The 112,559-nt window shown below is 71.6% G+C and carries 103 protein-coding genes and 5 pseudogenes (1 of these 108 running past the window's edge); 45 read left to right on the top strand and 63 right to left on the bottom strand.

What is annotated here, in order from left to right:
* Positions 1–186 carry the 5' portion of a S8 family serine peptidase gene (locus ACRWNP_RS14050; RefSeq protein WP_431961516.1) on the bottom strand. 3,639 nt of this gene lie to the left of the window's left edge, so only the first 186 of its 3,825 coding nucleotides appear in the window; the start codon lies at positions 184–186; its stop codon lies off the left edge, out of view.
* 340 nt (positions 187–526) lie between these two features.
* Between ACRWNP_RS14050 and ACRWNP_RS14045 the strand changes: the two genes are divergently transcribed.
* The 4 genes from ACRWNP_RS14045 to ACRWNP_RS14030 all read left to right on the top strand — a co-directional run bounded on the left by ACRWNP_RS14045 (position 527) and on the right by ACRWNP_RS14030 (position 4,042).
* Complete coding sequence (locus ACRWNP_RS14045; protein WP_431961515.1) at positions 527–1,816, top strand: MFS transporter; 1,290 nt, start codon at positions 527–529, stop codon at positions 1,814–1,816.
* Between the two features lie 100 nt (positions 1,817–1,916).
* Entirely contained in the window at positions 1,917–2,357 is a 441-nt protein-coding gene (locus ACRWNP_RS14040) for a DUF6174 domain-containing protein (RefSeq protein ID WP_431961514.1), read from the top strand.
* A 239-nt stretch (positions 2,358–2,596) separates the two neighbouring features.
* A complete protein-coding gene (locus ACRWNP_RS14035) occupies positions 2,597–3,301 on the top strand; it encodes a VanZ family protein (RefSeq protein WP_431961513.1) in 705 nt (234 codons plus the stop codon).
* A gap of 69 nt (positions 3,302–3,370) precedes the next feature.
* On the top strand, positions 3,371–4,042 hold the full coding sequence (locus ACRWNP_RS14030; RefSeq protein WP_431961512.1) for a response regulator transcription factor: 672 nt from the start codon (positions 3,371–3,373) through the stop codon (positions 4,040–4,042).
* A gap of 267 nt (positions 4,043–4,309) precedes the next feature.
* On the opposite strand, the gene ACRWNP_RS14025 is transcribed toward ACRWNP_RS14030, so the two are convergent.
* Both ACRWNP_RS14025 and ACRWNP_RS14020 read right to left on the bottom strand, forming a co-directional pair.
* Positions 4,310–6,673 carry a glycoside hydrolase family 95 protein gene (locus ACRWNP_RS14025; protein ID WP_431961511.1) on the bottom strand — a complete coding sequence of 788 codons (2,364 nt, stop codon included), beginning with the start codon at positions 6,671–6,673 and terminating at the stop codon, positions 4,310–4,312.
* A gap of 422 nt (positions 6,674–7,095) precedes the next feature.
* The gene (locus tag ACRWNP_RS14020) at positions 7,096–7,857 is read right to left on the bottom strand and encodes an SDR family oxidoreductase (RefSeq protein WP_431961510.1); all 762 of its coding nucleotides are present in this window, start codon (positions 7,855–7,857) and stop codon (positions 7,096–7,098) included.
* A 188-nt stretch (positions 7,858–8,045) separates the two neighbouring features.
* Here ACRWNP_RS14020 and ACRWNP_RS14015 point away from each other — a divergent pair, with 188 nt between their 5' ends.
* Entirely contained in the window at positions 8,046–8,903 is an 858-nt protein-coding gene (locus tag ACRWNP_RS14015) for a helix-turn-helix domain-containing protein (RefSeq protein ID WP_431961509.1), read from the top strand.
* Positions 8,904–8,972: 69 nt separating this feature from the next.
* On the opposite strand, the gene ACRWNP_RS14010 is transcribed toward ACRWNP_RS14015, so the two are convergent.
* The gene (locus ACRWNP_RS14010) at positions 8,973–10,178 is read right to left on the bottom strand and encodes a hypothetical protein (RefSeq protein WP_431961508.1); all 1,206 of its coding nucleotides are present in this window, start codon (positions 10,176–10,178) and stop codon (positions 8,973–8,975) included.
* A 164-nt stretch (positions 10,179–10,342) separates the two neighbouring features.
* On the opposite strand from ACRWNP_RS14010, the gene ACRWNP_RS14005 reads away from it, so the two are divergent.
* The 4 genes from ACRWNP_RS14005 (at position 10,343) to ACRWNP_RS13990 (ending at position 12,574) form a co-directional block, all read left to right on the top strand.
* A complete protein-coding gene (locus ACRWNP_RS14005) occupies positions 10,343–11,053 on the top strand; it encodes a class I SAM-dependent DNA methyltransferase (RefSeq protein ID WP_431961507.1) in 711 nt (236 codons plus the stop codon).
* Positions 11,054–11,237: 184 nt separating this feature from the next.
* Complete coding sequence (locus ACRWNP_RS14000; RefSeq protein WP_431961505.1) at positions 11,238–11,657, top strand: CoA-binding protein; 420 nt, start codon at positions 11,238–11,240, stop codon at positions 11,655–11,657.
* 260 nt (positions 11,658–11,917) lie between these two features.
* A complete protein-coding gene (locus ACRWNP_RS13995; protein WP_431961504.1) occupies positions 11,918–12,133 on the top strand; it encodes a hypothetical protein in 216 nt (71 codons plus the stop codon).
* 90 nt (positions 12,134–12,223) lie between these two features.
* Positions 12,224–12,574 (top strand): hypothetical protein, encoded by a 351-nt coding sequence (locus ACRWNP_RS13990; RefSeq protein ID WP_431961503.1) that lies wholly within the window; start codon positions 12,224–12,226, stop codon positions 12,572–12,574.
* Between the two features lie 157 nt (positions 12,575–12,731).
* Here the strand turns inward: ACRWNP_RS13990 and ACRWNP_RS13985 are convergent, their stop codons facing one another.
* Together ACRWNP_RS13985 and ACRWNP_RS13980 are read right to left on the bottom strand one after the other, a co-directional pair.
* Complete coding sequence (locus ACRWNP_RS13985; protein WP_431961502.1) at positions 12,732–14,195, bottom strand: dihydrolipoyl dehydrogenase family protein; 1,464 nt, start codon at positions 14,193–14,195, stop codon at positions 12,732–12,734.
* A gap of 70 nt (positions 14,196–14,265) precedes the next feature.
* On the bottom strand, positions 14,266–14,739 hold the full coding sequence (locus ACRWNP_RS13980; protein ID WP_431961500.1) for a VOC family protein: 474 nt from the start codon (positions 14,737–14,739) through the stop codon (positions 14,266–14,268).
* A gap of 332 nt (positions 14,740–15,071) precedes the next feature.
* Between ACRWNP_RS13980 and ACRWNP_RS13975 the strand changes: the two genes are divergently transcribed.
* Positions 15,072–15,941: a helix-turn-helix transcriptional regulator gene (locus ACRWNP_RS13975; protein WP_431961498.1), complete on the top strand. Its 870-nt coding sequence runs from the start codon at positions 15,072–15,074 to the stop codon at positions 15,939–15,941.
* Positions 15,942–16,222: 281 nt separating this feature from the next.
* On the opposite strand, the gene ACRWNP_RS13970 is transcribed toward ACRWNP_RS13975, so the two are convergent.
* Positions 16,223–16,876, bottom strand: coding sequence for a class I SAM-dependent methyltransferase (locus tag ACRWNP_RS13970; protein WP_431961497.1), 654 nt, complete (start codon positions 16,874–16,876; stop codon positions 16,223–16,225).
* 107 nt (positions 16,877–16,983) lie between these two features.
* Positions 16,984–17,430: an ATP-binding protein gene (locus ACRWNP_RS13965; RefSeq protein WP_431961496.1), complete on the bottom strand. Its 447-nt coding sequence runs from the start codon at positions 17,428–17,430 to the stop codon at positions 16,984–16,986.
* 270 nt (positions 17,431–17,700) lie between these two features.
* Here ACRWNP_RS13965 and ACRWNP_RS13960 point away from each other — a divergent pair, with 270 nt between their 5' ends.
* The 5 genes and pseudogenes from ACRWNP_RS13960 (at position 17,701) to ACRWNP_RS13940 (ending at position 21,732) form a co-directional block, all read left to right on the top strand.
* The gene (locus ACRWNP_RS13960) at positions 17,701–18,573 is read left to right on the top strand and encodes a helix-turn-helix domain-containing protein (protein WP_431961494.1); all 873 of its coding nucleotides are present in this window, start codon (positions 17,701–17,703) and stop codon (positions 18,571–18,573) included.
* Positions 18,570–18,821 carry a DUF397 domain-containing protein gene (locus tag ACRWNP_RS13955; RefSeq protein ID WP_431961493.1) on the top strand — a complete coding sequence of 84 codons (252 nt, stop codon included), beginning with the start codon at positions 18,570–18,572 and terminating at the stop codon, positions 18,819–18,821. The genes ACRWNP_RS13960 and ACRWNP_RS13955 overlap by 4 nt, the downstream gene beginning before the upstream one ends.
* A gap of 86 nt (positions 18,822–18,907) precedes the next feature.
* Positions 18,908–19,723: an SAM-dependent methyltransferase gene (locus ACRWNP_RS13950; RefSeq protein WP_431961492.1), complete on the top strand. Its 816-nt coding sequence runs from the start codon at positions 18,908–18,910 to the stop codon at positions 19,721–19,723.
* Between the two features lie 601 nt (positions 19,724–20,324).
* Positions 20,325–20,513 (top strand): annotated as a pseudogene (locus ACRWNP_RS13945) (response regulator transcription factor); the annotation flags it as partial.
* A 91-nt stretch (positions 20,514–20,604) separates the two neighbouring features.
* The gene (locus ACRWNP_RS13940) at positions 20,605–21,732 is read left to right on the top strand and encodes an ATP-binding protein (RefSeq protein ID WP_431961491.1); all 1,128 of its coding nucleotides are present in this window, start codon (positions 20,605–20,607) and stop codon (positions 21,730–21,732) included.
* A gap of 85 nt (positions 21,733–21,817) precedes the next feature.
* Here the strand turns inward: ACRWNP_RS13940 and ACRWNP_RS13935 are convergent, their stop codons facing one another.
* The 3 genes from ACRWNP_RS13935 to ACRWNP_RS13925 all read right to left on the bottom strand — a co-directional run bounded on the left by ACRWNP_RS13935 (position 21,818) and on the right by ACRWNP_RS13925 (position 25,926).
* Positions 21,818–24,046 carry a SpoIIE family protein phosphatase gene (locus tag ACRWNP_RS13935; RefSeq protein ID WP_431961489.1) on the bottom strand — a complete coding sequence of 743 codons (2,229 nt, stop codon included), beginning with the start codon at positions 24,044–24,046 and terminating at the stop codon, positions 21,818–21,820.
* A 138-nt stretch (positions 24,047–24,184) separates the two neighbouring features.
* Entirely contained in the window at positions 24,185–25,084 is a 900-nt protein-coding gene (locus ACRWNP_RS13930) for a universal stress protein (protein ID WP_431961488.1), read from the bottom strand.
* A gap of 203 nt (positions 25,085–25,287) precedes the next feature.
* Positions 25,288–25,926, bottom strand: a complete 639-nt coding sequence (locus tag ACRWNP_RS13925; protein WP_431961487.1) for a hypothetical protein — start codon at positions 25,924–25,926, stop codon at positions 25,288–25,290.
* A 466-nt stretch (positions 25,927–26,392) separates the two neighbouring features.
* On the opposite strand from ACRWNP_RS13925, the gene ACRWNP_RS13920 reads away from it, so the two are divergent.
* A complete protein-coding gene (locus tag ACRWNP_RS13920; RefSeq protein ID WP_431961486.1) occupies positions 26,393–28,102 on the top strand; it encodes a GAF domain-containing protein in 1,710 nt (569 codons plus the stop codon).
* A 46-nt stretch (positions 28,103–28,148) separates the two neighbouring features.
* Here ACRWNP_RS13920 and ACRWNP_RS13915 read toward each other — a convergent pair whose 3' ends face one another.
* Together ACRWNP_RS13915 and ACRWNP_RS13910 are read right to left on the bottom strand one after the other, a co-directional pair.
* A complete protein-coding gene (locus ACRWNP_RS13915; protein ID WP_431961485.1) occupies positions 28,149–28,850 on the bottom strand; it encodes a response regulator in 702 nt (233 codons plus the stop codon).
* A 113-nt stretch (positions 28,851–28,963) separates the two neighbouring features.
* A complete protein-coding gene (locus ACRWNP_RS13910; RefSeq protein ID WP_431961484.1) occupies positions 28,964–29,632 on the bottom strand; it encodes a helix-turn-helix domain-containing protein in 669 nt (222 codons plus the stop codon).
* A 219-nt stretch (positions 29,633–29,851) separates the two neighbouring features.
* Between ACRWNP_RS13910 and ACRWNP_RS13905 the strand changes: the two genes are divergently transcribed.
* Positions 29,852–30,424: an Rv1733c family protein gene (locus ACRWNP_RS13905; RefSeq protein WP_431961483.1), complete on the top strand. Its 573-nt coding sequence runs from the start codon at positions 29,852–29,854 to the stop codon at positions 30,422–30,424.
* Positions 30,425–30,480: 56 nt separating this feature from the next.
* Here the strand turns inward: ACRWNP_RS13905 and ACRWNP_RS13900 are convergent, their stop codons facing one another.
* The 6 genes and pseudogenes from ACRWNP_RS13900 to ACRWNP_RS13875 form a co-directional block, all read right to left on the bottom strand.
* Complete coding sequence (locus ACRWNP_RS13900; protein WP_431961482.1) at positions 30,481–31,113, bottom strand: CBS domain-containing protein; 633 nt, start codon at positions 31,111–31,113, stop codon at positions 30,481–30,483.
* Between the two features lie 27 nt (positions 31,114–31,140).
* Positions 31,141–31,605, bottom strand: coding sequence for a Crp/Fnr family transcriptional regulator (locus ACRWNP_RS13895; protein WP_431961549.1), 465 nt, complete (start codon positions 31,603–31,605; stop codon positions 31,141–31,143).
* A gap of 184 nt (positions 31,606–31,789) precedes the next feature.
* Positions 31,790–31,987, bottom strand: coding sequence for a universal stress protein (locus ACRWNP_RS13890; RefSeq protein ID WP_431961481.1), 198 nt, complete (start codon positions 31,985–31,987; stop codon positions 31,790–31,792).
* Between the two features lie 18 nt (positions 31,988–32,005).
* On the bottom strand, positions 32,006–32,668 hold the full coding sequence (locus ACRWNP_RS13885; protein WP_431961480.1) for a helix-turn-helix domain-containing protein: 663 nt from the start codon (positions 32,666–32,668) through the stop codon (positions 32,006–32,008).
* Between the two features lie 26 nt (positions 32,669–32,694).
* The gene (locus tag ACRWNP_RS13880) at positions 32,695–33,765 is read right to left on the bottom strand and encodes an alcohol dehydrogenase catalytic domain-containing protein (protein ID WP_431961479.1); all 1,071 of its coding nucleotides are present in this window, start codon (positions 33,763–33,765) and stop codon (positions 32,695–32,697) included.
* Positions 33,766–33,976: 211 nt separating this feature from the next.
* Positions 33,977–34,317, bottom strand: a pseudogene (locus ACRWNP_RS13875) (CBS domain-containing protein); the annotation flags it as partial.
* Positions 34,318–34,503: 186 nt separating this feature from the next.
* On the opposite strand from ACRWNP_RS13875, the gene ACRWNP_RS13870 reads away from it, so the two are divergent.
* The 3 genes from ACRWNP_RS13870 (at position 34,504) to ACRWNP_RS13860 (ending at position 38,296) form a co-directional block, all read left to right on the top strand.
* Complete coding sequence (locus tag ACRWNP_RS13870; protein WP_431961478.1) at positions 34,504–35,184, top strand: OsmC family protein; 681 nt, start codon at positions 34,504–34,506, stop codon at positions 35,182–35,184.
* 14 nt (positions 35,185–35,198) lie between these two features.
* Positions 35,199–35,639, top strand: a complete 441-nt coding sequence (locus ACRWNP_RS13865; RefSeq protein ID WP_431961477.1) for a CBS domain-containing protein — start codon at positions 35,199–35,201, stop codon at positions 35,637–35,639.
* 80 nt (positions 35,640–35,719) lie between these two features.
* Positions 35,720–38,296 (top strand): cation-translocating P-type ATPase, encoded by a 2,577-nt coding sequence (locus tag ACRWNP_RS13860; RefSeq protein ID WP_431961476.1) that lies wholly within the window; start codon positions 35,720–35,722, stop codon positions 38,294–38,296.
* A gap of 100 nt (positions 38,297–38,396) precedes the next feature.
* On the opposite strand, the gene ACRWNP_RS13855 is transcribed toward ACRWNP_RS13860, so the two are convergent.
* From ACRWNP_RS13855 to ACRWNP_RS13840, 4 genes are all read right to left on the bottom strand, one after another.
* Positions 38,397–38,627 carry a DUF397 domain-containing protein gene (locus ACRWNP_RS13855; RefSeq protein WP_431961475.1) on the bottom strand — a complete coding sequence of 77 codons (231 nt, stop codon included), beginning with the start codon at positions 38,625–38,627 and terminating at the stop codon, positions 38,397–38,399.
* 129 nt (positions 38,628–38,756) lie between these two features.
* Positions 38,757–39,482 carry an FAD:protein FMN transferase gene (locus tag ACRWNP_RS13850; RefSeq protein WP_431961548.1) on the bottom strand — a complete coding sequence of 242 codons (726 nt, stop codon included), beginning with the start codon at positions 39,480–39,482 and terminating at the stop codon, positions 38,757–38,759.
* A gap of 34 nt (positions 39,483–39,516) precedes the next feature.
* Positions 39,517–39,960 (bottom strand): FMN-binding protein, encoded by a 444-nt coding sequence (locus ACRWNP_RS13845; RefSeq protein WP_431961474.1) that lies wholly within the window; start codon positions 39,958–39,960, stop codon positions 39,517–39,519.
* A 10-nt stretch (positions 39,961–39,970) separates the two neighbouring features.
* Positions 39,971–41,332, bottom strand: a complete 1,362-nt coding sequence (locus ACRWNP_RS13840; RefSeq protein WP_431961473.1) for a ferredoxin reductase family protein — start codon at positions 41,330–41,332, stop codon at positions 39,971–39,973.
* A 155-nt stretch (positions 41,333–41,487) separates the two neighbouring features.
* On the opposite strand from ACRWNP_RS13840, the gene ACRWNP_RS13835 reads away from it, so the two are divergent.
* The 3 genes from ACRWNP_RS13835 to ACRWNP_RS13825 all read left to right on the top strand — a co-directional run bounded on the left by ACRWNP_RS13835 (position 41,488) and on the right by ACRWNP_RS13825 (position 44,976).
* On the top strand, positions 41,488–42,225 hold the full coding sequence (locus ACRWNP_RS13835; protein ID WP_431961472.1) for a response regulator transcription factor: 738 nt from the start codon (positions 41,488–41,490) through the stop codon (positions 42,223–42,225).
* Complete coding sequence (locus tag ACRWNP_RS13830; RefSeq protein ID WP_431961471.1) at positions 42,222–43,673, top strand: sensor histidine kinase; 1,452 nt, start codon at positions 42,222–42,224, stop codon at positions 43,671–43,673. The genes ACRWNP_RS13835 and ACRWNP_RS13830 overlap by 4 nt, the downstream gene beginning before the upstream one ends.
* 454 nt (positions 43,674–44,127) lie before the next feature.
* Entirely contained in the window at positions 44,128–44,976 is an 849-nt protein-coding gene (locus ACRWNP_RS13825; protein WP_431961470.1) for a DMT family transporter, read from the top strand.
* 198 nt (positions 44,977–45,174) lie between these two features.
* On the opposite strand, the gene ACRWNP_RS13820 is transcribed toward ACRWNP_RS13825, so the two are convergent.
* From ACRWNP_RS13820 to ACRWNP_RS13810, 3 genes and pseudogenes are all read right to left on the bottom strand, one after another.
* Positions 45,175–45,513 carry a cupin domain-containing protein gene (locus tag ACRWNP_RS13820; RefSeq protein ID WP_431961469.1) on the bottom strand — a complete coding sequence of 113 codons (339 nt, stop codon included), beginning with the start codon at positions 45,511–45,513 and terminating at the stop codon, positions 45,175–45,177.
* Positions 45,510–46,382 (bottom strand): class I SAM-dependent methyltransferase, encoded by an 873-nt coding sequence (locus tag ACRWNP_RS13815; RefSeq protein ID WP_431961547.1) that lies wholly within the window; start codon positions 46,380–46,382, stop codon positions 45,510–45,512. Before ACRWNP_RS13815 ends, ACRWNP_RS13820 begins: the two co-directional genes overlap by 4 nt.
* 132 nt (positions 46,383–46,514) lie before the next feature.
* Positions 46,515–46,750 (bottom strand): annotated as a pseudogene (locus tag ACRWNP_RS13810) (pyridoxamine 5'-phosphate oxidase family protein); the annotation flags it as partial.
* Positions 46,751–47,031: 281 nt separating this feature from the next.
* Here ACRWNP_RS13810 and ACRWNP_RS13805 point away from each other — a divergent pair.
* The 6 genes from ACRWNP_RS13805 (at position 47,032) to narI (ending at position 55,833) form a co-directional block, all read left to right on the top strand.
* Entirely contained in the window at positions 47,032–48,300 is a 1,269-nt protein-coding gene (locus ACRWNP_RS13805; RefSeq protein WP_431961468.1) for an MFS transporter, read from the top strand.
* Complete coding sequence (locus ACRWNP_RS13800; protein ID WP_431961466.1) at positions 48,293–48,766, top strand: hemerythrin domain-containing protein; 474 nt, start codon at positions 48,293–48,295, stop codon at positions 48,764–48,766. Before ACRWNP_RS13805 ends, ACRWNP_RS13800 begins: the two co-directional genes overlap by 8 nt.
* Positions 48,767–48,963: 197 nt before the next feature.
* Entirely contained in the window at positions 48,964–52,695 is a 3,732-nt protein-coding gene (locus tag ACRWNP_RS13795) for a nitrate reductase subunit alpha (protein WP_431961465.1), read from the top strand.
* Positions 52,695–54,404: a nitrate reductase subunit beta gene (narH, locus tag ACRWNP_RS13790; RefSeq protein WP_431961464.1), complete on the top strand. Its 1,710-nt coding sequence runs from the start codon at positions 52,695–52,697 to the stop codon at positions 54,402–54,404. The genes ACRWNP_RS13795 and narH overlap by 1 nt, the downstream gene beginning before the upstream one ends.
* Complete coding sequence (gene narJ, locus ACRWNP_RS13785; protein WP_431961463.1) at positions 54,401–55,066, top strand: nitrate reductase molybdenum cofactor assembly chaperone; 666 nt, start codon at positions 54,401–54,403, stop codon at positions 55,064–55,066. Before narH ends, narJ begins: the two co-directional genes overlap by 4 nt.
* The gene (gene narI / locus ACRWNP_RS13780) at positions 55,066–55,833 is read left to right on the top strand and encodes a respiratory nitrate reductase subunit gamma (RefSeq protein WP_431961545.1); all 768 of its coding nucleotides are present in this window, start codon (positions 55,066–55,068) and stop codon (positions 55,831–55,833) included. The genes narJ and narI overlap by 1 nt, the downstream gene beginning before the upstream one ends.
* Before the next feature lie 157 nt (positions 55,834–55,990).
* Here narI and ACRWNP_RS13775 read toward each other — a convergent pair whose 3' ends face one another.
* The 7 genes from ACRWNP_RS13775 to ACRWNP_RS13745 form a co-directional block, all read right to left on the bottom strand.
* Complete coding sequence (locus tag ACRWNP_RS13775) at positions 55,991–56,647, bottom strand: potassium channel family protein (protein WP_431961462.1); 657 nt, start codon at positions 56,645–56,647, stop codon at positions 55,991–55,993.
* Positions 56,644–57,303, bottom strand: a complete 660-nt coding sequence (locus ACRWNP_RS13770; RefSeq protein WP_431961461.1) for a potassium channel family protein — start codon at positions 57,301–57,303, stop codon at positions 56,644–56,646. Before ACRWNP_RS13770 ends, ACRWNP_RS13775 begins: the two co-directional genes overlap by 4 nt.
* The gene (locus ACRWNP_RS13765; protein ID WP_431961544.1) at positions 57,300–60,032 is read right to left on the bottom strand and encodes a cation-translocating P-type ATPase; all 2,733 of its coding nucleotides are present in this window, start codon (positions 60,030–60,032) and stop codon (positions 57,300–57,302) included. The genes ACRWNP_RS13770 and ACRWNP_RS13765 overlap by 4 nt, the downstream gene beginning before the upstream one ends.
* A 211-nt stretch (positions 60,033–60,243) precedes the next feature.
* Positions 60,244–60,513 carry an SHOCT domain-containing protein gene (locus tag ACRWNP_RS13760; protein WP_431961460.1) on the bottom strand — a complete coding sequence of 90 codons (270 nt, stop codon included), beginning with the start codon at positions 60,511–60,513 and terminating at the stop codon, positions 60,244–60,246.
* A gap of 10 nt (positions 60,514–60,523) precedes the next feature.
* Positions 60,524–61,243 (bottom strand): CBS domain-containing protein, encoded by a 720-nt coding sequence (locus tag ACRWNP_RS13755; RefSeq protein ID WP_431961459.1) that lies wholly within the window; start codon positions 61,241–61,243, stop codon positions 60,524–60,526.
* Between the two features lie 27 nt (positions 61,244–61,270).
* Positions 61,271–63,970, bottom strand: a complete 2,700-nt coding sequence (locus ACRWNP_RS13750; protein WP_431961458.1) for a GNAT family N-acetyltransferase — start codon at positions 63,968–63,970, stop codon at positions 61,271–61,273.
* Positions 63,971–64,219: 249 nt separating this feature from the next.
* Entirely contained in the window at positions 64,220–64,897 is a 678-nt protein-coding gene (locus ACRWNP_RS13745) for a CBS domain-containing protein (protein WP_431961457.1), read from the bottom strand.
* Positions 64,898–65,124: 227 nt separating this feature from the next.
* Between ACRWNP_RS13745 and ACRWNP_RS13740 the strand changes: the two genes are divergently transcribed.
* Positions 65,125–66,006, top strand: a complete 882-nt coding sequence (locus ACRWNP_RS13740; RefSeq protein ID WP_431961456.1) for a universal stress protein — start codon at positions 65,125–65,127, stop codon at positions 66,004–66,006.
* Between the two features lie 145 nt (positions 66,007–66,151).
* The gene (locus ACRWNP_RS13735; RefSeq protein WP_431961455.1) at positions 66,152–68,551 is read left to right on the top strand and encodes a glycoside hydrolase family 65 protein; all 2,400 of its coding nucleotides are present in this window, start codon (positions 66,152–66,154) and stop codon (positions 68,549–68,551) included.
* Between the two features lie 572 nt (positions 68,552–69,123).
* Here the strand turns inward: ACRWNP_RS13735 and ACRWNP_RS13730 are convergent.
* The 9 genes from ACRWNP_RS13730 to ACRWNP_RS13690 form a co-directional block, all read right to left on the bottom strand.
* A complete protein-coding gene (locus ACRWNP_RS13730; protein WP_431961454.1) occupies positions 69,124–70,488 on the bottom strand; it encodes a Ni/Fe hydrogenase subunit alpha in 1,365 nt (454 codons plus the stop codon).
* Positions 70,485–71,276: an oxidoreductase gene (locus tag ACRWNP_RS13725; RefSeq protein WP_431961453.1), complete on the bottom strand. Its 792-nt coding sequence runs from the start codon at positions 71,274–71,276 to the stop codon at positions 70,485–70,487. The genes ACRWNP_RS13730 and ACRWNP_RS13725 overlap by 4 nt, the downstream gene beginning before the upstream one ends.
* A gap of 1 nt (position 71,277) precedes the next feature.
* The gene (locus tag ACRWNP_RS13720; protein ID WP_431961452.1) at positions 71,278–72,087 is read right to left on the bottom strand and encodes an FAD/NAD(P)-binding protein; all 810 of its coding nucleotides are present in this window, start codon (positions 72,085–72,087) and stop codon (positions 71,278–71,280) included.
* Positions 72,084–72,560, bottom strand: a complete 477-nt coding sequence (locus ACRWNP_RS13715; protein ID WP_431961451.1) for a cyclic nucleotide-binding domain-containing protein — start codon at positions 72,558–72,560, stop codon at positions 72,084–72,086. Before ACRWNP_RS13715 ends, ACRWNP_RS13720 begins: the two co-directional genes overlap by 4 nt.
* A complete protein-coding gene (locus ACRWNP_RS13710; protein WP_431961450.1) occupies positions 72,557–73,726 on the bottom strand; it encodes a 4Fe-4S dicluster domain-containing protein in 1,170 nt (389 codons plus the stop codon). Before ACRWNP_RS13710 ends, ACRWNP_RS13715 begins: the two co-directional genes overlap by 4 nt.
* Positions 73,727–73,850: 124 nt before the next feature.
* Entirely contained in the window at positions 73,851–74,357 is a 507-nt protein-coding gene (locus ACRWNP_RS13705; RefSeq protein WP_431961449.1) for a hydrogenase maturation protease, read from the bottom strand.
* Positions 74,358–74,445: 88 nt separating this feature from the next.
* On the bottom strand, positions 74,446–74,805 hold the full coding sequence (locus tag ACRWNP_RS13700; protein ID WP_431961448.1) for a universal stress protein: 360 nt from the start codon (positions 74,803–74,805) through the stop codon (positions 74,446–74,448).
* Positions 74,806–74,935: 130 nt separating this feature from the next.
* Positions 74,936–75,217: a dsRBD fold-containing protein gene (locus ACRWNP_RS13695; protein WP_431961447.1), complete on the bottom strand. Its 282-nt coding sequence runs from the start codon at positions 75,215–75,217 to the stop codon at positions 74,936–74,938.
* A gap of 49 nt (positions 75,218–75,266) precedes the next feature.
* Entirely contained in the window at positions 75,267–76,775 is a 1,509-nt protein-coding gene (locus tag ACRWNP_RS13690; protein ID WP_431961445.1) for an AAA family ATPase, read from the bottom strand.
* Between the two features lie 298 nt (positions 76,776–77,073).
* Between ACRWNP_RS13690 and ACRWNP_RS13685 the strand changes: the two genes are divergently transcribed.
* From ACRWNP_RS13685 to ACRWNP_RS13645, 9 genes are read left to right on the top strand one after another with little or no spacing between them, the layout of a single operon-like run.
* Complete coding sequence (locus ACRWNP_RS13685; protein WP_431961444.1) at positions 77,074–77,520, top strand: hypothetical protein; 447 nt, start codon at positions 77,074–77,076, stop codon at positions 77,518–77,520.
* Complete coding sequence (locus ACRWNP_RS13680; RefSeq protein ID WP_431961443.1) at positions 77,517–78,443, top strand: hypothetical protein; 927 nt, start codon at positions 77,517–77,519, stop codon at positions 78,441–78,443. Before ACRWNP_RS13685 ends, ACRWNP_RS13680 begins: the two co-directional genes overlap by 4 nt.
* Positions 78,430–79,836, top strand: coding sequence for a V-type ATPase 116kDa subunit family protein (locus ACRWNP_RS13675; protein ID WP_431961442.1), 1,407 nt, complete (start codon positions 78,430–78,432; stop codon positions 79,834–79,836). The genes ACRWNP_RS13680 and ACRWNP_RS13675 overlap by 14 nt, the downstream gene beginning before the upstream one ends.
* Positions 79,833–80,255 (top strand): ATP synthase subunit C, encoded by a 423-nt coding sequence (locus ACRWNP_RS13670; RefSeq protein WP_431961441.1) that lies wholly within the window; start codon positions 79,833–79,835, stop codon positions 80,253–80,255. Before ACRWNP_RS13675 ends, ACRWNP_RS13670 begins: the two co-directional genes overlap by 4 nt.
* Positions 80,256–80,257: 2 nt before the next feature.
* Positions 80,258–80,479: a hypothetical protein gene (locus tag ACRWNP_RS13665; RefSeq protein WP_431961440.1), complete on the top strand. Its 222-nt coding sequence runs from the start codon at positions 80,258–80,260 to the stop codon at positions 80,477–80,479.
* A complete protein-coding gene (locus tag ACRWNP_RS13660) occupies positions 80,476–80,979 on the top strand; it encodes a V-type ATP synthase subunit E family protein (protein ID WP_431961439.1) in 504 nt (167 codons plus the stop codon). Before ACRWNP_RS13665 ends, ACRWNP_RS13660 begins: the two co-directional genes overlap by 4 nt.
* Positions 80,967–82,712 carry a V-type ATP synthase subunit A gene (locus tag ACRWNP_RS13655; protein ID WP_431961438.1) on the top strand — a complete coding sequence of 582 codons (1,746 nt, stop codon included), beginning with the start codon at positions 80,967–80,969 and terminating at the stop codon, positions 82,710–82,712. Before ACRWNP_RS13660 ends, ACRWNP_RS13655 begins: the two co-directional genes overlap by 13 nt.
* On the top strand, positions 82,709–84,100 hold the full coding sequence (locus ACRWNP_RS13650) for a V-type ATP synthase subunit B (protein WP_431961437.1): 1,392 nt from the start codon (positions 82,709–82,711) through the stop codon (positions 84,098–84,100). The genes ACRWNP_RS13655 and ACRWNP_RS13650 overlap by 4 nt, the downstream gene beginning before the upstream one ends.
* Positions 84,097–84,744 carry a V-type ATP synthase subunit D gene (locus tag ACRWNP_RS13645; RefSeq protein ID WP_431961436.1) on the top strand — a complete coding sequence of 216 codons (648 nt, stop codon included), beginning with the start codon at positions 84,097–84,099 and terminating at the stop codon, positions 84,742–84,744. Before ACRWNP_RS13650 ends, ACRWNP_RS13645 begins: the two co-directional genes overlap by 4 nt.
* A gap of 29 nt (positions 84,745–84,773) precedes the next feature.
* On the opposite strand, the gene ACRWNP_RS13640 is transcribed toward ACRWNP_RS13645, so the two are convergent.
* The 13 genes and pseudogenes from ACRWNP_RS13640 to ACRWNP_RS13580 all read right to left on the bottom strand — a co-directional run bounded on the left by ACRWNP_RS13640 (position 84,774) and on the right by ACRWNP_RS13580 (position 97,031).
* Positions 84,774–85,652: a universal stress protein gene (locus ACRWNP_RS13640; RefSeq protein WP_431961435.1), complete on the bottom strand. Its 879-nt coding sequence runs from the start codon at positions 85,650–85,652 to the stop codon at positions 84,774–84,776.
* Positions 85,653–85,706: 54 nt separating this feature from the next.
* Complete coding sequence (locus ACRWNP_RS13635; protein WP_431961434.1) at positions 85,707–86,606, bottom strand: universal stress protein; 900 nt, start codon at positions 86,604–86,606, stop codon at positions 85,707–85,709.
* A gap of 18 nt (positions 86,607–86,624) precedes the next feature.
* Positions 86,625–87,095, bottom strand: a complete 471-nt coding sequence (locus ACRWNP_RS13630) for an Hsp20/alpha crystallin family protein (RefSeq protein ID WP_431961433.1) — start codon at positions 87,093–87,095, stop codon at positions 86,625–86,627.
* A gap of 130 nt (positions 87,096–87,225) precedes the next feature.
* Entirely contained in the window at positions 87,226–88,713 is a 1,488-nt protein-coding gene (locus tag ACRWNP_RS13625; RefSeq protein ID WP_431961543.1) for an AAA family ATPase, read from the bottom strand.
* Between the two features lie 109 nt (positions 88,714–88,822).
* Positions 88,823–89,701: a universal stress protein gene (locus ACRWNP_RS13620; protein ID WP_431961432.1), complete on the bottom strand. Its 879-nt coding sequence runs from the start codon at positions 89,699–89,701 to the stop codon at positions 88,823–88,825.
* Between the two features lie 187 nt (positions 89,702–89,888).
* Positions 89,889–90,875 carry an Acg family FMN-binding oxidoreductase gene (locus ACRWNP_RS13615; RefSeq protein ID WP_431961431.1) on the bottom strand — a complete coding sequence of 329 codons (987 nt, stop codon included), beginning with the start codon at positions 90,873–90,875 and terminating at the stop codon, positions 89,889–89,891.
* A 62-nt stretch (positions 90,876–90,937) separates the two neighbouring features.
* The gene (locus ACRWNP_RS13610; protein WP_431961430.1) at positions 90,938–91,183 is read right to left on the bottom strand and encodes an acyl carrier protein; all 246 of its coding nucleotides are present in this window, start codon (positions 91,181–91,183) and stop codon (positions 90,938–90,940) included.
* Complete coding sequence (locus ACRWNP_RS13605; RefSeq protein WP_431961429.1) at positions 91,180–92,523, bottom strand: dihydrolipoamide acetyltransferase family protein; 1,344 nt, start codon at positions 92,521–92,523, stop codon at positions 91,180–91,182. The genes ACRWNP_RS13610 and ACRWNP_RS13605 overlap by 4 nt, the downstream gene beginning before the upstream one ends.
* Before the next feature lies 1 nt (position 92,524).
* Positions 92,525–93,517 (bottom strand): alpha-ketoacid dehydrogenase subunit beta, encoded by a 993-nt coding sequence (locus ACRWNP_RS13600; RefSeq protein ID WP_431961428.1) that lies wholly within the window; start codon positions 93,515–93,517, stop codon positions 92,525–92,527.
* Positions 93,514–94,548: a pyruvate dehydrogenase (acetyl-transferring) E1 component subunit alpha gene (pdhA, locus tag ACRWNP_RS13595; protein ID WP_431961427.1), complete on the bottom strand. Its 1,035-nt coding sequence runs from the start codon at positions 94,546–94,548 to the stop codon at positions 93,514–93,516. Before pdhA ends, ACRWNP_RS13600 begins: the two co-directional genes overlap by 4 nt.
* Complete coding sequence (gene acsA / locus ACRWNP_RS13590) at positions 94,545–96,341, bottom strand: acetate--CoA ligase (RefSeq protein ID WP_431961426.1); 1,797 nt, start codon at positions 96,339–96,341, stop codon at positions 94,545–94,547. Before acsA ends, pdhA begins: the two co-directional genes overlap by 4 nt.
* 91 nt (positions 96,342–96,432) lie before the next feature.
* Positions 96,433–96,630, bottom strand: a pseudogene (locus ACRWNP_RS13585) (DUF1918 domain-containing protein); the annotation flags it as partial.
* A 44-nt stretch (positions 96,631–96,674) separates the two neighbouring features.
* Positions 96,675–97,031, bottom strand: a complete 357-nt coding sequence (locus tag ACRWNP_RS13580) for a DUF5335 family protein (protein WP_431961425.1) — start codon at positions 97,029–97,031, stop codon at positions 96,675–96,677.
* A 348-nt stretch (positions 97,032–97,379) separates the two neighbouring features.
* On the opposite strand from ACRWNP_RS13580, the gene ACRWNP_RS13575 reads away from it, so the two are divergent.
* Positions 97,380–98,714, top strand: a complete 1,335-nt coding sequence (locus ACRWNP_RS13575) for a nicotinate phosphoribosyltransferase (protein ID WP_431961424.1) — start codon at positions 97,380–97,382, stop codon at positions 98,712–98,714.
* A gap of 46 nt (positions 98,715–98,760) precedes the next feature.
* Here ACRWNP_RS13575 and ACRWNP_RS13570 read toward each other — a convergent pair whose 3' ends face one another.
* Positions 98,761–100,080 (bottom strand): PP2C family protein-serine/threonine phosphatase, encoded by a 1,320-nt coding sequence (locus tag ACRWNP_RS13570; protein WP_431961423.1) that lies wholly within the window; start codon positions 100,078–100,080, stop codon positions 98,761–98,763.
* A gap of 533 nt (positions 100,081–100,613) precedes the next feature.
* Here ACRWNP_RS13570 and ACRWNP_RS13565 point away from each other — a divergent pair.
* Positions 100,614–102,110, top strand: coding sequence for a DUF1254 domain-containing protein (locus tag ACRWNP_RS13565; protein ID WP_431961422.1), 1,497 nt, complete (start codon positions 100,614–100,616; stop codon positions 102,108–102,110).
* Positions 102,111–102,140: 30 nt separating this feature from the next.
* Here the strand turns inward: ACRWNP_RS13565 and ftsH are convergent, their stop codons facing one another.
* A complete protein-coding gene (ftsH, locus tag ACRWNP_RS13560) occupies positions 102,141–104,078 on the bottom strand; it encodes an ATP-dependent zinc metalloprotease FtsH (RefSeq protein WP_431961421.1) in 1,938 nt (645 codons plus the stop codon).
* A 389-nt stretch (positions 104,079–104,467) separates the two neighbouring features.
* Here ftsH and ACRWNP_RS13555 point away from each other — a divergent pair, with 389 nt between their 5' ends.
* Complete coding sequence (locus ACRWNP_RS13555; protein ID WP_431961420.1) at positions 104,468–104,713, top strand: hypothetical protein; 246 nt, start codon at positions 104,468–104,470, stop codon at positions 104,711–104,713.
* Between the two features lie 221 nt (positions 104,714–104,934).
* Here ACRWNP_RS13555 and ACRWNP_RS13550 read toward each other — a convergent pair whose 3' ends face one another.
* The 4 genes from ACRWNP_RS13550 to ACRWNP_RS13535 form a co-directional block, all read right to left on the bottom strand.
* Positions 104,935–105,930 (bottom strand): lysylphosphatidylglycerol synthase transmembrane domain-containing protein, encoded by a 996-nt coding sequence (locus ACRWNP_RS13550; RefSeq protein WP_431961541.1) that lies wholly within the window; start codon positions 105,928–105,930, stop codon positions 104,935–104,937.
* Between the two features lie 260 nt (positions 105,931–106,190).
* Positions 106,191–107,828 carry a hypothetical protein gene (locus ACRWNP_RS13545; protein ID WP_431961419.1) on the bottom strand — a complete coding sequence of 546 codons (1,638 nt, stop codon included), beginning with the start codon at positions 107,826–107,828 and terminating at the stop codon, positions 106,191–106,193.
* Between the two features lie 313 nt (positions 107,829–108,141).
* Positions 108,142–109,551: an amino acid permease gene (locus ACRWNP_RS13540; protein WP_431961418.1), complete on the bottom strand. Its 1,410-nt coding sequence runs from the start codon at positions 109,549–109,551 to the stop codon at positions 108,142–108,144.
* Between the two features lie 181 nt (positions 109,552–109,732).
* Positions 109,733–110,149 carry a CBS domain-containing protein gene (locus ACRWNP_RS13535; protein WP_431961417.1) on the bottom strand — a complete coding sequence of 139 codons (417 nt, stop codon included), beginning with the start codon at positions 110,147–110,149 and terminating at the stop codon, positions 109,733–109,735.
* A gap of 1,077 nt (positions 110,150–111,226) precedes the next feature.
* On the opposite strand from ACRWNP_RS13535, the pseudogene ACRWNP_RS13530 reads away from it, so the two are divergent.
* Positions 111,227–111,394, top strand: a pseudogene (locus ACRWNP_RS13530) (IS21 family transposase); the annotation flags it as partial.
* A gap of 18 nt (positions 111,395–111,412) precedes the next feature.
* Here ACRWNP_RS13530 and ACRWNP_RS13525 read toward each other — a convergent pair.
* Positions 111,413–112,006, bottom strand: a complete 594-nt coding sequence (locus ACRWNP_RS13525) for a hypothetical protein (protein ID WP_431961416.1) — start codon at positions 112,004–112,006, stop codon at positions 111,413–111,415.
* A gap of 50 nt (positions 112,007–112,056) precedes the next feature.
* Here ACRWNP_RS13525 and ACRWNP_RS13520 point away from each other — a divergent pair, with 50 nt between their 5' ends.
* Positions 112,057–112,251, top strand: coding sequence for a hypothetical protein (locus ACRWNP_RS13520; RefSeq protein ID WP_431961415.1), 195 nt, complete (start codon positions 112,057–112,059; stop codon positions 112,249–112,251).
* A 120-nt stretch (positions 112,252–112,371) separates the two neighbouring features.
* Here the strand turns inward: ACRWNP_RS13520 and ACRWNP_RS13515 are convergent.
* Positions 112,372–112,559 (bottom strand): hypothetical protein (locus ACRWNP_RS13515; RefSeq protein WP_431961414.1); only part of this gene is annotated, 188 nt, incomplete at its 5' end.

Genomic DNA, 112,559 nt, shown 5'->3' with positions numbered 1-112,559 from the left:
GCCGTTCGGCGCGTCGCTGACGGTGACCCGGTCGCCGGTGATCAGGCGCACGGTGGTCGTACGGTCTTGCGGCGCCGGCGTTCGTGCCGCGGCCCCCGAGGGGGGCTGCGCGGAGGCGGGCACGATCGCACCCGTCGCCACGGTCGCCGACATCGCTATCACCGCCCAGAGGCGGATCCGTCTCATCGGTGTCTGCATCCCTTCTGTCATCCCGGCGTCCGGGCACCGAACCGCCGTGAGCGAAGGCCCATGTACAACTGCGGTTCACAAGCCGTTCGGAATCATCGGAATCATCCGTTGGGCGAACAGACCTTGTCAGCGATCCCGCCTGGCACAACTGGGCCATGTCACAACGACGCCATGCCCGCCCGCACCACCTTCACCGGCATTTGGCCACGTTGGGGCGTTCTGAGCTGCCGGCCGGGACGGTGAGGGCGGCGATCCGTTAATTCAGGTGACTGACAAGACGGCCTTCCATAGCATCGGTCGCTGCCGTTCTGTCCTCTCGTCCCTGGTCGGTCACCGCGTGAAATCCCTGATCCCCGGCGTACTGCGCGATGAACCGCAGTTCGCCCGCCTGTTCATCGGGCAGTCCCTGTCCGTCCTGGGCGACCGTGTGTCGTTCGTGGCAGTGCCCTTCGCCGTGCTCTCGGTGGGCGGGTCCGCGGCCGACATCGGACTGGTGGCCGCCGCGGGACTCGTGCCCATGCTGCTGTTCACCCTGGTGGGCGGCGTGTGGGCGGACCGCTTCCGGCGGCACCGCATCATGCTTCTCTCCGACGTGGTGCGGTTCGTCACGCAGGGTCTCATCGCCGTGCTGCTGCTGACCGGCGCTGCCGAGGTCCGGCATCTCGTCCTGCTGCTGGTCGTGTTCGGCACGGCGGACGCGTTCTTCCTGCCCGCCTCCACCGGGTTGCTGCCACTGGTCGTCACGTCCGGCCGGCTGCGAGAGGCCAATGCCCTGCGGGGTTTCGTTCAGTCGTCCGGACTGGTGCTCGGCCCCGCCGTGGCCGGTGGCCTGATCGCCTTGGCCGGCCCCGGCGGCGCACTGGCTCTGGACGCCCTCACCTTCGCGGTCAGTGCCGCGTTCCTGGCCCGGCTCCGACCCCGCGCCACGGAGACCGGGACCACGCAGGACGCCACCGCGAAGACGTTCCTCGGGGAACTGCGCGCTGGTTGGGACCAGGTGCGCACCAGGACGTGGGTGTGGTCCGGCATGGCGGCCATCGCGGTCTACCACGTCGTCGTGCTGCCGTCGGTGTTCGTGCTGGGACCCGTCCTGGCCGAGGACGAGTGGGGTGGTGCGGCAAGCTGGTCGGTGGTGGTCGCGGCCTTCGGTATCGGCGCCGTCGTCGGAGACGTGTGCGCCTACCGGCTCAGGATCGCGCGCCCCATGGCTGTGGCTGCCGCGGCGCTCGCCGTGGCCTCCTGCCAAGCCGTCATCATCGGCAGCGGCGCGTCCCTCGCCCTGATCGCGATCCTCGAAGCGGTCACCGGCGTTGCCGTCTCCCTCTTCTTCGTCCTGTGGGAGACCACGCTGCAGACACACGTGCCGGAGAGTGCCCTGTCCCGCGTGAGCTCGTACGACTACCTGCTGTCGGAGGGCCTCATGCCGCTCGGTCTGGCACTCGTCGGCCCGGTGTCCGAGACCCTGGGCGTGCGGCCGACCCTGTACGCGATGACGATCATTGCCGTCCCGGCCACCGCCGCGCTGCTGTGCGTGCCGGCGGTACGGCGTCTCCCGGGGACCGCGGGCGTCGCCAGTGGCACCGGTGGCATCCACTCGGCCCCGGAGGCCAACGCCAACGTGCTGTGAACCCGGGCGCCAAGACGCCCCTGAGCCGGTCGATTCCGGTGCGGAACCGGAACACCCGCAGGTGCGTCGGAGTGGTACCCGATCACGGAAGGGCACGCCCATGGCAAGGCTCCGTATCCTCCCCTTCTTCGCGGTATCAGCCCTCGCGCTTCCGGCGGCCGCCTGCGATTCGACTGCCGAGTCCTCGCCCCGCTGGGTCGAGCCGGAGCGCTACTCCTTCACGCTGCTGTCCGAAGGCGGTGAGCGTGGGGGGATCGGCAAGTACCGGATCACCGTGGCGCACGGGAAGGTCGTCGAGGCCGTCGGTCTCGACGCGTCCGCCCGGCGGACCGTCGCGGGCGAGCCGCACAACGTGCCGACCCTTGGAGGTCTCCTCGCCGAGCTTCGACAGGCCCGCGCGGACAACGCCGATGTCGCACAAGCACTGTTCGGTTCCGACGGACACCCCACCGAGATCCACCTGGACTGGGAGACGAACGCCGTCGATGACGAGGCCGACTACCTGATCACCGAGTACCACGTCCTGCGGGCGACTTCGTAGCGCGTCGGGCGCGGCCCGTCACGGTTCCCCCGGTGTCCTCGGTCTCTTCTCGCGAGACGTTCGTGGCTGCCGCAGCCCGGCATCCGCCGGGGTCCATCGCGGGCCCCGGGACTGAGGGCCGCCCGCACGGCACGCGGCGGGCTTCGAGCACGTCCTCTCGGTGCCGGGGATCGCGTGTATCGCGGGCGTATCGAAAATCGCATACGCCACCGCAACGGCCCTCCGTCTGCAATGGGGGCATGAACCACAACGCATCCCTGCCAGCGCCGCCCCGCCGCATCCGCAGGGTGGTGCTCATCGGCCTGGCGGTCCTCGCTCTGGCGAGCGCCGTGTTCGTCGTGCGGCGGCCGCTCATGATGTCCGCTCCGAGGTGCATGGCCGGGCGGTGGCACGGCTGCTTCGACACGTTCAACGGGGTGGTGCTCATGACGTTGGTCGCGCTGCCCTTTGCTTTGCTGGTGGTGGGGGCGCTGGCGCGCCGTCGGCGTGCCGCAGGCGTCACAGCGGCGTGGCGGATGTCGCTGGCCGAGGTGGGCATGGTCCATGGGACCTTGCCGTTCCTGTGGATGACCATGATGCCGGGTGGCGGGGCCGGTGTCGCTCCCCGTCGGGTGAGCCTGGTACCGCTGCGGGACCTGGTCACGATGGGGCCGGGCGGGATCGTCGGCAACCTGCTGGTGTTCGCCGCGCTGGGGTTCTTCGCCCCGATGCGGTTCGCCGCGCCGGCGTCCGTGCCGCGGATCCTGGCGCTCGGGGCGGGCTGTTCGGTCCTGGTCGAGGTCGCGCAGTACGTCCTGTGGCTCGACCGGGTGTCCTCCGTGGACGACGTACTGGTCAACGCCGCCGGCGCCGTGCTGGCCGGGCTGGCGTCGCGCCGCTGGTGGCGCTCCACCGCGGAGGCGCCGTCGGACCGGCCTCGCCCCGCACCGGTACCGGCGGGCTGAGTCGCGTGTCCGGTGTGCGCACCTCTTTTGTATACGTCGGCGATATGCGGTGCTGTCTAGGCTGAGGGCATGCGTGTATTGATCGTGGAGGACGAGCCCTATCTGGCCGAGGCCGTCCGTGACGGTTTGCGGCTCGAGGCGATCGCGGCCGACATCGCCGGCGACGGAGTCACGGCCCTGGAGCTGCTGAGCGTGAACTCCTACGACCTGGCGGTCCTCGACCGTGACATCCCCGGCCCGTCCGGGGACGAGGTCGCCCGGCGCATCGTGGCCTCGGGCAGTGGCATCCCGATCCTCATGCTCACCGCTGCCGACCGGATCGACGACAAGGTCTCCGGGTTCGGGCTCGGCGCCGACGACTACCTCACCAAGCCGTTCGAGTTGCGGGAGCTCGTCCTGCGGCTGAGGGCGCTCGACCGCAGACGCGCGTACGCCCGGCCGCCGGTCCGTGAGATCGCCGGACTGCGGCTGGACCCCTTCCGCCGGGAGGTCTTCCGTGACGGACGCTTCGTCGCGCTCACCCGCAAGCAGTTCGCCGTGCTGGAAGTCCTGGTCGCCGCCGAGGGCGGGGTCGTCAGTGCCGAAGAACTGCTGAAGCGGGCTTGGGACGAGAACGCCAACCCCTTCACCAACGCCGTCCGCATCACCGTCTCCGCACTGCGCAAACGACTCGGCGAACCATGGCTCATCGCAACGGTGCCCGGCGTCGGCTACCGGATCGACACCGGCACTCACGCATAGACCCCCAGGGCTCAGCGCCCGGCTGAGACTCACCCTCAGCTACGGCGGATTCCTCTTCGCCGCCGACGCCCTCGTGCCACCCTGATCACTTCCCGTGGCCGCGCGGCCGCTCCGTCCATGGGCGCCCGCTTCGGCCTCGCCGCGGTCCGGCCGACGTCGCGGGCGGCTCGCATCGCCAGGGCCGGCACGCGTGAGGGGGCCGCGCTCCAGCGTCCTGGAGCGCGGCCCCCTCACGGGTGCCTGACGCGCGAGGCCGCGCGAACGGCGCTAGGAGATGTGTACCGTCACGGACTTGCCGGGCTTGAGGGTCAGCTTCTTGCGGAAGTCGCCCGCGCGCAGCTCGGTTGTCGTCCCGCCGGTGCTGCGGACGGTCGCCTCGGTGACCTTGCCGTTGCGCCAGGCCAGATCCACATCGAAGCCCCCGCGGGCGCCGGCCCCGGTCACCGAGCCCTTGGCCGCCCAGGCACCGGGAAGCGCGGGCAGGAGCTCGATGACGCCCGGCCGGGAGTAGAGGATCATCTCCAGCGCGGCCGCGGCACCGCCCAGGTTCGCGTCGATCTGGAAGATCGTGTAGCTGCCCTGGCTGTACATGTCGAACCAGTTGGCCGCCGTGCCGTTGCTGTTGGTGATCGACGGCCGCAGGATCGTCAGGTAGAGCTGGTAGGCCTTGTCCGCGTCCTTCAACCGGGACCAGCACAGCGACCGCCACGCGCACGCCCAGCCGTAGCTGTCCATGCCGCGGGCGGTGAGCAGTGCGCGGACGCCTTCGAGCAGGGCGGGCGGGCTGGTGTCGGCGGCGATCCGGTCGCCCGGGTAGAAGCCGATCAACGGGGACAGGTGCCGGTGGGTGACCTCGCCGAGGTTGTCCGGGGTCATCCACTCCTCGAGCCAGCCGGTCTTCGGGCTCACCCGGGGCAGGTAGAGCCTGGCCTGCAGCGCGTCCAGCTCGGCGGCCAGGTCGGTGTCCCGGTGGAGCACGCGGGAGGCGATCTTGAACTCTTCGAAGAGCTCCCACGCCAGTTCCTGCCCGTACGTGTTGCCCTTCCCGTCCGGGCCGTGCTCCGGCGACCAGGACGTGTCGTCGATCAGGACCTCGCGCGAGGCCCCGTCCTGGTCGGTGACGGTGGCCGTGATCAGGCGCGCCTGCCAGAACTCTGCCGCGCCCTTCAGGACGGGATAGATCAGTTCCAGGTACTCGCGGTCCTGGCTGTACTCGTAGTGCCGCCACAGGGAGTTGCACAACCAGGCGTTGCCGGAGGGGTGCCAGGCCCAGCCGCTGCCGCCGTGGATGTTGGTGGAGAACGCCACCGCCCAGCCGGCGATCTTCCCGGAGCTGTTGCGGAACCGGTTGCGGTCGTCGTTGTACAGCCGCTTGGTCACGTCGGTCCAGACCGGCAGCTGCGACACGCAGTACCGGGCGAGTGCGTACGAGTTCTCGCCCAGCCCGGCCGGGTCGGCCAGCCAGTAGTTCATCTGGACGTTGATGTCGGTGTGGTAGTCGGCGTACCAGTCCGGGTTGTTGTTGTGCACCCAGATGCCCTGAAGGTTCATCGGCAGCCAGTCGCGGGAGCCGGTGATGGTCAGGTAGCGGCCGTACTGGACGTAGGCGGCCTCCAGCTCCGGGTCCGGCGTCGACGCGTCGGTGTACCTCACGGCTATGCGCGACCAGGAGTCCAGGGACCGCTGCAGGGCCGACGACTCACCCAGATCGATGGTGAACCGGTTGTAGAGCCGGTGGTAGTCGGACACATGGGTCTTCAGCAGCTCGTTGCCGGACACCTTCGCCGCGGCGGTGATCTTGGTGCGGGCCACGGCGAGGGGATCGGTGCCCGGCTCGCGGAAGTCCTTGGCGGCGTCGGGGGAGTAGTCGGTGCCGCCGCAGATCACGATCAGCAGCTCACGGCAGTTGGCGAAGGACAGCTTGTCGCCGTCTACGCTGACCCGGCCCGTGGTGCTGACCGCGGTGACCGCGGCGGCGTAGCGCAGCCCGTTCTTGAGCTTCCCGGCGAACGAGAGCTGTCCGCCTCCGCCCGCGGTGGTCTCCCCGTGGGTGCCGGCCAGCGAGACCGTTCCGGTGTGCGGGCCGCCGGTGAGCCGGACGACGACCACGTCGTCCGGGTGGCTGGCGTAGACCTCGCGGCGGTGGAGGTTGCCCTCGTGCAGGTACGACGCGGAGACCACGCCATTGCTCAGGTCGAGCCGGCGGCGGTACTTGCTCACCGCCTCGCCGGAGTGGCCGGGCAGCGCGATGCGGAGCTTGGCCAGCAGGCCGAAGCTGCCGAAGTCATCAGGGCCGTAGGGGAGTTGACCGTCGTCAGTCAGGGTGTCGTTGCTGCCGCCGGTCCAGAACGCGCCGTCGGTCAGGTAGAGGAAGTCGTCCGCCGGATCGGAGCCGACCAGCGCGCCGAGCCGGCCGTTGCCGACGGGCAGGGCCTCCTGGATGATGCGTGCCTCGTTGGCGGGCGTGCGGTACCAGATCGACGTGGCCTTGCCCTCCGGGACGATGTCCACGCTGGACGGGCGGGCGGGAGCGGCGTGTGCGGCGAACGGATAGAGACCGCCCGACAGGGCGAGACCTCCGCTGGTGGCACCGGCGAGGCGGAGGAAGTCACGGCGGGAAGAAGCGGACACGGCAAGGGTTCCCTTCCGGGGTTGCAGGAGCCCACAAAAAGTATTCATAAATAATCAGCCTGTTTCGCTCGCGTCAACGGCTGATGGCGAATCAACCCGACCTTTGCTCGCGGCGGCGGGCAACTTGCGCCCCTTAGTCCGTGATTTGCCCATCGGTGACCAGGGGTTCGGGATTCTGCGAGGCGAGTAGATCGGATGTCTGTCAGGGTGTGGGCCGGATCCGCTCGACCGGTCATGGCCGCCATGGGCAGGCGCGTTGACGGCAGACTCCGTACCTGACGCCGCGCCCGGAAAGGACCGGGCCACGGCGCAGGTACCTCCCCTCGCCTGAAGAGGCCAATCCGGCGTTGAGTCCCGCTTCCTGCCCCGATCGCTTCCACCGGGCCGACGGGGACCGAAGGGGGCAGGCCGCGGAAGGGGCGTCAGCCTTGGCGGCCGGGGAGCATGGCCAGGGCCTGTGAGCGCTGTGCGACGAGGCCGTCGTAGGTGCCGTCGCGCTCGGCCCAGCGGTGCATGAGGACGCCCTTCACGAGGATCTCGCGGGGGGTGGGGTCCTCCGAGAGCAGGTGCATGACCTCGGTGGCGAAGTCGTCGAGCGGCAGCGCGTGCGGGTTCACCTTCTCCTGGCCCGCTGTGGCGACCGCCGGGGGCACGAGCTCGACGACGCCGACACCGGTGCCGTCGAGCTGCGCGCGCAGCGCCTCGGAGTAGGCGTGCACCGCGGCCTTCGAGGCGGCGTAGCTGGGCATGGGCGGGAACGGCAGGAAGGCGATGCCGGAGGTGACGGTGATCAACGTGCCGGCGCCCCGCCGGATCAGGTGCGGGGTGAAGGCGTCGACGACCCGGACGGTGCCGAGCAGATTGGTGTCGATCGTCGTCTCCGTCGCCGCGAAGTGCGCGGGGTCGCGCAGATCCTCCAGGAGCATGACGCCCGACATCGTGACCACCGTGTCCAGCTCGGGGTACCGGGCCAGCGCATCGTCACGGAAAGACACGACGGAGCAGTTGTCGGTGACGTCGACACCGAACGTGCCGAAGCCCTCTCCGGCGAGTTCCGAGAGCGCCTGCGGGTTGCGGCCGGCAACGGCCACGGTGCTGCCCGCCGCGGCGAACCGGCGGGCCAGCTCCCGCCCGATGCCCGAGGTTCCGCCGACGACGAGGACGGTGCGGTTGGACAGATCCATGGGATCTTCCCTTCAGTACGGGGCGCCGACGGCGTTCAGGCCTGCGGCGCGACAGTGAGGTCGTCCGTCTCTTTCGAAACAGTGCTACCGGAGTCTTGACGACATCCGCCGGGCGTGGCAGGGCCCCCGTCTTCCCTGGTCCTGCCAGGGCCTCCTCTGCAATCCGCGCACGGCATTACGGTGGCGGTATGAAGGATGAGGTATCCGGCAACCGTCTCGGCAGCTATCTGCGTGCCCGGCGTGAGCTGGTCTCCCCGGCGCAGGCGGGACTCCCGTCCGGCGGCAACCGACGCGTGCCCGGCCTGCGCCGGGAGGAAGTCGCCCTGCTCGCCGGCATCAGTCCCGACTACTACCTGCGCCTGGAACGCGGCCGCGACACGAACCCCTCGCAGCAGGTCCTCGAGGCACTCGCGCGCGTCCTGCAGCTCGACGACATCGAGCGGACGTATCTGCTCGGCCTCACGGCGGCACGCCCCAGGGCGCCGCGCCGCAAGCAGCCCGAGCACGTACCGGCGCGGGTGCACGAGCTGCTCGCCCACCTCCAGATCCCCGCCTTCGTCGAAGGGCGCGCGTTCGACGTCCTGGCCTCCAACCCCATGGCCCTGGCGCTCTCCCCCCGCCTGCGGCCCGGCCAGAACCGGCTTCGTTCCCTCCTCCTCGATCCCGAGGAGCAAGCCTTCCACCAGGACTGGACGAAAGCCGCCGCCGATTTCGTCGCCGCCCTTCGCACCACCATCGGGGACGACACGGGCAACCCCCGGTTCGTCGAGCTCGTCGGCGAGCTCGCACTGTCCAGCCAGCGGTTCCGCACCCTCTGGGCCCGCCATGACGTCCGCGGCCTGGACGGAGGCACGACCACGGTGAACCACCCCGTCGTCGGCGAACTCCGCCTCCACCGCGACAAACTCGCCATCGACGACGTCATCCTCGTCGTCTACTACCCCGACAAGAACAGCGACAGCGACGAGAAGCTGCGCCTCCTCTCCGCACTCTCACACACCGAATCCGACGCCCCGGTGGACACCCCGCACCCGAAGGCCACCTGATATGCAGGGGGTTCGACCGGTGCCGTCCTCATCGCCCGCCCGCGATAGCGATGGCACGCGGCAAATTGCCTAGTCCTGCCAGTAGAACAGCAGCGTGTCGACGGTGAGGGCCGCGCGATTGCCGAAGTAGTAGACGCAGAGGTCGGTGACTCGGATCCCGCCGGTCGTCTCGTCGATCCAGCGGAAGCCGGCCGATTCGAGGGCATGACGCGCGGCAAGGTTGCCGACGTCCCCGGTGACGAACCGTCCGAGCGTGCTGACGAAAAGCTCGCTGTCGCCGATCTCGATCACGTGGTAGGTTCCACCGCCCTGCCGGTTGTGCTCGCCGCAGGAGACGGGAGGCTTTGGCGTGAGGCCCGCCGCAGTCAGCGCGGCCGTTGCCCGGGAGAGTTGCTCGTCCTGATCGGGGCGGGTGGGTGGCTCGGTGCACAGGGCCTCGATGCGCCACCGGGGATCACTGTGCCGTTCGCAGCCGCTCGCGTACTCATGCAGGATCGCGCTGCGCAGTTCGTCGTCGAGACCCGTCACCTCGACCCGGGGGCGTCCCAGGGTCTCGTAGACCGCCAGGGTCTCCGCGGTGTCGCTCGTGAGGCGATGCAGCGCGTATGCGGCCCAGAGCTTCGCGTCGGTCGTCGGCGCCTCGGCGAGGTAGCGGCGGAGCCGGTCCGGGTCCGACAACAGCGATTGGGCCAGGTACGCGACGCCGCGATCGGGGTCCGCCAGCGCATCGGTCACGTCATGGCCGGCGCGATGCCGCGCCCGGACGTGGAAGCCACGGTCCTCGGGCCGTGTGTCGCCGAGGTCGGCCAGGACCGTCTCGACCCCGTACCGGGTCACGAGGGCGTCCAGTCCGGCCTCGCCGACCGCCCGCCGATGCCGCCAGGCAGAGGCCGCGAGCGTCGCCAGTTCACGAGCGGCGGATCGGTCGCCGAGCATGCCACGCGCCTTGAGGAGCGCCTCGGGCACACCGTAGGAGCGTTCGTGCTGCCGGTCCTCGTGCCTCAACCAGGGCAGGAGTTCCGCCCGGTCTGTGAGAACGTCCAGCAGCGCGATGCGAACCTGACCCACGTCGCCAGGGTCGCGGACGCGTGCGATCAAATCGGCGACACGGCGCTGCGGCACCCGCCCGGCCAGGGCGAGCACGCAGGCCTTGCGCCGCCACCAGGGGTGTGCCGGGTCGGCCGCGTACCGGGCGAGGTCGTCGGCGTTCACCTCGCGCAGGGCGGCGGCGTCCACCTGACCTGCGTGTGGCACCGACATCTCGATGTTTCGCACGTACGGATGCTACCGGTGCCGAAGGCACGCCCATCCCACAGCAGCAGGCCCTTGCCGGCTTCCGCGGCCCGTGGCCGGGGAGTTGGCGCAGCCGGGCGGCCGTGCCGTCGTGCGATCCGGCACAGCCCTCCGCTGCCCTGACCCAACGGCCCTACTCTGGAGCGGTGTTCTCACCCCATGGGCCCTCGCTGCGCGAGCTGGCCGTCCAGGCCCTGTCCTCTGTCGAGCGGGGCTACGACCTGCTCGCCCCGCGGTTCGACCACACGCCGTTCCGTACCTCCGACCGCGTCCTCGACGCGACCGCAGCCGCCCTGCGCGCGTTCGGCCCCTTCGGCGACGGGCTGGACGTGTGCTGCGGTACGGGAGCGGGCCTGCGCGTGCTGCGACCGTTGTGCGGGGGCCGGGTCGCGGGAGTGGACTTCAGCGCCGGGATGCTCGCCGAGGCGCGCCGTGCCCACCCGGACGCGGAGTGGATACGCGCGGACGCGCGGACACCGCCCTTCGCCGCGGAGTTCGACCTGGCCGTCAGCTTCGGCGCCTTCGGGCACTTCCTGGCCGCCGACCGGCCGGCCCTGTTCGGCGGGGTGCACCGCGCCCTGCGGCCCGGCGGGCTCTTCGCTTTCCCGGTGTTCGCGCCGCCCCGCATCGGCTCCCGGCGGTACTGGGTGCCCGCCGGGTTCGACGCGGCGATGCGGATACGGAACGCGGTCTGGCGGCCGCCGTTCGTCATGTACTACCGCACGTTCCCGCTCCGTGCCGTACGCGCCGGGCTGACCGCGGCGGGCTTCGCCGTGGGGACCGTCGTCTTGCCCGGCTTCGGCCGCCGTCCGGACGGTGCCCCCTGCTCCCGTCTGGTCCTGGCGCGCAAGGTGTGACGACGGGGCCCCTGCCGACGCCGAACGCGTCGGTGCGGTGAGCCTGCGGATGTATTGCATACAGTATTCGAGGCCGGTAGGGTCGTTCCATGCGGCAGACGAAGCCCAAGGCCCCGGCCCTCCCGGTGATCACGCTGTTGGCGGCAAGAGGCGCGGAACTGACCCGCCCGCGGCGGTGCCGGGCATGACGACTTACGGCGATGACGCGACGATACGGCGGATACTCACCACCGCCGGAGACACGTGGGCCGTGGTGGGCCTGTCCGACAACCCCGAACGGGCCGCGTACCGCGTGGCCGAGAAGCTGCGGCGCATCGGCAAGAAAGTGGTGCCCGTGCACCCGAAGGCCGAGACGGTCCACGGTGAGCAGGGCTACGCGTCCCTGGCGGAGATCCCTTTCGCGGTGGATGTGGTGGACGTGTTCGTGAACTCCGCCCTCGCCGGAGCCATCGCCGACCGGGCCGTGGCGATCGGTGCCAAGGCGGTCTGGTTCCAGCTGGGCGTCGTTGACGAGGCCGCCTACGCCAGGACGCGGGACGCCGGCCTGTTGATGGTGATGGACCGCTCCCCAGGACGGGAGATACCCCGTCTGGGGCTGGCCTGACGTTTCCCGGCAGCCACCGCGCCAGGGCCGGGACGGGCAGCAGCAGTGACAGGTACCGCCACCCGTCGCCCCGCCGGTGGCACGAGCCGTCGGCGTCGGTCTCGGTTGGCGGGGGCCCGGCTCCACGGTCGGGTTGTCGGAGACGTGCAGTTGATTCGGCAGTTCGGGTCGCGATGCGTGGCGGCTCGATAGATTGGGGGTCTGCTGTTGGGGCGGGCTGCCGGATGTGGGATCCGGCGGGGTTGAGGAGTCTTTTGGCCATGGAGGAGTCCGGGTTCACGGAGCGCTGGCTGGAGACCGGCTCGGGGCCCGGTGCCGTCGTCCGGGCCCGCGTGACCCAGGTGAACCAGGCGGTCCAGGCGGCCTACCGCGCATGGCTCGACCACGCCACCTCGTGCCCCACGTGCCGGGAGGGATCCGCCCGCGACTGCAGCGTCGCGCGGCCGCTCTGGGACGCGTACCAGGCGGCTCAGTAGGCGGCCCGGCGACCCTTCGCCCGGCAGCACCGGCTCCGATTCCTGCAGCGCCCGGTGTCCTCCGGGCACGTGCTCGGGAAGATGATGTCCATGTTCCACGAGGCACTGACCGCGGAACCGGCCTGGGACGCCGGTGTCGTCGCCGACGTGCTGTCCCGCGCACAACGCCGAATGGCCGCCCTGACCTCCGCCGACCTGGTCGACTGGGCCTGCACCCGCCTGGAGTCACCCACCCGCACCCTCGACGCCGACCGCCTGAGCCATGCCGCCCTCGCCCTGGCCCACCGCACCGCGGGCACGCCGGATGAGGACCTCGTCCCCGACCCGTCGACCCCCGACGTCCGCCGGCGACATCGCCTGCCGGCGACCGGCGAAGGGTACCGGCGGCCCGTGTTCCCCGGCGCGGCGGTGCGGGGAGCGTTCGTCTTCTACGGCGCGTGACCCGGCGTACCGCACGGCTCGCTTCCGGGGCGAGTCAGGTCCACGGTGCGGGCCGGGCGACGAGTACGGAAACACCAGTGGGGGCCGCGGGCTTCGCAACCACGCGGCCCCCACGGCGCCACCAGCAGGCCGAACCGGCCCTGCGGTCGGGGCGTCCTCAGCCGCGGTGGGTCTCCAGCAGCCGCAGCCAGACTTCACCGAGAGTGGGGAAGGCGGGGACGGCGTGCCAGAGCCGGCCGATGGGGATCTCGCCGGCGACCGCGAGGGTGGCCGAGTGCACCAGTTCCCCGACGCCGGGGCCGGCGAAGGTGACGCCCACCACGGTGTCGCGGTCGGTGTCGACGAGCATGCGGGCCCGGCCGCGGTAGCCCTCGCCGTACTGGTGCGCGCCGGCGACGCGGGCGAGGTCGTAGTCGACGACCTCGACGCGGCGCCCGCTCCGCTCGGCCTCGCGGCTGGTCAGGCCGACGGAGGCGACCTCTGGGGTGGTGAAGACGACCTGGGGGACGGCCGCGTGGTCGGCGGTGGCGACATGCGCCCCCCAGGGGGCGTCGTCGATGTCTTCTCCCTTGGCGCGGGCGCCGATGACGGCGCCGGCGATGCGGGCCTGGTACTTGCCCTGATGCGTCATCAGGGCGCGGCGGTTGACGTCGCCGACGGCGTAGAGCCAGCCGCCGTCGACGCCGGTGACACGGAAGGTGTCGTCGACGGTCAGCCAGTCGCCGGGGGTGAGACCGACGGTCTCCAGGCCGACGTCGCGGGTCTGCGGGGCGCGGCCGGTCGCCAGCAGGATCTCGTCCGCCGCCAGTTGCCCGCCGTCGGAGAGAGCGATCCGCACCTCGCCGTCCTCGCGGGCCAGGGAAGTGACGGTGGTGTTGAAGCGGATGTCCACTCCGGTTTCGCGTAGTCCGTCGGTGACCAGTTCGCCGGCGAACGGTTCCATCCGTTCGAGGAGTCCGTTCTCGAGGACGAGCATCGTGACCTGGGAGCCGAGGGCCTGCCAGGCGGTGGCCATCTCGACGGCGACCACACCGCCGCCGACGACGGCGAGGCGGCCGGGCACCTTGCCGGCGCTGGTGGCCTCTCGGCTGGTCCAGGGGCGGACGGCGTCGAGTCCGGGGATGGGCGGCAGGGCGGCGCGGGTGCCGGTCGAGACGGCGACGGCGTGCCGGGCGGTCAGGGCGATGGTGTCGCCCTCGGCGCTGCGCACGGCCACCTGCTTGGGGCCGGTGAGGCGGCCGTGGCCGCGTATGAGGTCGACGGACACCGAGTTCAGCCAGTCGACCTGGTCCTCGTCCTTCCAGTACGAGGACATCTTGTCTCGGTGCGCGAGGACCGCCTCGACGTCCAGCGGGCCGGCCACCGCCGGGTTCAGCCCGGGTATGCGGCTCGCGTCGGCCCGTGCCACCACCGGCCGCAGCAGCGCCTTGCTCGGGTCGCAGGCCCAGAACGAGCACTCGCCGCCGAGGAGTTCGCGCTCCACGATCACGGTGCTGAGCCCTGCGGCGCGGGCGCGGTCGGCCACGTTCTCGCCGACCGGCCCCCCGCCGATGACGATCACGTCATAGGTGGTGGTTGTCTCGTTCGTCACTGCTGCCTTCCTCACTGTTTCGTTCCTCATCGCTTCCCTGACTCGGCCGGACACTCCGGCGGTGTCGCCCCTTCGCGGCCTGCGGACGGCGGCTTGCGGGTCAGCGGCCGGGGAGGCGCTGCGAGACCTCCTGGAGCACCCAGCCGTTGCCGTCCGGGTCGCTGAAGGTGAGGAAGGAGCCGTAGGAAGCCCGCTCGGGGTGCAGGCCGGCCAGCCGCTCCTGTCCGGGGCCATGGTGGGTGACGTCCCCGCCCTCGTGGCCGTGGTAGAGGCGGCCGTTCGCGTCGTGGAAGATCTCGCTGACCTCGATGCCGCGACCGGTGAGCTCCGCGTGGGCCTGCTCGATGTCGGAGACGATCAGGTACAGGCCCTGGACCGAGCCGGGTGCGATGGGTGTCATCCCCTGGCCGAAGATGATCGAACACTCGGAGCCGGGCGGCGTGAAGTGGACGACCCGGAAGTCCTCGTTGGCCGTGTAGTCGACGTCCAGGCGGAATCCGGCCTTCTCGTAGAAGGCCTTGGCCCGGTCGATGTCGGAGACGGGCAGCACGATCATTTCGAGTTTCAGATCCATGGGGATTTCCTTGCTTCTTGACGTCGGTGTGCCATTCCAGAGAAACAGCCGGGAGGGCGCCCGGGAGCGGTCCAGCAGGCCTGGCTCGGCCAGGGCCCACTGGTCCAGGTACTGGCAGGTCCCCCCAGCCCCATCGCTGAGCGCCGGTGGCCGGTGTGGGCGGCTGGTGGCAGCGATAGGCTCATGGAGGCGCTGCGGAATTCGGCGTTTCTTGGCCGCCGGGATTATCGAAAAGCGTCCACCCGTCCACTTCGGCCGCTTGTTCATGGGGGGCTTTTCATTGCATCGGGCGTCGTTTGCCGGGATGCCGCGCCGCGGACTAACCTCGAAATATGGTCAAGGCATCGTCCGCTTCGGGTGACAACAAGGAACTGAGCGATTTTCTGCGCTCGCGGCGCGCCCGGGTGGCTCCCGAGCAGGCCGGGGTCACGCCGGGAGCAAGTCGCCGCGTTCCGGGACTGCGCCGCGAGGAGGTGGCCCTCTCGGCCGGACTGAGCGCGGACTACTACATCCGATTGGAACGAGGACGGGTGGCCAATGCCTCCGAAGCGGTGCTGGAGGCCGTCGCGCGCGCTCTGCGACTGGACGATGTCGAGCGAGCGCATCTGTTCGCCCTGGCCAGGCCGAAGTCCGCGGCCAGAGCGAGCAGGCCTGTCCATCCGCGGCGAGTGCGTTCGGGGGCGTACGCACTGCTGGAGGTTCTTCGGGACACCCCTGCCATGATCCTGGACGGCCGCATGGACGTCCTTGCCCTCAACGCGATGGCGCGCGAGCTATTCGTGGCCGATTTCGAGGCCATGCCGGCGCGCGAGCGTAATTTGGCGCGATTTGTGTTTCTCGACCCTGTGGCGCGTGAACTGTTCATCGACTGGGACATGGCCGCCCGCATGGTCGTCACGGGTTTGCACCTGTATGCGGGTCGACATCCGAACGACCGGCAACTGACCGAGCTGGTCGATCAGCTGTCTGCGGCCGACGCGGACTTCAGCCGGTGGTGGGACGCGCACGACGTGGAGGAGTTTTCCCACGGCACCCGACGTTATCGGCATCCCTTGCTCGGCGAAATCACCCTGAACTACGAGACTCTTGTATTTCCAGGCGACCCGGACCAGTGGTTGTTCGTGAGCACAGCCGAACCCGGTTCGCGGTCCTCCGCGGCCCTGCGCGCCCTCGCCGGCCGGATCGGCAACCCCGACACCTAGAGCGCGCGGCGGGATGGCGCAACCGGTCAGGTCCAACGGCTGACCAGGAGGGGGAGAAGCCGCGGCGGATCGTGCGTCAGGGCAGTGCGGACCCTCGCGCTGCATCATCACGTGACTGGCGCGGCCGGAACGCACGCCATCCAGGCGTCCTGGCCGCGCAGCGCCGGGAACGCGCCCGTGTCCGAGCGATAAGGGCATGCGCTGGGGCGGCCGCCCGCTCAGACCCGCGGCCTGAGCCGCCGTCGGAGGCGCGGGCGGCCTCACCCCGGGAACGAGCCCCGTCAGGGCGTTTCGGGCTTGCGGGCCAGGAGGCAGGCGTGCGGTCTGTTCACGCGTCCGCCGGGCTCCTGTTCCAGTCTCGCCGTGACGACGAATCCGGCCTGCCCCAGCAGGCCGACCATACGGTCCAGTGGCAGGAGGTAGGACTCGTAGGACACCGGACGGCCATAGCCGTGGGTCGGCTGCAGCCGTTCATTGCCGACATAGTCTCCCCACAGCAGGTAGCCGCCGGGCGCGAGCGTGCGGTGGAACTCGGCGAACACATCCGGCAGCCACCGCGGGGGCGTGTGATGTGTGGAGTACCAGGCCAGGATGCCGCCGAGCTCGTCGTCCCTCGTCTCCAGCGCGGTCATCGAGCCCTCGGTGAACCGCAGGTCCGGATAGGCACGCCGGGCCAGTCCGATCATCTTCGGCGACAGGTCGACGCCGAAGGCGGACACTCCCAGCCCGGCCAGGTGCGCCGTCACGCGGCCGGGGCCGCATCCCAGGTCCGCGACCGGCCCCAGAGCGGCCGTTCGCACCAGTTCGGCAAACCCCGCCAGCATCGCGCGTGACAACGGGTCCATCGCGGCGGGAGGAGGGACGCGTTCGACGTAATCGGCGGCGACCGTGTCGTACGACTCGCGCACCGCGGTCAGAAACAAGGGCTCAGCCATGCGGGCGACCCTAGACCAGGCAACTGACCGGTCGCGTCGCGCCCGGTGTTGCGCGAGAGGTGGCCGACCGGGCCATCGGCGGTCGGCGGCGTGGTGCGTCCGCGAGCTCAGCGAAAGGCGAGCAAGGTGGCCCACACCGCGTTGCCCCCGGTGCGCGTGGAGCGGGCGACTCCCCACTTGTCCGCGAGCTGCCGTACGAGCAGGAGGCCTCGGCCGTTCTCGTCCTCGGGGCCCGGGGGGCGCGGGGGCAGATTGATCTGCCTACGGTCGTGGTCGTGTACCTCGATATGCAGGCGCTGGTCCATGCCGAGCATGACGCCGCACAGGATCCGCGTGCTGAGCGCGTGAACGACGGCGTTGGTGGCCAGCTCGGAGAGGATCAGTATGGCGTCGGCGCGCGGCTCGCCGGATACCCCCCACCGGGTAAGGCGTTCGGTCATCGCGTGACGGGCGGCCTGGACACTGGTCCGCTCCGCCGGAAGATCCAGCCAGTGGCCCCTGTGTGGGGGCGAGGTGTCCAGGGACCGGGCGGAGGGGGTCGTGTGGGGGGCCACGAGGGTCGCCTTCCATGGGAGACGTGCACGGTGAAGGTGGTGTGGCGGACTCGCGACCCCCGATCGCCAGGGCACGCCAACTCAACGAACCCGGCTCCCGTTGGGCCACACCCGCTGCTCGGCCTGGATCGCTCGGGAAGTAACTATGCTCGTAGGCGTGTTCATGTCGCAACCGGCCGCCTGATAATTTCAGGATGACTCGCTCCGTCTGGCGTACGCAGCAAGTCACTGTCATCATCGCTCTGATGACTGCTCGTCAGGAGGTAGGCCGTGAGCGAGGCACGCCCGGGCGCCGGCACCAGCGCACCCACCGTTCTCCGCATGATCCTGGGCAAGCGGCTCCAGGAACTGCGGCGCGGCGCGGGGGTTTCGCTGGAGGACGCCGCCAAGGCCCTGCGTGTGAAGCCCTTGACCATCCGCCGGCTGGAAAAGGCAGAGGTCGGCCTGAGGATCCTCTACGTCGAGAAGCTGCTGGAGACCTACGGGGCCCGGCGGGGTGAGATCGACGAGTTCATCGCCATGGCCGAGCGGGCCAACGAACCCGGGTGGTGGCATGCGTACCGCGACGTACTGCCGTCCTGGTTCACCGCCTATGTGAGCCTGGAGACCGGCGCCAAGACCCTGCGCACCTACGAACCGCACTACGTCACGGGGCTGCTGCAGACGCACGGATACGCGCGTGCGCTCCTGCGCGCCGGCTTCCCTCACGACAGTGAGGACGACCTGGAACGACGCGTCCATCTGCGACTGCGCCGGCAGAGCCTGCTGGAACGGCCCGACGCACCCACGCTGTGGGTGGTGATGGAGGAGGCCGTCCTGCACCGCGCCGTCGGCGGCCCGGCAGTGATGCGCGAGCAGATCGACCGGCTCCTTGAGGCGTCGGACCTGCCCCACGTCAGCCTCGACATCGTTCCGTTCGCCACCGGCGCCCACGTCGGGGCGTGCGCCCCCTTCACCTACTTCCGCTTCGAGGAACCGGAGCTTCCCGACATCGTCTACAGCGAGATCCTGTCCGCCTCCATGTACCTCGATCAACGCTCCGATGTCGCAGCTCACCTCGAGGCGCACAACCGGATGTCCCTGCTGACCTCCTCCGCGGACAGCAAGGCCCTCCTGAACCGCATGCGCAAGGAGTACTCATGACCACCAGCGACGCCCCCGTCTACAACGGGATGCCCGCGACGGACCTCGGCGACCAGGGCTGGGAATGCCCCTGGAGCGGTCCCAACGGCGGGCAGTGCGTGGAGACCAAGCAACTTCCCGACGGCCGCGTGGCGCTGCGCCAGTCGACGGATCCGGCCGGTCCCGCGCTGATCTACACGCCGGAAGAGATCACCGCGTTCATCGCGGGTGTCAAGAGGGGCCTCGCCGATCACCTGACGGCGGGCTGAACCACGTCACGAGCGGGAAGGATCCGAGCCGGCCCCCGGCGGCGACCTGCCCGGCACCACAACGCACACCACGACAAGGGGACAGGATGAGCAACTCCCACGCCGCGCGGGACATCGACACCAGCAGGCCGCATTCCGCCCGCATGTACGACTACTACCTGGGCGGAAAGGACCACTTCGACGTCGACAAGCAGGCGGCGGAGACCGTGGCGTCCGTCTACCCCGGCATCTTCACGTGTGCACGGGAGAACCGGGCCTTCATGCACCGGGCGACCCGGGTCCTCGCGCAGGAACACGGCATCCGCCAGTGGCTCGACATCGGCACCGGCATCCCCACCGAACCGAACCTGCACCAGGTGGCCCAGGCCGTCGTTCCCGAGGCCAGGGTGGTGTACGCGGACAACGACCCGCTTGTCCTGAAGTACGCCGAACGCCTGATGCGCAGCATGCCGCAAGGGCGCACCACTTACATTGAGGCGGACATCAACGAGCCGGCCGCGCTCCTGGAGGCCCCCGAACTGTCCGAGGTCCTGGACCTGAGCCGGCCCGTGGCCCTGTCCATGAACGCGCTCATGCACTTCGTCACCGACGCCCAGGACCCCTACGGAATCGTGGCGCGCCTGCTGGACGCCCTGCCTTCGGGAAGCGCCCTGGCGCTCAGCCACTGCACACCCGACTTCGACCCGCCCACCTGGGAGAAGGTCACCGCCATCTACACCAATGCGGGAACCCCGGTGCAGTTCCGTTCCCAGAAGGACGTCGCCCGCTTCTTCACCGGACTCGACCTCCTCGACCCCGGCATCACCGTGGGCCACCGCTGGCGGCCCGATGCTGACAACGCCGGCACCGCGGCCACGGACGCCGAGGTCAGCCTCTGGACCGGAGTCGGCATCAAGCCGTAGGCCGGGCCCCTCTTGGTGGGCGCGTGAGCCACCCTGGACGGGCCCATCGCGCCCACCACCCACCGGACGCATCCGCCACGATCACATCGCACTTCGTAATGGCAGCCGACCGGCCGCGAAGGGGCATGAGGTGACCTTGCCAGTCCACGGGACGGTTGAGCGGATCCGCGCCCATTCCCGCCGCCGTCGCGAGCCTGGAGGAGCACGAGCCCGCGGCAAGCCGGGACCGGGCGACCGAGAAGAACTTCCGCCCGGGCCGCCTCAGCGAGCGCCGACCGGTCGCACCCGGCGAGCGTGCCGTCCACCGGTACGTGCTCCGGGCGCGGCCGCCGCTGCCCCGTGCCGAGTCGGGGCGCAAGCGCCTGGACCGCACCGACTGTCGCGCCGATGACGGCAAGGGCGGCGATCGTTCGAGTACGGCAGGACATGCGGACCGAGCGGGCCGATGTACGAGCGGTGACGGGTCCACGGCGGTTCACGCCCCGAAGTCAAAGAAAGCGGTGTTGCGGGTACGCGGGGCCTGAGGCCCGCGCCCTGGAGCGCGGGTGCGTAGGCGGTTTTCGATATGCCCACGATATGTGGCGGCTCGTAGCCTCGAACCATGCGAGTGCTGATCGTCGAGGACGAGCCGTATAGGGCGAAGGCCATCCGTGACGGGCTGCGCCTCGAAGTAATCGCGGCGGATATCGAGGGCGACGGCGACACCGCTCTGGAGCTGCTGAGCGTCAGCGCGTACGACAGCGCCGTCCTGGACCGGGACATCTCCGGACCCAGCGGGGGCGCGGTCTCGGCGCTGCGCAGGCGGCTGGACGGGCCCTGGTTGATCACCGCCGTGCCCGGTGCCGGGTACCGCATCGACATCCAGCCCGGAGGAGGCGACTGTGGATAGGCAGCCCGGGTTCAGTGTCCGGATCAAGCTCACCCTCAGCTATGCGGGCTTCCTCATGGTGGCGGGCACTCTGCTGCTCGCGGCGGTCTGGATGTTCCTCCTGGCGTACGTCCCCGAGCGCGCGATGCTCACGAACCAGGACCCCGGCGCCCTCAGCGGTGTCTTCCCTATCCGATCCCGCCTCCTGCACGAGTTCGCCCCCAAGGCGGCGTCGGTCATGGTGTTCCTGCTGTTCTTCGGCCTCGTCGGAGGCTGGTTGCTCGCCGGCCGGATGCTCGCCCCCCTGACCCGCATCACGGATGCCACCCGCCTGGCCACGAAGGGCTCGCTGTCCCACCGGATCAGGCTGCCGGGACGCAAGGACGAGTTCCGTGAACTCGCCGACGCCTTCGACACGATGCTCGGTCGGCTCGGGGCGCACCTCGAGGAGCAGCGGAGATTCGCGGCCAACGCCTCCCACGAGCTGCGTACGCCGCTGGCCATCTCCCAGGCGCTCCTCGACGTGGCGCGCAACGATCCGACGCAGGATCTCAGCGAGCTTCTCGACCGACTGCACACCGTCAACACCCGGGCCATCGACCTCACAGAGGCGCTCCTCGTGCTCAGCCGGGCCGAACAGCGGTCCTTCACCCGGGAGCCGGTCGATCTGTCGCTTCTCGTGGACGAGGCCGCCGAGACGCTGCTCCCGCTCGCCGAGAAGCGCGGTGTCGCCCTGGAGACCTCCGGTGACATCGCCACGGGCTTCGGTTCGCCGGCGCTGCTGCTGCAGCTGACGACGAACCTCGTGCACAACGCGATCGTCCACAACCTGCCCGACAAGGGCTCCGTGCGGGTCGAGACCGGCGTGGGCGTCGAGAGCGTGCTGCTCACGGTCGAGAACACCGGCGAGAAGCTCCCTCCGCAGGTGGTCGCGACGCTCACCGAACCGTTCCAACGCGCCACCGAGCGCACGCACAGCGACCACTCGGGGGTCGGCCTCGGGCTCGCCATCGTCAAGCGGATCACCGAGGTGCACGACGGCACCCTCACCATCATCCCGCGCCCGGACGGCGGGCTCCGTATCGCCGTGGAACTGCCCGCAGCACTGGCCCATCTCATCGACAGGACGTCTGATCAGTGAGCCAGGCAGTGCGAGAAGTCACTGACGCACCCCAGTGAGCGGCGCCGGCCGTGAGGACAACGGCCTGCGCCCGCGTGTCCAGGATTCAACGGGGAAGGGCGATTTCGCACCAGACCACTTTGCCGCGGCCGCTGGGCGAACTTCCCCACTCGCCGAGAGCGTCCACGATGATCAGGCCGCGGCCGTGTTCTGCCTGAGCGTTCTCCTCCTCGCGAGCTGAGAGGGAGGAGGGAAGCGGTGGTGTCACGTCGCTATCACGGACCTCGAGGCGGATCCGATCCGGCTGCAGACGCAGCCGCAGCTCGACGTAACTGTCGGCATGAGTCAGGGCGTTCGTCACGACTTCCGACGCCATGAGTTCCAGGTCGTCCGTCATCGCTTCCAGATGCCAGCTCCTCAGGCAGTCTCTGACGAACTCGCGGGCGGCTTTGACGCCGTGCAGATCGTGCCGCTGGATCTCCATCCGGTTGGCCCGGTGCTGTGGTCCTGTGCCGGCGCAGAGGGCGAGGAGGAGGGCGACATCGTCTCTGCGTTCAGGGGGAGAGGGCACCATGGACGTGAGACGGTCCGCAAGGTCCTCCAGGCAGTGTTCGGCGCCCTTGCGGCCGGCGGAGGCGAGCATCCTGCCCGCACTGGTGACCGCGTCAGGCCCGTGTGCCTTGCTGAGGCCGTCGGTGTACAGAAAAAGCACCGTCCCCGCTGAGAGGGTCGCCTCAAAGGCCTGATAGGGCACGGGTGACGGCACGCCCAGGGGAACGCCGATGAGTGTGTCAAGCGTTTCGATAGTGCCGTCTGGACCACGGATCAGCGGCGCCGGGTGACCGGCCAGGGCCACCTCGGCCGTCTCGTCGGCCGGATCCAGATAGACGACACAACACGTGGCCAGCAGCTCGCTCTCCAACTGAGTGAGCATGGTGCCGGCGCGTGTCAGCACCGCTTCCGGGCGGTGGCCCTCGCTGACGTACGCGAGTACTGCGCTGCGCATCTGCCCCATGACCACGGAGCTTTCGATGGAGTGGCCCTCGACGTCACCGATGACCAGCCCGATGCCTCCGGACGGCAGGGCGACCACGTCGTACCAGTCCCCGCCGCTGTTTCCGGAGGGAGCGGGCAGGTAACGAGCGGTGGTGACCACCTCCGGCAGGTCGGACAGGGCGCGGGGCAGCAGCCGCCTTTGCAGGCTCTCGGCGAGAGCGTGCTCGCCTTCGCTCAGGAGAGCCCGTTCCAATGCCTGGCCGAGCGAATCGGCCATCATCATCATCACTGCCTGTGCTTCCGCACCGAAACGCCGGTGCTCTGCCCACCCGAGGGAGCAGACACCGACCGGGTGCCCGCTCGCCCGCATGGGCAGGTGTGCCCACGCCTGATTGCCGTCGTTCTGCGCGTCGGGGTAGGCCGTGAGCAGGTCAGCACGCTGTGGGAAGAAGTACGGGTCGGAGCCGCGCAGGACGTCGGCCACAGGAGTAGCCCTGTTCCTGACAGCGCTGGATCCGTGGAGCTGCCTGACCGCTTCCGAGACCGGGCCGGAGTGTCCGACGACCCACAGCCTGCCGTCGGCGACGACCGTCACGATGAGACTCTGCGCACCGAGAGTGCCCATCATTCGTGACCGGGCGGCTTCCACGACTCCGTGCGGGGTCACCACCGAGTTCAGTTCGTCGGCCAGCCTGAGGACTTGGTAGATCCAGCTCAGGCCGGCCGAGCCGGGTACATCGGGCAGTCCCCACCGGGTCGCAGGTTCGGTAAGGGGGCTGCGTGGCTTGAACACAGGGAAGATCAGCGGTTGCCTCCCCGGCCGTATCGCCGTTCCGCCTGCAGCCAGGACTGCCAGCTCGCGCGTCAAGTTCTCGCCCACTTCCCGCAGCCTCTTACGCTGGTCTTCGCTGAGAACGCCGTCCCTCCAGGGGATCCGGCTGACCGCCAGCGCCCCGTACCGGTGGTCCGGGTCGGCCAGGGGTACGGCCACCACTGCGTACGGTGCCCGGACGGGGCCCACGTCGTCCGGACGAACGCCCGGTTCTCCGATGGCGGTCGTCCTTCCGGTCCGGCACGCCAGCGCTGAGGCCCGCGGCCCATGCAGCGGCATGCGCTCTGGCATATTGAAGACGGCCGGCGGCGTACCGCCGATCACCGCGGCGCTCAGCCACTCGCCGTCGTCCTCGAGTAGGTAGGCGATCCCGGCCACCGCGTCGAACTCGACCACCGCCTGGCGGATGGCAGCCACCAGCAACTTGTCCAGGGCCTCGGCGTTCGCCGAGGGATGTGCCGAGCGAGCGCTGCTGCCCTCAGTGTTCTGTCCCGCGATGCCGCTCATCCGTGCCCCCGTTCCAAGCGACGACTGTCACCCGGTCGGCCAAAATGATGATCACCACAGCGGCACGACCTGGGTTGCGTGGCGTACTGCGTCATTTTCAGTTCCACTCCTGGCAGCCTGGGCGGTGAACGGGTCGGGTCAGGGGTGAGCGACGACGGCCACCGGCGCGGCGCTGTGATGCAGGACCGCGTGCGTGACCGGACCGATGTGGCTGCCGATGGCCGAGCGGCGGATGCGGCGGCCGACCACGACCAGGCAGGCGTCGGCGGAGGCGTTCACCAAGTGGTCCGCCGCCCGGCCGATGACCTGGTGGGCGTGGACGTCCACCTCGGGGTACTTCAGCAGCCACGGGCGCAGGGCCTCGGTGAGCGCCGCGTCGCGTTCCGACGTCGCCGCCTTGATCAGATCCGGCAGGACCACGCCGGAGCCGTGCACGTTCGGCGGCAGGGTCCAGCCGTGGACGACCTGCAGGCGGGCAGCCCGATCCGTGGCGGCGTCGAAGGCGAAGGCGAGCAAGTCTTCGTGGGGCCGGTCCAGGTCGAGGCCGAGGACGACATCCCGGTACGCCGTGGCGACCGATGCCCGCCCGTCGGCGTCCGGCAGGTGCTCGTGCGCGGCTGTTTTCCCGGCCCTGACCAGGACGACCGGGCGGTGCACGGCGGCGATGACCGCCAGCGCCACGGAGCCGACGAGGAAGCCGGTGATGCCGTGCAGGCCCCGGGAGCCGAGCGCCATCACCTCGGCCTGGCCGGCGGCGGCCGCGAGGACCGCCACCGGCTGCCCGGCGATCTCCTCGGAGGTGATCTCCAACTGCGGGTACCGCTCGCGCAGGGCGGTGGCCGCATCCCTGGGGACAGCAGCGGCCCAGGCGCGCATGGCGACCGGCCCGGCAAGCGGTGCGTTGGCGTACGCCTGCCACTCCCAGGCGTGCAGCAGCCGCAGGGGCAGACCACGCAGAGCAGCCTCCCTGGCCGCCCAGTCGGCGGCCGCCAGGCTCTCGGGGGAACCGTCCACACCGGCGAGGACACAACGCACCATGGCGATGACCTCCTTGCGGGAGTCGGGGCGAGGCAGGTGGTTGGCCTCTGCTCTCAGTGTTCCTCGATGGCCCGGCCGGCGGGATGGGCCGCAGGTCCCCGCAGGGGCCCGGTCGGCCCATCCCGCCGACCGGGCGGCGACGACTCGGTGAGGTCCGGCAGAGGCGGGGTGCTGACGACGCGGTGGTGCCGGTGCGATGGGTGTCAGCGGAGCCAGGCGTGGTCACGGACCAGGGGCAGCCGGGCCCAGACGCGGCCCAGGCCCCAGGTGGTGCCGGCGGAGGCGGCGGCGAGGGCGACCAGCACGACCGCGTAGATCAGGTGGTAGTCGGCGAACGGGTTGGTCGACATGCTGGGCGATCCGTCGGCCAGGTGCCGGGCCGGGGGCCACTCGGCGACCCACATCAGGGCCATCATCACGGTCCCGGCCAGGGCGGAGACCCGCAGGGCCACACCGCTCAGGACGGCGACGCCGATGCCGAGCAGCCCGAGCATGAACAGCCAGTCCGCCCACCCGGCGCCCGCCCAGTCGTGGAAGGCGGACCGCATCGGGCCGGCCGCGACGCCGCTGAGGAAGCCCTTGGTCGGCGAGCCGCCGTCGATCCAGCCCTTGCCGGAACCGGTGGCGTAGCCCAGGCCGAAGGCCTTGTCGAGGAAGGCCCACAGGAAGACGAAACCGGTCAGGACGCGCAGGACCGCGAAGACGTACGCGCGGGCGGAGGTGGCGGACGTGGCGGCCGTGGCGGCAGCCTCGCCGGACGGGGCGGTGCCTGTGACGGCGGCCTTGCGCCGTGCGGGGAGGCGGAAGCCGGTGTGCCGCTGGGGGTGTCCTTGGATGGCCATGGTGCCGATTCCTTCCGATCCGTGGAGGCGTGAACGTGGTGGATTCGTTTCGTGCTCACTGTCCCGCGAGATGAGGTGCCCCGCCGTGGGCCGAAGGCCCACCCGTAGGGGGCCGAACGTCCCTGCTACGGCGGTCGGTTGGCGCATCAGGGGGCGTACCGGCCATGGCGCGGGGCTGCTCGCGTGAACGAGCGGTCGACGCCGGATCCGGTACCTGCGTGGCGAGCAGGAGGAACGGACGCCCAGCGCGATGTACGTGGCCCGCGCCCAACTTGTGGAAGCGGGACATCGAGTCGACGGTGACCGGGCCCCGGCCCGCCCCCGGGTCCGGCGCAGGCGAAGCGACGGGAGCGTCCGGCTACCGTCATCTGGCCGAATGGCGGCGGAGAGCGTTCGAGGCGGTCCGGATCCCGCTATGTTGAAGCTGGTCAGAGCTGCTGCTGCGCCGGATGGAGGATCCGTGGGGATGGAAGGCAGCGAGGGCGCCGAGCGCCTGCCCCGGCTGAGGCTCGACGAACTCCTGGACGAGTTGCAGGTGCGCATCGACGCGGTGCGCGGCACCCGGGACCGGGTGCACAGCCTGCTGGAGGCGGTCCTGTCCGTCGGCAGGGAACTGGACCTACCGCACGTGCTGCGCCGGATCGTGGAGGCGGCGGTCGCACTCGTGGACGCCGAGTACGGAGCCCTCGGGGTGATCGGCGACGACGCGAAACTCGCCCAGTTCCTGACGGTCGGCGTGTCGGACGAGCAGGCCGAGGCGATCGGCCCCCTGCCATCCGGGCACGGCATCCTCGGTGAACTCATCCGGCACCCGGAACCGCTGCGCCTGGAGGAACTCTCCCAGCACCCGGCCTCGTACGGCTTCCCCGCCAACCATCCCCCGATGCACTCGTTCCTCGGAGTGCCGATCCGGGTCCGCGATGAGATCTTCGGCAACCTGTACCTGACCGAGAAACGCGGCAGCAAGGAGTTCGACGACGAGGACGAGACCGTGCTGTCCACCCTCGCCGTCGCCGCCGGCGTGGCCATCGACAACGCACGCCTCTACCAGGAGGCCCGGTCCCGGCAGCGATGGCTGGAGGCGAACGCGGAGATCACTGCGAGTTTGCTGTCGGGGGTCGAGGAGTCGCGCGTCCTGGAGCTGATCGTCGAGCACGCCCGCGGCATCACGAGCGCGGACCTCGGCGTGGTGGCCCGCCCGGTCGACGGGACGACGGACATCAAGGTGGCGATCGCCACCGGCACCGACGCGGACATGCACCGTGGCCTCACTCTGCCCCGCGAGGGATCGTTCGCGGGTGCCGCCATGGAGGCCAGGGAACCGATCACCAGCCCGGACGTCGCACACGATCCGCGCATTACCGCGGGCCCGCCCCGGTTCGCCGGGCTCGGTCCCGCGGTGGCCGTCCCGATGAGCACCCCCCAGGGGGTGCGCGGCGCACTGCTGCTGGCCCGCGCCCAGGGCGGGCCGCAGTTCGCCGACACCGAGACAGCGCTCCTGCTGGCGTTCGCCGGATCGGCCGCACTCGCCATGGAACTGGCCGAGCGGCGCCGCGGAGCGGAGCAGCTGGCCCAGCTCGAGGACCGCGACCGCATCGCCCGGGACCTGCACGATCTGGCCATCCAGCGGCTGTTCGCCACCGGCATGACCCTGCAGAGCGCGGCACGATTCGTGGACCACCCACAGGCGAGCGAACGACTGTTGCGCGCGGTGGACGACCTGGACGAGACCATCAAGATCATCCGCTCGACGATCTTCGGGCTGCGCGCCCATGACATGGGCCCGGCCCGGCAGGGTCTGCGGGTGCGCACCGCCAAGGTGGTCGAGGAGGCCGTGCCCGCCCTCGGGTTCACCCCCGCGCTGCGCATGGAGGGCCTCATCGACACCGACGTACCCGCCTCCGTGGCCGACGAGGCCGTCGCGGTACTCGGCGAGGCACTGTCCAACGTCGCCCGGCACGCCCACGCAGGCTCAGCCGAGGTGGCTCTGGTGGTCGGCTCCGGAACCCTGACCCTGACCGTGACCGACGACGGCGTGGGACTGCCCGAAGGCGGCCGGCGCAGCGGCCTGGCCAACCTCGCCCAACGGGCGGAGAAGCTCGGCGGGACATTCACCGCTCAGGCGCGGGCCTCCGGTGGTACCCGACTGGAATGGCGCGTACCCGTGAGCCGGTAGACGGAGGGGCCGGTCGTCCCGGCGGCGGGGGCCGTGTGGCGCGGTCTCAGCTGTGGGAGCCGGCGTCCCCGCCGGAGGGCTGGTGCTGTGTGGCGAGCACGGCGGCCTGGATGCGGCGCTCGACGCCGAGTTTGGACAGCATTCGGGAGATGTGGTTCTTGACGGTCTTCTCGGACAGGAACAGCCGTTTGCCGATCTCCCGGTTGGTCAGTCCCTCGCCGATGAGTTCCAGGATCTCCCGCTCGCGGGGGGTGAGTGCGGCCAGTGCCTGGTCGTGCGGTTCGGGCGGTTCGTCCTGCTGTCGCAGACTGCTCATGAGCCGGGCGGTGGTGGCGGGGTCGAGCATGGACTGGCCCGAGGCCACCGTCCGGACCGCGGAGACCAGGTCGGAGCCCTTGATCTGTTTCAGCACGTAGCCGGCGGCGCCGGCCATGATGGCGTCCAGCAGGGCGTCGTCGTCGTCGAAGGACGTGAGCATCAGGCAGGCCAGTTGCGGCATGCGCGAGCGTAGTTCACGGCAGATGCTGATGCCGTCGCCGTCCGGGAGGCGCACGTCCAGGATCGCCACGTGGGGCCGCAGGGCGGGCCCGCGGGCCAGTGCGTGGTCCACGGTGCCGGCGTCCCCGACGACCTCGATGTCCGGCTCGGCGTCGAGCAGGTCGTGCACGCCCCGCCGCACCACCTCGTGGTCGTCGACCAGGAACACCCGGATCGGCGTCTGCGGTGAGAACTGCCCTGCACCGGTCATGCCGGCCCCCTGCCCTGTCTCGCTGTGCTGTGGTCCCATGACCCTGCGATCGTCGCCCACAAGCCCCCCGCACGCCAGGGCCGAACGGACCCATCGGTGACGGAGCGGGCAGGTCAGGGGACGTCGATGCGGCGTCCGCTGATTGCTTCGACATCGATCCGCACCCACATGCTGCGGTCGTCGTCCCCCGGCCACGGCCCGCTGTACACGCGTTTCGCGAGGTGGTGCAGGGTCTCCGGGTCCTCGACCCGGTGGGCGCGGCCGCGGACCAGGACGCTCCAGCCCTGGCTGAGGGCCTCGTCCACGTGGTCCACCTCGAAGACGACTTCGGTCCCGACGACCTCGGCGGGGCCCGAGTCCGGTGCGGTCCTGAAGACGACGGACCGGTCGATCACGCTGTAGTTCATCGGCAGGATGGCCTCGCGGCCGGGAGTGGTCACCGCGACCCGGCCCACGCCATGACGGTTCAGGTGCGCCCAGCACTCCTCGGGACTCAGCTCCAGCAGTCGTGCGTGCGACGAGGCGCGACCGAGGCGGCCGGGTGGAAGGTCGGCCTCGCCTCCGCTGAGCGCCACGACCGTCGTGTCCAGCGCGGCGGCGAGGGTCCCCAGCGTGCCCAGGCCGGGAGCCGCGGTGGACTGCTCCTCGATGAACCGCAGATAACTGGTGGCCATCCCGGACCGGGCCGCGACCTCCTCACGGGTCAGCCCGAGTTCGTCGCGCCGCTTGGCCACGCGCCGCCCCAGGTCACCCGGGGCGGCCGGAAACGGATTCGATGCCATGCCGCTCACCTCCTTGTCGCGAGGCCCTGGACAGAGATCAGAGATCCAGGAAGCTCCCCCTTTGTTGAGCGTGCCCCCATTGCGGTGTCCGCACCAGGGCCGATCGGTCCCACGGGCGGGCGAGAACGGCCTGCCCGGCCCACCCGGACGGTCTTTTCGGCCCCTGCTTCGCGGCCTGGCCCCGTGCGACCGTCACCACAGGGAAAGGGGGAAACGGCCATGGGTGACTCGGTGAGGTTCTGGCGCTGGAGGCGCAATCCGCTGCGACGCGGAACGGATGTCGCGGAGGCATGGACGGGAGTGGCAACCGCGGTGCTGATCGCCGTCGGCGGCCCGGCGGCCGGTGCCGTGACGGCTGTCGCCGTGGAAGACGACGCGCTCCGCCAGAGTCAGGGATTGCGCCAGGTGACGGCTGTCGTGACCGAGAAGGCCGCCGACGCGGTGGAAAACGACTACACCGCCTCCACCGGCAAGGTGCATGCCAGCGTGAGGTGGACCGCGCCCGGTGGAGCCGAGCACACCGGCAGCGCCCGGGTGGACCCGAACACCCAGGCCGGCTCCACCACAGGTGTCTGGGTGGACAGCGACGACGAGCTTCGGGAACCGCCGCTCACCCCGGTGCAGGCCCAGATGCAGGGCCAGGTGTTCGGCGTCTTCGCCGCCATCGGTGCCTGCGGGCTGGTCCTCGCGGGCCGCTGGGCCGTCCGGGTCCGCGTCCACCGCCATCGCGCGCAGGCGTGGGACCGGGAGTGGGCCGAGGTCGAGCCTGTATGGGCCCACCGGAGGGCCTGACAGCACGCGCGCCGTAGAAGGGCCCGGCGCTCGGCGATTCAGTCCCAGACTGCGTCTCAGTCCCAGACGGCGTCGACGACGCCCTCCACCGCGCGGGCGAACCGGGACGCCACCGGCATCAGCGACGGGTCCCCCGGCCTGCCGGAGAAGTGGACGACGCCTTCTTCGACGCGGGCCCGCACCGCCGAAGGCTCACCGGGGAACAGGTAGGCGACGATCTCGCGGTCCACCTCCTCGGCGATCTCCTCGTCCGGGCGCAGGAAGACCTTCAGCAGGTCGCCCCGGCTGACGATCCCGCACAGCATCCCCTCCCCGTCGATGACCGGCAGCCGTTTCACGTGCCGAAAGGCCATGGCCCGTGCCGCCTGAGCCAACGTGGCGTCGGCGTGCACGCACACGGCAGGCGCGCTCATCAGCTCGTCGGCGGTGGTGGCGCCCGCCTTGCCCAGATCCGCCAGCCGCCGCATCTGCTCGCCGCGGGAAGGGGCACTGTCGCGGTACTCCTCCTTGGGCAGCAGGTCCGCCTCGGACACCACACCGACCACCCGGCCCTCACCCTCCAGAACGGGCAGGGCGCTGACCTTCCAGTGCTCCATCGTCGTGACGATCTCCTTGAACGAGGCGTTCCGGCCGACGGCGACGACGGCCTCGGTCATCACATCGGACACGATGTGCGGGCTGCCATGCATGGGTCCTCCTCGGGGCACGTGCCCGTCTCAGCGGTCGGTTGTGCTGCCGGCAGGCCCGTAGAGGTCGAGCAGACGGGTACGGGTGTGCTGGAGGCGGTGAGCGACGATCTCCGCCACCCGGCGGGACACGGCCCGGCCGAAGACCGGATCCGCCTCGCACAGCGCCCGCACGATCGTCGCGTCGTACTCCACCGCCCGCACCGGGCTCTGCGCCTGGGCACCCAGATGCCAGCTGTACGGGGGCAACAGCCACGACCAGCCGAGCAGGTCGCCGTGGCCGAGGGTCTCCACCACGGCGGCTTGCCGGCCGGGAACGTGCAGGTCCAGGGCGACCGAACCGGTGTGGATGACCCAGAATCGGTCGGCGCGTTGTCCCTCTTCGAAAATGCGTGCCCCGGCCGCGAAGGACACCTCGCGGCCCAGTTGCCTCAGGCGCTCGCGGGCCTGCGGCGGCAGCGCATCCAGTAGGCCGGTGGTGGTTGCGGTGGTCATCATGACCCTCCCTGCTGCAACCCGCCGTGTCGCGGCGGCGGGGGATCTGGCGGGCGGCCGTCCGGCGCCCTTCACCTTCAGCCTGTGCTCTGGCGACGGCCGGGCGCTGGGGCCGACCGGCCTGTTGTGGGGCCCGGCCGGTACCGGCTTGCCTTGCCGCCGCGGCCCTGCCCGGAGCGTGCGGTCAGCCGATGGATCCGACCTCGCCCGGATCGGGCCACGGCAGCGCGAACACGATCCGCAGGACGGTGTCGCGCCGGTGTGCCTCGTCGGCCGCCCGGTCCAGGGCGCGCACGGCGGGATCCGATCCGTCCACTCCCACGACGACCTCCCCGTGTGGCATGTGGAGCCCTTCGTGTGGGCTGATCCCGGTGTCGGTCATGGGCGTGTCGTCGTCGTGTCAGCCGACCACGATGCGGCGGCCCGTCACGCTCTGCGGGGTGATGCGGATCCACAGGTCGCGGTCCCCGCCGGCCCACGGCCCGGTGTAGGCGTGCTCGTTCAGCCGCCGGACGGCCGCGGGGTCGGTGACGGTGTGGGCCATGCCGCGGACCAGGACGCTCCAGCCCTGGCTCAGGGTGTCGTCCACCTCGTCGACCTCGAAGGCGCACTTGGTGTCGGTGGCTTCGGCGGGGGTGGCGGCCGCAGAGGTGCGGAAGGCGATCGTGCCGTCCGCGACGCAGTAGTTGACCGGCAGCACGGTCGGTCCCTCGGGCATCGGCAGGGCGAGCCTTCCCACGCCGTGCGAGGACAGCAGGTCCCAGCACTCCTCGCTGCGCAGTTCCACCAGTTCCGCGCGGGCCGCCGCCTGCCCGCGGCCGGGCGGCAGAGCGGCCTCGCCGCCGCTGAGGGCGGACACGCTGGTGTCCAGCGCCATGGCCAGCCCGCGCAGCGTCGCCATACCGGGAGCGGCGGTGGAATCCTGCTCGACGTACCGCAGATAGCCCGGAGCGATGCCCGTGCGGGCCGCCACGTCCTCCCAGGACAGCCCCAGCTCCTCACGGCGCATCGCGATGCGCCGCCCGAGGTCCCCCGGCGCGGTGGCCGTGGAGTGATTCGTCATGACCGGTCAGCTCCTTTCCCCGAGACTCAGCCGGTGAGGGCCACCGCGGTGTGCTGCGGGCCGCCGAGCACGACCTTGAGCGCCGCGGTGTCGGCCGCTCGTCCGAATACGTCGTAGGCCTCCGCCATGTCGTGGAGTTCGAAGGCGTGGGTGACGAGGGAGGACGCGGCAGGAAGGCGTCCGGCTGCCATCATGCGTAGCAGGACCGGGGTCGAGTAGGTGTCCACCAGCCCGGTGGTGATGGTCACGTTCCTGCTCCACAGGTCCTCCAGGTGGAGGGTGGCCGGCGCGCCGTGCACGCCGACGTTGGCCAGGTGGCCGCCCGGCCGGACGATGCGCGTGCACAGCTCGAAGCTGTCCGCAACGCCCACCGCCTCGATCACCACGTCGGCACCGAGTCCATCGGTCAGGTCGTGGACCAGCCGCTCCGGCTGTTCGGCGGCGTTGGCGACGGCCTCGGCCCCAAGGCGCTTGGCCGCGTCCAGACGGGCCTCCGCCAGGTCGATCGCGATGATCCGGTCGGGGGAGTACAGCCGGGCCGTGATGATCGCGGCCAGCCCGATGGGACCGCCGCCGACGACGGCCACGACGTCGCCGGGCCGCACGTGGCCGTTGAGGACGCCCACCTCGTAGGCCGTGGGGAAGATGTCGGTGAGCAGCACCGCGTCCTGGCTGCTCACCGAGGCGGGCAGCGGGTGGAGGGAGACGTCGGCGAACGGCACGCGCACGTACTCGGCCTGCGTTCCGTCGATCAGGTGCCCCAGCACCCAGCCTCCACCGCCCACGCACTGCCCGTAGGCGCCTTCGCGGCAGAAGCGGCACCGGCCGCACCCGCAGATGCAGGAGATCAGGACGCGGTCTCCGGGACGCACCGTCGTGACAGCGGTACCGGTTTCGACGACCTCGCCGACCGCCTCGTGCCCCAGCACGGTGCCGGGGCGCACGTCCGGCACGTCTCCCTTGAGGATGTGCAGATCGGTGCCGCAGATGGTGACGGCGTCGACGCGGACGACCGCGTCGCCGGCGTCCTTGATCCGCGGATCCGGCACCTCCTGCCAGCGGGCCTGCCCCGGCTCCTGGAAAACCCACGCCTTCATGGCCTTCCCCTCCTTCGGGTGCACTCGTGTCCTGCTGCCAGGTTCGTGCGCGGCGCCAGACCGCCGCTTGGGCCGGTCGGACCCGTCACGGGGTCCGACCGGCTCGCCGACCGCTCCTGACCGATGCCGGAATGCCGGAATGCCGGATCCGCGTACCGACACCGGAGGAATCAGCGGCTCGACCGCCAACGAAGCAACGCCTGAGGAGACGTCACACCCGGCTCGTGGTGGGGTCGAAGCGCACATCGACGACACCCTCCACGGAGCGCACCATCCGTGCCACGACCGCTACCAGGGACCGGTCGGCGAGCAGTCCACTCACCGCCACGATCCCGTCGGCCACCCCCCGATGGCCACGGACTGCCACGTCTCGGGGAGGAGCCCGACCACGACGATCCCCGATCCCCGAACCTCACGGGCGATGTCCTCATCGGTGCGGAGGAACACCTTGAGCGGGTCGCCCCGGCTCACCACGCCCTGCGGCGCGCCGTCGGCGTCGACCACGGGCAGCCGCTTCACGCGGTGCAGGGCCATCATCCGCGCCGCCTGCGCCGGCGCTGACACTCATGGCCGCCTCCTTCGGCGAAGGACGGACAAGCCCTCCCGCACCGGTCTCGGAAGCACCGGCACCTGCTGCCATGGGGCCACCCGGCCCCGTGGAGGGGCCCAACGCCCTCTGTGCTGCCCGGGGCTGCGGCGGTCTGCTGGAAAAGGAAGGCACGACTGAGGGAGGCTGCGATGCTGCACGACCGGCTCTCCACCGGCCCGGCCCCGATCCGCACCCGAGGCGGCTGCGAGATCACCGTGTCCCGGTTCGACCCCGCTGAGCTGCCCGTCGGCTCGGGGCGGATCATCCTGGACCTTCCGCAAGAGTGCTTCGGTGAACAGCGAAGCTGGGCGAGCCTGACGCCCGCCGAGGCACATAGCCTGGCCGGTCTGCTGACAACGCAGGCCCGCGCCGTCGAGGAGGAGGAAGCGCGACGAGACGAACCGGCCGGGCACGGTGACGGTCCGCTGGAGGTGCGCCGCATCAGGGGAGACCACTACGCGACCGTCGTACGTGGGCACCGGATCGACACCGACCAGCCGCTCACCGCGGAAGGGACCGACGAAGGCCCCACCCCAGTGGAACTGTTCGTGGCGTCCCTCGCCTCCTGCGTCGCCCATTACGCCGGCCGCTACCTGGACCGGCACCACCTGCCCGGCGACGAGCTGCACGTCAGCGCCCGCTTCACCCAGGCGCCCGGCCCCACCGCCCGCATCGGCACCGTAGGCCTGCGAGTGACGATTCCCGGCCTGCCGCCCGAGCGCGCCGCCGGACTGCTTGCCGTGGCCCGGCACTGCACCGTCCACAACACCCTGGGGGCACCGCCCGAGGTCACCTTCGACCTCACCACCGGCACCGGGAGCACACCGTGAAGGTCTCCCAGTTCATGAACACACCGGTCATCACCATGCCTGCCCGGACCCCCGCGCGGCAGGCAGCGCTGCGCATGGAGGACGCGGCAGTCGGATCCGTCCTCGTTGCCGAGGCCGGCCGGCTGCTCGGGATCGTCACCGACCGCGATCTGGTGGTGCGCTGCCTGGCACAGGGCGCCGACCCGGACACGCCGGTCTCGGAGCTGATGTCGGCGCCGGTGACCACGGTGGACGTCACCGACGACATCGCCGACGCCTACCGGACGTTCCGTCGCTGCGGCGTGCGACGTCTGCCGGTCCTGGACGGTCACCGACTGGTGGGGGTGCTCACCGTCGACGACCTCTTCCTCGACGTCTTCCAGCATCTGGCCGATCTCCTGGGACCTGTGGCCTGGACGGTCCTGAAGGAGCCGCCCGACGACGGCGCCACCGAACTCGCGGCGATCACCAGGTGATGGTTCCACCGGGCCGCCATGATGGGGTTGTCGACCCGGTACATACCGTGACGTGCAGCTGGCCCGGACGAGGTGATCCCGTGGGACTGGGCACGAACCACGACACGACGCCGGCCCTGAAAGGGCTCCCGCAGGGGGAGGCGGAGCAGCGGCTCGTCCGGTACGGCGCCAACGAGGTGGCGCCGCCACCACCGGCTCCTCTGCGGCGTCGCGTGGCACAGCAGTTGCGGGATCCGCTGATCCTGGTCCTGCTCGTGGCCGCTGTCCTCACCCTGGCCACAGGCGACCTTACGGACGCTTGCGTCATCCTGCTCGTCATCACCGTCAACACGGCTGTCGGCGTTGCCCAGGAAGTCCGTGCGGAACGTGCCGTCGCGGCGCTGACGGCGCTCAGCGCACCCGCGGCCCGCGTCGTCCGCGACGGTGAGGAGCGCCGCATCCGGGCGGTGGACGTGGTGCCCGGGGATGTGGTGCTGCTGGGGGAGGGGGACATCGTGCCCGCGGATGGCGAGGTGGTCGAGGCGGCGGCACTTCTGGTGGACGAGTCGTCACTCACCGGCGAGTCCGTCCCGGTGGACAAGGACGCCGGCGGCACGGCGGCGTCGGGCACCGTCGTCGTACGTGGCCGGGGCGCGATCGTCGTCACCGCCACGGGAGCCGCGAGTGCAACCGGCCGCATCGCCTCCCTGATGGGTACGGCACCCGGGCCGACCCCACTGCAACGCAGGCTCGCCGGCTTCAGCCGGGTCCTCGCCGCCGTCACCGTCGTGCTGTGCGCCGTGGTCCTCACGATCGGGCTGCTGCGCGGACAGCCCGTGGAGCTCATGGTCGTCGCCGCGATCAGCCTGGCCGTCGCGGCCGTCCCCGAGTCCCTGCCCGCCGTCGTCACCCTGGGCCTCGCCCTGGGCGCCCGGCGGATGGCCGCCCGCAACGCCATCGTCCGCCACCTGCCGGCCGTGGAGACGCTGGGTTCCGTCACCGTCATCGCCACGGACAAGACCGGCACCCTCACGGAGGGCCGGATGGTCGCGGAACGGTTGTGGACACCGGTCGGCGAGGCCGAGGCACGCGGCAGCGGCTACGACCCGGCCGGCCAGGTGGTGCGGGACGGCGCCGCTGTCACCGCGGACGACGCACCCGACCTGGCCCGCCTGCTGCGTGCCGCCCTGCTGTGCAACGACGCCGGGCTGCAGCCGCCGTCCGGCACTGACGGCGACACGGCCTGGCACGCCCTGGGTGACCCCACCGAGGCCGCCCTCCTCGTCGCCGGCGCACGGCTGGGCCTGGACCGGTCGGCACTCGCACGGGAACTGCCACGCATCGACGAGGTGCCGTTCGACAGCGGCCGCAAAAGGATGACCACCGTTCACCGCGGACCGCACGGCGGCTGCCTCGTCGTGTCCAAGGGCGCACCGGAGGTGATGCTGCGAGCCGGCATCCTGGACGATGGCCCTCATGTGCTCACCGCGGCCGCCAACCGGGCCGACGAGCTGGCACGCCAGGGCTACCGGGTGCTCGCCGTCGCGGCCGGGGACCGCAGCCCGCGCCCTTCGCCCGGCACCCCCGCCGACTGGGAGACCGGACGGTTGCCGCTGCTCGGTCTCGTCGCCATCCTCGACCCGCCCCGCCGCACGGCTGCAGACACCGTCGCCGCCTGCCGCACCGCCGGGATCGTCCCCGTCATGATCACCGGAGACCATCCGCTGACCGCGGGCGCTGTCGCGACCCGCCTCGGCATGCTCGGCGGCGCAGACGGGGCCGCCGTGACCACCGGGGGCGACATCAGGCACGAGACCGTGAGGAACCTCACTGACGCCCGGGTCTACGCCCGTACCACCCCCGAGCAGAAACTCGACATCGTCCAGGCATGGCGGCGCACCGGACATGTGGTCGCCATGACCGGAGACGGAGTCAACGACGGCCCGGCCCTGCACCAGGCCGACATCGGTGTCGCCATGGGACGCCGCGGTACCGAGGTGGCCCGGCAGGCAGCCGACCTCGTACTGGCCGACGACGACCTCGGCACGGTGGTCTCCGCCGTCGAGGAAGGCCGCCGGGTCTACGCCAACGTACGCCGCTTCCTGCTCTACGCCCTGTGCGGAGGCACGGCCGAGATCCTGGTCATGCTCCTCGGCCCCTTCCTGGGCATGCCGCTGCCGCTGCTGCCCGCCCAGATCCTGTGGATCAACCTGCTCACCCACGGCCTGCCCGGGGTCGCGCTCGGCGCCGAGCCCGCCGACCCCGCGGTCATGCGCCGCCCACCCCGGCCACCAGGCGAGAGTGTGCTCGGCGCCGGGCTGTGGTGGCGGATCTTGCCGATGGGCCTTTTCGTCACCGCCGTCACACTGCTCACCGGCATCTGGGCCCACGGCACCGGACGCCCTTGGCAGACGATCGTCTTCCTCGTCCTCGGCGCCACCCAGCTCGGCATCGCCCTCGCATCCCGGGCCCGCCACGGCAGCTGGGCCAACCCCTTCCTGCTGGTCGCCGTCGCGGCCGCCCTCGCCCTGCAGATCGCAGGGGTCTACCTGCCGCCGTTGCGCGTGCTGTTGGGAACCGATCCGCTGTCGCCGGCGGACCTCGGCATCGCCTGCGGCCTGTCCGCACTCGGCTACCTGGCGATGCGCCTTCAGGCCCGGCTTGTCCCGACGAGGTGAACGAGCGCCCGGCCCGGGCGTCGGCCCACTTGACAGGGGGCGGGCACGGTTCGGGCCGGCAGGGGAAACCGCCGGCCCGGATCTTTCATGGTGCGTCGTTCTACCCGAATTCGCCTTGTCGTACGCCGTCCCGGAAGGCTGCCCATTCCTCTGCGTCGAACCGCAGGGGCGGCAGTTCGGGGCGGGCGGAGTCACGGATGGCCACGGATCCGTCACCGAGGTCGGCTACCTCGACGCAGCGGGGCCTGTAGCCATAGGGACATGCGGTGCTCTTGACCCAGTGCGCCTGGGTCAGGTCACGCGCGTACAGGTCGCTCTTTCTCGCTTGCATGGCAAGCTCCAAGCGGTAGTCGGTCGTACCTTTCTTTCTTCTTCCACACTTGCGCTTTCCCCACGGTTGTGCAACGGCAGTTGCCCGCCCCATGAACCCCGAGCGAGCGCCGCCACGGGTGCGCGGTGCTCAGGGGGCGTGGGCGGCGAATCCCGAGGTGCGCCAGGTGCGGCCGTCGGGGAGGACGGCGAGCGCCTCGTATCCGTCCAGTGCCTCCAGCCAGGCGTGGGATCCGTTGCCGCGGGCGAAGGCCGCGGTGGCGTAGGCGTCGGTCATCGTCAGGCCCGGGCCGATGACCGTGAGGGAGACCAGCTCGGTGGCGGGCCCCGCGTCGTGCGGGTCGAGGATGTGGGCGCCTCGCTCGGCGGTGCCGGAGGTGGCGATGGCGAGGTCGCCGCTCGCGGTCACGACGGTGGCCGGCGCTCCCGGGCGAAGCGGGTCGGCGATGCCGATGCGCCATGGTGTGCCGGGGGCCGCCTGGCCCCGCAGGCGGATGTCGCCGCCTCCGTTGACGCAGGTGTGGTGTGCGCCGGCCTCGTGGAGTATCCGGGAGGCGTTCTCGGTGGCCCAGCCCTTGACGAGGCCCGAGGGGTCGAGGGTGCCGCCGGCCGTGATGCTGAACCAGCCGTCGCTGTCGTGGGTCGCCCGGGCGCACAGATCCAGCACCTCGCGCACCTCGGCTGGGCAGTCGGCGAGGCCGATCTCGCCGCGGCCGAGCCGGCTGACGGCGCTTTCCGGCCGGTACGTGGAGAAGACGGCGTCCACGGTGTGCACATGGCGGACGGCACGGTCGAGGCCGGCGCGGATCGCGGACGTGGCCCGGTCCCGGACGTCGAAGGAGAAGACGGTGCCCATGACGTGTTCGACGTGGTGCAGTCCGCGGGCGGGATCACGCACGGGCCCGGTCCAGAGCGCTCTGCAGGGACTGGACGTACCCCTGGCTGGTGTAGCTCGCCCCGGAAACGGCGTCGATGCGGGCGCTCTGGGCACCGAGGGCCTCCTGCGTGAGGCGGGGCAGGGCGTAGGAGGCGATCTGCCGGTCCCTGCCGTTCTCGTCGGGCGCCTGGAGCACCCGGACGGCGGTGATCTTCCCGTCGGCGAGCGTGGCGGCCACCTGCACCGTTCCGTAGGGGGTGCCGACTGGCATACCGGTGAAGGTGCCGGTGGCGGCGCCGTGGCCGCCGGTGGGCGCCGGCTCCGACCGCTGCGGCGTGCGCGACGCCGACGAGGGGGCGGGACCACCCGCCGCCACGGAGGGCTGGTGGGGTTTGAGGAAGAGCATCCCGAGGATCAGGGCACTGGCCCCGGTGGTGGTGAGCACGGCGCGGCGCATGCGGTTCTCCTCAGAACGCGAACGACTCGTGGTGGATGCGGCGGGCGGGAACGCCCGCCTCGCGCAGGGCCCGTACGGCGGCTTCCGTCATGGGCGGCGGGCCGCAGAGGTAGACGTCGTGACCGGCCAGCCCGGGGACGAGAGCGGACAGCGCCTGCGCGGTCAGGGGGGAGTGGTACCGGGCGGGGTCGTCGACCACGTAGTGCACCGTGGCGCCGCGCCGGTGCGCTATCGCGTCGAGTTCGCCGCGCAGCGCGAGGTCCTCCGGTCGGCGTGCTCGGTAGACGAGGGTCACCGGGCCGGGCAGGGTCTCGAAGAGGGCCCGCAGCGGAGTGATGCCGACCCCGCCCGCCAGGAGGAGGACCCGCGAGGCGGTGCGCCGGTCCGCGGTGAACGCGCCGTAGGGGCCTTCCGCCCACACACGGGTGCCCGGGGCCAGCCGGGCCAGGGCGGCGCTGTGGCCGCCCGCGGCCTTCACCGTGATGCGCAGGTGCCGGGGGTGGGCCGGGGCGGACAGCGAGTAGGGGTTGGCGGTCCACCACAGCCCGCGGGCGAGGAAGCGCCAGCGCAGGAACTGTCCCGGCGCGCCGCCCAGCTCGTCCAGGTGCTCACCGGCGAGATGGACCGACACGATCCCGGGTGCTTCGGGGTGGACGGCGACGACCTTCAGCTTGTGCCGCAGCCCGCGCCGGAGCGGGACGGCGAAGCGGTACCAGGCGACCAGGGCGGCGGCGCCGGCGTAGAGGGCGTACCAGGCGGCCTGGGCGGCCCGGTCGCCGACGAAGTCCGCTCCGTTGGACAGCTGGTGCCCGAAGGCGAGGAAGATCGCCAGGTAGGTGGCGAAGTGCAGGTAGTGCCAGGTCTCGTAGCTCATCCTGCGGCGGGCGGCCCGCGCGGAGAGCGCGCCCGTCGCGACGAACAACACGAACCCGGCGGTGCCCTTCAGGAGATCCGGATAGTCCAGGACGAGTGTCGTGGTCTGCCTCGTGAAGGAGGTGTGGGTGGCGGCGGAGTAGCCCCAGACGATCAGCAGCGTGTGGGCGAGGGCCAGCGAGACGGTGCAGCGTCCGCCCCAGGCGTGCCAGCGGGCGAGCCGGTCCGTTCCGACACCGTGGTCGATGAGGGGGACGCGGGCCATCAGGACGAGCAGGACCGCGCAGGCGTATCCGGCCACGAGGCCGGTGATGCGGCCCGCACCGGTGAGCCAGCCCGCCGGACCGACCACCGAGGTCGTATCGGCCCACCACAGCGCCAGGACCCCCGCGGCGCCCGCCCAGATCGCGAGTGGCGCGAGCAGCGGGACGGGACTGCGGCGCGGCCGCCGGTGGTGCAGTCCGCGACCGGTGCGCGTGGTGGTGGAGGTGGTGGCCATGGGGCTCCCAGGAGCGTCATCGTCGTCGGGCGCCCCAGCATCGCCACCCAACCTCTGTGTTTCCTCTGATCCGGGCGGCCCAGCGGGAACTCAGAGGAAACGCAGAGGTGCCCCGGGCCCGCGGGGGCGCGTGCGCGAGGGATGCTGTACTCACCATGGAAGACAGCCGAACAGCACCCCCCGGCATGCACCGCCCCGACGGGAGCCCCGTGCGCGTCCTGGTCGTCGACGACGAGCCCGATGTCACCGACGTGCTCTCCGCCGCCCTGGCCGCAGAGGGCTGCCAGGTACGGACGGCCGCCGACGGGGCGTCCGCGCTCACCACCGCCCGGGGCTTCCGGCCCGACGCGGTCGTCCTTGACTGGATGCTGCCCGACGTCGACGGCCTGCACGTCCTGCGAGAGCTGCGGCGCGACGCCGACCGCGTGTGCGTGCTGTTCCTGACGGCGCGTGACGCGGTCGAGGACCGCGTCGCGGGCATCACGGCGGGCGGCGACGACTACGTGACCAAGCCCTACAGCCTGGAGGAGGTCATCGCCCGGCTGCGGGGTCTGCTCCGCCGGGCCGGGATGACCGCCGGGACCGACGTGAACCGGCTGGTCGTCGGGGACCTCACGATGGACGAGGAGGCCCGGGAGGTCCGCCGGGCCGGCACCCTGGTCGAACTGTCCCGGACCGAGTTCGAGCTGCTGCGGTTCCTCATGCGCAACCCGCGCAGGGTGCTGTCCAAGAACCAGATCCTCGACCGGGTCTGGGCGTACGACTTCGGTGGCCAGGCCCATGTCGTCGAGCTCTACATCAGCTATCTGCGCAAGAAGATCGACGCGGGACGCCCCCCGATGATCCACACGGTCCGAGGCGTCGGATACGTCCTCAAGTCCGAGGCGCCATGAGACGACTTCCTCCCCGCACCCTGCGGGGGCAGCTCACCGCCGGGCTCCTCGTCCTGCTGGCCGTGGCGTGCGCCGCCGTCGGTGTGACCACCGTCCTCGCGCTCAAGGGCTTCCTGCTGGGACGACTGGACGAGCAGCTCACGGCCGCCGGCGGGCGCTTCGCGGCCAGCCTGGAACACGAGAGGACGCCCGACGCGGACAACCGCCCCGACACCCGGGGGCAGGCCGACGCGACCTTCGGCGCCCGCCTGCTGGGCGGCGACGTCACCCATGCCGCCGTGGTCGACGACGCGGCCGACCGGCCCCTGGCGCTCTCCGCCGGCGACCGCCACGCCCTGGCCCGCGTCCCGGCCGACGGAAGGGGACACAGCATCCGCATCGCCTCGCTCGGCGCGTACCGCGTCACGGCGGTACGCGGCGACGACGGCGACGTACTGCTCACCGGACTTCCCCTGCACCCCGTCGAAGCGACGCTGCACCGCCTCGAAGCCGTGGAAGCCGTGGTCTTCGGCGCGGCACTCCTCGCCACGGGCATCGCCGGGACCCTCTGGGTCCGGGTCAGCCTGCGCCCCCTGCACCGGGTCACCGAGCACGCGTCCGCTGTCGCCCGCCTGCCCCTGGCCAGTGGCGAGGTCGCCATGCCACGGCCCCTGCCGGACACCGACCCGCGCACCGAGGTCGGCCAGGTCGCCGCCGCGCTCAACCACATGCTCGGGCATGTGGAGGACGCCCTGGTCCGGCGCCAGGCCGGCGAGGAACGGCTCCGGCACTTCGCCGCCGACGCCAGCCACGAACTGCGCACCCCCGTCGCGAACATCAGGGGCCACGCCGAACTCGCCCTTCGCCACGGGGGCCCCGTCCCCGCCGACATCCGCCACGCCCTCGAACGCATCCAGTCCGAGTCGCAGCGCATGACGCACCTCGTCGACGACCTCCTGCTGCTGGCCCGTCTCGACGCGGGACGCCCGCTCGAGCACGAACACGTCGACCTGACCAGGCTGGTCCTCGACGCCGTCGACGACGCCCGCGCCGCGGGACCCGGTCACCGCTGGGTCCTGGACCTTCCCGAGGAACCCGTCGTGGTGCCCGGAGACGGCCACCGTCTACAGCAGGCCCTCGGGAACCTCCTGGCCAACGCCCGCACCCATACTCCCGCCGGTACGGAAGTGACGGTCGCCCTCACCTCGGACGCCGACGGCGCCCGTCTCACCGTCAGCGACAACGGACCCGGGATCCCGGCGGAACTCCAGCCCGAGGTCTTCACCCGCTTCGTCCGAGCCGACCAGGCCCGTTCGCGCAGCACGGGCAGCACCGGCCTCGGACTCGCGATCGTCCACGCGATCGTCACCGCCCACCACGGCACCGTCGAGGTCACCAGCCGCCCCGGGCACACCGCCTTCCGGGTGACCCTTCTCGATCGATCCGCCCGGGTGCGGGAGGGCCGGTAAGCCGAGTCGCAGGATGGGCTCGGCCGGCTGACGACCGGGCGGGAGGCGGCGCATGCTCGGATCGGCCGACGCTGTACGTGTGGTCGCGGCGGCAGCGAGGACTGTTGGTCGCTGTCGCTGTCGCTGTCGCTGTTGCTGTTGCTGTTGCTGTTGCTGTTGCTGTCGCGCCCGCGCTCGCCCTGCACATCGCAGCTGCCCGCCTGCCGCCGCTGCGCGCGCCGTTGGGAAGCGGTCCGTCGTCGGCGATGGACCTCGGCCCCGCCTGTGGCCTGTCCACACTCGGATACCTCGTGGCGTCCGGGCCAGAGGTCCGGTCCGGCCCCGACAGCGAGGGCCGCACCGCACTTCGCGCAGACCTGGTCCTTCCGCGCGCCGCCGGTGGGGTGCGGGGCGCTTGTTCAAGCGGGCCGCTCCCCCTGGTGCGGCCGCACCCGTCGGCGAGCATCCTGTGATCATGGCCATCGCCGTTGCCGTACCGGCTGCGCTCCTGGCCGCCTGCTGTTTCGCCGTGGCGGCCGTGCTGCAGCAAGAGGCCGCAGCGACCATGCCCGCGAGGGAGTCCCTCCGGCCCCGGCTGATCTGGGCTCTGGCCCATCGGCCGCTGTGGCTGGCCGGTATCGCGCTGTCGGCCTTCTCCTTCGTCGTTCAGGGCGTGGCCCTCGCCTTCGGCCCGCTGGTGCTCGTGCTGCCGTTGGCCTCGACGGACCTCCTCTTCGCCCTGCCGCTCCTGGCCTGGCGCCGCCGTCGGAAGCTCACCAGACGGGACGTCACAGGCGCGGTATGCACCGCTGGCGGCGTGGCCGCCTTTCTGACCGTGCTGCCCTACTCAGCGGGTGCGGTCCGGCCCGATGCCCGGGACTGGCTGCCGCTCCTGGCGGTCGTCGCGGCTTGTGTCACCGCGCTGGTGCCTGCCGGTCTGCGGTCCTCCGGAAAGGTTCGCGCGGGAGTGTATGCGGCGGCTGCCGGACTGCTTTTCGCGTTGCTGGACGCGCTGACGAGGAGCGCGGCAGGTCTGTTCAGGGACCGGGGGCCGGCCGCGCTGACGCATTGGGAGCCGTACGCACTGATGTTCGTCGGCGGAGCAGGGCTGCTGCTGGCTCAAAGCTCGTTCCAGGCCGGATCGCTGGCGGTCAGTCTTCCCCTCATCGACACCATCGAGCCGATCGGCGCCGTCCTGGCCGGCGCCGCCGTCTTCCACGAACGCCTGGCCACGTCCGGGCACCTCGCCGTCCAGGTCCTCGGCGCGGCCCTGGCCGTGACCGGCATCGTCATCCTCGACAGGTCACCGCTGGTGCGCACGTGAACGCCGGTTCATCGGCAGTGCGAGGGATCGCCCGCACGTCCCGGTCCTCATGCGCACGCCCCGGACTCCCGCCCGCGGAACCTCGGCAACCCTTCTCCTGGCGAATGCCGGTCCGCGACGCCCCGCGGTGTCCCGGCCAGTCCGGTTGGCCCGTTCCGCGGAAACCATGGTGAGTGCGGGGCGCGGATACGGGGACGGTCAGGCACCGTCAGGGCTGCCGGACACGGTGGGCAGCACGGTCAGCAACATGATCGTGGGTTCGATGGCGCGCACGGTGTGGGGCAGCCGGGAAGGCAGGTGGACCCAGCTGCCGGGTGTGGCCACCCTCTTCTCCTCGCCCAGCACGAGGTGGAGGCGGCCTTGGACGACTTGGATGACCACGGGCAGGGCCGAGGTGTGTTCGGTCAGCTCCTGGCCGGCGGCGAACGCGAAACCGACCAGGCGCAGCCGCTCGTCGCGGTACAGGACGCGGCTGAGCGTGCCGTCCTCCGGTATGGGCAGCTCGGCGGTCAGGTCGTCGATCACGGTGGCGGTCATGCGGGTGCTCCTTGCTGCGTGGCTGCTGCCGTGGGAGCGGCGAGCAGGCTGATCGCGCACAGGTGGTCCCGGTGGCGGTGGAAGGTGCTGCGCATGTGTCGGACGCGTCGCCGGGCCGCCGCGTCGCGGACCACGCGGCCGGCGATGGCCAGTGCTCGCGTCAGCCCCTCGTCGGCGACGAGCCGCCGTGGTTCGAGCAACGCCATCGGCGCCGTCCTGAGGCCGGTGACGGTGAAGCCCGCGTCGGTCAGCAGCTCGCTCCAGCCGGTCGCGGTGAGCGGGCGGGCGCCGACGTGCATCGCGCCGCCCAGGTCGGCGGTGATCTCTTCGGCGAGGGCCGGGTCGATGTCGTCCGGTACGAGGCACAGTTCATGGATGGCGTAGCGGCCGCAGGACTCGGCGAGCAGACGGCGTGCTTCCCCTACGACGCGCCGCTTGGCGGGTTCGGGCCGCATGCTCAGCATCGCCTCCCCGTACACGACGGTGGCGCAGCCGGCCGGCAGGCCGCTGTTCGCGGCGTCCGCCCGCACAACGCGGATCTCGGTCGGCCCTGGAGATGTGAGAGTGCGCAGCCGTGCCACCGCGGCGGGATCACGGTCGACCGCGGTGTAGGCCGCGGGAGCGCGCGCGAGTGTCAGCCGGGCGGTGGCCCCCAGACCGGCGGCGAGCTCCACCACCTTGTCGTCGGGGCCGACGGCCAGGGCGTCGAGCATCCACCGGGTCAGCTCCAGCCCTCCGGGACGCAGGACACGCTTGCCCAGGCGGCCCAGCATCCAGTGACCGGGCATGCGGGCGACTTCCCGCCCGTCGCCAGGGAGCACCGCCGCCGCCTCATCGGGGAGCGGGTGATCGTGGTCTGTCGTCACCATGGAGGATGCCTCCGCTCTGTCGTCTCCCCCCTCGTGATCCGCTCTGGGCCCGACTCGATCCGCTGGGGCAGCGGCCCGCGGATCAGCCGGGTCGGGCATCGAACTCCGGGCCGGCGGCCCGGAGTCCGACGCGATCCGTACGAAGACGCCGTCGCGCGGCGTCACCCGGGAGCGCGGGCCGGTCCGTGACAGCCGTTCGTGTTCGGCGAGGTCGCTCACCACGGTCGCCCGAGGTGTCCGGGCGGAAGTCGGCCGAGAACCGCCGGCAGCGCCTTCCGGGTGTGGACGACACAACCGACCGGTACCTTGGCCGACAGGCGCAGACGCTCCTGCCGAGCCGGTACGGGAAAGCCGTCGTCGAGGACCATCACTTCATGCTGCCTCCTCGGCCGGGGCCTTCGTAGGGCCGGACGGCCCCGGGAGCAGGGCCGTGCTGCAGGCCGCCTGCTCCCTCCCCGCTCGGCCGGGCAGGTGGGTGCTGCGGGAGGACGTCCCCTTCGCCGGCCCGCCGAATGAGGAAGAGGACCAGCGGGCAACGATGAGGCCGGATGGCCCAACCCTCCGGGGCATCCGAGTGCGGATAGTGGCATGAGGCCCTGGCACGTCTCGGAGTTCGGGGTCGTAATGGCGACACGAAAGGACGGGCCGGATGCTCCAGCCGTCGAGGAGGCAGCACGGTAGGCCTGGTGCGCCTGGGCACGGGCAGGCGTGGCTGATGCAGGCGCTGGCCACCGTCGGTTTCGCCCTCGACTTCTGGGCCTGGGCGTTGCTGAGCCCGCTGGGCCCGCGTTTCAAGGACGATCTGGGTCTGAGTTCGTTCCAGCAGTCGCTGCTGGTCGCCGTCCCCGTGGTGGTCGGCTCGCTGGGCCGGATCCCGGTGGGTGCGCTGACCGACCGGTACGGCGGGCGGGTGATGTTCCCGCTCGTCTCGGCGGCCACGGTGGTGCCGGTGCTCTACCTCGGTCTGGCCGGCCACTCCTCGCTCGGCGCTCTGCTGGTGGGAGGGTTCTTCCTCGGCATCGCCGGCACGGCGTTCGCGGTCGGCGTGCCCTTTGTCAACGCCTGGTTCCCGCCGGAGAGGCGCGGGCTCGCCATCGGCGTCTTCGGGGCCGGCATGGGGGGCACCGCGATCAGCGCGCTGACCACGGTCAAGCTGGTGGACGCGCACGGCATGGCCGGTCCCTTCCTGATCACCGCCGGGGTGCTGGCGGTCTACGCGGTGGTGGCCGCCCTGGTGCTGCGCGACGCCCCCGGTCGTACGGTGACCGCCGACCCGCTGGCCCGCCGTCTCGCCGCCACCTTGAAGCTGGGGATCACCTGGCAGGCGTCCGCCCTGTACGCGGTGGCCTTCGGTGGCTACGTCGCCTTCTCCGTCTACCTGCCCACCTATCTGAGGACCGGCTACGGCCTGACCCAGGCGGACGCGGCGAACCGGATGGCCGGTTTCGTGCTGCTGGCGGTGGCGATGCGCCCGGTCGGCGGCTGGCTGTCGGACCGGATCGGACCGGTGCGGGTGCTCGCCGGCGTGCTGGCCGTGGTCGTCGCCGGAGCCTTCGTGCAGGCGTTCACGCCGTCCCTGCCACCGGTGGGCACCATCGCGTTCCTGGCGATGGCCGCCGCGCTCGGCGCGGGCAGCGGCGCCGTGTTCGCCCTGGTCGCGCTGCTGGCCCCGGCCGGCAAGCTCGGCTCGGTCACCGGCGTGGTCGGTGCCGCGGGTGGCCTCGGCGGCTTCGTGCCGCCGCTGGTGATGGGCTCGCTGTACGGCGCCTACGGTTCGTACGCCCTCGGTCTGGCGCTGCTCGCGGTGGTGGCCGCCGCAGCCCTGGCCTTCACCGCCATGGCGGTACGCCACACGGTCACCCGGCGCGTCCCCACGGCCCGGATCCACTCGATGAGCAAAGGAGCGAGCGGTGTGTGAATACTGCGACTGCCAGGCGGTCGCGTCCATCGACCAGCTCACCACGGAACACGAGACGGTGGCGAACCTCATCGGCCACGTACGCGAGGCCCACCGTGACGGCGACCCCGCGCGGATGGCGGAGACCGCCCGCCGGATCGCCGCCGTCCTGGAGCCGCACACCCGGGTCGAGGAACACGGGCTCTTCCCCGCCCTGGCCGACGACTTCCCGGACCAGTTGGCCGTCCTGGAGGCCGAGCACCGCCGCATCGAAGCCGTACTGGCCGAAGCCGCCGACGGCACCCCGGTCGACCCCGGCTGGGCGGAACGGCTGACGGATGTGCTCGCTCTCCTGCGCGAGCACATCCTCAAGGAGCAGGACGGCGTCTTCCCGGCCGCGCTGGCCTACCTCAGCACCGAGCAGTGGGAGGCCGTCGAGGCGGTGCGCGCACGGATCGGCCCCCGCATGCCGCAGCCGTCCGGCTGAGGTCCGTGAGCCCCGTCATCGCCCCACTCTCCCATTCGGGACCCTCTGCCGCCGCGCCTTGCGCTGCCCGGCGGGGCGGCGATCCCCGGATCCGAGGTGTGGGCGCCGGTGATGGTGGCAATGCGCGGGATGGCGTTCCCTGAGAGAACCGAAGCGAGCATCCGAGGGGCCGGCGGGGTCCGGGGAGGAGCGGCACGGTGGGTACGGAGACCGAATCGACATCGGCACGCGAGGGCGGGAGGCCCACGCCGGGCCTGGACGGCGAACTGACGGAGGCGCTGGTGCGCTCGCGCCGGTTCTTCACCCGGGCAGAGGTCTCGGCCGACCTGCGCACGCTGCACAAGCGCGGCGGTCGCCGGGCGGACGAGTTCTACCGGGACCGCTGGTCGCACGACAAGGTGGTCCGCTCCACCCACGGGGTCAACTGCACCGGCTCGTGCTCGTGGAAGGTGTACGTCAAGGACGGCATCATCACCTGGGAGGCCCAGCAGACCGACTACCCCTCGGTCGGCCCCGACCGCCCCGAGTACGAGCCGCGCGGCTGCCCGCGCGGTGCCGCCTTCTCCTGGTACACCTACTCGCCGACCCGGGTCCGTTACCCCTATGTCCGAGGGGTGCTGCTGCAGATGTACCGGGAGGCCAGGGGACGGCTCGGCGACCCCGTCGCGGCCTGGGCGGACATCGTCTCCGACCCGGAGCGCGCCCGCCGGTACAAGGCCGCACGCGGCAAGGGCGGCCTGGTACGCGCCTCCTGGGACGAGGCCGTGGAGATGATCGCCGCCGCCCACGTGCACACGATCAAGAAGTACGGGCCCGACCGGCTGGCCGGCTTCTCGCCGATTCCCGCGATGTCGATGGTCTCGCATGCCGTCGGTGCCCGCTTCTATTCGCTGCTCGGCGGCGTGATGCTCTCCTTCTACGACTGGTACGCGGACCTTCCGGTGGCCTCCCCGCAGGTTTTCGGCGACCAGACCGACGTACCGGAGTCCGGCGACTGGTGGGACGCCGGCTATCTGATCATGTGGGGTTCCAACCTCCCGGTGACGCGCACCCCGGACGCCCACTGGATGGCCGAGGCCCGCTACCGGGGGCAGAAGGTGGTGGCGGTCTCCCCGGACTACGCGGACAACGTGAAGTTCGCCGACGAGTGGCTGGCCGTCCAGCCCGGCACGGACGGGGCCCTGGCCATGGCGATGGGCCACGTCATCCTCCGGGAGTTCTTCGTCGACCGCCGGACCCCGTACTTCGAGAACTACGTGAAGCGGTACACCGACCTGCCGTTCCTGGTCGCCCTGGAGGAGCGGGAGCCGGGCAGGTACGCGCCGGGGAAGTTCCTGACCGCTGCCGACCTGGGCGGCGAGCAGGCGGCGGCCGAGCACGCGGAGTTCCGCACGGTCCTGCTGGACGCCGAGGGCCGGCCGGTGGTGCCCAACGGCACCCTCGGCGACCGGTTCGGCGAGTCGGGCGCCGGGAGGTGGAACCTCGATCTGGGAGGCGTCGAACCGCTGCTGTCCGCCGAGGGCGGCGGCGAGGCCCCGGTCACGGTGGAACTGCCCCGCTTCGACGCCCCGGACGGCAGCGCGGGAGTCCTGCGGCGCGGCGTTCCGGTGCGGCAGATCGCCGGGCGGCTGGTGGCCACCGTCTTCGACCTGCTGCTGGCCCGGTACGGGGTGTCCCGGGACGGCCTGCCCGGCCGGTGGCCGACGTCGTACGACGACGCGGAGGAGCCCTGCACCCCGGCCTGGCAGGCCCCTATCACCGGGGTGGACGCCGAGAAGGCCACGCGGATCGCGAGGGAGTTCGCGGCCAACGCCGAGGAGTCCCGCGGCCGTTCCATGATCATCATGGGGGCGGGGACCAACCACTGGTTCCACTCCGACACCATCTACCGGGCGTTCCTGACGCTCACCACGCTCACCGGCTGCCAGGGCGTCAACGGCGGCGGCTGGGCCCACTACGTCGGCCAGGAGAAGGTCCGCCCGCTCACCGGCTACTCGGCGATCGCCACCGCCTCCGACTGGAACCGCCCGGCCCGGCAGATGATCCAGACGGCGTACTGGTACCTGCACAGCGACCAGTTCCGCTACGACCCGTTCTCCGCCGCGACTTTGGCCGCGGCCGGGGAAGGCGGCCGGTTCGCCGGGCAGACCACCGCCGACGTGATCGCCGCCTCCGCGCGCATGGGCTGGATGCCCTCGTACCCGACCTTCGACCGCAACCCGCTCGACCTCGCCGACGAGGCCGAGGCAGCCGGGCGCCCGGTCGGCGAACACGTGGTGGGCGAACTGAAGGCCGGGCGGCTGGGCTTCGCCGGAGAGGACCCGGACGCGCCGGAGAACTTCCCGCGCGTGCTCACCGTGTGGCGGGCGAACCTGCTCGGCTCCTCGGCGAAGGGCAACGAGTACTTCCTCAGGCACCTGCTGGGTGCCGAGTCCTCGGTCCGCGCGGCCGAGGCACCGCCTCAGGCCCGCCCGCTGGACGTGGTGTGGCGACAGGAGGCGCCGACCGGCAAGCTCGACCTGCTGCTCACCCTCGACTTCCGGATGACCAGCACCACCCTCTACTCGGACGTGGTGCTGCCGGCCGCCACCTGGTACGAGAAGCACGACCTGTCCAGCACGGACATGCACCCGTTCGTGCACGCCTTCAACCCGGCGATCGCCCCGCCCTGGCAGACCCGCACCGACTTCGACGCCTTCCACACCATCGCCCGGGAGTTCAGCCGCCAGGCCGCCGGGCATCTCGGCGTCCGCACGGACGTGGTGGCGGCCCCGCTGCTGCACGACACCCCGGACGCCCTGGCCACCCCGCACGGCCGGGTCCGTGACTGGAAGGCCGGAGAGTGCGAACCGGTCCCCGGCCGCACCATGCCCAAGCTCGTCACCATCGAACGCGACTACGGCGCCGTCGCCGCGAAGATGGCTGCGCTCGGCCCCCTGCTGGACACTCTCGGCGCCACCACCAAGGGCGTCACCTTCCATGTCGACCGGGAACTGGAGTACCTGCGGCTCAAGAACGGCACCGTGCGTGGGGGACCGGCCGACGGCCGCCCACTACTGGCCCGGGACGTGCACGCCTGCGAGGCGATCCTCGCCCTGTCCGGTACCACCAACGGCCATCTGGCCATCCAGGGCTTCCGCACGCTGGAAGCCCGTACCGGCACCCGCCTGGCGGACCTGGCGGCCGAGCACGAGGGCAAGCAGGTCACCTTCGCCGACACCCAGGCCGCCCCCGTGCCGGTCATCACCTCTCCGGAGTGGTCCGGGTCGGAGACGGGCGGGCGCCGCTACTCGCCCTTCACTGTCAACGTCGAACGCCTCAAGCCCTGGCACACCCTCACCGGCCGCCAGCACTTCTACCTCGACCACGACTGGATCGCCGCCCTGGGCGAACAACTTCCGGTCTATCGCCCCCCACTGGACATGCACGCGCTCTTCGGGGAGCCACGTGTCGGGGACAGCGGGGAACTCGGCGTCACCGTGCGGTACCTCACCCCGCACAACAAGTGGTCGATCCACTCCGAGTACCAGGACAACCTGTTCATGCTGTCCCTCTCCCGGGGCGGGCCCGCCATCTGGATGTCCACCGCCGACGCGGCGAAGATCGGCGTGCAGGACAACGACTGGATCGAGGCTGTCAACCGCAACGGTGTGGTCGCCGCCCGGGCGGTCGTCTCGCACCGCATGCCGGAGGGAACCGTCTACATGCACCACGCCCAGGACCGCCTCATCGACGTGCCCCGCACCGAGACCACCGGCCGCCGCGGCGGCATCCACAACTCCCTGACCCGCCTGCTGATCAAGCCCAGCCATCTCATCGGCGGCTACGCGCAGTTGTCGTACGCCTTCAACTACCTCGGCCCGACCGGCAACCAGCGCGACGAAGTCACCGTCATCCGCCGCCGCACGCATCAGGAGGTGACGTACTGATGCGGGTGATGGCCCAGATGGCGATGGTGATGAACCTCGACAAGTGCATTGGATGCCACACCTGCTCGGTCACCTGCAAACAGGCGTGGACCAACCGCACCGGCGTCGAGTACGTGTGGTTCAACAACGTCGAGACCCGGCCCGGCCAGGGCTACCCCCGCCGCCACGAGGACCAGGACACCTGGCAGGGCGGCTGGGAACTGAACAAGCGGGGCCGGCTGGCGCTGAAAGCGGGCGGCCGGTTCAAAAAGCTGATCCAGATCTTCTCCAACCCCAAACTCCCCGCGCTCGACGACTACTACCAGCCGTGGACGTACGACTACGCGACGCTCACCAACGCCCCGCTGCAGGAGCACACGCCGGTCGCCCGCCCCAAGTCCCTGATCACCGGCAAGGACATGAAGATCTCCTGGTCCGCGAACTGGGACGACGATCTCGGCGGCTCGGACCGGCACGGCGAGAAGGACGTGCTGCTCGGACAGGTGTCCGAGAGGATCAGGCTGGAGTTCGAGCAGACGTTCATGTTCTACCTGCCGCGAATCTGCGAGCACTGCCTCAACCCGTCCTGCGCGGCCTCCTGCCCTTCCGGCGCGATCTACAAGCGCACCGAGGACGGCATCGTCCTGGTCGACCAGGACCGCTGCCGCGGCTGGCGGATGTGCGTGACGGGATGCCCGTACAAGAAGGTCTACTTCAACCACCGCACCGGCAAGGCCGAGAAGTGCACCTTCTGCTTCCCGCGCGTGGAGGTCGGCCTGCCGACGGTCTGCTCGGAGACCTGCGTCGGCCGGCTGCGCTACATCGGCCTGGTCCTCTACGACGCCGACAAGGTGCTCGAGGCCGCCTCCACCCCGGACGACACCGGCCTTTACGAGGCCCAGCGCCAGGTCTTCCTCGACCCGGACGACCCGCGGGTCGTCCGCGAGGCCGAGCGGGCGGGCATCCCCCGGGACTGGATCGAGGCCGCTCGGCGCTCCCCGGTCCACGCTTTGATCAACACCTACAAAGTGGCACTGCCGCTGCACCCGGAGTACCGCACCTTGCCCATGGTCTGGTACATCCCGCCGCTGTCTCCGGTGGTCGACGCCGTCCGCGGCACCGGACACGACGCCGAGGACCACCACAACCTCTTCGCCGCCGTCGACGCCCTGCGCATCCCCGTGGACTACCTCGCCCAGCTGTTCACGGCCGGTGACCCCGCGCCCGTCGACGCGGTGCTGCGCCGCCTGGCCGCCATGCGCTCCTACATGCGCGACATCAACCTCGGCCGCGAGCCCGACGCCGCCATCCCCGAGAAGGTCGGCATGAGCGAGGAGCAGATGTACGACATGTACCGGCTGCTGGCGCTCGCCAAGTACGACGAGCGGTACGTCATCCCGCCCGCCCACGCGGAACAGGCCCACAAACTCGAGGAACTGGCCACCGAATGCAGCCTGGACTACGAGGGCGGCCCCGGCATGGGAGGCTCTGGTCCCTTCGGTGAGACGTCCGGTGGTGCCGCCGCGGTGGCCGTGGAAACCTTCCACGCCCTGCGCGACCGGCAGACCTCCGACACCCCCGCGGCCCCCACCGACCTGGCCACCCGGGTCAATCTCCTCAACTGGGACGGCAAGGGCTCCCCACCCGGCCTCTATCCACCCAGGCCCGCCGGGAGCAGCAAGCGTGCCACCGACACGGACAGCGGCGGGGAGGCCGAGCCGAAGCCATGAGAAGAACGATCACATCGAAGGCGGGCCATGCCGAGCCGTGGCACGCCCACGCCTGGCAGACCCAGTCCCTGCTTCTCGCCTACCCCGACGAGCACGAGCAGTTCACGCGCTACCTCTCCCTGGCCCGCCGCACGGCCGTCCCGCTGCCCGGACCCGTGAGGGATCCCCTGCTCGCCTTCGTCGAGCACGCCGAACGCACTACGCCGGCCGATCTGGCGGCGGCGTACGTGGCCACCTTCGACCACCGCAAGCGCTGCTGCCCCTACCTGACCTACTACGCCCACGGGGACACCCGCAAGCGCGGCATTGCCCTCCTGCGGCTGAAGCAGACCTACGCCGCCGCGGGCCTGCGCCTGAGCGAGGACGAGCTGCCCGACCACCTGGCCGTCGTCCTGGAATTCGCGGCCGCGGATCCGCCCGCCGGACGCCGTCTGCTGACCGAGCACCGCGCCGGAGTGGAGCTGCTGCGCCTGGCCCTGCGGGAGGAGGGGTCCGCATGGGCGGCGGTACTGGATTCCGTCTCGGCCACGCTCCCACCGCTCAAGGGCGACGAGCGCGAGGCCGTCGCCCGGCTCGCCGCCGAGGGGCCACCCGACGAACAGGTCGGCCTCGCCCCCTACATGCCCCCGCAGTTCATGCCCGACCCGGCAGGAGGCCCATGATGACCGCGCCCGCGCAGCCCTTCCCCCTGGCCGCCGAGAGCGGGACCGGCGGCATCCTGCTGTGGGTCGTCCTGCCGTACGTCTGCCTCGCGATCTTCGTCCTGGGCCACATCTGGCGCTACCGCTACGACAAGTTCGGCTGGACCACCCGCTCCTCCCAGCTCTACGAGCGGCGCCTGCTGCGCATCGGCAGCCCGCTGTTCCACTTCGGCATCCTCGTGGTGCTCCTCGGCCACATCGGCGGACTGGTGATCCCCAAGAGCTGGACCGCGGCGGTCGGTGTCAGCGAGGACGCCTACCATCTGTCCGCCGTCGTCCTCGGCTCCATCGCGGGGATCTGCACACTGGGCGGCCTGGCCATCCTGGTCTACCGGCGGCGCACGGTGGGCCCGGTCTTCTCCGCCACCACGAAGAACGACAAGGCGATGTACGTCTCGCTCACCGCGACCATCGTTCTCGGCCTGGCCGCCACCGTCGTCGCCAACCTCGTCGGCGGCGGCTACGACTACCGGGAGACCATCTCCGTCTGGTTCCGCTCGGTCTTCTACCTGCAGCCCGACCCCTCCCGGATGACCGGGGCACCGGTTCTCTTCCAACTGCACGCCCTCAGCGCCATGCTGCTCTTCGCGTTCTGGCCCTTCACCCGCCTGGTCCATATGCTCACCGCGCCACTGGGGTACCTCACCCGCCCCTACATCGTCTACCGCAGCCGGGATGTCCAACTCGGCGCGCGCGCTCCCCGCCGAGGCTGGGAACGCATCGGATGAAATCATCCCATCCTGTGGGGCTGGGGGCGGTCGTGCCGCGGTGTGCGGTGTGCGGTGTGCGGTGCGGGGGCGCCGGGTGCCCGTGCATCAGGCGGGCAAGGCACGACTTCGGCGAAGCGTCGACGGCGCCGTGGCCGAGGGCGCAACTCCCGTCGGCCTACTGGACTGCCGCGTGGATCTCCTGTTCGGTGGCGGTGTGGGAGACCACGAGGAGTTCGTCGCCGGGCCGCAACACCAACTCGGGGGTGGGCACGTTGGGCCGGCCGTCGCGGACGACGGTGGCGATCACACTGCCCTCCGGCATGACCACCTCGGCCAGCGGGCGGCCCGCGGCCCGGGACGCCGTGCTGATGGCGGTCTCGATGACGTTGATCCCTGCCTTGCTCAGCCGCAGCAGGGCCACCGTGTCGGTGGCTCCCGTCGCCTCCTCGATCAAAGAGATCAGCGGTGTGGCGGCGGGCACCGCGGCGTCCACCCCCCACGTGCCGTCGAACAGCCAGGCGTTCTCCTCGTCGTTGACACGGGCCGCCACCCGCGGGACGCCGAAATGCCGCTTGGCCAGGAGGCTGATGACGAGGTTGTCCTCGTCCTCCCCGGTGGTGGCGATGAGCAGGTCGGTGTTGAGCGCGCCCGCGTGCTCGAGCAGGTCGGGGTCGCATGCGTCACCGGTCAGCATCCGGACGGGGAGCCGCCGGCCGAGTTCTGCGGTGCGTGCCTCGTCGCGTTCGACGACGGTGACGTCGTACCGGGCGGCAGCGAGCACCTGGGCGACTTGGGCGCCGAGCCGTCCGGCGCCGGCGACGATGGCTTTCACGTCCCGAGCTCCTTGCCGAGGAAACCGCGCAGACGGCCGAGGGCGCCGGCGGCGACGGTGAAGGTGACCACGTCCCCGGGCTCGGCCAGGGTGTGGTGTGAGGGAACGAGGGAGTGCCCGCCGCGGGTGACCTCCGCGACGCGGATCTCGCCGTCCACCTCGAACGCCGACAGGGGCCGGCCGGTGAGGTAGCCGGGAAGACCGGAGCGGATCAGCAGCGTCTCGCCGTTGCCGAATCCCAGTTCCGGCGCGAGGTGCCGGTGCGACAGCAACTGGTGCAGCCGGTGGACGGTCCAGCTGACGCCGCTGATGGTGCGGATGCCCAGGCCACGGTATATCTCCGCCCTGCGCGGGTCGTCGATGCGGGCCAGGACGACCGGCACATGGTAGGCCTGTCTCGCCACGCGGGCGGTGACGATGTTGCCGTTGTCCCGGCCGGTGACGGCCACCAGGGCGTCGGCGTGTGTGATCCCGGCGGCGTCCAGCACCGCCCGGTTGTAGCCGTTGCCCTCGAGGAAGTGCCCGGTGAACCCGGCGGGCAGGGCTTGCCGGGCCTGTGCACGACGGTCGATGACCCAGGTGTCGTTGCCTTCCGCGGTGAGCCGGAGGGCCAGCGCGGCGCCGACGCGGCCGCAGCCCACGATGATCACCCTCATCGTCGTGCTCCTTCCGCGAGCGGAGCCGCAGCCGGCGGCCTGAACCGGCGCAGCCACCACTTGCGCAGTTCCTCGGCGGCCAGCAGCAGCGCCCCGAACGCCACGAGCACCGCCCAGTCGGCGGCGTCCAGCGGCGCGGTGTGGAAGACGGCCTGCAGGAACGGCACGTAGGAGATCGCCGCCATGATGGCGACGCCGAGCAGTCCTGCGGCGATCAGCGCGGGGTTGGACCACAGGCCGACGCGGAAGACGCTCTCGCGGTCGGTGCGCACTGCCTGGGCGTTGAAGAACTGGCTGACCACGATGCCCGCCTGGACCATGGTGATCGCCTCCCGGTAGACAGGGTTGCCGGCTGTGAAGTCCGCGTACGGAATGCCGGCGGAGCTGATGTGCCAGAAGAAGACAGCGCACACTCCCAGTGCCTGGATGCTGCCGAGGAACAGGAACCGTCGCACCACGGCTGCGGAGAACAGCGGTTCGCGCCGGGGACGCGGCGGGCGATCCATTACGTCCGGCTCCGGGGGTTCGGCGCCGAGGGCGAGCGCGGGCAGCACGTCCGATCCCAGGTCGATCGCCAGGATCTGCACGGCGGTGATCGGCACGAGCGGGAATCCCACGAACGTCGCGACCAGGATCGGGACCAGCTCGGCGATGTTGTGGCTGAACAGGTAGATCAAGAACTTACGGATATTGCGGTAGACCGAGCGGCCGAGCCGGACCGCCGCGGCGATGGACGCGAAGGAGTCGTCCAGCAGCACCATCTCCGCGGCCTCCCGTGCCACGTCGGTGCCCCCGGCACCCATGGCCACCCCGATGTCGGCATGCTTGAGCGCCGGGGCGTCGTTGGCGCCGTCGCCGGTCACCGCCACCACCTGGCCGAGCTCCTGCAGTGCCGCCACGGCCCGCATCTTGTGCTCGGGGCTGACCCGGCACAGCAGCAGCTCGGCGGGACGCCCCAGCAGGTCGCGCAGTGCCGCCGTGTCCATGGCGTCCAGATCCGTGCCCGTCACCACCGTGGGCGCCGGCTCGCGGACGATCCCCACCCGCCGCGCGACCGCCTCGGCGGTGAGCGGGTGGTCTCCGGTGACCATCACGATGCGGATCCCCGCGCGACGGCAGGACGCGACGGCGTCGGTGACCTCCGGCCGTGGCGGGTCCTGCATGCCCGCCAGGCCCAGGAACACCAGGTGAGACTCGGCTTCCTCCTGCGATCCGGCCACCTGCCCGGGCGGCAGCGCCCGCTGTGCGACCCCCAGGACACGCAGGCCCTGAGCTGCCATCGCGTCGTTCGCCTCGTTCACCGTGCGCCGGATCGCGGCGGTCAGCGGCTCGGGCCCGCCGTCGCCGGCGATATGGGTGCAGCGCGCCACCAGTTCCTGCGACGCGCCCTTCACACAGGCCATGCGGCTGCCGTCCGCGAGGGCGTGGACGGTGGACATCAGCTTGCGTTCGGAGTCGAAGGGGAACTCCATGACGCGCGGTGTCCGCTGCTCTTCTTCAGAGATGTCGACCGCGGCCTTGGCGGCCGCCACCAGCAAAGCGCCTTCCGTGGTGTCGCCCAGGACGCGCCAGCCGCCCCGCTCGTCCGGCGGCAGCAACCGTGCGTCGCAGCACAAAGCCGCCACGCGCAGCAGCTCGCGCACGGTGCCGGGATCGGCCACTGCCCCGGCGGGTTCGTATCCGACGCCGGACACCTCATGCCAGGCCCCCCGCGCCCACAGCCGGGTCACGGTCATCTCCGCCTGGGTGAGCGTGCCGGTCTTGTCGGTGCAGATCACCGTCGTCGACCCGAGTGCCTCCACCGCCAGCAGCTTCTTGACCAGCGCGTGCCGCCGGGCCATCCGCCGCACACCGATGGCCAGCGACACCGACAGCGTCGCCGGGAGTCCCTCGGGAACCAGGGCCACCATGACCCCGAGAGCGAAGACGAACGACGCCACCACCGGCTGCCCCGACGGGATCCGGATCGCGAACAGCGACGCGCCGATCACCAGCGCGGCCAAAGCGACCCGGCGTGCCATCACCGCGACCTGCACCTGCAGCGGGGTCCGCTGCCGCGGCGCCCGTGCGGTCATCTTGAAGATCCGGCCGAACTCGGTCGCCGTGCCGGTCGCGAAGGCCACGGCCTTTCCGGCCCCGGCCACCACGTCCGTGCCCATGAACAGGCAGTTGCGGGCTTGGAGCAGCGGGCCGGGTGGCACCGCGTCCGCCGTCCGCCGTGCGGGTTCGCTCTCACCGGTGAGCGCGGCGTTGTTCAGCGCGACCGCCCGCGCCTCGACCAGCCGGCAGTCGGCGGGCACCGCGTCACCGGCCTGGAGGACCAGTAGATCACCGGGAACCAGGTCCCGTACCGGCAGCACGGCGCGCTCCCCGTCGCGCAGCACGGTGCAGGTGCGCGGCACCATGGCCTGAAGAGACTCTGCGGTGCGTTCGGCCGAGTACTCCTGGGCGAATCCGATCACCGCGTTGAGCAGCACCACGGCCGCGATCGCGAAGGCGAGCTGGAGCGTCCCCTCGTCCCGGGGCGTCTGCAGTCCGTAGGCGAGGAAGGTGATGCCGGAGGCGATCAGCAGCACGACCGCGAACAGGTCGGTGAACTGGGACAGCAGCCGCCGCCACAGGCCCCGCCCGGCCGGCGCCGGCAACTCGTTCGGGCCGTGACGCGCCAGGTGAGCGGAGGCTTCTGCGGAAGTGAGACCCCGCGTCGAACTGCCCAGCGCCGCAAACACCTGTTCCGGCTGCAAACAGGGAACAGCCAGGTCACCGCCGCGTGTGCTTGCGGCAACCGGAAGCTGCTGCGAGGTGGCTGCGGCCATGGTCGCCCTCACCTCACGCGAGGCCGGCACGGCGCCGGGCGTGACCCATCACGAGTGGTGCGATGACAGGCCCCTCGGCGGCTCACTGCCGGGTCGCGGGGACGCGCCCGCCGACCGTGTCCGGTCACTTCGATTCCTGCCGGTGACCGATGGCCTGTCCCAGGACCTCCAGCCGCCGCCGGTACTCCTCGTCGTCGATCTCGCCGGGGGCGTAGCGTTCGGCGAGCAGCTCCCGCGGACTCCGGTCACGCCGGTCGGCAGCGCGGCCGGGACCGCCGTCGGCGGTGTGCCGCAGCAGCACTGCCACGGCCAGGCCGACGAGGACCAGCAACACCAGCCAGCCCTGTGACATCAGGGCCCAGCCCCAGCCGTTCATGTGGTTGTGGACGAACATCGTGTCCTCCTCACACACTGCGCAGCCGGTCGTCGGCGACCCCGTGGACCGTGGGTTCCACGGGTCGCTGGTGAGTGTCGTCGAGCCGGTAGGTGAGCCGGTTGACCACGGCGACCACGCCGTCGACCTGGCGGGTCATGGCCTCGGCCAGCGCGACCTCGGTGCGGCGCTCCAATCGGCCCTCGAGGCTGACCACCCCATGGTGGACGCTCACCCCGATCGCGCGCGGGGCGAGCCACAGCGCGCGGACGACGACCTCGTCGACGATCTCGGCACGGATGTCGGGATCCGGGCGAAGGAAGACCTGGAGCAGGTCGCCGCGGGTGACGATGCCGACGAGACGGTCCTCCTCGTCGACCACCGGCAGGCGGTTGACGCGGTGTTCCGCCATGGTGCGCGCCGCGACCGCGACGGTTTCCCCCGCCCGTACGGTGACAGCCGGAGTCGACATCAGCTGCCCCGCTGTCCGAGCGCGCGCCCGGGCGGCCTTCCTCCGGGCGGCGGCCGACAGCGTCGGCAGGCGCCGCCGGGGACCGTCCTCCTGGGATGCCTGCCGCAGCATCAGATCCGTCTCGGAGACGACCCCGAGGACCTTCTCGTCGTCGTCGACCACGGGCAGACCGCTGATCCGGTGCCGTGCGAGCAACGCCACGACGTCCTTGAACGGGGCTCCCTCGCGGACGCTGACGACGTCCGCCGTCATCACGTGCCCGGTCTTGCGGTGCTTCATCGTCCTCTCCTCCTTGCCGCGGCGGTCTCACCGCAGCCGGCGCAGGTACGGGTCATGGGCGTGCCGTGGGAGCACGCGGATGCGGACATCGAGGGCCTCCACACCGTCCGGGCGCGCGACGACGGGATTGAGGTCGGCTTCGGCGAGCTGCGGCAGGCCGGACGCCATCGCCGACAGCCGCAGCAGCAGTTGCTCCAGCCCCTGCAGGTCGGCCGCCGCGCCACCGCGGTGACCGAACAGCAGCGGCGCACACCGAGGGGCGGTGATCAGGTCGTGGACGTCCAGGTCGGTGAGCGGGGCCAGGCGCGCCGCGTGGTCGGCCAGCACCTCGGTGGCCGTGCCGCCGAGCCCGAACAGGACCAGCGGTCCGAACACCTCGTCCTGTACGAGGCCCGCGAACCATTCGGTGCCGCGGGCCGCCATCGGCTGCACCAGCACGCCCGTCAGCACTTCGCCGAAACGTCGGGCCAGCTCGCGGTACCCAGCCCGGACCTGCTCCTCGCCCTGGAGATCGAGCAGGACCGCTCCGTGCTCGCTCTTGTGCACCAGCCCCGGCCACTGGGCCTTGAGCACCACCCGCTCGCCTGGTCCGGCGAGCCGCTCCGCCGCGTCCACGGCCGCCTGTTCGTCCGCCGCCATGGCCTGCGGTACGCGGTTGATGCCGTAGCAGTCGAGGAGCTCGCCGCAGGCGCGCGGGTCGAGCCAGCCCCCTTCGGGGTGTTCCGCGAGGAAGGCCTCCACCAGGACCCGCGCGGCGGCCGGGTCGGTGCCCGTCAGGGCGGGGACGGTGCCCGGCGGCCGAGCCAGTCGGCGGGCCCGCGTCGCCGCGTGGGCCAGGGCCTGCGCCGCGGCCCGCGGATCGTTGTAGGCCGGTACCGCCCCGCCACCGGAGGTGCGCAGCAGGCGTACGCCCTCGGGCTGGTCGAGCAGGACCGCGGCCACAGTCGTGGACCGCTGGTCGGGGCCGCCGTGGGTGAGGGCCCGCACCGGGTCGTCGCCGGTCGCCGCCGCGAGGGCGGTGGGCACCAGGGTCAGCAGGACGGCGTCCACGGACGGGTGGCGGGCGAGTCGGTCCACACAGGCGCGCAGCGCGCTCTCACTCACCGCGGCGGTCGTGTCCACGGGGTTGGCGGCACTGGCACCCCTGGGCAGAAGCGCGAGCAGGTCCCGGGTCACGGCGTCCGGCAGCACCGGCACCGTGAGCCCGGCCTCCTGGCAGGCGTCGGCCGCCAGCACCCCGGCGCCGCCCGCGTTGGACACCACGGCGACGCGGGTACCGGCCGGGAGGGGCTGGGAGTGCAGCAGCGCGGCGGTCTCCAGGAGTTCGCCGATCGTACGCGTCGCGATGACGCCCGCCTGGATGAAGAGCGCCTGCCGGGTCATCGTCGGTGTCGCGGCGGCCGCCGTGTGCGAGGCCGCGGCACGCCGTCCGGCCTCGGAACGTCCCGCGTCGACGGTCAGCACGGGCATGACGCGCGCCACCCGGCGGGCGGTGCGGGAGAAGGCACGCGGGTTGCCGAAGGACTCCAGGTGCAGCAGTGCCATGTCGGTGCGGCCGTCGCTCTCCCACCACTGCAGCAGGTCGTTGCCGCTGACGTCGCACTTGTCGCCGAGCGAGACGAACTCCGAGACGCCGATGCCGAGCCTGGTCAGCCCGCCGAGCAGGGCGATACCCACCCCGCCCGACTGCACGGCCACCCCGGCTGTACCCGGCAGCGGCCGGTGCGCGGCGAAGGTGGCCTCCAGCCGTACGTCGTCGGCGGTGTTGGCGATGCCCAGGCAGTTCGGGCCCACCAGGCGCATGCCGTGCCGGCGGCAGGCGTCCAGGAGCGCCCCGGCCTGGCCCGCGTCCAGCCCCGAGGTGACGACGACCAGCGCGCGCACCCCCGTGGCACCGCACTGCCGTGCCACCTCGGGTACCGCCGCGGCCGGGACGGCGAGCACCGCCAGCTCGGGAACCCGCGGCAGCTCGGTCACGGACGGGTACGCGGGGACGTTCTCAATGGCGTCGGCGTGCGGGTTGACCACGTACAGCGGGCCGGTGAAGCCGCCGCGGCGCAGGTTGCGCACCACTGCCCGCCCGACCGATGACGGTCTGGTGCCGGCCCCGATGACCACCACCGACCGCGGGCGCAGCAGCGGCCGCATGCTCGCGGTGTCGGCGCCGCGGCCCCGCTCGTCGCAGGCCGCGAGGTACCGCTCGTCGGGGTCGAGGCGGATGGTGCAGTGCACGTCGGGGCCGTCGAAGTGGCGGGCGGTCCGCAGCCCCAGATCGGCGAAGACCTTGAGCACGGCGCGGTTGTCCGCGAGAGCGTCGGCGTCGAACACCTTGATGCCCTCGGAGCGGGCCGCGTGCACCAGGTGTTCCAGCAGCAGGGTCCCGATGCCGGTGTGGTGGACGTCGTCGGCCACGGCCAGCGCCACGTCGGCCGCCTCGGGGTCCTGTCCGGTGGCGTACTCGGCGACACCGACCAGCCGGTCGCCGAGAAGCGCGAGAAGCGTCAGCCGGCCCGGCCGGGCCGGATCACGGAGACGGTCGGCGGCGAGCTGCCCGGAACGTCGCCCCACGCAGAAGAACCGCAGCCGCAGGTTCTCCGCCGACATGCGCGCGTACAGATCCTGCACCCGGTCGTGGTCGTCCGGCCCGGCGGCCCGGATCTCCACGGTCCTGCCGTCCGCCAGCAGAGCATGGGCCGGCTGCAGGTGGCACAGCGCCGTGTCCGTCATCACTGTTCCCCTCTCCTTGGCTCACCTCCACCATCGGGCGGCCGCCGAGGTACTCCCAGGGGTCGGCCGGGGCCCGGCCTGGGGCCGTTGGGCCCTTATCGACTGGCGGCTGAAGGAAAGGGGCGTCAAGACGGTGTCTCGTCCCGTCACGCAGCGACAAGGCCGGGAGAGGGCCAGAGCGCCGGCGAGGTCGCTGTGAAGGTCGAGGGCATGGGGCCAACCGGACCGCTCTCACCACGGCCCGGCGGGTCACCGGTGCGCGGGGGCCTGCCGGACGGTGTCGTCGGCCTTGTAGCCCAGGCGCGCCTCGACGTCGACGACGCCGTCCACGCCGCGGCACAGCTCCGTGACCACCGGCACGAGGCTGCGACGGTCCACCACGCCCTCAAGCGACACCTTCCCGTCGACCACCTGAACGGTGACGGCGCCCGGGGCGAGTCCGAGCGTCCTCACCAGCAGATCACCGGTGATCTCCTCGCGGATGGCGCTGTCCCTGCGCAAGAAGACCCGCAGCAGGTCGGCGCGACTCACTACGCCCACCAGCCGGCCCGTCTCGTCGACCACGGGCAGTCGCTTCACCCCGCGGTGCTCCATGATCCGGGCCGCCTCGACCACGGACCACTCGGGCCGCGCGACGACCGGCGGGCTGCTCATCAGCCCCTCCGCGGTGGTGGCGGCGATACGGGAACGCTCGCCCGGCCGCGGGTGCCGGGCGGGCAGCAGGCCGGCCGGGTCCGGCTGCCCCGCTTCCTTGCGCAGCAGGTCCGCCTCGGACACCACGCCCACCGGCCGGTTCCCTTCGTCCACGACGGGGACGGCGGTGACGTCGCGCTCGGCGAGCAGCTTCGCGATCTCCTTGAACGGCGTGTCCGGCCGTATCGATACGACCGCCTTGGTCATCAGATCGCCGACGTTGCGGTGGTACATCGTCCCCGCCTCCTGCACGGTTGTCTCAGGGCCATGCCCGCCGCCGGCGAGCTTCGCCTCGTCCGGTCTCACTGTCGGTTGATTCCACTGTGACTCGCATGGGCCGGTGGGGCCACCGCCACGGCCAGGCGTCCCTCCGGTCGGGCCGATCGGCCCATGCGCGCACGTGGGTCCACTCGGCAGTGTCGTCCATACAGCAGCCGCAACATCGAGAGGCGGTGGAGGCCATGACGCTTCCCCTGGTCGTGGGCACCGACGGATCGGACGCCTCCCTGAAGGCAGTCGACTGGGCCGCGGACGAGGCCGTCGTGCGGGGAGTGCCGCTGCGGATCGTGTACGCCTCCCTGTGGGAGCGGTACGAGGGACGGGCGCCCTCCTTCACCCGGGAACCTCCGGAAGGAGAGATCCTCGCCCAGCACATCGCGAGCTCCGCGGAGGAGCGGGCCCGCTTGCGCCGGCCGGGCCTGGAGGTCTCGGCCGAGGTCCTCGCCGAGGACACTCAGTACGCGCTGCTGCGCGAGGGAACCCACGCCACCGCCGTGGTGGTGGGCCATCGCGGCCGCGGCGGCATGGCGGGCCTGCTGCTGGGTTCGGTCGGCCTGACCCTGGCCGGCCGTGCGGAATGTCCGGTGGTCGTGGTGAGGGGCGATCGCGACGAAAGCGGCACCGGTGACGGTGAACGCTGGATCGTGCTCGGCGTGGGGCCGGACGACAACTCCTCAGCGGCGGTGGAATTCGCTTTCCGCGAGGCCGAGCTGCGTGGCTGCGGGGTGCGGGCCGTCCACGCGTGGCGAATACCGCCGGGCGAGGGCGCCGAATGGACCGGTTACGAGGACGAGGCCGTCAAGGCACACCAGCGCGGCGCCGAAGAACACCTCGACCAGGCCCTGCGCGCCGCCGCGACCGCTCGCCCCGGCGTTCGCTACCGGCGGTGCGCGGGCGAGGGCCACGCCCGAAAGATCCTGCTGGCGACACTGGACAACGCGGATCTGCTGGTCGTCGGTGCCCGCCGCCGCAACAACCCGTTCGGTCTCCAGCTCGGCCCGGTCAACCATGCGATGCTCCACCACGCGCCGTGTCCGGTGGCCGTCGTTCCGCAACCCAGCTGACTCGGCGCCTATGCACCTGCCCCGCCCCCGGGGCGGCAGGTGCGTCCGCGGAAGACCGTGGCGAAGGGCCTGCCGAACCACCTGCGGCGCCAAAAACGCCGTGCAGCGGACGTTGCCCGGCAACCGGGTCCCGGAAGGGGTGACGATGGGGGAGTGGACATGGTCGTACGAGGGGTACGACCCCGCCGAGGAGCGGCTGCGCGAGGCGCTGTGCACCCTGGGGAACGGCTACTTCGCCACCCGCGGCGCCGCCCCGGAGACCACCGCCGGCCCCCATCACTACCCCGGTACCTATGCCGCCGGCTGCTACAACCGGCTCCCTTCCACCGTCGCCGGACGGAAAGTCCGCAACGAGGACATGGTCAACCTGCCCAACTGGCTGCCCCTGCGGTTCAGGCTCGGTGACGGCGGGGCGTGGTTCACCCCCGACGACGGCTCGCTGCTGGAGCACCGGCAGGATCTCGACTTCCGACGCGCCACCTTGACCAGGACGTTCCGGTTGCGGGACCCGCGCGGCCGGATCCTCGCCGTCGAGCAGACCCGGCTCGTGCACATGCACGACCCGCACCTCGCCGCACTGCGCACCGTCTTCCGCGCGGAGGGCGGCTGGTCCGCGGACCTGGAGGTGGAGTCCGCGCTCGACGGCGACGTCAGCAACGCGGGTGTCGCCCGCTACCGGGACCTCAACGGCCGTCACCTCACCCGGATGCACACCGGTACCTCGGAACCGGACACGGTCTGGCTGCGGTGCCGTACCACCGCCTCCGACATCCGCATCGCGCTTGCCGCCCGGACGCACGCCACCTCTCATCCGCGGCCGGCCGGTTCACTGGACGCGGGGGAGCGCACGGTGGTCCACCGGCTGACCGTCCCGGTCGCTCCGGACCGCCCGGCCGTCGTCGAGAAGACCGTCGCCCTGCACACCTCCCGGGACCCGGCGATCAGCGACCCGCTGCACGCCGCACTCGACCGCGTCGAACGAGCCCCCGACTTCGCCGGCCTCCTGGCCACGCACGCCGCCGCCTGGGAGCAACTCTGGCGCCGCGCCGGCCTGGACGTCCCGGGCGAAGCCGGGCGGGTCCTGCGGCTGCACACCTTCCACGTCCTGCAGACCCTCTCCCCGCACACCGCGGAGCTGGACGTGGGCGTGCCCGCCAGGGGCCTGCACGGCGAGGCCTACCGCGGTCACGTCTTCTGGGACGAGCTGTTCGTCCTGCCCTATCTCGACCTGCACTTCCCCGAGGTGTCCCGGTCCCTGCTGGAGTACCGCCACCGCCGCCTGGACGAGGCGTGCCGGGCAGCGACACGCGCCGGCCGCGCCGGGGCGATGTATCCGTGGCAGAGCGGCAGCGACGGACGTGAGGAGACCCAGCTCCTCCACCTCAACCCGAGTTCAGGACGGTGGCTGCCCGACCACACCCGGCTCCAGCACCACGTCGGCTCCGCCGTGGCCTACAACATCTGGCGGTACGGGCAGGCCACCGGCGACACGGAGTTCCTGTACACCAAGGGCGCCGAGATGCTGCTGCAGATCGCCCGCTTCTGGGCCTCTTCCGCCAGCTGGGAGGCGCAGTGCGAGGGCACCGGCCGCTACCGCATCCGCGGCATCGTCGGGCCCGACGAGTACCACGACGCCTACCCCGGCTCCACCACGCCCGGCATCGACGACAACACCTACACCAACGTCACCGCCGCCTGGGTGCTCACCCGCGCCCTGCACCTGTGGCGCGTCCTGCCCGCCCCGCGCCGCGAGGAACTGCGCGAGCGCACGTGCCTGGGCGTGGGGGAGACCGACCGCTGGGAGGACATCTCGAGGAAGCTGTACGTTCCCCGTCACGCCGGTGTGATCAGCCAGTTCGCCGGCTACGACGAGCTGGAGGAACTGGACTGGGCGGGATACCGGGCGCGATACGGGGACATCCGCCGACTGGACCGGATCCTGGAGGCCGAGGGGGACTCGGTCAACCGCTACCAGGCGTCCAAACAGGCCGACGTGCTCATGCTGGGCTACCTCTTCCCGCCCGCCGAACTGCGCGGCCTGTTCGAACGGCTGGGGTACGAGCTCGACGACGGCACCTGGCGGTCCACGGTCGACTACTACCTGCGGCGCACCAGCCACGGATCCACCCTCAGCGGAGTGGTGCACGGCTGGGTGCTGGCCCGGGCCCACCGGGCCGACGCTTGGTCGTATGCGCAGGAAGCACTGATCGGCGATGTCACCGACATCCAGGGCGGCACCACCGAGGAAGGCATCCACCTGGGTGCCATGGCCGGCACCCTCGACCTCGTCCAGCGCGGCCTGACCGGTCTGGAAGCCCGCGAGGACGCCCTGTGGCTCGAGCCGGCGCCGCTGCCGCAGCTGTCACGCTTCGCTTTCAACATCCGCTACCGCGGCCACTGGGGCGTACGGATCCACGTCGACGCCGACCACCTCGGCATAGCCGTCCCCACCTCCGACGCAGCACCGGTCCGGGTCCGGCTCGGCGGCCGGACATGGTCCGTCCCACCGGGCCGCTTCCGGCTGCTCGACCTGCCGGACCGATGAACCCCGCTCCGCACGCCCCGCCGGCGCGGGCAGTGGGTGCGCCGCTGGTTCCTGCCGATGCCACCGAACCGAAGGCGCCGGACGTCAGCGGGGGCGACGGAGGATCACAGGCGGTCCTCCGCGTTCTTTCGCCCGGCGCGCCTTGGATCCCTGGCAGGCGCACCCTGAAAGTGCGGCCCCGCTCCGGACTCGAATCCGCCCATGGGGCGGGGCCGGCTCCGACCTCACCCTCATCGCCGGGCACCTGGCGGCAGCCCGCGGCGGTGGTCAGGCCAGGGCACAGCTGGCCTGCGTCGTCCCCGGTCAGGAGTCGGCTTCGGCGCTGTCTCACAGGGGCCGGCGAGCCTTCTTGACGCGCGCTCCAGCCGGCGGGCGCGCACCCTGGAAGTGCGGCCCTGTGGGTCCCTCCACATACGCCCGCAGGCCGTCCGGGAAATGAGGGAGGCCCCCGCCGCCTGTGGGCTGTGCGGCGGGGGCCTCGCCCGGAGCGCACGCGGAGGTGCTGCCTCGTGCCCGGGCAGGCCCGGACCGGTCGAAGTTCGCCGCACCCGCGATGGGGTGCCCGATTCCTCTCACGCCCCGGCAACGCGAGAGATGTCCACATCCAGGAAGTGGGCCGAACAAGAGATGCACGGGTCGTGGTTGCGGATGATGCGCTCGCACAGCTGGGCCAGTGCCTCGTCGGACGCGGGGCCTCGTTCCAGTTCCTGTTGGACGAGGCGGCGAAGGTCGTCCTCGATGGCCCCCTGGTTCTGGGCGGTCGGCGGAACAATGCACGCGTCGGTGACACGGCCTTGGCCGTCGATGGCGTAGTGGTGGTACAGCAGTCCGCGAGGCGCTTCGGTGGCGCCGTGCCCCACCCCGGCCCGGGGCGGTACGTCGATGTACGGCCGGGGAGGCGGCTCATAGTCGTCGATGATGCGCAGGGCTTCCTGCGCCGCGTACAGGACCTCCACGGCGCGCACGATGATGCTGCGGTAGGGGTTGGGGCGAGGTCCTGCCCCGGTGAGCCGAGGGGGTTCGGCCAGCCCGGCCTCCCGGGCTGCCTGGAGGGCCAGGGGTGACAGGAGGTGGCCGCTCACGGCGTAGCGGGCCAATGACCCGGTGAGGTGCCGGCGGCCGTCCAGCCGTGAGTGGAGCGCTGTGGAGTGCGGAACCTGTTCCTCGGTGACGTGGGCGCGGAAGTCGCAGACGGGGAGGCCGCACGTCGCCGTCCCACCGGCGCGCATGACGGTGGGCACACCGGACTCGATGGCGTAGGTGTGGGTCTCGGCGAGGGCGAACAGATCGGCATGGCACTCGGCGTCCGGGAAGTCGAAGCCGGCCACCCATCGAACGGTGTCCCAGGCGTCGTCGAGGGCGACCCGCAGCCTTTCCGCCAGGGGCCGGAGTTCGGCACGCGTGGGGGTGCGGTGGAAACCGCCGAGCCGGACGTTGACGGGATGGATCGAGCGGCCGCCGAGCAACTCCATCACGGCGTTGCCGGTCTGCTTCAGCCGCAGGCCGCGCTCGACGTGCAGCCGGTGGTCGCGGGCCAGGCCGATCACGTCGTCATGGCCGAGGAAGTCCGGGGCGTGCAGGAGATGGATGTGCAGGGTCTGGCTCTCGATCCACTCGCCGCAGTAGAGCAGACGTCTGAGCGCGGCCAGTTGGCCGTCCACGGCCACCCCGCACGCGTCCTCGACGGCCCTGCATGCCGTCAGCTGGTAGGCGACGGGACAGATCCCGCAGATGCGGGAGGTGAGGTCGGGTGGCTCGGTGTACGCGCGGCCCCGCAGGAAGGCCTCGAAGAACCGTGGCGGTTCGTAGACCGCGAGTCGGGCTTGGGCGACCGTGCCCCCGCGGAGCAGAAGGCGCAGGGCTGCCTGGCCTTCGACGCGTGCGATCGCGGGAAGCCGCAGGATGCGTGACTCGTCGCCGGCGTCGCTCACGTTCATCGTGGGTCCTCCTGCTGGACCCTTGCGAACGCGGTGACATTGAAGGTGTGCAGGAGGCGTCCGGTGTCCTCGTCGCTCAGGCCGTCGCGCCGCAGGAGCGGGATGAGCGCGGGAAGGTTCGTCGTGCCCGCGGGCCCGAAGCACCCGTAGCAGCCACGCCCGTAGGCCGGGCAGAGGGCACCGCAGCCGGCGTGGGTGGCGGGACCCAGACAGGGCGTGCCGTGGGCGACGACGACGCACACCGCGCCACGCCGCTTGCACGAGAAGCACACGCTGTGGTCAGGGGTGTCCGGCTTGCGGCCGGAGAGGAAGGCGGTGATGACCTCGAGCAGCTGGCCACGGTCGATGGGGCAGCCGCGCAACTCGAAGTCGACCCTCACATGAGCGGAGATCGGGGTGGAGGTGGCGAGGGTGGCGATGTAGTCGGGGCGGGCGTAGACCGCTGCCAGGTACTCCGTGGCGTCCGCGTAGTTCCGCAGCGCTTGGACGCCGCCCGCGGTGGCGCAGGCGCCGATGGTGACGAGATGACGTGATTCGGCGCGGACACGCCGGATGCGGGCCGCGTCCTCGGGGGTGCTCACCGATCCTTCGACCAGTGCGAGGTCGTACGGTCCGGGTGCAACGTCGCCGGAGGCCTCCAGGAAGTGAGCGATCTCCATCTCGTCGGCCAGGCAGAGCAGTTCGTCCTCGCAGTCCAGGAGCGTCAGCTGACAGCCGTCACAGGACGCGAACTTGAACACTCCCAGTCGTGGGCGGGAGGTCCTCCCGGGGGTGGTGGAGGGGGTCATGTCACAGCTCCCGTACGGCCAGCAGCGGTCGGGCCAGGTCGTAGCGGACGACGGGGCCGTCACGGCAGAGCAGCAGGGGGCCGAGTTGGCAATGACCGCAGTGACCGGTCGCGCATCGCATGTTCCGCTCCAGGGAGATCTGTACGCGGTCGGGCCGTACGCCGAGGTGGATCAGCCGGCGGGCGGTGGCGCGGATCATGACCTCGGGGCCGCAGACGAAGGCCGCGGTGTCCTGCGGCGTGAACGGGGCCTCGCCGAGCAGTCCGGTGACGACGCCGACCCGCCCTCTCCAGTCCGGAGTGGGCCGGTCGACGGTGACCGCTGCGAAAGGCTGCCGCCAGTCAGGGAGTTCGTCCTGGTACAGCAGATCCTCCGGGGTCCGGGCACCCACCAGGACGTTCAGCCGGCCGTACGCCCGCCGGCGGGCCAGGACGGTGTGGACCAGCGGGCGCAGCGGGGCCAGGCCGATCCCCCCGGCCACGAGGAGCAGGTCGTGTCCGAGCGCGGCCGTCGTGTGCCAGCCGGTGCCGAAGGGTCCGCGGACACCGACCGTCGCTCCCACGGTGGCACGGCACAGCGCCGCGGACACCGCCCCTACGGACCGGATGGTGAGCCCGAGGCGTCCTCCTTCGGTCATGCGTGACACCGAGACGGGGATCTCACCCACGGCGAAGGCATGGACCATGGCGAACTGGCCGGGAGCGAAGGGCGCGAGCACCTGCGTGACCGGTGCCAGTTCGACGGTGACCGTGTCGGAGGTTTCTCGACGCCGGCCGACGACGCGGTAGGGCAGGGGGACGACGTCGCTCATGCCGCCGGCCCGCTTCCCCGCGGGCCGTACAGGTCGAGCAGCCGGTCGCGGGTCGCGCGCAGCCGGTGCCCGATCGTCTGGGCGACCAGGGTGACCAGCGCCAGTCCGAGAGCCGGTTGCTCGGCGCACAGTCCGCGGACGGCCACGGCGTCGAACTGCCAAGCCGTGACGGCCTCCCGGGTCTCGGCTCCGAGATGCCACCGGCGGGGCGGGCACAGCCACGACCAGCCGAGAAGTGATCCGCTGTCGAGGGTTTCGATGACGTCCCGGCCGCGGCCCGGGTGCTGCACGTCCAGTGCGACGCTGCCGGTGCGGATGATCCAGAAGCGGTCCGCCGGCTCGTCCTCCTCGAAGATCCGCGCGCCTGCCGGGAAGGCCACCTCCTCGGCGAGGGGCATGAGCCGGTCCCGGTGCTCGGCCGCGAGGGCGGCGAGGATGCCCTTGGGCTGCGTGGGGCCGGCTTGCGCGGTCACCGGGGGTTCTCCTCGGCCGTGGCCTCCTCGTGCAGGGCGCGCGCTTCGACCGTGAGGTCGATTCCGGTGGGGCACCAGACGATGCACCTGCCGCAGCCCACGCAGCCGGAGCTGCCGAACTGGTCGTGCCAGGTTCCGAGTTTGTGGGTCAGCCACTGCCGGTAGCGGCTGCGCGCCGATGCGCGCACGGGGACGCCGTGCAAGGCCGAGAAGTCCAGGTCGTAGCAGGAGTCCCAGCGTCGCCACCGCTCGGCGTGGTCACCGGTGATGTCCGAGACGTCCTCGGTGGTCGTGCAGAAGCAGGTGGGGCAGACCATGGTGCAGTTGCCGCAGCTCAGGCAGCGGGAGGTGACATCGTCCCAGCGGTCGGCCTCCAGGTTGTCGCGCATCAGGACGCGCAGGTCCACCGCGGGCATGCTCCTGCCCATGCGCTGGGCGGCGCCGCCAACCGCGGCCGCGGCGGAGCGCCTTGTCGCGTCGTCAGAGGGGCGCCGGGGGAGTTCGGCGAGCACGGCGGCGCCTTCCGCGCTTCCGCTGCGGCACAGCAGGCGGTGGCCGTCGGCGTCCAGCACTTCGGTCAGCGCGAGGTCGTAGCCCCCGTCGACGGCGGGCCCCGCGCCCATGGAGACGCAGAAACACGTGGCACCGGGCTCGGTGCACTCCACCGCGATGAGGAAGGCCCCGGTACGGCGCGCACCGTAGACGGGATCGCGGTGGCGGCCCCCGGTCAGCACACGGTCCAGGATCCGGATCGCCCGCAGGTCGCAGGGACGGACTCCGAGGAACGCGTAGGAGACGGGGTCAGGCTTCTCCTCCCGTACGGTCAGCTCCTCGTCGGGACCACGGTCCGCGCTCCACTGGCGTACCCGCTCCGGGTGCAGAAACGACTTCCAGGACTGAGGACCCGCGCTGTGCGCGAAAGCAGCGGTGTCCGCACGCCTGCGGATCCGGTACCGGCCCGCCTCCAGTTCGACCCCCCAGCCGTGCGGCAGTTCCGCTGCGGACTCCAACTCGGCCAGGACGATGGCGCCGTCCCTCACCGTGGGACCGACCACGGTCCGCCCACGCTGTCGGAGCACCCGCACCAGTGCCTCGAGGCCGTCCCGGTCCAGCACGGCCTCGGCCGGCTCGTGGGTGACCGCTCCGGTGTCTCCCGAGTGCGTCATGTCATTCCTCAGCCTCCGCGCTCCTGGCCGGCAGGGTGGCTCGGAGCAGTCGCCGGGCTCCACTGCACCACGGGGTCACCGCGTTCGGGGCCGGACCACGACGTTGCCGCGCGGGGTTTCGCCCTTACGGCCCCTGTCGGTCGGCCGGGTCTGACGCGAGCTCCCGCGCGACGCGTTCCGCCAAGGGCCGGACGGCGCCCGCGACCGCAGGGGTGAGTCCTCTCCCCAGTGACCGGTCGGCCCCCTCGACGGCGTACACCACCAGGCTGGCGGGAAGACGACCCAGGGCGTCGGCGAGTCGGAGGGCATGGACGAGGCCGAGTCCGTGTGTGCTGTGCCGTCCATCCTCGGGCGACGGTACCTCGCCGGGCGACGGGCACCAGCGGTGGACACGCCCGGGACAGGCGGCGGAGGGGAAGCAGGCGTCGACGACGACCGCCCGACCGGCCTCCTCCCACAGGTCGATGAGCTGCGCGGGGTCCCCGGCCGACTCCCGCAGCACCGTCCCCCTCGGCAAGCGGACCCCGGCGGAGTGACCGCGCAGCGCCTCGACGAGGGCCCAGCCGACGCCGTCGTCCCTCCGGAACACGTTTCCCACCCCGATGACCACCGCATCCGAACGATCGTGCATTGTCGCCTCCTCGCGGGCCATTGCACCACCCTCGAGGCCGGCTCACGCCCCGACGCGGCGAGCGGACGGGGGCCCGGCCTGGCCCCCATCACCGTCCGGGTACCCGAACGGGGACGACCGCCACTGGGCAACGGGCGTGGTGCGGTAGGGCGTCGGTGACCGGCCCCAGCCGCATGCCGATCCTGCCGGGGCGGCGGTGCGCGGCCGCCACGATGAGACCGGCGTCCCCGGTCGCCGCGACCAGCGCACGTGCCGCGCCGTCGCACACCGTCTCGATGTCCGCAGCCACCTCGCGGTTTTCCGCGCGCGACTGGGCCACCGCGTTGACCGGCACGGCCTGCTCGGCGCGTGCGCGCTCGGCGAAGCCCGTCGCCGCCCCGGCCGGATGACCGGGCCTGGCGGTGGACCGGCCGGTAGGTCCAGGCGCGCAGCACCGCCAGCGGGACATGGCGGCGTCGGGCCTCGTCGAAGGTGAAAGCGGCCGCCTCGGCGTCCGCGTCGCTTCGTAGTCCCAGCAGCACGCGGCCGTCCGCAAGCGCCCTGGCGGGAAGGGCGCCAGAGGGGCCGTCGGCCGAGCGCTATCCGCCCTCGGCCGTGGCACCTTGCCGGGCCTGCCACTGGGCCGAGCCGCCACGTGCGTCGTCGGCGGCCGCGGCCTGCACCCGGCGGCCCAGGTCCTCCAGGGCCCGGCCGGCGGCGAGTTCGTCACCGATCTCTGGGACGGCGTCGGCAGACGTACGTCGAGCCACACCCGTGCCGGCGACGTTCGAGGTGTCCCGGGTCGTCAGGACGGCACGGGCGTGCGTCTCGTCACCGTGCTCGGTGATGTAGATCTGAACGCTCCACTGCTTCGCTTCCATGAGATCACTCCTGAGCTGCTTCCTGCCGGACGCTGACCGGGTCCGTGCTCTACTCACCCTGATACAGACGCTCGAGGCCGACGAGGACGACCCTCCCGCGCAGCTCGGCCTGGTGGAGGCCGGCACTGAAACCCGCCCCGCCGTAGCAGACGGGCCCGGCGTGGCTCACGTCCTCTCCCCGCTCGGACAGGTCGGACAGCACGTGGTGGAGCCGCTCCAAGTGCTCCAGCCCCATGACCCCGTTCCAGCGGGCCGTGCCGACTGACAGCAAGACCCCCGGACGGTTGCCCACCCGGCCGCGGACGCCCACGTCCACCTCGATGCCGGTGCTCCGTCCCGGGACCGGAAGGGAGCCGGACGACACCGCGGTGACCACCGCGTCGGAGGTCGTCGGCGCGCCGAAGGTCGGGGCGGCGGCGAACCGCTCGGCCCATTCGCGGCAGACGTCCGCGAAGTGACGTGCGGCGGTCTCCGAGTGGAACGTGCCGCGGACCCGCTGCCACACCGTGGCGGCGGGTTCCCGTTCGAGGACCGAATCGTGGGGACGGACGATCGCGTGGTCGAAGGCGAGCAGGGGCTCGACGATCCGGAACCGGCCGGCGCCGGCGCGGAGGATGTCCCGGCTCTCCTCGAGCACGCCGTGGTCGCGCAGGGCGGCAAGGGCGTGGGAGACGTCGGTGAGGGGCCGCTCCAGATGGTCGGCCACGTCGCCGGCGGTGACGTGGCCCGAGGCGATCGCGGTGAGCACGGAATGGCACAGGGCCCGCTCCCGGTGGTCCGTCGCCTCCTCCACCAGGTGACCGGCCTCCCGGAACAGCGGGCGTCGCGGATTGAGGACGGTCCTGCACACCCAGTCGTCGAAGTCGTCCAGTCCGGCCGGTACGTCGCCGCAGACGAAATCACCCCGGTAGGCCGGTGTCCCGCCCACGACCGCGTGCACCAGCATCGCCAGCCGGGGATCGTCAATGCCCCAAAAGCGCGCGGCCTGCCGGAAGTCCAGGGACGGCACGACGAGTTCCAGCCGGACATGATCACGCAGCGGTGACGGAGCCCCGAAGAGCCTGCGCATGACCGGTGTGGAGTTCCCGCACAGGAACAGACGAGTGCGGGGCGGCCGGGGGCTCTCCTCGGCGTCGCGGAGCGCCCGGTGGAGAACCGCGGGCAGGGACGGACTTTGCTCCACGAGACCCGGGACCCCGTCGACGACCACCGGCATGGGGCGGTCTTCCCCGAGAGCCAGCAGCGCCTCGACGGCGTCCTTCCAGCTGTGTGGATCGCGGGTCGCGGACTTGCCCATATGGCGGTCCAACTGGTCGCCGAGACGCTGCAGGGTCTGAGCCACCGACTCGTCCTGACCGCAGAAGTAGAAGCCGCCCATGGACTTCGCCAGGGACTCGAGCAGGAAGGACGTACCCTGTCGCGGCCGGCCCGTCACGACGCCGAGTGCGGGTCCGGGCCTCGGGTCGCGGGCGAAGTCGGCGAGGGCAGCCCACTCGGACTCCCGGTCGAAGATCTTCTCCGGTCGTGCGGGACGGGCCGCCGCACCAAGTGATGGCACCGGTCACTCCCCTCCACGAAGGACGCGCCCGGCCGCGGACGACCGACGGGCCGGGGGGACGACGGCAGCTGTGAGGCGGTCGGAACCCCGGCCGTCGCGAGAACCCCGGGCTGCGAGTGCACGCCCTGCCCTCATCGTGGTCGCCGCCGCGCGCGGTCGCAATTCGTGCACCGGCCGCCGGGCCGCGAGGGGAAAGGGACGGAGGCCGCCCGCCGCCCCTGCTTGAACAGGCGCCGGCCGCCGTCGACGGGGACAGTGGAGAAAGGGGGAACCGTGGGAACGCGAGGAGCATCGTGTGGTGGCATTCCGCGATTTCCTGATGCGCTTCCGGCCGACCGGCCTGCCGGGTGCCGCTGCCGCCGGAGGGGTGCCCGCCGACCGCAGCGCCGAGCTCGCGGACGAACTGGAGCCCGCGCTCGCCGCCCTGGACTCCGCCGGGGCACGGGCCCGGACGATGGTCGAAGCGGCGAACCGTGAGGCCGCACGACGTCGCGAGGCAGCTCGTCGCCGGGCCGCTGAGATCGTCCGGGCCGCGCACGACCGGGCGGAGGACGAATCGGCTCGCGTCAGGGACGGGGAGCGATCCGCGACGCAGGCCGAGCTGGCGCGGATGCGCGGCTGCGCCGAGCGGGAGCTGGGCGAATTGCGCTCCCGCGTTGAGCGCCGCATGCCCGGGCTTGTCGACCGGCTGGCCGCCGACACCGCTGAAGCGCTCCTGAGCGGGCTGGAGGCGCGGGATCCATGAGTGCCGTGCAAGTGGCGGGCACGGTGCGCGCCCGGTCGATGCTCTCGCGATGCCTGGCACCGGCCGCCGTCGCCGGCGTGGCGGGCGCCGCCACGCTGCGCGAGGCCTTGGCCCGTCTGACGGCCACCCCCTACCGCCACGACCTGGCCCCGGCGGCGGGCCTCGCCGAAGCGCAGCGGTCCGTCGCGGCCACCCTGCTGTGGCATCTGCGCGTGCTGGCCGGCTGGCAGTCGCGCTCCGGCGCCGCCGCGGTCCGCCTGCTGGCGTCGGGTTTCGAGATCGCATGCGTCGAGGCACACGCCCGGGCCCTGCACGCCGGAGTCCCCTCCTACCCGCCCTACCGGCTCGGCACGCTGAACACGGCGTGGCGCCGGATCTCGGCGACGACGTCACTTGACGGGTTGCGGTCCGCGCTCGCCGCGTCCGCATGGGGCGACCCAGGCGCCCCCACCGCGGCCGCGCTCGCGATCGGCCTGCGGGTGTCCGCCGCACAGCGCACCGCAACCGCGGTCCCCGGCGCCGCGGCCTGGGCTTCCGGCCGGATGGCTCTGCTGGTGGCACGCGAGACCTACCTCATGGGCAGGGAACTGCCGGGGCCCTCGGCGCGGCGCGCGGCGCGGACCATCGGGCCGGCAGCCGTGCGGGCGCTCGGCTACGACGACTTCGTCCGCTGCCTCCCCGCCGACGCGCGGTGGGTCGTCAGCGGCATCGAGGAACCCGGTGAGCTGTGGAAGGCGGAGTTGCGCTGGTGGGACAAGGTCGAGCGGGACGGGCGGGGAATGCTCCGGCGGGCGGACCTCGGCTTCGCCCCGGTCCTCGGCGCGGTCGCCCTCCTGTCCGTGAACGCCTGGCGGGTCCGGGCCGCGCTGGAGCTGGCCGCCCGTGGCGGTGGCGATCCGGAGGCCTTCGATGCGGTGGACTGAGCGGGCACTTCCCGTGCGTATGCAGCGGGTGGCGGTGGTGGCTCCCTACGACAACCTGCGCGAGACCCTGATCCGGGTCGCCGAGAGCGGCTGTGTGCAGATCGACCTGATCGACGACCCCGCGCACGTCACCCCCGGTCCCGCCGCCCATCGTCTTGGCGCTGTGCGGGGCGCCCACGTGTCGCCGGTGCTGGCCGAGAGCCCGCCCGACCTCGACATCCTCGAACGCGACCACCGCATCGACCTGCTGACCGGCGAGCGTGAAATGGAGGAGCGGATGGACAGCGCCGTACGGCGTGCCGAGGTCGCGGCCCTGGCGGGGTGGTGCCCACGCGACCGGATGGCGGCCGCGGCCGACCGCCTGGCCGCCTGCGGGGGATCACTGGTGGCGCTGCCCCTGCCCCCGGGATCCGAGCCGCCGACCCTCCTGCGGGGCGCCGGCTCCCTACGAGGTTCCTTCGCCCCGTTGATCCGGGTCTACGGGACCGTGCCCTACCGGAACCTGGACCTCACGGTGCTCGCCGGGGTCGTCTACGTCGTCCTGTTCGGCGTGATGTTCGGCGACGTCGGATATGGGGGCCTGCTCGTCCTGGGGGCTCTTCTCCTCCGGCGGGGAAAGCCCGGCCCGCTGGCGAAGTGGCGCCATCTCTGGCCGTTCGTCGCCGCGGCCGGCGCGGCCGGCGTCCTGGCCGGGGCCGCCTACGGCGAATTCTTCGGTCCCACCGGCGTACTGCCCGTGCTGTGGCTCGATCCCCTGCGGGAGCCGATGCGGATGCTGCTTTCCACCCTTGTCCTCGGCGGCGTCCTGCTCGTCCTGTCCTACGTGGCCGGAGCGGTCAACCGGTGGAGAGAGGGGGGAGGCACGACGGCCCTGTACGCCCTGTCGGGGATCGCAGGCGCCGTGCTGTTCACCGGGCTGGTCTGCGCCGGTGCCGGCCTCGCCCTCGGCCGCACCAGCTGGTGGGCGATCGGTGGCTCGACGGCGACCGCGGGACTGGTCCTCGCCGGGACCGGGCTGTACGCGTCGACCGCCGGAGGCGCATCCGGAGTGCTCCAGGCCGGGATCCAGCTCGTCGACGGTGTCATCCGCATCGGCGCCAACGTCTTCTCCTTCGCCCGTCTGGCGGCGTTCGGGCTGACGCACGCGGCACTCGCCACCGTCGTGTGGCAGGGCACGCGCGCGCTCGCGGCCCACGGCGCACCCGGCATCGTCGCGGCCGTCGCCCTGTTCTTCGTCGGTACCGCGGTCGCCTTCGCCCTGGAAGCCCTGGTGGCCGGGGTCCAGGCGCTGAGGCTGGAATTCTACGAGCTGTTCTCACGGGTCTTCGAGGGCGAGGGCCACCCCTTCGAGCCCTGGCACCCACCCGTTCAGCGCAAGGAGACGCCACCGTGATCGCCTGGCTCATCGCCCTGCCCGCCGTCGTGGCGGCCTTCATCCTCACGCACCGGGCCCTGCGCCGCAGGGGACGCGCGGTGCTGCGGGTGATCACCGTGATGAACCTGCTGCTGCTGGCCGGGGCCGTCGCCCTGGTGGCGGTCGCGCTCACCGACACGCCCGCCGCCGCCAGCGGCACGCAGACGGCCGTCGCGTCGTCCGGCAGCAACACGGCTGCCCTCATCGGCGCGGCCATCGCCGTCGCCGGAGCCTCCATCGGGGCGGCCATCGCCGTCGCCTACACCGGAGCGGCCGCCCTCGCCGCGCTGAGCGAACGCCCCGAGCTGTTCGGCCGGGCCGTCGTCGTCGTGGGACTGGCCGAGGGGATCGCCATCTACGGTCTCGTCGTCGCGATCCTCCTGATCGGGAAGGCCTGACGATGGGACGCGTCGCCGCCGTCGGAGAACAGCCCCGAGTCGCAGGTCTGGCCCTGGCCGGGGTCGACGTCATCGTCGCCGAGGGCGCGCAGGCCGTCCACGAAGCCTGGCAGGCCCTGCCGGCGGACGTCGATCTCGTGATCCTCAGCCCGGCGGCGGCTGCGGTCCTGGGATCCGAGCGGCTGTCGCGCGGCCACCCCTTGACGGCGGTGATGCCGCCATGACGGACTCGTTGCAGCCCGTACGGGACAGCTTGCTGCGTCGTGCACAGGCGGAAGCCGACGAGCTCCTCGCGAGGGCCGACAGCGACGCCGAGGCGACCTTGGCCGAGGCCGATGACCTCGCCCGGGCGATCATGGCCAAGGGCCGCCGCGATGCCGAGGCCGAGGCTGCGAGAGCCCGTGCCGCCGCGATCACGGCGGCACACCGGCAGCAACGCGCCAATCGGCTCGACGTACAGGCCAGGGCCTACCGCGAACTGCGCCGCCAGGTCGCCGAGCGGGTCCTGACGCTCCGCGAGGGACCGGACTATCCCCGCCTCCTCGACGCACTCACCCGGCGGGCCCGGGCCCTGCTCGGACCCGACGCCGATGTCCGGGAGCATCCCACAGGAGGCGTGGTGGCCCGGGTGCCGGGACGCCGCGCCGACCTCACCCTGCAGTCGGCAGCGCTGCGGGTGGTGGACGGCGCGGGCTGCCTGCTGGAGAGCCTGTGGACGCCCTGAGCCCCGGCGGCCCGTCCGGTCGCGTGCTGCGCGTCACCGGACCGCTCGTCGAGATCGAGTACAGCGGCGGCATCGCGATGCACGACCTGGTTCTCCTCGGCGGCGCAGGGTTGCACGGTGAGGTCGTGGGCATCGAGGCGGGGGTGGTCACCGTCCAGGCCTACGAGTACACCGGCGGTCTCGCCCCGGGGCACCCCGCCCGCGGGGCGGGACACCCGCTCTGCGCACGCCTGGGGCCGGGGCTGCTCGGCGGGATCTTCGACGGTCTGCTGCGCCCGCTGACCGGGATCGGCGACCGTATCCGGCCGGGTGCGGCCGTGGAGGCCACGGGCCGGGAGGGCGACGGGCGCTTCGTCCCCGGTGCCCGCCCGGGACAGCGGGTCCGTGAGGGCGAGGCCATCGGGGAGGTGCGGACGGCGGGGCCGGTGGCCTTGCGCGTCCTGGTGCCTCCCGGCGTCACCGGCGACGTGGAGTGGATCGCGCCCGCCGGGGACCGTGAGGGCGATGCGGCGGTAGCCGTCGTGGCGGGAACCAGGATCGCGATGACCAGTTCGTGGCCCGTGAGGCGTCCGCGTCCGGTACGCGCGCGACGGATCCCGTGGCAACCCCTCACCACCGGCCAGCGCGTCATCGACCTGCTGTTCCCCATCGCCCGAGGCAGTACCTCGGCCGTACCCGGTGGGTTCGGAACCGGCAAGACCATGTTGCTGCAACAGGTCGCCAAATGGTCTGACGCCGACGTGATCGTCTACATCGGCTGTGGCGAGCGCGGCAACGAGATGGCCGACGTCATCGAGGAGCTGGCCGAACTGGAGGATCCCCGTACCGGCGGGAAGCTGGCGGATCGCACGGTCACCGTCGCCAACACCTCCGACATGCCGATGATGGCCCGCGAGGCCGGTGTCCACACCGGCATGACGGTGGCCGAGTACTTCCGGGACATGGACCTGGACGTGGTGGTCATCGCCGACTCCACCTCGCGGTGGGCCGAGGCGCTACGGGAGTTCGCCTCACGCTCGGGAGAACTCCCCGCCGAGGAGGGCTATCCGGCGCGTCTGGCCTCCAGCATCGCCGCCTTCTACGAACGCGGAGGCGCGGTGACCACGCTCGGTGGCGGGCAGGGCTCCGTGACCGTCATTGGCGCGGTCTCGCCGCCCGGGGGCGACACGGCCGAACCGGTCACCGCGCACACGGAGCGCTTCGTCCGTTGCCTGTGGGCGCTCGACCGCGACCTGGCCTACGCGCGTCACTATCCCGCCGTCTCCTGGGCGGGATCGTTCTCCAGGGACGCGTCGGCGCTGACCGTAGGGCCGGCGGCGGGGGACGCGGCCGGCCATCGCCGGCGTGTCGGCGCCTTGCTCGCGGAGGCCGACCGCCTCGCGTCCCTGGTCGACCTCGTGGGCATCACCGCGCTCCCGGCACAGGAGCGGATGAGCGTGCTCGCGGGCCGCCTCGTGCGCGAAGGACTGCTCCAGCAGAACGCGTTGTCGGCACGGGACGCCTACAGCGGCCCGGAGAAGACGGCCGCGCTGGCCGGTGCCGTGCTGGCCGTCACCGACCGGTGCCGCGAGATCGTCGCCGCCGGAGGAAGCCCCGAGGCCGTCGAGCAGACGGACTTCGGGCCGCTGCTGCGTGCCCGTGAGACAGCCGGACCCCATGACGCCGCAGAAGTGGAGCGCCGGCGCGACGCGACGCTGCGGGCACTCGACGCGCTGCGAGAAGCCGTGCCATGACGGCACGGGGCGAGGTGGAGTACACGGACGTCCGCGACGTGCGCGGACCGCTCCTGGTCGTCGAGGGAACCGAGGGCGTCGGATGGGACGAGTTCGCGGTCATCACCCTCGGCACGGGGGAGCGGCGGCACGGACTCGTCCTGGAGGCGGACCGGGACCTCGCGGTGGTCCAGGTCCTGGAGGACACGGCCGGAATGGACCCGCGGCGGCTGCGCGTGGCCTTCACCGGCCGCCCTCTGCACATCCCGGTGGGGCCCGGGTGGCTCGGCCGGGTGTGCAATGGCCGCGGCGAGCCTGCCGACGGCGGTCCGCCGGTCACCGCGGCGGAGCAGGCGGCCGTGGCCGGCGACCCGATCAATCCGGCGCGCCGCCGGCCACCCGCGGAACCGGTGCTCACGGGTGTGGCGGTCGTGGACGGGCTCACCACTTTGGTCCGTGGCCAGAAACTGCCCGTGTTCTCCGTCGCGGGGCTGCGGCATCTGGAACTCGCGGTGCAGATGGCCGCCCAGGCCACCGTTGGTGGCGAGCCGTTCAGCGTGGTCTTCGCCGGCATGGGCCTGACCCACGCCGACGCCTGGTTCGTCAGGGAGGCGCTGGAGGAACGGTCGGCCGGCGGTGAACTCGTGCTGCTGGTGAACACCGCCGACGAGCCGGTGATCGAACGCCTCCTGACCCCGCGTGTCGCCCTGACCGTCGCCGAGCACCTGGCGTTCGCCATGGGCCGGCACGTCCTCGTCGTCATGACGGACATGACCAGTTACGCCGAGGCGCTGCGCGAAGTGTCCGCGGCCCGCGGAGAGGTACCCGGCCGCCGCGCCTACCCCGGATACCTCTACAGCGACCTCGCGTCGCTGTACGAGCGCTGCGGACGGCTGAAAGACCGCCCCGGCTCCGTGACCGTACTGCCCATGCTGACCATGCCCGCGGGGGACATCACCCATCCGGTTCCCGATCTGACGGGATACATCACCGAGGGGCAGATCGTGCTCTCCCGCGATGCCGCGGCACAAGGTGTCTATCCGCCCGTGGACGCGCTGGCATCCCTGTCCCGCCTGATGCGCAAGGGTGCCGGTCCCGGCCGCACCCGGCCGGATCACCTGCAGGTGGCCGCCCAGCTCCTGGCCGCCCTGGCCCGCGCCCGCCAGGTTCGGGAACTGGCGGAACTGGTGGGACTCGGCGCGCTCAGCCCGGCGGACCACCGCTACGTGGACTTCGAGGAAGCCTTCCTGCGCCGATTCGTCGACCAGCGCCCCGACGAGGCGGTGACGCTCGACGAAACTCTCGAACGCGCCTGGGACGTGCTGCTCGCCCTCGGGCCCGAGCAGTTGACGGTGCTCCCACCAAAGCTGCGCCAGGCTCACGGCTGGCACACGGAGCGCCCCAGGTGAACGGCGGCCACTGCGCACCGGGACGAGCGGCACGCCTGCGGCTGCGGCGCAGCCTGCACGTCGCCTCCCACGGTGCGCATCTCCTCGACCGCAAGCTCCATCTCCTGCAGAGGGAGCACAGCGCCCTGACCCGTGTGCAGCGGGACTGCGCGGCAGGCTGGCGGGCCCGCGTCGCCGACGCCGAGACCTGGCTGCTGCGCGGGGTGCTGCTCGGCGGCGAACATGCCCTGACCGCGGCCGCCGCGGGTGCGGGCGGCCCCGCCGTCGTCGCGGTGCAGTGGACCACGTCCCTCGGGGTACGCCGGCCTGCCTCCGCCGCGGTCCAGGTCCCGCCGCGCGCGCCGGACACGGCGGCTCCCGGCAATACGGCCCTGGTGCGCGCCGAGGCCGTCTACCGGGAGGTGGTGAGATCAGCGGCCTCGTATGCGGCGGCCCAGGCGGCGGTGCGCATCGTGGAAGCCGAGATGAGTCGCACACAGCGTCGAGTGCGTGTGCTGCGTCGTCACTGGATTCCGCGGCTCCAGCGCGAACTGGACCGAGTCGAGCGCGTCCTGGAACAGGCCGAGCACGAGGACGCGGTGCGGCTGCGCCGGGCACACGCATGGCGGGGGCACGGCGGCGGGGGTACCGCGGGCCGGGGGTGAGGGCGGCGGCCCATGGCTCGTACGGTGTGTCACCCGCGCGGCACCAGCGCCACGGGACACGCCGCGTGTTCCAGTACCGCCTGGGCGACCCGCCCCACCGGGGCCGAGAAGGGCCCGGTGGCAGCACGGCTCCCGAGCACCAGCAGATCGACGTGCGTGGACTCCGCAACCAGGGCGCCCGCGGCCGACGGGACCTGGACCACTTCTTGCGCGACCCTCACGTTCGGATACTCCTCACGCACGGCGGCCACGAGGGGTGCGGCGTGGTCGGCCTGCCGCTCGGCCACGGCCCGGACGGACGCCGCCATGGGTGCCATGCTCTCCAGATGGTGCGTCAGCGTCCATGCGCCGAGCACCCTCAAGGCGGCATCGCGCCGCTGGGCGTACAGCGCGGCGAAACGCACCGGGAGGATGTCGCGGGCATCCCGGGCACCGGCCAGGACCGTCCGTGCCGGTGTCCTCGGTTCCCCGCGCACCACCACGACCGGTCCGGTGGCCCACCTGGTCACCTGGCGTCCGACCGAGCCGAGCAGCAGCGACGAGAAGCCGCCGAGCCCGCGGGACCCCACGACGACGGTTCCCCTCGCCCCGGCGGCTTCGACCAGGCTCTCCGCCGGATCGCCGCGGCTTATGGACGTCGTCACCTTCAGCCCCGGAACGCGGTCGGTCGCCTTCCTGGCGGCCGTGTCCGCCCTGTCCGCCGCCGTCTCCAGGATGGGACGTATGACGTCCTCCGTGAGTTCGTCGGGGAGCAGATCGACGTGCGTGGCGCAAAGGATCTGCAAGGGCCGGCCACGCGCGGCGGCCTCCTCGGCCGCCCACAGCACCGCGCGGGTGGCGACGGCGGAGCCGTCGGTGCCGACGACGACCGGGCCATCGGGAACGGGCGGCCGGGAACGCTCGTCCATGAGGGATCTCCTGTACGTACAGGGGGCCGGCAGCCCGGGCGGCCGACAGGGCCGCTAGGCGGCCGCCGTGCCCGACGGCGGGACGGTGATGACGGGACAACGCGCGTGATGGAGGACGCCCTGGCTCACCGACCCCAGAAGCAAGCCGCTGAAGCCGCCTTGCCCCCGCGTTCCCACGACGAGCGCACACGCCCGGTCGGACGCCTGGGCCAACGCCCCCACCGGGTGACCCCGTACGACCTCCTGAGTGAGGTCCACCTCGGGGTACGCGGCGCGGTGCCCCGCCACCGACTCCGACAGCAGACGGCGGCATTCCCGCTCGGCGGCCTCCTCGTCCAGGACGCCCGGCAACGGCGGGTGCCACACGTACAGGGCGCGCAGGGCCGCCCCGTGCAGCGCGGCCTCCTGGAACGCGAGGTCGACGGCCGCGGCGGAACGCGGGTGTCCGTCGACACCCACCACCAGGTAGGGGGACCGCTCGTCGGGTACCTCCGGTTCCTCCGGTTCCGGCACCACGACGACGGGGCACGGGGCATGAGCGATGACCGGCAGTGCCACGGAGGCCGAAGTGAACAACTCCCGCACGACGCCGAGGCGCCACGACCCGAGGACCACCATGGCGGCCCCCGGTGCCATCTCCCGTACCGCCCAGGCCGGATGACCTTCCATCAGTTGCGTGGTGACCACCACGCGGGGCTGCCGGGAACCGACGTACGCGACCGCTTGTTCGAGCAGCCGCTCGCCCTCCACGTGCAGGGCAGCGTTCCAGCGCTCCCAGGAAGGAAGGACCTCCCCCGAGGTGTAGCCGCCCGTCGGCACTCCCTGGGCGTGGACCAGAGTGAGCGGGAGATTCCTCAGCGCGGCCTCGTCCGCGGCCCAGGTCAGCGCGTTGCGTTTTGCCGGGTCCGGGTCGACACCGACCACGACGGGCCGGGGTCCCCATGTACCGGACATGATGCGGTCGGCTGCCCGTCAGCTCTCGGTGATCTCGACGTGCCGGGGCTTGGCGCTCTGGGCCTTGGGAACGGTGACGGTCAGGACGCCGTCGGACAACTGGGCCTTGACTTCCTCGGCGTTGACGCCGGTGGGCAGCAGGGCGCGGTACTCGAAGTGTCCCGTCCGCCGGGTGCTGCGGCGCAGGACGCCTTCGCGTTCGCGTTCCTTGTACTCGCCGGTGATGCGCAGGTGCTGGTCGTCCATCTCGACGTCGATGTCCTCGCACTTGATGCCGGGCAGCTCGGCCTCGATCACATAGGCGTCGTCGGTCTCGTGCATGTCCGCCAGGGGCGACCAGGCGCCCGCGGGAGCCGCGGCAGCCGAGGCCAGCAGCTCGTTCATCCGGCTGAAGAGTTCGTCGAACTCGGACGCCATGGGCTCGCCCCAGCCAAGGGCGGGAAACCTTTCCATGAGCCGGCCGGGCCTGTGGTGGGCGGGCAGGGTCATCGCGGTTCACCTCCGTGATCGGACGGCAATGGCCTTGTTTCCATACTGCGCCCGGCTCGTCGGGCGCAGCCAGCCGGGGCGGTCCCCCGGACGAGGCACGGCCGGTCGGCGGGGCCGCCTGGTGTCCCGCTCAGCCAGGTTCCATGTACGGCCGGCGGAAGGGCGGGGCCTGGGCCGTGCCCTTCGGGCGCATGGCGCCCAGTGCCTGCGCCACCGCGGATTCCAGAGATCCGCTGGTGTCGACCGCTACGGCCTCCTCCCACGGCGGTTCCGCTGCTGCCAGCGCCCGGGCGATGGCCGGGTCGGCGTCCGATGCGCCGGGGCCGCGGGCACGCAACCGTGCTGCGGACAACTCGTCGGGAACCGCGCAGTGCAGGGCGATCAGGTCGGCGCCCGCGTGTTCGGCCGTCCGCAGCGCCGCCTCACGCTGTCCTGGATCCGACCAGGTGGCGTCCAGGACCACGGACTCGCCGTGGGACAGAAGGGCGGACGCGCGGTCGAGGAGCCGCTCGTACGTCCTGCCGGTCCACTCCGGGGTGTACAGGCCCTGGAGGTAGTCGGCCGCCGCGGATTGCTCCACCGGGATGCCGGCCAGCTCCTTGCGGAGGCGGTCGCTGCTGAGCAGGGTGAGACCGAGCCGGTCGGCCAGCGCTCCGGCGAGAGTCGACTTGCCGCTGCCGGGCAGGCCGCCGACGACGGTGAGGCCGACAGCGGAGGTGCGCAGGTGGCGCAGTGTCGCCGTGAGCAGCCGCCGGTACGCGGTGGCGCCGTCGGTCGCGCCCTGCGTCGCCTGGACCAGGGAGACCTTGGCGCGGACGAAGGCGCGGTAGGCGACATAGTGGTGCCACAGGGATCGCGGTGCGGGGTCCCCCGAGTACTCGCTGTAGCGGCTGAGGAAGAACGAGGCGGCCTCCGGGGCGCCGAGCTGTTCCAGGTCCATGGCGAGGAACGCGGCGTCGTCCAGACCGTCGACGAAGCGCAAGTGGTCGTCGAACTCGAGGCAGTCCAGGACGCGGGGACCGTCGTCGAGGCAGAAGACGTCGTCGGTGAGCAGGTCGCCGTGGCCGTCGACGATGCGGCCCTGCTCGATGCGGGCGTCGAACAGCGGCTTACGGCCTCCGAGATAGCGCCCGACGAGTCGCTCGGCCTCGTCCAGGTCGTCACTGACGCCGCGGTCGAAGCGGTGGTCGCCGGCCAGGTCCCGGACCTGGGCGAAGCTCGCCGACCAGCGCCCGGCCAGCGCGTCCCGGGTGCCCTGCTCGTCGATCTCGCTGCTGCGGGGCGCGTCGGCGTGCCGTGCGGCGAGCAGCCGTGCGACGGCGCGCAGGACGTCGTCGACGGCGACTCCGTCGCGGACGAGGCGGGACAGGCGGCGGTCCGCCGGCAGGCGCCGCATCACGACCACGGGCTCCGGCGCGTCGGTGTCCGGGCTGCGCAGCTCTCCCACACCCAGGTAGACGTCCGGCGCGAAACGCCGGTTGAGGGTGACCTCGCGCTCGCAGGCGGCGCGGCGGGCCGCCACCGAGGTGTAGTCGAGGAACGTCAGGTCGACGGGCTTCTTGATCTTGTAGGCGTGGTCGCCGAGGAAGATCAGCACTGCGGTGTGGGTCTCGCAGATCTCCGCACGCGCAAGTGACGGTCCGGCCGTTCCGGGGTCCCGTCCGGGCGGCGCGACGGACGCATCGGTCTGCGGCGGTGGCGCCGTCACATCGTTGCCCCGGCCCTCCTCAGTCATGCGGGACGACCGCCACCGGGCAGCGAGCGTGGTGGACGGCGGCCGATGCCACCCCACCCAGGTGCGGCGCGAGGGCGGGCCGGTGCTCGCGCCGGCCGACGACCAGCAGCGCGGCGTCGGTCGCCGCCTTGAGGACGGCACTGGCCGGGCTCTCCAGAAGCACGGTGTCAGCCGCGACCACCTGCGGGAACTTCTCCTGCCACGGACGGAGCACCTTGAGCAGATCCGCGTGCGCGTCCTTGCGCATCCCCTGGGTGAGATCGTGGTCCACCCCCCAGGGGACGCGCGCGTGCAGAGGCAGGCTTCGGCCGTGGACCGCGCGAAGCGGCGCGCCCAGCGCCGCGGCGCTCATGAAGGCGAACTCCAGCAGGTCGTCGCAGGGGCCGTGCAGTTTCAGCGCGACGACCACCACCCCTCCCAGGTCGTGTGCGGGCGGCTCCTGCTCGGTGCCGGGACTTCCCGCGCGCACCAGGACGACAGGGCACGCGGCACGTGAGACGACGGGCATGCCGATGTCGCCGAGGAAGTAGCTGGCGACCGGCTCCAGGCCGCGGGAGCCGAGGACGACCATCTCGGACTCCGACGCCGCCTGGAGCAGGGCGTGCTCGGCGTCGTCGGCGACCAGGTTGCCGACGATCACGAGACCGGGATGACGGTCCTGCAACTCGGCGCGCGCGTTGTGGACCAGCCGTTTCGCCCAGTAGTTCTGGTCGACTTCCGCCGGCAGACGCGTCGGTTCCGGCGCGAGCATGGGCCAGGCGTGCAGCAGCCGCAGGGTGAGCCTGCGCCGTTCGGCTTGCCCGGCCGCCCAGCGAGCGGCGGCGAGGCTCTCGGGCGAGCCGTCGAGACCCACCGTGACGACCGGATCCATCGTGCTGCCTCCCTTCCGTGAGTACCCCGTGTCGCGGCTCGGGCGCGGCGCACGGGACTGACGGCCGTATCTCCTCCTGGCACCCGGGCCGTGCGGTGCCACGTTCGAGGACTACCGCATGGCCTTGTCGAGCGCACCCGGACGGGGCCGCGGAGGTGCCGCCGACGCCCGCGCGGGCGGGGCCGGTTCACCCGATGTCGAGCACGTCGGCCACGGGCCGGCGTGGCGTGGCGGCGCACTCGGGTCCGTATCCCAGGCGCAGCACCATCTGGGGGTGGCCGACCGGTGAACGAGGGTCGCGTACGGCCCAGCGCAGGTCGGACCATTCAAGTGCCTGGGAGGTGAGCGCGGTGGACAGGCCGCTCAGGGTGGCCGTGAGCAGGACGCGTTCCATTGCCTGCCCCGCGCGCAGCCAGTCGGCCGGTCCGTCACCGGTGGTGCAGAGCAGCGCGAGGTGCGGCGTGTCCTCGAAGGCCACCGCCTCGCGCCCGGGGACGGGCCGCCTTCCGGCGAAGTCCCGGACCGGGGTGTGTCCGTGCCGCTCGCCGGGGCCGAACGCGTACTCCGGCACGCCGTCGGTGGCCGTCTGCGCCTCGGTGCCCCTGCGGGTCCAGTGTTCGAGTTCCTTCAGGCGCCCGGGGTCGGTCGCGTCGCGCCCTTCCGCGTCGTGGACCAGCTCCAGCAGCTCCCGTGCGTGCCAGTCACCGGGGAAGACCAGCTGCGCGTCCTCCTGACGGGCCGCTTCCTGCAGCGTCGCGCGGACCGCGGGTGGGACCTCTCTCGCCTCGAACGGGGAGCGGCTGGTGTGCCGGCGATGTACCGCGGGATACAACCGCGCGAGTCCGGGGTCCGGGTGATCCGTGCCGGACAGGCGCACCGCCGCGAGGAGTCCCCGGTCCCGGGGGTCGGGAAGCAGCGTGACGGTCGCTTCCAAGCCCGCATGGGCGGCTGCGGTCCGCAGGTTGCACAGGGCGGCCCCGCACCCCAGGTGGAGCCCGCGGTCGTCGGGGTCCGCGAGGGGCATCCGCCGCGCGGGGTCGGCACGTAGGTGCAGCGCGCCTTCCGCCGGCAGGAAGCGGAACCTCCACGGCTGGGCGTTGTGCATGGACGGTGCAGCGACGGCGGCCTCCACGAGGGCCGACGCGGTGCTCGTGTCGATTGCGTGCCCGGGCACCTGACCATCTCCTTCCGTTGCCTGCCCGGCTTCCACGCCCGCGGGTCGACGCTGCCGGGACGTCACGCCGTGTGCGCGACGAGGAAGTCGGCGCTGTCCGAGAGCGTGGTGAGCGCGGGGTAGTCGTCCTCGTCGATGTCGACGCCGGTCCGCTCCACGAGGGTCTCGACGAACCCGAGGAAGTCCAGGGAGTCGAGTTCCAGGACCTCCCGGAAACTGTCGTCCGGTCCGAGGTCGGTGAAGTCGGCGTCCGGCACGATCCGTGCGATGGATTCCTTGACGGTGTCCATGGCTTCGGTTCGGTTCACAGTTCCTCCGGTCGTTGCAGCAGACGGTCCACCGTCGTCAGGTAGCGGCCGCCGATGGCTCCGTCGGTGGCCCGGTGGTCGGCCGAGAGGGTGGCCGTCACGGTGGGCCGTACGCCGATGAGCCCGTCGACGGCGCAGGGCCGCTCGACGACCGCTCCGAAGCCCACCAGGGCCACCTGCGGCGGATAGATCACTCCGAAGACGGACTCCACCCCTTGATCCCCGAGGTTGGTGACGGTGATGGTCGCCCCGGTGGTTTCCGAGGCGCGCAGTCTTCCGGCGCGCGCCCGGTCCACCAGGTCCTTGAGCGCGGCCATGAGATCGGCCAGGGGCAGGGTGTCCGCGTCGTGCAGCGCCGGGACCAGCAGGCCACCGCCGCGCAGCGATATCGCCACACCGAGGTGGACGCCGGAACCAGGCACGAAGGTGCCCTCCTGCCAGAAGCCGTTGAGTTCCGGGACCCGATGGGCGGCCGTGGCCGCTGCCTTCAGCAGCAGTGCCGCCGGTACCAGCCGCCGGGAGGCAGGTCGGTTCCGGTTCTGCTCCCGCATCCAGCCCAGGGCGCCGGCGAGGTCGATGCTCGTGGACAGGTAGTAGTGCGGGATCTCCCGCTTGGAGCGGGCCATGAGGTCGCCGGTGGTGCGGCGCATGGTGGCTGGACGGTCTGGTCGTCGCTGGGCCCGGTCCGCGTGTGGCTCCGGTCGGGGCGTCGGGGTCCCGGCTGCCTTGCGCACGTCCGAGGCGCGCACCACGCCGTTCCTGCCGGTTCCGGGGACGTCTTCGAGAGGTACCTTCAGTTCCCCGGCGAGGCGGCGGGCAAGCGGGGAGGCGTGTACGCGGGGTGCGGGGTGCGGGGCCGCGTGCTCGACGTCGGCCTTGGTGACGCGGCCACCCGGTCCGCTGCCGTGCAACCGGGCCAGGTCCAGGCCCTTCTCGCGGGCGAGTGCGCGGACCAGAGGCGTGGCCGCGGGTTCGCCGACCCCCTCCGGCCTCTCCGGGGGAGTGCGCGGTGTCCCGTGGGGCCGGCCGGCCGGAGCCGGTTCGGCAGGAGGCGGTTGTGACGGCCGGGCGGATCGCGGTTGCCGTGCCGTCCGCCGTTGCGGCCGGTCGGCGCCGATGACCGCCAGCGCAGTGCCGACGGGAACCGTCGTCCCGGGTTCGACGAGGAGTCGTTCGACGGTCCCGGAGTGGAAACACTCCGCCTCGATGGTGGACTTCGCGGTCTCGATCACCGCCACGACGTCACCCTTGTCGACGTGCTGACCCGGTCGTACGAGCCACTCCTGCACCAGACCCTCGTCCATGTCGGCGCCCAGTGACGGCATCGTGAATTCGGGCATGTCAGCCGACCACCCGGTGCGCCGCGGCGACGATGTCGCCGACCTGGGGAAGCGCCGCCTCTTCCAGCCGCCGCGCGTAGGGCATGGGAACCTCCGCGCTGCACACGCGCTCCACCGGCGCGTCGAGTTCGTAGAAGACCTGCTCGGCGAGGCGCGCGGAGACCTCGGCGGCGAGGCTTCCGCTGCGCCAGCCTTCGTCGACGACCACTGCCCGATGGGTCCTGGTCACGGAACCGGTCAGGGCGGTGTCGTCCAGGGGACGGAGGGTGCGAAGGTCGACGACTTCGGCGCTGATGCCCTCGCCGGCCAGTTCGTCCGCCGCGGCGAGGGCCTTCGGCAGCGACCCGCCGTAGGCGATGACGGAGAGGTCGTCGCCCGCGCGCCGGATGGCGGCGTCGTCCAGCCCTACGGGAGGAGAGTCCGGACGGAGGTCGCCGGAGGCGTTGTACAGGGAGCCGTGCTCGAAGATCAGCACCGGGTCGGGGTCCGCGAGCGCCGGGGCCAGCATGCCGCGCGCGTCCTCCAGCGTGGCCGGGGCGAGCACGCGGATGCCGGGGATGTGGGCGTACCACCCTTCGAGGCTGTGCGAGTGCTGGGCGGCCAGTTGACGCCCGGCGCCGGTGGTCATGCGGATGACCAGCGGCACGGAGAACTGCCCGCCGGACATGTGCAGCATGGTGGCGGCGGTGTTGAGGATCTGGTCCAGGGCGAGCAGGCTGAAGTTGACCGTCATGATCTCCACGATCGGCCGCATGCCGGCCAGGGCGGCGCCGATGCCCGCTCCCACGAAGGCGGACTCCGACAGGGGGGTGTCGCGGATGCGCTCCGGCCCGAACTCCTCCAGCAGACCCAGGCTCACGCCGAAGCAGCCTCCGTACCGGCCCACGTCCTCACCCATCAGGAACACGCGGTCGTCCTCGCGCAGGGCCTCGCGCAGTGCTTCGCGCAGTGCCTCGCGGTACGTGGTCTTCGTACCGTTCCCGGGGTCGCTCACGGCGCGCTCGCCTCCCCCCTCTCCTGGGGCGGGCTCGTCACCTGGCGCAAGAGTGCCTCGACCGGTTCGGCCGGAGCCCGCTCGGCTGCCTCGACGGCCGCGTCGATCTCCTCGCCGATCCGCTGCTCGATACCGGGGAGTTCCCTGTCGACGGGCTCTCCCGCGGCGCGCATCCGCCCGAGGAGGAGGCCGATCGGATCGCGTTCCTTCCACCGCTCGATCTCGGCCTTGTCGCGGTAGCGGTCGGGGTCGTACATGGAATGGGCGCGGAAGCGGTAGGTGCGCAACTCCAGGAAGTGGGGCCCGTTGCCCGCCCGGAGGCCCTCGACCGCCCGGCGGGTCGCGCTCGCGACGGCGTGGACGTCCATGCCGTCCACCGCCCACGCGGCCATGCCGTAGGAGGCCGCGCGCATCGCCAGGTCCGTCTGGGCGTGCTCCCTGGGCAGAGCCGTGCCCATGGCGTACTGGTTGTTCTCGCACACCAGCAGCAAGGGCAGGTCCCACAGCGCCGCGAGGTTGGCGGTCTCGTGGAACTCGCCCTCGGCCATGGCCCCGTCACCGAAGAAGCAGCACGTCACCCGGGGTCGGTCGCACATGCGGTCGGCGAGTGCGAGGCCCGCGGCCAGCGGCAGGCCACCCCCGACGATGGCGTTGCCCCCGTAGAACCGGTGCGCCGCGTCGAACAGGTGCATCGACCCGCCGTGTCCACGACTGCAACCGGTCACCTTGCCGTACATCTCCGCCATGACCGACTCCGCCGGGATCCCGCGCGCCAGGGCGTGCCCGTGCTCGCGGTAGGTGGACACCACGGCGTCCTCGGGCGTCAGGGCGGCGCAGACGCCGACGGCCACGGCTTCCTCGCCGATGTACAGGTGGACGAAGCCCCGGATCTTCGCAGCGCTGTACAGCTCCACACAGCGCTCCTCGAAGCGGCGGATGCGCAGCATCGCGATCAGCGCGTCGCGGTCGGGCGTGCTCCTGGGCGTGGCCTTGCGGGGATGCGTCCGCGGGGGGCGCGCGGCGGCGGTCACGATGATCCCTCCAGTGTCGAGGTGTCCCCCTCGGGCAGTCCCAGTTCGCGGGCCCGCAGAAGGCGGCGCATGACCTTGCCGCTGCGGGTCCTGGGAAGGTCCTGATCGAACGCGATCTCGCGGGGGGCCACGGCCGGGCCCAGCCGGCGCCGGGAGAAGGCCAGCAGTTCCCGCCGCAGGGCCTCGTCCGGTCGGTGGCCGGGCCGCAGGGAGACGAACGCCTTCACGACGGCCCCGGCCACCGTGTCGGGCCGGCCGATGACGCCGGCCTCCGCGACCGCCGGGTGCTCCATGAGCGCGCTTTCCACCTCGAACGGTCCGATGAGATGACCGGCCGATTTGATCATGTCGTCGGCGCGTCCGACGAACCAGTACCAACCGTCGGTGTCCTGCCGAGCCACGTCCCCGGTGAGGTACCAGCCGTCGGCGAAGGCGGCGTCGTAGCGTGCTTTGTCGTGCAGGTAGCCCCGGAACATCGAGGGCCAGCCGGGCCGCAGCGCGAGTTCCCCCTCCGTCCCTGGTTCGCGTACGACGGTGACGCGGCCGTCGGTCACCCGGGCCCGGCCGTCCTCGCCGCGTTCCAGGACCGCCGCCTCGACGCCCGGCAGCGGGCGGCCCATGGAACCGGGGCGGATCTCGGTACCCGCGAAGTTGGCGATCATGATGGCTCCGGTCTCGGTCTGCCACCAGTTGTCGTGGATCGGCAGACCGAGCGCCTCCTGGCCCCAGAGCACTGCCTCCGGATTGAGGGGCTCCCCGACCGAGGCGATGAAGCGCAACGCGGACAGGTCGTACGCACGGGCCATCTCACCGGCGCCGTGCAGCGACGTGCCCCGCATGAGCATCCGCACGGCGGTGGGGGCGGTGTACCAGACCGTCACCTTCTCCTCGGCGAGGATCCGGAACCAGCGCCGCGCGTCGTAGTCACCCTCGTCGACCACCACGGGCACCCCGTGGACGAGGGGGGCGATGACGCCGTACGACATGCCGGTGACCCAGCCGGGGTCGGCGGTGCACCAGTACACGTCCTCGGGGTGGAGGTCCAGGGCGTAGCGCGCGGAGGCATGGTGGGCGACGACGGCCTCGTGCACATGCACCGCACCCTTGGGCGTGCCCGTGGTGCCGCTCGTGAAGTGGAGCAGGGCCATGTCCTGCGGATCCGTGGGAGGAATGGTGAAGTCGTCGGCGGCGGCGGCCATGAGGTCGTCGAACGAGCCGGTGCCGGGCAGCGGCTGCGCCGGGCGTGGCCCGGTCAGCAGCACGTGTTCCAGACCGGGCAGTTCGTCGCGCCGGCCGGCGACCTTGCGGCGGTAGAGCGCTTCCGTGGTGACCAGGACGCGCGCGTCGCCGAGCCGCAGCCGCTGAGCCACCGGATCCGGGCCGAAGGCGGGGAAGAGCGGACACAGCACGCTGGTGTTCTTCAGCGTGCCCAGCACGGCGACGTAGAGCTCGGGACAGCGGCCGAGCAAGGTGAAGACGCGGTCACCGCGTCCTGTGCCGAGAGCCCGCAGGACGTGGGCGAACCGCGAGGAGGCGCGGGCGAGTTCAGCGTAGGAAACGGACGTCGTGGTGCCGTCGCGGGCCACGCAGCGCAGCGCGGTCCGGCTACCGGAGCTTCCTCCCGCGTGCCGGTCCACGGCCTCGTGGGCGATGTTCAGGCCGCGGCCGTCCGGCAGGCCTGCCAGGGCAGCACGCGCCCACCGCCACGAGAAATCCCGGCAGGCCTGCTCGTAGTCGGTCAGATTGGGCGTCACGCGCGGATGCGGGTCCTTACGGATCGTCTCCCATGCCACAGGACACTCCCTCCATGGCCTGGCCGCGAGGACGGGGACGTCGCGGTCCGGCCGTCATGGGCCGCTCGGCCGTGCGCCCTCACCTCGTGTCCGGGGAACGCCGTTCGAGATGGTGGACGTGGGCGTCGGGTCCCGGGAAGATGAGAGACGTCCGGTCCGTGTCCGACCAGCGGACGTCATACGGCGGCGTTCCGTCATCGTGGTGCAGTCCGACGATCTCTCCCTCGCGGCGGGTGGCCCCCGTGCTCGGGCTCTCCACGATGAGCTGGTCGCCGAGGTGGGCGTGCATCGTCATCTCCCGTCCTGCGTCGAATGTGACGTCCGCCCCGGCCGTCAGGCTCCGCGTGGCCGAGCCGGGTAGAAGGTGACCAACGTGGGAGTGCCGTCCTCCGCGACGATCCGTACAGCCGTCTCGGGCACGTCCATGGTGGCGATGTCGATCTCCTGGGGATGCGCGATCATGTGACGCAGGACGACCGGGTACCTCGGAGGCCGGCCGCCGACCGCGGCGATCACAGCGTCGTCCCTGGGGTCGTAGTCGAGGTAGGAGAAGGGCAGCCGCTCGGCTTCGTGCTGGGGCCCGAGCAACGGGTCCAGCACCTCGATGGTCACGAGTTCCCCCTCATGACGAGCGGTGACTCCCTCGAGCACCATCTTCCAGTCGCTGCGGTGCAGTGTTTCGCTGTCCATGATCGCCATCCTGAGTGCCGGCCCCCCGCCGTCGGCGACGGGAGCGCCACCGGGTCCGTCATTCGCCGTAGCCCGCCCAAGGCGGGCCGTGTCACGACGGTCACACGCCTCCCTACCACCATGGTGCTACGCGGAGGGCCGACGCACCCTCCGAGGAGGCGGCGGGAACCATCAGCGGGGGATGGGCCGATCGGCCCGGGAACCTGCCCACTCGGCACTGCCGCCGTCCGGCGGTCCGCGTTGGACTGGGAGACGCGCCCAGGTCCCCGCCCCGGCGGCCCGTTCGTCCCGCACACGGCACGGGGCCCGCGAGGCCGGGCGTCCCGGCCCTCCGAGGAGGCGGCACCGATGTCCCGAGCGCTCACCACGGACCTCTACGAGGTGACGATGGCCCTGTCCTACGTCCACGAGGGGATGACGGCGCCCGCGACCTTCAGCCTGTTCGTCCGGGACCTCCCGCCCGAGCGGGGCTTCCTGGTCACCGCCGGCCTGGACTCGGTGCTCGACTACCTGTCCGGGTTCCGGGTGCGGCCTGAGGACGTCGCGGCCTTCGCCGACCTGCTGCACCGGCCGCGCGGCGACCTCACCCCCCTGCAGGGGACCGGCTTCGACGGCGAGGTCCGCGCCGTACCGGAAGGCAGGATCGTCCTGGGCGGGGAACCCCTGCTGGAGGTGACCGCACCCCTGCCCCAGGCCCAGCTCGTCGAGAGCTACGTCCTCAACCAGATCAGCCACCAGACCGCGATCGCCTCGAAAGCGGCCCGGTGCGTACTCGCAGCCGACGGACGTCCGGTCGTGGACTTCTCCCTGCGCCGCACCCAGGGCATCGAGGCGGCGATGAAAGCGGCCCGGCTGGGCGCGATGGTCGGTTTCACCGCGACGAGCAACGTGGCCGCCGCCCACGCGTACGGGCTGACCGCCACCGGCACGATGGCCCACTCGTACGTCGAGGCCTTCCGCGACGAGGAATCGGCCTTCCGCGCGTTCGCCGTGACCCACCCCGGCCCCGTGACCTTCCTCGTCGACACCTACGACACCGTGGCGGGAACGGCCACCGCCGCACGTGTCCTCAAGGAACTGGGCCCGCCCCCGGGATGCGCGATACGACTGGACAGCGGCGACCTCGCAGCCCTGGCCGTGATCACCCGTCGTGTCCTCGACGACGCCGGACTCCCCGACGTGCGCATCGTCGCCAGCGGGGGCCTGGACGAGTACCGCATCGAGGAACTGGTCCGCGCCGGCGCACCGATCGACACCTACGCCGTCGGTACGCGTGTGGGAGTGTCGGCCGACGCTCCGTACCTGGACTCGGCCTACAAACTGGTCAGCTACGACGGCCGGCCCGTGATGAAGCTCTCCACCGCGAAGGTGACCGCTCCGGGGCCCAAGCAGGTCATCCGGCATCCGGGCTGCGCCGACGTCATCGCGCTGAAGGACGAGGACGTCCCGCCGGGCGCCGAGCCGCTGCTGGTCACTGTCATGTCGCACGGCCGGCGGACCTCGAAACCGGAGCCTCTGGCCTGGGCGCACGCGCGGTTCGAGGCCGATCTCGCGGCACTGCCGCACCATGCCCGAAGGATCCACGGCCCCATCCCGCCGCAGGTCACCCGCTCGGCGGCCCTGGAAGAGCTCACGCGACGTGTTCGCCGCCGGATCGAGGACGACGTGCTGGCCGCCATGTAGCGGCGGGACGACGCGAGGTGCCGGGGCGTGGACGGCCCGCACGATCTCAGGAGGCGGGGATGCGCAGGGCCAAGATCGCCATGTCGTCCCGGCCGTCACTGGGGTGCTCGTCGGCCAGCCTTTGCACGAAGCAGTCGAGGGGCAGAGCGGCGTGGGCGGTCGCGACGGCCATGAGGCGGTCCAGCCCCTCCTGGTAGGGCCGTCCGCGAAGTTCCACGAGGCCGTCGGTGAAGAAGAGCACCGTGGCTTCCGGCGGAAGGGCGTGCACATGGTCGTGGCGCGGCTGGCTGGTGTCGACCCCCAGAGGCAGATCAGGCTCGGCCTGCAGGTATCCGGCCCGCCCACCGGGGGCGATGACCAGCGGCGGAGGGTGGCCCGCCGTGCTCCAGCGCAGCGTCCAGCCGCCGTTGCCGGGCTCCACGCGGGCGAGGCAGGCGGTCGTGACCGGGTTGTCGGTGATGGCCTGGAGGGCACGGTCGAGGTGGGCGAGGACGACGCTGGGCGGGGTGCGCTGGTCGTACAGCAGGACACGGAGCATGTTGCGTGTCTGTGCCATGGCGGCGGCCGCCTGAAGGTCGTGTCCGACGACGTCTCCGATGACCATGGCGCAGGCCCGGTCCGGCACCAGCAGGGCGTCGTACCAGTCGCCGCCCACGTGGTCGGGCGCGAGGGCCGGCCGGTAGGCGGCGGCGGCGTGGAAGGGGCCGAGGTCACGGGGGAGCCTCGGCAGGAGCAACTGCTGGAAGCGTTCGGCGTTCCGTCGGGTCTGCTCGTACAGACGAGCGTCGTCGATCGCCAGGCCGGCGGCGCCCGCCAGTGCGACGATCAGTGCTTCGTCGCGGGCTTCGAAGGGCCGCCCGTCGCGCCGCTCCGCGACGTACAGGTTGCCGAAGATGCTGCCGCGAATGCCGATCGGAGCACCCAGGAGGGTTCGCATGGGTGGATGGCCGGTGGGGAAGCCGACAGAGTCCGGGTGGGCGCTGATGTCGTCGACACGCAACGGCTCGGGGTGGGTGATGAGACGCCCGAGCAGGCCGTGCCCGCGTGGCAGCTCGACGTCGGCCAGGTCGCTCCTTTCCTGCTCCGACAGGCCCATCGGGACGAACAACGCGAGGCTTTCCTTGTCCTCGTGCAGCACGCCCAAGGCGCCGTACCTGGCGCCGACGAGGTCCATGGCGGTGGACACAACCAACTTGAGCACGTCGGACAACCCCGCTTCCCTGCCCAGGACGGCCTCGTAGAGCTCGTGGAGCTCGTCCTGAACCCGGGCCAGTGCCTTGAGCTGGTCGGCGATCCGCTCCAGTTCGGTCCCCAGACGCAGCCGGGGCACCGGCGGCCGGCCCGGCAACTCGTCGTCGCCGGACATCACCGGTGTCCGGGGCGTGGGCCGGTCCGGACGGACCCGGTCACGACGACGCGGTCGCGCACGTCGAGGTCCACTTCCCACCCCACCGGCGTGACCCCAGGAGGGCGGGCGGGCAAGCGGCGTGAGGCGCTTCTTCGCGTGCCGCCGGTCCACGTCCTGACATCTCGGGCCAACCGATGCCCATGAGCCGTCCGGCGGCGGCGGCACGTCCGCCCTTCCGGTGCCATGCACGAGCGGTCCAAGCCGCCTCCCCTCACGACGGTGCCCCGCCAGCGAGCGATCACGCTAGAGACGTAAGCCCGGCATCGCAATGCGACACACAGAGTGCGTGCCCGGTCCGTCCTGGTGCGGGTGCGCTTCGCCATACGCGCGCGGACAACCGCCGTCGCCTCCAGCGCGCCCGCCGGCATCCCTGCGTTGGCCCGCTGGAGCGGAAGCACGCAGCATGGAAATAAGCCATGAATTCGGAGCGCCCTTCCCCCAGGGAAGCCCTTTCAGTGTGAAGTGATGTGGACATGACTGAAAATACGAAGATGCGACATCGACGCGGCATGGCCGAGGACATCGCGGTGGTCGCGGCAACGGCAGCACGTACCACCGGGCATGCGGTTCTTCACCCCAAGGCGACCCTCCGACAGGTGCGCCGGCTGTCGGACATGATTCCTGCGCTGCGGCAGGCGGTGGGTCCCATCGTGACCGGAAACGTCGAGGACTGGCACAGCGAATACGCCTACACGCTCGGTGAGCAGGCATTCGTCTACGGGTTCCCGTACATGTACAACGCTCAACTCCGATACGACTGGGTGACACAGCCGCGTAATCCGGCCACGGTGCCCTATGCGCCCGTCAACCATTTCTGGCACGCCGAACGTCTCCTGGACGCCACCTATCGCGACGGTGGATGCCCCAACAACGACACCCTGTACTCCGTGGCGTGGGTCGACCTCCGCGCAGAGCCGGTGATCCTCTCTCACCCTGACATGGGCGACCGCTACTTCGCCTTCGAGTTGATCGGGATCACGTCGGACAACTTCGACTACGTCGGGCAGCGCACCACCGGCTCGGCCGCGGGACACTTCGCTCTCATCGGCCCTGGCTGGACGGGGGAGTTGCCGCCGGAGGTCCGCCCACTGGAGAAGGCGCCCAGCCCCTGGGTGCTCGTCCTCGGCCGGACCCTCGTGGATGGGGCGCACGACGTCCCCGCCGTGCGCGCACTGCAGGAACGCTACCGGCTCACCCCGCTCGGACTGTTCGGCGAACCGGATGCGCACGTCCCCGAGAGCCGTGACGTCCTCAAGCCGGTCACCGCCAAGGAGGATCCGCTCGGACCCTGGAGGACCTTGAACGCGATGCTGGCCGAGAACCCTCCGCCGGCCCACCACGAGATCCTCCTCAAGCAGTTCGCCCAGATCGGTGTGGGCCCAGGCCTCGACGTCGAGGCGCAGCCCGAGGCGGTCAAGCGCAGCCTCATCAGGGCGGCCGCGGTCGGCCTGCCCATGCTCAAGCAGCAGACCCTGAGCGGTGACTGGGCACACCTGGTCCACGGCTGGCGCTACCCGCCCCCGCAGATGGGACGCTTCGGCGACGACTTCCTCAAACGTGCCGCGGACCAGTCCCTGCTCGGGGTGACGGCCAACGACCCCGCCGAAGCGGTGTACCTGACCAATTTCCAGGACGCCGACGGCAACAGGCTCAGTGCCGGCGGCCGCTACGTCCTGCACTTCGACGCGGACGCCATGCCTCCCGCCGAGGCCTTCTGGTCGCTGAGCGCCTACGGCGAGGACATGAACCTCATCCCCAATGAGGCCGGCCGCTACTCCATCGGTGACCGGACCCACGGCCTCACCTGGGATGCCGAGGGCGGGCTGACCATCCACCTGCAGAATCGGTCTCCCGGGAGCGACAAGGAGGCCAACTGGCTGCCCACCTCCAGGCACGGCCCCTGGTTCGTCGTGCTGCGGATGTACCGGCCGCGCCCCGAGGTGCTCGACGCCACCTGGGAATGCCCTCCGCTGGTCCGCGTCGGGTGAGGCGACGGGCTGCGCGCGCGACGTGCGCTTTCACTGATGTGCTCGCGCACGGCGTGGGGAGACACCTTGCGCCGATGCACCGTTTTCCAGGACGTCGAGGACCACCGATCCGTCGACGGTCTCGCGGGTGACGAGGAGTCCGGCCAGGGCCTCAAGGGCCCTCCGGTGTTCTCGCAGCAGGGCGACGGCGCGTTTCTCGGCCTCCGTGACCAGGCGCGCGGTCTCTTCGTCGACGATCCGCTGGGTGTGCTCGGAATAGCTCCGCCCGACCGCCTCCTTCCCGTTGTCCTGGCCGAGGTAGCGCGGTGTGCCCGAGGCATAGCCGACAGGGCCCAGCGCCTGTGACAGCCCGAATTCCGTGACCATGCGGTCGGCGATCTGGGTGGCCCCCGCCAGGTCGTCGGCCGCGCCCGTCGAGCCCTCGCCGAACACGACGAGCTCGGCGGCCCTGCCACCGAGCCGGACGGCGAGAAGGTCGGTGAGGTAGCCCTCGGTGTACAAGTGCCGTTCGGCCTCGGGGAGCTGCTCGGTGGCGCCCAGCGCGGGCCCCGAGGGGAGGATGGTGACCTTGGCGACCGGGTCGGCGTGTTCGCACAGGGCTGCGACGAGGGCATGGCCGGATTCGTGTACGGCCACGGCGCGGCGCTCCTCGGGGAGCAGGGCGTTGGAACTCTCCCTCCGCCCGAGCAGCACGCGGTCGCGCGCGGTGGCCAGGTCGTCGGCATCGATCACCGCGCGGTCGGCACGAACGGCGTTGATGGCGGCCTCGTTGACGAGGTTGGCCAGGTCCGCACCGGAGAAGCCGGGTGTGGAGCGCGCGACGATTCCCCAGTCCACGTCCGGCGCGAGTGTCTTGCCCCGGGCGTGGACAGCGAGGATCGCGGTCCGCTCGGCCTGGTTCGGCAGCGGGACCGTGACATGCCGGTCGAAGCGGCCGGGTCGCAGGAGGGCCGGGTCGAGGGCCTCGGGCCTGTTGGTCGCGGCGAGCACGACGATGCCGCTGCCCTGATCGAAGCCGTCCATCTCCGCGAGGAGCTGGTTGAGGGTCTGTTCACGTTCGTCGTTGCCGCCCAGCCGGTTGCCGGCGCGGCGGCTGCCGACTGCGTCGATCTCGTCGATGAAGACGATCGACGGTGCCCGTTTGCGGGCTTCGCCGAAAAGGTCACGGACACGTGAGGCACCCACGCCGACGAACATCTCGACGAACGCGGACCCGGTCACGGAGAGGAACGGGACCTCCGCCTCACCGGCGACGGCCCGGGCGATGAGGGTCTTGCCCGTGCCGGGTGGTCCCACCATGATCACCCCCCGCGGCCCCTTGGCCCCCACCACCGCGTAGCGCTCGGGACGGCGCAGGAAGTCCACGATCTCGCTGATCTCCTGTTTGACGCCCTCGTAGCCCGCGACGTCGTCGAAACGGGTGGTCGGGCGCTCAGCTTCGATGATCTTGGCGCGTGACCGTCCGATGCCGCCGAGCCCACCGGTCAGCGTCTGCGCCGCCTTGCGGCCCGACCACCAGAACAGCATCACGATGAACAGCAGGGGCAGCAGCAGTACCAGCAGCGTCGTGAGCCCGTCGCCGCCACTGCTCTGCGACGCGGTGATCTCCACCTTCTTGTCGCGCAGCTGCTGCTCCAGGGGGCTGGTGTCCAGGGCGGTCGGGATGCGCGTGGTGAACCTGGTGCCGTCCTTGAGCGTCCCGGCGACAGCTCCCTTGTCATTGATGTCTACGGTCTTCACCACGCCGGCCTCGACCTTGCCGACGAATGCGCTGTAGGGGAACGTGGTGCTGCGTGACGGCTGGGCCCGTGCCACCAGGATCAGGATCACGACCAGAGCGGCGAGCGGCAGGAGCCATGGCCGCCAGGACGGCGCGGTGGGCGTGGCCGGCTTCGGTGGCTCGCGCGGCGGCCCTGGCTTCGCCGACCGCGACGCGTGCCGATCCGGCAGGCGGACCTGTGTGAGCACGGGAGCTCCTCGCGGGAAGAAGGTCTTTGGGTGGTCGCCCTGCTTCCAGGATCGGCCCTCGCGGTGGAACCGGCACGACCTGCAGGTGGCATGGCGGGCCTGCGGGCCGACGGGCAGGCGCGAACGGTGTACCGCTGCGGCAGGGCCGCCTGATCGGGCCGTTCGGCCCTATCGGGTTCGGCGCGCGCGGGATTACCTGGAAGGCGGATGGTCCCTTCGGCGGGGCGGGCGGCTTGCCGCCGCCCCTCCCGCCTCGGCCTGTAGTCGGCTTCGCCGGCGGCAGTGGCGCACCGGTTCAGGCACACCGTCCCGGGTCGTGGGCGGGTTCCGATTCCGCGCCGGGCGCCCGGGCCGGCCGACATCTTCCCGACTCTCACCGGAGGTCCGAGATGGCTCACACCGAACAGGACGCGCCGGACATGCCGACCCGCCCCCTCAGGCACGGCGACGGAGGCCCGCAGACACCCGAGATGCGGCTTGAACGGCTGGAAGCGCAGGTGAACACGCTTGCCGAAGCGGTCCGGGCGCTCGCCCACGGCCTCGAGGCCATTCCTTCCCAGGACACGGCCCTCGCGGACGAAGCGGCACGCGGTGCCCGTCTGGCCCACGAGCTGCTGCTCTCACAGAAGCTGTAGGCGGGGCTTCTGTCCGGCCGAGCCGTGCGTCGCGCGGCACTGATGGCCGGGCATGAACCGCCCCACTTCCGCATGGCGGTGTGGTGCCCCGCCTGGAGGCGCCCGCCGACGGGCGCGCCCATCGGCGGGCGGCGTGATGCAGCGACGGTGCCGCGAGGCGGAACCTTCCACGATGGCTCCGGTCAGCACGTGAGGCATGGGCCGTGAGCGCGTCACCACGCTCACCGCGGACGGGGGCCGGTGGAACGTCGCCGGGGCGTGCCGCGCTGGGCGGTCACCGCCGTCCAGCAAGCCCATCCGATCGGCTGGAGTGCCCAGTAGCTGATGGCGCGGTACAGAAGGGTAGCGGCGATCGCCGAGCCGGAGTCCAGGCCGTAGAGGACGAGCAACGCGGACAAGCCCGCCTCGAGGACACCCAGGCTGCCCGGCGTCAGCCGCAGGCTCCCGGGGAGCTGGGCGAGTCCGTAGGCGAGGAGGAGTCCGTGCCAGGGCACGGCGATGCCCAGTGCCCACATGCAACACACCAGGCACGCGGCGTCCATGATCCAGTTCATGAGGGCCAGAAAGGCGGGCCACAGCCACGGGCGCAGGCCTGGCTGGAGGCTCCTGGCCTGCTCCACGACGGCCGCCAGCGCTTGCTGACCGCGATGTACGAGTGCCGAGCGCCGGCCTGCGGACACCCAGGTTCGCCTCACGGCGGCTCGGAATCGTGGTGACCGTGACAGAACCATGAGTACCGCCACCGCAGCGGACGCCGCCAGCAGGACACCGATGACAGGCCGTACGAGCGCCGCTGTCCCGACGACGGTGCCGAGGCCGACCAAGCCGGCGGCGACGAGCAGCGTCAGTCCGGCGGCCGACAGTGCGCCGCCGGCGGCCAGTACGGCAACGGCCATGGCGGGGGGAACGCCCCGGCGGCTGAACTGCCGGTACACCCAGGCGCCGGCGAAGGCGGCTCCACCGGGCAGGGCACCCGCCACGGCATTGCCCGCCATAGTGATCACGGCCATACGACCCAGACCCCAGCGCACGCCGCCGCCGGCCAGCAGCCGGCGTGGGACGGCGGCGAAGCACAGGAGCGAGAGCGCCTCGCAGGCCACCGCGGCGGTCAGTGCCGGTCCGCGGACATGTGAGATGAGGACGTAGGCCTGTGCCACCTGCTGCCGGTGCGAGCCCGCCAGAAGAGCCACCCCGGCCACGATGACCCCGGCCCCCACCCACCGGACCCATCCGGGCCACCGGGCCACCGGCCGCCTCCCCGCACCGAACCGGGCCTTCTGCGGGTCGGGCGCCGTAGCGGGGCCTTCATGTGCGCACAAGGGCCACGATGCCTCACGCCGTCCGCGGATGCCGAGCGGTCGTTCTGCGGCGTCGCGCCGGGAAGGCGGCGCCTGTTCCCCCTCCCGCTTTCCCTCGGCCGACGGCGGTCGCCGCTTTCCGACGGGCGGGCCGGCGGCCAGGTCCGGGTTTCGGCACGCTACTTCGCCGACTGGGTGAACGTGAGGATTCTCGGAGTCAGCAATTGGGAGGAGTCCGGCCCGCGTGCGGTTCCCGGCTTGACGTAGTCCCGCAGCGAGGCCATGAACATGCCGTGCAGAGCGGGGTCGCCCATCGCGGTGGTGTCCGCGCGTGAGGGCAGCATGTCAGTGGTGATGCCGGTGCAGCTCTTCGGCCAGTCGGGTACGCCCCGCAGGACCGAGCAGTCCCGGGTGAAGTAGTGCACGAAGAACTTGTCGCTGTGTTCGACCGTTTTCGTGTAGTCGTCCGCGGAACCCTTGAGGCCGGTGTCCAGAACGTTCGCCACGCCGGCCAGCAGCGAGGCGTCGTTGACGGACAGGGCGCTGTATGTGGCGTTGCCGGTTTCCGTGGCGAGGGTGCCCACCACGGCGTACACCTGCCCGGCGTCGAGGGGGAGTGGCCGGGACAGGAAATAGGCCGCGTCCTGCTGGTCTCCCAGGCAGTTCATGCCGATCTCGCGGCAGTACGGCCCCGTCCACCCGAAGTCGCGCACCAGGTCGGGGATCAGGGTGGATGCCGACTGCTGGTTCCCGCAGTCACCCGTGTGCAGGTGCGCCCGAGCGCGGACACGGTCGCACACCGCGTCGACCAGGTTACGCAGGTCGCCTGCCAGGTGAGCCTCGCTGTTCGCCGTGCGTTTGCCGAAGGTCAGCGCTCCGTAGCGCCGGACGGACCCCAGGGAGTCGGGGGCCCGTACACGCATCACCGTCAGAGGGGGAGCCTTCCGCCACTTCTCCGCTGCCTGCTCCTGGCCGGGGTCGGGGACGGCGTACCGGAACGCGGTGACGAAGTCGACGGCGTTTTTTCCCATGCCCAGTGGCCCGATCGGGCCGTGCTCGTCGCGGGCGGGAATCTGTTCGGTGAAGATGTCCGCGCCGGGAACGCCCTGGGCCTGCAGGGCCCGGCGGACGGCCTGGTCGGTGGTGGAGCTGGGGGTGATGATGAAGTACCGGTCCTTCGCGAAGGAGTAACCGGATTGCCGTTCCATGACGACGTTGTTGACGGTGTCCCCGAGTGCGGACGCACTCTGGGTGCGCGCCGACCGCCGGCCATCGGGTGGGATCGTGTCGAACAGGTACTCCAGGGGAACGGGCTGACCGGCCGTGTGCTCCCACTTGAGGTAGTCGGCGGTCCTCCATTGCCCCGTCTGGCTGAATTGCCAGGTCTGCAGGCTCATGTAGCGACCCGGGGGTGGCATCTTCCCGTAGATCACGACCGCGTCCCGCGGATCGAGCCGGTACGTCGCGCTGTAGCCGGGTCGTATCCGGCCGAACGCGTTCACCGTCGCGGGGTCGACGTATTCGTTCGGCCAGGTCTTCAGAACGGGCGTCACGTAAGGCGCCGCGGGGTTGTTCGCGAGGCAGTTCTTCAGCAGGGGGTACGTGTTGTCCTTGCAGTCCTGCTGCGTGTACAGCCTGGCGTATCCCGGGTTGACCCGGAAACCGCTCTTCTCCAGTTCGGCGGCCAATCCCGTGGTGATCGCATCGTCGGCCGTGTCTTCGCCGGCGCCGGCCGGGCGCTGACCGCACCCGGCCATGGCGCACAGCAGCACGGCGCACGCCAGTGAGTACCGGATTCCCAGCGCGAGGTTGTCCACGGTCGGCTCTCCTGGCGGTTCGTTGTCTCAGGTACTGCGCAGCCGGGTCGTACCGGCCGCCACTCATCGGCAGCGTGCATCGCTTTCTGCTTGACGAGCATCACCGTGTGCACTCGAACGGGCAAGCCGAGTGGGGCAGCCGGGCGAGAGCAGGCCCGTGTCGGCCGGCGCGGAACCGGGGGAAGGGGCAGGACGCGCAGCTGCGGAGCTCTCCTGCGGGCGGCCGGTCGAACGATCAGGCGGCCGGCACGGGGCGGGGCGAGGGTGGCTCCCGTTTCTGGTGGCGTCCTCTGGCGCGGCCGGCGGTATGCCCCTACCGCCGAGCCAGCTCCGCGTGCCGGCAGGAGTATCCGAAGTACACGCCGAGCCCGATCACGAACCACACAGCGAACCGCACCCATGTCTGCCACTGCAGGAAGGTGATGAGCCAGAGCGAGAAGACGACCCCGATCGCGGGCACCAGGGGCATCCCCGGTGTACGGAAGCTGCGGGGCAGGTCCGGCTGACGGTAGTGCAGTACGACGACCGCCACGCACACCACGACGAACGCCAGCAGAATGCCGATGTTGGTCAGCTCGGCTGCCTCGGCGATCGGCAGGAATCCGGCGATTGCCGCCGACGCTCCTCCTGCGATCCAGGTGATGCGCGTGGGTACGTGCCGGGTGGGATGCGTTCTGGCGAACCATTTCGGCAGCAGTCCGTCGCGGCTCATCGCGAACCACACACGGGTGACGCCCAGCATGAAGGTGAACATGACGGTGAGGATGCCGATGATCGCGCCGGCCGCGATGACGTCCGCGATGCCGCTGAGCCCCGCTGCCTTGAACGCCGTTGAGAACCCGCTCTTGGGGTCGATGTCCTGGTAGTTCTGCATACCCGTCAGGACCAGGCAGGCCGCGACGTAGAGGACCATGGAGACGGCGAGAGAGTAGACGATCGCCTTCGGCATGTGGCGCTGGGCGTCCTTGGACTCCTCGGCCGCGGTGCTCATCGCGTCGTACCCGAACACGGCGAAGAAGACGGTTGCGGCTCCGGTGAACGCTCCGCCGACGCCGTAGGGGAAGAACGGGCGGTAGTTGGCGGTGTCGATGTGGAAGACGCCGATGCCGATGACGAGCAGCACGACGAGGACCTTCAGTCCCACCACAGTGGTCTCGAAGCGTGCCGCGCTCTTGATGCCCAGGTTCAGCAGGTACGCGATCAGCAGGCACAGCAGGGCGGCGAACAAGTCGACGCGGTGTCCGGCACCCGTACCAGGGGCTCCCATCATCCACGCCGGAGGATTGGCTTCTGTCTCGCCGACCAGGAAGCCGAAGTATCCGGAGACGCCGATGGCGACCACGGCCACGATCGCCGTGTACTCGAGCAACAGGTCCCAGCCGATGAACCAGCCCGCAAGTTCGCCGAGCACCGCGTACCCGTAGGTGTAGGCCGATCCCGCCGTCGGGATCATGCCTGCGAACTCCGCGTACGACAGTGCCGCGGCGGCGCTCGCCCCACCCGCGATGAGGAACGACACGACCACGGCGGGCCCGGCCGTGCCGCTCGCGACCGCGCCCGCCAGTGCGAAGATGCCCGCACCGATGATGCCGCCCACACCGATGGCGGTCAGTTGCCACAACCCCAAAGACCGCTCCAGTCGGGCGCCCTGGGCCCCTGGCTCATCGATGTGTCCGATGGGCTTGCGCCGCAGGACGCCCCGGCCCGCCCCGAGTCCGCCCAACGCACCTCTCCATCTCTCTCCGCACGGCAGTCACCAACGGCCGATCACGAAGACGACCGAGACCACCGCTCGATGTAGTGCCGAGGGCGCGAATGGGCCTCGAGGCGCCCCGGGACGTCACGCCCTTGACGTGGTGCAGTCGTGCACGAGCCGCGGGCGGGCTCGTTCGATCGGCGCCGCCTCAGGGCGCACACACGGCCTCGACGAGATGGCCGACCTGTTCCTCGGGCAGCCGCCGGGAGAGATCGGCTTCGCTGATCATGCCTACGAGCCGGTGGTCGGCGATGACAGGCAGCCTCCGGATCCGGTGATCCTGCATGGTGCGCAGCACCTTGTCGGCCGGCGCGTCGGCGTCGATGGTGACGGGCTTCCCCTGGGCGAGCTCGCCCGCGGTCATGTGCTTGGGGTCCTTGCCCCTGGCCAGGCACTTCACGACAATGTCACGATCAGTGATGATCCCGTGGAGCCGGTCGTCCGGCCCGCAGATCGGTAGCGCGCCGACGTCCAGCTCGCGCATCCGACGCGCCGCTGCTTCCAGCGTCTCGCTCTCCTGGACGCACTCGGCGCCCGCGTGCATGATGTCCCGCGCAGTGGTCATAGCTGCCTCCGTCGTGTTGTCGCGGGGCGGGACCCCGTGGGGCCGGGCCCTCACTGCTGGGTCGATTCATCAACAGGGTCAGAGGGGCCGCTGCGCCTGACGCTGCGTTTCGCGGTCGGTGCACGCGAACGGCACCTGCTCTTTCAACGATTGCACGTCGTGGACGCCACCGCCGCCGGCCTCCTGCCGCAAGGCATCGGTGCGAGAAGCGACGACGCCCCGGGCCTGGCGCCACGGCAACCGTCAGCCGGGTGGCGCGGGACCGGAGCCGCCCGCCCGTGCGTGGAGCCGGGCCGGGAAGGCATCACGATGTCGGGCGCCGCGTGGCACTGCGTGCGGAGTGATCCATGACAGGAGGGCGGGCATGTGGGACCTGCGAGGTGGGCTCCCTTCGCCGGCATTGTCCGGATCAGGTGGTGGAGGTCGCCGTCCGGTCTTGCGACCTTTCGGCCTCTCAGTCCGACCGTCGATGACCGGCTCTGCAGGAGTTGTTGCCTCCCACGTCCTCGCCGGCTGTTCCGGTCGAACTCCCTCGCTCGCCCCGCAGGCCACTTCCCACCATACGCCTTCGCGCGCCGGCCGCCAGGCCCGACCGGCCCCGTTCCCCGCTCCCATTCGGCCCCGACCGCTTGATGGGCCTGCGTCGTCGGCGGTGACCAAGGCGTGCAACGCCGCGGACAGGGGTGTCCCGTTCGTGACGGCCCGCGGCACCTCCGTCGTCCCCCGCTGCGGCAGGGCTACTGGCTGACATCTGTCCGCGCCACGGCGAGCGCCTCGGCCACGGCGCGGGCTGTGACGACTCCGTATGGTTACCGTCACAGTCGGTAGCCGGAAGGTCGCCGTGCCCGGACAGCGCCAGGGAGTCGGCGGCCTGCGAGAGCGGCATGTCGGTTGACGGCGGCGTCGGCCGCCGCTGCGTCGATGTCGCCGGCAGCCGCCGCTGGCCGCCGACGGTTCCGGTCCGGACGTTTCGGTACCGGCATACGACGGTCCAGCGAGCCATCCGAATACCAATAGGCGGCCTCAGGCGCGATCAGTGAAGGAGCCGTTGATCCTGTGGAGTCGGGCAAGGCCCCGCTGGAGGCGTTCGTCCCCCACAGCCACCAGCCCGGTCACGAGGCGGAGGTCGACTTCGGTGACGTGACGGGCCGTCCCGCCGGCGAGCTGGTGACCTGCCACCTGCTTTCCTTCCGCCTGTCGTATTCGGGCAAGGCCGTCCACCGCGTCTTCTGCACCAACGGCAGGAGCGTCGGAGGCCAGCTCCTATGCGGAGGAGGTGGCCGCCGGAGGCAGAACCTCAAGGACGACAGCCGTTCCAGCAACGGTTGAGTCTTCGTGCATCGTGAACACTTGACCGGGCTGAAGATGCCGCCAGTGCGAGGGCTCGAGAGGAGCAAGGCGTACCGAGGATCGCTCGCCGGGCCCCAGGAAGGGCGTGAACTCCACCCATAGCGCCGCTATGTTGAGGGTCGGTTCGCCGGTTGGGGTTCGGTGACCGATGTTCCACATCGGTCGCAGGACGCCGGCCCCGGAGAATGATGTTTGCCGACGACTCTCGCTGGCCGGTCGGAGGGTGAGGTCGGCTCGGATAATGCCGTTGCGGGTCTCGTAGCAACGCCAATGACACCAGGCCGCGCTCTTCTCCAGCCGCATCTGCTCCGCGGCGGTGGCCAGGGCCTCCCAAAAGCTGAGCGGAAGCGCGTGGACATCGCCGAGCTCCTCCAGCAGCGCGAGGCCCACTTCCCACTCGTCCTGGGCGAGGTACTCCCAGACATCGTTGACCGTGATGTCGTTCTCGGTGGCGATCTCTTCGGGGACGAGCAGGGAGGCGGCTTCCAGGAGCTTCAAGACATCCATGACCTGATTCTGGACCACGGCGTCCTGGCGGCGGCTGGAGATGCCCGGTGATGACGATCGAGCAGTTCGCAACGCTGGCAATGTTCAGCTCGACCTGGGCCGTGCTGGCCGTCGGTCACACCGTCGCGTGCCACGTCTTCGGCCTTCTCTGCACTCTCGAGGTCTCTGGTTCGCCGGGTGTGCCGGGCTGGCCGATGCTTCGCATCAGGAGTTGGCCGTGGCTCGCCGTGCAGGCCAGGAGATAGAACCTGCGCTCGCGCGCAAGAGCTCCTTGCCGGGGATGAGATGGTGATTGTTGTTGAGTCAGGTGCTGTCCATCATGCGCTTACGATCTCTACCTCGCCCACGCTGGTCAATGGAATTGTTCAGCTGAGGGAGCCGGGTCCGCTCTCTCCGTGCTCGGCCTGCCCCCGAAGGGGGTCGGTTTGCTTCTTCTGGTCGTTGATGTGCTGCAGGCTCTTCTTCAGTGCCGCGCCCTCTCCCAGCCACTGCATCCGGTGGGCTTCGTCGAGCCGTTCGCCGGTGTTGGCTTCGATCTCCAGCAGCCGGAAGA

It is taken from the genome of Actinacidiphila sp. bgisy160, from assembly GCF_965342435.1.
Taxonomy (GTDB): domain Bacteria; phylum Actinomycetota; class Actinomycetes; order Streptomycetales; family Streptomycetaceae; genus Actinacidiphila.
The sequence above is the reverse complement of the archived record's forward strand: the minus strand, read 5'-3'. Positions and strand labels throughout refer to the sequence as shown.

Excerpts from the sequence above, each read along its gene's own strand:
- ACRWNP_RS14040 (WP_431961514.1), top strand. The coding sequence starts at position 1,917 with ATGGCAAGGCTCCGTATCCTCCCCTTCTTCGCGGTATCAGCCCTCGCG.
- ACRWNP_RS14035 (WP_431961513.1), top strand. The coding sequence starts at position 2,597 with ATGAACCACAACGCATCCCTGCCAGCGCCGCCCCGCCGCATCCGCAGG.
- ACRWNP_RS14030 (WP_431961512.1), top strand. The coding sequence starts at position 3,371 with ATGCGTGTATTGATCGTGGAGGACGAGCCCTATCTGGCCGAGGCCGTC.
- ACRWNP_RS14020 (WP_431961510.1), bottom strand. The coding sequence starts at position 7,857 with ATGGATCTGTCCAACCGCACCGTCCTCGTCGTCGGCGGAACCTCGGGC.
- ACRWNP_RS14015 (WP_431961509.1), top strand. The coding sequence starts at position 8,046 with ATGAAGGATGAGGTATCCGGCAACCGTCTCGGCAGCTATCTGCGTGCC.
- ACRWNP_RS14000 (WP_431961505.1), top strand. The coding sequence starts at position 11,238 with ATGACGACTTACGGCGATGACGCGACGATACGGCGGATACTCACCACC.
- ACRWNP_RS13995 (WP_431961504.1), top strand. The coding sequence starts at position 11,918 with ATGGAGGAGTCCGGGTTCACGGAGCGCTGGCTGGAGACCGGCTCGGGG.
- ACRWNP_RS13990 (WP_431961503.1), top strand. The coding sequence starts at position 12,224 with ATGTTCCACGAGGCACTGACCGCGGAACCGGCCTGGGACGCCGGTGTC.
- ACRWNP_RS13985 (WP_431961502.1), bottom strand. The coding sequence starts at position 14,195 with ATGAGGAACGAAACAGTGAGGAAGGCAGCAGTGACGAACGAGACAACC.
- ACRWNP_RS13980 (WP_431961500.1), bottom strand. The coding sequence starts at position 14,739 with ATGGATCTGAAACTCGAAATGATCGTGCTGCCCGTCTCCGACATCGAC.
- ACRWNP_RS13975 (WP_431961498.1), top strand. The coding sequence starts at position 15,072 with ATGGTCAAGGCATCGTCCGCTTCGGGTGACAACAAGGAACTGAGCGAT.
- ACRWNP_RS13970 (WP_431961497.1), bottom strand. The coding sequence starts at position 16,876 with ATGGCTGAGCCCTTGTTTCTGACCGCGGTGCGCGAGTCGTACGACACG.
- ACRWNP_RS13955 (WP_431961493.1), top strand. The coding sequence starts at position 18,570 with ATGACCACCAGCGACGCCCCCGTCTACAACGGGATGCCCGCGACGGAC.
- ACRWNP_RS13950 (WP_431961492.1), top strand. The coding sequence starts at position 18,908 with ATGAGCAACTCCCACGCCGCGCGGGACATCGACACCAGCAGGCCGCAT.
- ACRWNP_RS13935 (WP_431961489.1), bottom strand. The coding sequence starts at position 24,046 with ATGAGCGGCATCGCGGGACAGAACACTGAGGGCAGCAGCGCTCGCTCG.
- ACRWNP_RS13930 (WP_431961488.1), bottom strand. The coding sequence starts at position 25,084 with ATGGTGCGTTGTGTCCTCGCCGGTGTGGACGGTTCCCCCGAGAGCCTG.
- ACRWNP_RS13925 (WP_431961487.1), bottom strand. The coding sequence starts at position 25,926 with ATGGCCATCCAAGGACACCCCCAGCGGCACACCGGCTTCCGCCTCCCC.
- ACRWNP_RS13920 (WP_431961486.1), top strand. The coding sequence starts at position 26,393 with ATGGAAGGCAGCGAGGGCGCCGAGCGCCTGCCCCGGCTGAGGCTCGAC.
- ACRWNP_RS13915 (WP_431961485.1), bottom strand. The coding sequence starts at position 28,850 with ATGACCGGTGCAGGGCAGTTCTCACCGCAGACGCCGATCCGGGTGTTC.
- ACRWNP_RS13910 (WP_431961484.1), bottom strand. The coding sequence starts at position 29,632 with ATGGCATCGAATCCGTTTCCGGCCGCCCCGGGTGACCTGGGGCGGCGC.
- ACRWNP_RS13905 (WP_431961483.1), top strand. The coding sequence starts at position 29,852 with ATGGGTGACTCGGTGAGGTTCTGGCGCTGGAGGCGCAATCCGCTGCGA.
- ACRWNP_RS13900 (WP_431961482.1), bottom strand. The coding sequence starts at position 31,113 with ATGCATGGCAGCCCGCACATCGTGTCCGATGTGATGACCGAGGCCGTC.
- ACRWNP_RS13895 (WP_431961549.1), bottom strand. The coding sequence starts at position 31,605 with ATGACCACCGCAACCACCACCGGCCTACTGGATGCGCTGCCGCCGCAG.
- ACRWNP_RS13890 (WP_431961481.1), bottom strand. The coding sequence starts at position 31,987 with ATGACCGACACCGGGATCAGCCCACACGAAGGGCTCCACATGCCACAC.
- ACRWNP_RS13885 (WP_431961480.1), bottom strand. The coding sequence starts at position 32,668 with ATGACGAATCACTCCACGGCCACCGCGCCGGGGGACCTCGGGCGGCGC.
- ACRWNP_RS13880 (WP_431961479.1), bottom strand. The coding sequence starts at position 33,765 with ATGAAGGCGTGGGTTTTCCAGGAGCCGGGGCAGGCCCGCTGGCAGGAG.
- ACRWNP_RS13870 (WP_431961478.1), top strand. The coding sequence starts at position 34,504 with ATGCTGCACGACCGGCTCTCCACCGGCCCGGCCCCGATCCGCACCCGA.
- ACRWNP_RS13865 (WP_431961477.1), top strand. The coding sequence starts at position 35,199 with ATGAACACACCGGTCATCACCATGCCTGCCCGGACCCCCGCGCGGCAG.
- ACRWNP_RS13855 (WP_431961475.1), bottom strand. The coding sequence starts at position 38,627 with ATGCAAGCGAGAAAGAGCGACCTGTACGCGCGTGACCTGACCCAGGCG.
- ACRWNP_RS13850 (WP_431961548.1), bottom strand. The coding sequence starts at position 39,482 with ATGGGCACCGTCTTCTCCTTCGACGTCCGGGACCGGGCCACGTCCGCG.
- ACRWNP_RS13845 (WP_431961474.1), bottom strand. The coding sequence starts at position 39,960 with ATGCGCCGCGCCGTGCTCACCACCACCGGGGCCAGTGCCCTGATCCTC.
- ACRWNP_RS13840 (WP_431961473.1), bottom strand. The coding sequence starts at position 41,332 with ATGGCCACCACCTCCACCACCACGCGCACCGGTCGCGGACTGCACCAC.
- ACRWNP_RS13835 (WP_431961472.1), top strand. The coding sequence starts at position 41,488 with ATGGAAGACAGCCGAACAGCACCCCCCGGCATGCACCGCCCCGACGGG.
- ACRWNP_RS13830 (WP_431961471.1), top strand. The coding sequence starts at position 42,222 with ATGAGACGACTTCCTCCCCGCACCCTGCGGGGGCAGCTCACCGCCGGG.
- ACRWNP_RS13825 (WP_431961470.1), top strand. The coding sequence starts at position 44,128 with ATGGCCATCGCCGTTGCCGTACCGGCTGCGCTCCTGGCCGCCTGCTGT.
- ACRWNP_RS13820 (WP_431961469.1), bottom strand. The coding sequence starts at position 45,513 with ATGACCGCCACCGTGATCGACGACCTGACCGCCGAGCTGCCCATACCG.
- ACRWNP_RS13815 (WP_431961547.1), bottom strand. The coding sequence starts at position 46,382 with ATGGTGACGACAGACCACGATCACCCGCTCCCCGATGAGGCGGCGGCG.
- ACRWNP_RS13805 (WP_431961468.1), top strand. The coding sequence starts at position 47,032 with ATGCTCCAGCCGTCGAGGAGGCAGCACGGTAGGCCTGGTGCGCCTGGG.
- narH (WP_431961464.1), top strand. The coding sequence starts at position 52,695 with ATGCGGGTGATGGCCCAGATGGCGATGGTGATGAACCTCGACAAGTGC.
- narJ (WP_431961463.1), top strand. The coding sequence starts at position 54,401 with ATGAGAAGAACGATCACATCGAAGGCGGGCCATGCCGAGCCGTGGCAC.
- narI (WP_431961545.1), top strand. The coding sequence starts at position 55,066 with ATGACCGCGCCCGCGCAGCCCTTCCCCCTGGCCGCCGAGAGCGGGACC.
- ACRWNP_RS13770 (WP_431961461.1), bottom strand. The coding sequence starts at position 57,303 with ATGAGGGTGATCATCGTGGGCTGCGGCCGCGTCGGCGCCGCGCTGGCC.
- ACRWNP_RS13760 (WP_431961460.1), bottom strand. The coding sequence starts at position 60,513 with ATGTTCGTCCACAACCACATGAACGGCTGGGGCTGGGCCCTGATGTCA.
- ACRWNP_RS13755 (WP_431961459.1), bottom strand. The coding sequence starts at position 61,243 with ATGAAGCACCGCAAGACCGGGCACGTGATGACGGCGGACGTCGTCAGC.
- ACRWNP_RS13750 (WP_431961458.1), bottom strand. The coding sequence starts at position 63,970 with ATGACGGACACGGCGCTGTGCCACCTGCAGCCGGCCCATGCTCTGCTG.
- ACRWNP_RS13745 (WP_431961457.1), bottom strand. The coding sequence starts at position 64,897 with ATGTACCACCGCAACGTCGGCGATCTGATGACCAAGGCGGTCGTATCG.
- ACRWNP_RS13740 (WP_431961456.1), top strand. The coding sequence starts at position 65,125 with ATGACGCTTCCCCTGGTCGTGGGCACCGACGGATCGGACGCCTCCCTG.
- ACRWNP_RS13735 (WP_431961455.1), top strand. The coding sequence starts at position 66,152 with ATGGGGGAGTGGACATGGTCGTACGAGGGGTACGACCCCGCCGAGGAG.
- ACRWNP_RS13730 (WP_431961454.1), bottom strand. The coding sequence starts at position 70,488 with ATGAACGTGAGCGACGCCGGCGACGAGTCACGCATCCTGCGGCTTCCC.
- ACRWNP_RS13725 (WP_431961453.1), bottom strand. The coding sequence starts at position 71,276 with ATGACCCCCTCCACCACCCCCGGGAGGACCTCCCGCCCACGACTGGGA.
- ACRWNP_RS13720 (WP_431961452.1), bottom strand. The coding sequence starts at position 72,087 with ATGAGCGACGTCGTCCCCCTGCCCTACCGCGTCGTCGGCCGGCGTCGA.
- ACRWNP_RS13710 (WP_431961450.1), bottom strand. The coding sequence starts at position 73,726 with ATGACGCACTCGGGAGACACCGGAGCGGTCACCCACGAGCCGGCCGAG.
- ACRWNP_RS13705 (WP_431961449.1), bottom strand. The coding sequence starts at position 74,357 with ATGCACGATCGTTCGGATGCGGTGGTCATCGGGGTGGGAAACGTGTTC.
- ACRWNP_RS13700 (WP_431961448.1), bottom strand. The coding sequence starts at position 74,805 with ATGTCCCGCTGGCGGTGCTGCGCGCCTGGACCTACCGGCCGGTCCACC.
- ACRWNP_RS13695 (WP_431961447.1), bottom strand. The coding sequence starts at position 75,217 with ATGGAAGCGAAGCAGTGGAGCGTTCAGATCTACATCACCGAGCACGGT.
- ACRWNP_RS13680 (WP_431961443.1), top strand. The coding sequence starts at position 77,517 with ATGAGTGCCGTGCAAGTGGCGGGCACGGTGCGCGCCCGGTCGATGCTC.
- ACRWNP_RS13675 (WP_431961442.1), top strand. The coding sequence starts at position 78,430 with ATGCGGTGGACTGAGCGGGCACTTCCCGTGCGTATGCAGCGGGTGGCG.
- ACRWNP_RS13665 (WP_431961440.1), top strand. The coding sequence starts at position 80,258 with ATGGGACGCGTCGCCGCCGTCGGAGAACAGCCCCGAGTCGCAGGTCTG.
- ACRWNP_RS13660 (WP_431961439.1), top strand. The coding sequence starts at position 80,476 with ATGACGGACTCGTTGCAGCCCGTACGGGACAGCTTGCTGCGTCGTGCA.
- ACRWNP_RS13650 (WP_431961437.1), top strand. The coding sequence starts at position 82,709 with ATGACGGCACGGGGCGAGGTGGAGTACACGGACGTCCGCGACGTGCGC.
- ACRWNP_RS13640 (WP_431961435.1), bottom strand. The coding sequence starts at position 85,652 with ATGGACGAGCGTTCCCGGCCGCCCGTTCCCGATGGCCCGGTCGTCGTC.
- ACRWNP_RS13635 (WP_431961434.1), bottom strand. The coding sequence starts at position 86,606 with ATGTCCGGTACATGGGGACCCCGGCCCGTCGTGGTCGGTGTCGACCCG.
- ACRWNP_RS13630 (WP_431961433.1), bottom strand. The coding sequence starts at position 87,095 with ATGACCCTGCCCGCCCACCACAGGCCCGGCCGGCTCATGGAAAGGTTT.
- ACRWNP_RS13620 (WP_431961432.1), bottom strand. The coding sequence starts at position 89,701 with ATGGATCCGGTCGTCACGGTGGGTCTCGACGGCTCGCCCGAGAGCCTC.
- ACRWNP_RS13605 (WP_431961429.1), bottom strand. The coding sequence starts at position 92,523 with ATGCCCGAATTCACGATGCCGTCACTGGGCGCCGACATGGACGAGGGT.
- ACRWNP_RS13580 (WP_431961425.1), bottom strand. The coding sequence starts at position 97,031 with ATGGACAGCGAAACACTGCACCGCAGCGACTGGAAGATGGTGCTCGAG.
- ACRWNP_RS13575 (WP_431961424.1), top strand. The coding sequence starts at position 97,380 with ATGTCCCGAGCGCTCACCACGGACCTCTACGAGGTGACGATGGCCCTG.
- ACRWNP_RS13570 (WP_431961423.1), bottom strand. The coding sequence starts at position 100,080 with ATGTCCGGCGACGACGAGTTGCCGGGCCGGCCGCCGGTGCCCCGGCTG.
- ACRWNP_RS13565 (WP_431961422.1), top strand. The coding sequence starts at position 100,614 with ATGCGACATCGACGCGGCATGGCCGAGGACATCGCGGTGGTCGCGGCA.
- ACRWNP_RS13555 (WP_431961420.1), top strand. The coding sequence starts at position 104,468 with ATGGCTCACACCGAACAGGACGCGCCGGACATGCCGACCCGCCCCCTC.
- ACRWNP_RS13535 (WP_431961417.1), bottom strand. The coding sequence starts at position 110,149 with ATGACCACTGCGCGGGACATCATGCACGCGGGCGCCGAGTGCGTCCAG.
- ACRWNP_RS13525 (WP_431961416.1), bottom strand. The coding sequence starts at position 112,006 with ATGGATGTCTTGAAGCTCCTGGAAGCCGCCTCCCTGCTCGTCCCCGAA.
- ACRWNP_RS13520 (WP_431961415.1), top strand. The coding sequence starts at position 112,057 with ATGACGATCGAGCAGTTCGCAACGCTGGCAATGTTCAGCTCGACCTGG.